Below are 112,801 nucleotides of genomic sequence, written 5' to 3' on the forward strand. Positions count from 1 at the left end.
GACCACGATGCCGATCATCATCGACCCCCACCACGACGGTGCGACGCTCGACGACGCACGCCCTGCCACCGAGCCGATCGAGTCCCCATCGGCTCCGGGCGGCAACGGTGCGGCCGTGACACCGTCGACCACGGTCGAGCCGGCGCCACGCGCCGGCCGACGCCGCTGGCCCTACGTCGCAGCTGGCATCGGACTCGTCGCGGCCGGTGCCGCGGCCATCGTCAGCCGGAGCGACGACACCACCACGGAATCGGTCGACGACACCTCCGTGGAGGTGCGGACCGTCTCGGCCGAGGTGCGCGACCTCGTCGAGTACACGAATCTCGACGGCCGCATGGTCTACGCCGACACGACCGTCGTCACCTCCCCCGCCGACGGCGTCGTGACCGGCGTGATCATCGCCGGTGAGATCGTCGCACGCGGCACCGAGGTGTACGAGGTCAACGGCACGCCCGTCGTCGCCTTCGTCGGCGACACCCCGATGTACCGGCCGCTCGCCGAAGAGGCCACCGGTGACGACGTCGAGATGGTCGAGGCCAACCTGGCAGCACTCGGCTACCACACGCTCGACGACGACGAGGGAGACCCCACCGACACCGGCTTCGTCGTGGACGGGGTGTGGGACGACGCCACGACCGACGCCGTGATCCGCTGGCAGGAAGACCTCGATGTTCCCGCCACCGGCGAGATCGCGACGACGGATGTCGTGGTGATCGACGGCACCGCCGCAGTCACGGACGTGATGGTCGAGGTCGGCGACCGCGTTTCGGCCAACTCACCCATCGTCGAGCTCAACGTCCAGTCCACGATCGGGACCCGGCACGTCGAGCACTTCGGCGAGATCGATGTCCTCGTCTCCAACGGCGACACGATCGAGAACGGCGACGTGTTCTACACGGTCGACGGCACCCCGATCACGGCGATCGTGGCGCCCGACGGCATCAATCGCGAGCTCCGCGACGGCGTCGACGACGGCGAGGACGTCCTGGCGCTCGAGCAGATGCTGGTGTCCCTCGGCTACGACGCCGATGGCGATCTCGACGTGGACGACGAGTTCGACGACGCCACCACACGAGCCGTCACCGACTGGCAGGCGGATCTCCAGAACCTCGACGAGGACCTGGACGCGGACGGCCGCGTCGACCCGAGCGACCTCTACGTCATCGACGATGGCGAAGTGGTCGGCGCGCTCGCCGCAACCGACGGAGCGGTCCTCGCTTCGGGGTCCGAGCTGTGGTCCACGGAGCGAGCCGGATCCACTCGGAAGATCGAGACGGCGATCGCCGTCTCGGACCAGGACCGGATGGCGATCGGCGACACCGTCGACGTCGAGTTCCCCGACGGCGAGGTCGTCCAAGGCACCGTGACCGAGATCGCCACGTCCTCCACCGTCGACCCGATGGACCCGGATGCCGAAGCGATGCTCGCCGTCGAGTTGTCGATCGACACGGTGCCCGAGTCGGCGAGCGATCTCAACGAACTCGACGTCGAGGTGAAGCTGGTCGACGAATTGTCCGCCGGCGCCACCGTCGTCCCGGTCAGCGCGCTGGTCGCACGCGGCGACGGCACGTTCGAGGTGGAGGCTCTGACGACGACCGGCACCACGTTCGTCCCGGTCGACCCCGGGATGTTCAGCGACGGCGTGGTAGCGGTCGAGGGGATCGCTCCCGGCACACAGGTGGTGGTCCCATGATCCGCTCCATCGCCAGGTTCCCCGACGCCTCATCGGCCGTGGCCCTCGATTCGAGGCACAGCTCGGGCGGTCGGCCACCGACCGCTCGGTCGGCGCTCGAGCTCCAGAACGTCGTGAAGGAATACCCGGGCCATCCACCCGTGCGGGCGCTCGACGACGTGTCGGTGCGGGTCGACCACGGCGAACTCGTCGCCGTGGTCGGCCCCTCCGGCAGCGGCAAGTCGACCCTCCTGAACGTCATGGGCACGCTGGACCGCCCGACGCACGGAGTCGTCAGCATCGACGGCACCGACACCGCAACGCTCAGCGATCGGCGCGTCGCCGGCGTCCGCGCTCGACGCATCGGCTTCGTGTTCCAGCAGTTCTTCCTGTTGCCCGGGATGTCCGCAATCGACAACGTCGCCAACGGGCTGCTGTACAGCGGCGTCCCGCAGCGCGAGCGCCGTGAGCGCTCGGTGGTTGCGCTGGAGCGGGTCGGGCTCGGTCATCGGCTCGACCATCCGCCGAACCACATGTCGGGCGGTGAGCGCCAACGAGTCGCCGTGGCTCGAGCTCTCGTCCACGAGCCGGCCTTCGTGCTCGCCGACGAGCCGACCGGCAACCTGGATTCGAAGTCGACCGGCGCGGTGATGGATCTGATCGGTGCGTTGCACGCCGAGGGGACAACGATCGTGGTCATCACCCACGACACCTCGATCGCGGCGTCACTCCCTCGTCAGGTCTCGGTGTTCGACGGGCGCATCTCATCCGACTCCGCCCTGGACGGAACCCACCGGAACGGGGACCGATCATGAGCGCCAGACGCCCCGATCGCTCCACACGGCGCCCCGCAGTCGACGCGAGCACCCTCCGTCCGCTCGATGTGGTGCGCGTCGGAGCGTCCGGCCCCCGAGCGCGCACCACCCGAACTGCTCTGTCCGCACTCGGCGTGTCGATCGGCATCGCCGCGATGGTGGGCGTGCTCGGCCTGAGCGAATCGTCCAAGTCCGCCCTGCTGGATGAGATCTCCGCGCTCGGCACGAACCTGCTCACGGTCGAGCCCGGCACCGGTTTCGGTGGCGGCGACGGGCAACTCCCCGAATCGGCCGTCGGCAGCATCGAACGACTCGACGGAGTGGAGACCGCGTCGGCGGTGTACCCGGTCGACGCGGACGTGCTGAAGAACGAGTTCGTGGGCACCGGGGAGACCGGTGGCCTGTCCGTGATCGCAGCGGACGACGACCTGCTCGACACGCTCAACGGAGAGGTGGCTACCGGGACGTGGCACACGGACGCGACGTCGGCGTATCCGAGCGTCGTGCTCGGATCGGTGGCGGCGGAACGGCTCGGCATCGACTCCCTCGACACACCGACCTACGTGTACCTCGGGGAGGAATACGTCCAGGTGATCGGCATCCTGGAGGAGTTCCCGCTCTCGGCCGACCTGGATCGATCGGTCATGATGGGCCTGACGGCAGCTGTGGATTACCACGACGCCGAGCCCGCTGCCTCGTCGATCTACGCCCGCGTCGACGACGGTTCGATCGACGAGGTCCGCGACCTCATCCCGGCGACCGCCGACCCGGAGAGCCCCGAGGAGGTCTCGGTCAGCCGACCGTCCGACGCCTTGGAGGCGCAGGCCGCCGCCGACGACACGCTGACCACCCTGTTCCTCGGGCTCGGGGCCGTCGCCCTGCTCGTCGGCGGCATCGGGATCGCCAACGTGATGGTCATCGCGGTGATCGAACGTCGGGGCGAGATCGGGTTGCGACGAGCGCTGGGCGCGACGCGAGCCCACATCCGCCGGCAGTTCCTGACCGAGGCGGTCATCTTGTCCGTCCTCGGTGGTGTCACCGGCGTCGGGCTCGGTGTGGCAGCCACGTACGTGTACGCCACGACACAGGGCTGGCGCGTGGTCATCCCGACCTGGGTCGCCGCTGCCGGTCTCGCCTCGGCGATCGTGATCGGAGCCGTCGCCGGGTTGTATCCGGCGACGAGAGCTGCGCGGCTCGCCCCGACCGAGGCGTTGCGAGCATGAGCGACGCATCGACGGATGCCAGCCCGGTGGGCGAGACCACAGCGACCGAAGCACTGGCGAGCGAAGCGACCCGCGAGCTCGCCACCGCCTTCGGCTCGGCGCTCGCCGCCGGTGACCCAAAACAACTCGCACCGCTGCTGGCAAACCACGTGGCCTGCCGGACGCCCGGCCGACACGCAGCCGCAGGCGTGCACCACGGACGAGACCGAGTGATGGACGCACTCGTGTCGCCCGCCGACGAACGCGTCCGCGACATCTGCACCGAAGTCACCGAGATCGTCGTGGACGCACGCCGTGCATTCGTCGTGCTTCGCACGACCGGACGACTCGACGACGGGATGGTCACCGTGCCGATCGACGTGGAGGTGGCCTTGCACCTGCAAACCGACGGTGAACGGATCCTCGCGATCACCGAGTACAACGACGACCAGCACGCGCTCGACCGCGTCCTCGGCGGCGCACCCTCGGAGGCGCCCGAGCGGACCGGTCGGTGGCGTCACTGGTGGCGGCGCACCACGAGGTGACCCCGATGCGGATCCCGACAGCGTGCCGAGCGGTCGTCGCGGTGCTCGCGACACTCACCGCACTCGGGGCCGCGGCCACCGACGACGGGTCAGCGAGCGCGTCGTCGGTCACCGAGTGCCATGCGCGTCGGGTCAGCGACGACCTGCTCGAGGTTGCGTTCGACGAGGGCATCGGCACGGTCGACACCGTCATCGTCGGCGCCGACTACCAACGAGCGTTCACCCTCGATGATGGTCGCGTGTTGTGGGTCTTCCAGGACGCCTACATCGAACAGAACGGCTCGAGGGCACTGGTGCACAACGCCGGCGCCATGCAGGACGGCGCTTGCTTCGACGTCATCGTCGGCGAAGACGGAACGCCGACATCGCTCGTCGCCGCGGACTCGACCACCGCCTGGCAACGATGGTACTGGCCGCTCGACGGATACCAACGCGACGCCGACACCTTCGTCCTCTTCGTCGCCGAGATGAAAGAACTCGGCGGTTCCTACCTGTCGAACGCGACCCCGGTCGCGACCCACACCGTCGAGATCGACCTCAACACCGGTCACGCCGGACCACTCGAGCGCGCACCCGACTCGACCGACGCCCTCTACGGCTTCGAGATCACCGCGGACGACGAGCACCGCTACCTGTACGCCCAGTGCCATCGCCAATTCGGGTTCGGGTGGCTCGGTCACGACGAGTGTGCCGAGGAGGTGACCGTCGCCCGCCAGCCGCTCGACCAGCCGTCCGCCCCGCTCGACTACTGGGACGGAGCGGGCTGGACACGAAACAGCCGGAACGCAGCGAACATCGCACCCACCACACTGCCGGACGGAGCGCCTCGCGGCGCGAACCCGATGCAGATCCAACGCGATGACGATCGATGGATCGCCGTGACCAAGGTGAGCGACTGGTGGGGCGACAGCGTCGTGTTCGACGTCGCGCCGTTGCCCGAGGGCCCGTGGACCACCACGGCGGTCGCCCCGGTCGTCCCCGACGGTGACCACGGCTACAGCACGATCGAGGACGGCTCGTCGATCGCTTCGTACTTCGTGTCGTTCGTGCCGAGCGACGACGTCGGGCACACGTTGGCGATCAGCAACAACCGATGGGACGGCCAGTTCTCCGAGTGGTACCGCCCCCGATTCCAGACCGTCCCGGACGCACTCTGGAACGAGAGCCCGCCAGTGGCCCTCGCTCACGACGGTCGGTGGTGGTTGCCAGAGCAGACCGCCGCTGCGCTCGCACGAAGAATCTCACGATCCGGCGCAGGCTGACGGAAGCCGCCGCCTGGCAGTCGCTGGCATGCCCGCACCGACGACCGTGAGATCCTCAGCAAACCCGCAGCATTTGCCGAAGCGGTCTTCGGGGTGTCGACCGATACTCGAGTCCATGCCGCACCAATCCGCTGTGAATGCGATCTCTGTCTCGGGCCTGACCAAGCAGTTCGGCTCGTTGACCGCCGTCGACGACCTCACCGTCGACATCCCCACCGGCGGCGTCGTCGGATTGCTCGGACCGAACGGCTCCGGCAAGTCCACGACGATCCGCATGCTCCTCGGCCTCATCACACCCACCTCGGGGACCGCGACGGTCCTGGGGCACCCGATCAGCGACCCTGCCGCTTTCCTGCCGCGCGTCGGCGCGCTCATCGAGTCGCCCACCATGTACCCGAAACTGTCGGCGGAACGGAACCTGCGCAGCCTTGCCCGCCTCGCCGGCGTCAGCGACGGGCGCGTCGCCGAGGTCCTCGACATCGTCGGGCTCACCGGCCGGGAGCGGGACCCGTTCGGCGACTACAGCCTCGGCATGAAGCAGCGCCTCGGGATCGCCGCCGCGCTGCTGCGCGACCCGGAGCTGTTGGTCCTCGACGAGCCGACCAACGGCCTCGACCCGGCCGGGATCGTGGAGATCCGAGACCTGCTGGTCGGTCTCGGCCGGCAGGGCCGCACCGTGGTGGTCTCCAGCCACCTGCTGGCGGAGATCCAGGCCGCGTGCGATCGGCTGGTGATCATCCAGCGTGGGCGTCTCGTGTTCGAAGGTCCGATGCGTGAGCTCCTCGACCACACCACCGACGCGATCCACCTCGAACCCGAGCATCCCGGTGAACGGGACCACCTCGCCGAGATCCTGACGGCCGTCGACGTCCAGTCGAGTCCCGACGGCGCGGGGCTCGTCGTCGACGGCTCCCACGAACCGGCGTCGCTCAACCGCCTCGCCGCCGACGCCGGGATCGTCCTCCAAGAGCTCCACCGCGAGCGCGAAGACCTCGAAGACGTCTTTCTCCGACTCACCGCATCCGCATCCTGACCTCGCAACCACTCCCAAAGAAACGGATTCTCATGCTCACCTCGTTCCGGTCCGAACTCCTCCGCTTCGGTTCCACCACCCGCGTCGGCGTGATCGCGATGTCTGCGCTCGTTGCGCTCGTCACCGTCTTCGCGTTCACCGGTGTCGACCCGGCACCGGAGGGCGGGCGCCAGGCGCCCGGGGGCCAGGTCGCCGATGCCGCTTCAGTGTTGGCCGAAGCCGACGGGGTGCTCGGTGGCCTGATCCTCGCCTCCTCGATGGTCGGAGTCATCGCGCTCGCGCTCTGTGCGCTGTCCGTGGCGCGCGATTTCGAGCTCGGGACGATCCGGGTCCTCCTCGTCGTCCAACCGGCCCGGATCCGGTTCCTGGCCGGGAAGCTCGCCGCGCTGGCGGTCGTGATCGTCGCTGCGGTCACCGCCGCAGCCGTCGTCGGCGGGGTCATCGGTCTGGCACTGTCGGGCAGCGCCGACATCGACACCTCCGCCTGGTCCGCGTCGGCCACGCTCTCCGCCTACGCCAACCTGACCATCGGCGCACTCATCTGGGGACTGTTCGGTGCGGCGTTCGCCGTGGTCGCTCGCAGCGCGTCGACGGCGATCACCGCCGGCGTCGCCTACTTCCTGGTCGGCGAGAACCTGCTGCGCCTGGTCTGGGAGAACGCCGGGGATTGGCTACCTGCCGGCCTGCTCGACACGTTCACGTCCGGAGGCTCCGCCGACGTCACCTACCTCGCCGCCGCCGCACTCCTCGCGATCTACGCCGCCGCGGCGACCACGACATTGACCGTCGTCTTCGCCCGGCGAGACATCACCGACTGACCGCACCGACCGAGCACGCCTCCACCGACCCCGCAGAATGGAGCTCCTGATGATCAACTTCCGCCACCACCGGACCGCCCGCTCCCCACGGTGGGCGGTCGGCGCCGCCCCGCTGGCAGTGGCCATCACCCTGCTGCTGGCTGCGTGCGCAGGCAGCTCTTCCGACACCGATGCGACGGACTCGAGCCCCGCCACCACCGACGCGCCCCAGGCCACCGAGCCGCCTGAACCGGTCGAGGCGAGCACCTCGTCGCCGGTCGTCAGCGAGCCCGAGCCGGGCGAGGCGGAATCCGTCGAGGGTGTGGCGTGTGACTCCGATCCGGTCGTGATGACGACCGCAGGCGGAATCGACTACGTCCGTACCCCGGACTCCTGCTTCGCCGATCTTCCCGACTGGCCGTACGAGGCGCAGTACCTGGAGATCGACGGGCTCCGCCAGGGCTATGTCGACGAGGGGCCAGCCGACGGCGAGGTCGTGCTGCTGCTGCACGGCCAGCCGTCGTGGTCGTACCTGTACCGCGACATGATCCCGGTGCTCGCCGACGCCGGCTACCGCGTGATCGCCATGGACCATCTCGGCATGGGCCGCTCCGACAAGCCAATCGATATCGAGGCGTACAGCTACCTCGGCCACAACGACCGGCTCGAGGCGTTCATCGACGAACTGGCGTTGCGCGACATCAACGTGTTCGTGCAGGACTGGGGCAGTCTCATCGGGCTCAACGTGGCCGGCACCAACCCCGAGTTGTTCGCGACGATTGCGGTGGGCGACGGCACCCTGGTGCCGGTTCCTGCCGGTGTCGAGCTGTTCCCACCGGTCGAGGACCCGGACGAAGTGGCCGACATCGAATCGCCATTCGCCGCCGTCCCGGCCCAACAGGTCCCCTTCTACGACGGCTGCGAACTGCTGCTCGGGCCCGACGAGGGCTACTTCGGCGACTGGATGGCCTACGCCATGACGGCCGAGTCGTTCGAGGCTTCCGAAGTGGTCGAGGCCATGACCTGGTACGACGTCACCCCGGTCGAGGAGGCGGCCTACGACGCACCCTTCCCGAGCCGGGAGTACATGGCCGGACCACGGTCCTTCCCGTCGCTCGCCAACCAACTGGGTGGGAACACGGCCGAGGGGTGGGCAGGGCTCACCACCTATGAGAACCCCTTCCTCACACTGTGGGCCTCCAACGACCCGGGCCAGCTCGGCTCGTGCGAAGCACAGCAGCGGCTGATCGACAACGTCCCGGGCGCCGCAGGCCAGCCCCACGACCGCCTCGCCGAGGCCAGTCACTTCCTCCAGGACGACCAGGGCACCGAACTCGCCACGCGCCTCGTCGACTGGTACGCCACACTCGACCCAACCGGTGGCGAGACCGCCACCGGCGACGAGACCGCAGCCGGCGATGAGCGCGTTGGGTTCGAGCTCCTCGAGCGCATGGACGACGGCACGCTTCGTGCGTGGGTCTCGGCGAATCCGATGACCCTCGAGCAGTTCGAGGCCATCGAGCTCCGTGCGGGCTGGATCAAGAACCAGCCCCGGGAGTCATCGGTCGACGGCGGCGTGTTCGACGCCTCGCCCGGTGCCGACGAGGTCGTGTACGAGGAGCACTTCGGGTTCCGCTGGTTCCACTCCGCGACCGTCGTCGAGGTCGGCGTGCCGGTCGACGACGAGGGTCTGCTGGCGGGCTCGCTCGTCGAGAAGGTCCACCAGATCAGCTACGAGCCGGGCAGCACCGTGATCGCGCTGGTCTCCCCCGACGGCGAGACCTACGTGCGGATCGGACGCGACGCCGGGCGAGCGACCGACGAGGCGACGCTGCCGACCGGATGGGAGATCACCGAGATCGACGTGCCCGACGGCTACACCACGACGCTCCCCGTGCCGACCCTCGTCATCCGAACCGACAACCGAGACTCCTACCAGGGCCCGGTGAGCGGATTGTGAGGTGGTGGATCCCGCTGGTCGTCGGCGTGCTGGCGGCATCCTGCGGCGATGCCTCAGATACCACCGCCGACGACGTCGCCGTTCAGGAGGGGCCGGACGCGACAGCCGACGGTGTCGCCGATGTGGACCCGCCACCCTCGACGACCGAGTCCGCGGAGACCACCACGTCCACCACCGCGACACCGGCAACCACGGCGACACCGGCGACCATCACCTCCACGACTGCGGGCGCAGCAGCGAACGAGCCGAGCTTCGGACAGCTCGATGCCGCCCTCCTGCCGGAGCTGCTCCAGTCGGGATACGACGGTCCGTTCTTCATGATCAACCTGATCGAGTTCCGAGACCAGGCCATCTACGCCGACGGACGCGAAACCGACCTCACCGGCGAGGAGGCCAACAACATCTACGGACAGACCGGCGTCCGGGTGCTCATCGAAGGCGGCATGCGACCGGCCCTGCAGGGACGAGTGGTCACCGACCCGGCGGCCCCGGCCACCCCCACCTGGGACCAGGTGGCCATCGCGCGCTACCCGAGCTACCAGGAGTTCCTCGCAATGACCCAGAACCCGGCCTTCCAGGAAGGCGTCGAGCACAAGGATGCAGGCGTCGCAGCCACCATCGTCATGCCGTCGCTCCGACTCGGCGACGCCCCGGTGGGCGCCGAACTCCCGGCGGCGGACGCCCCGGTGGCGTTGTTCGAGCTCTTCTCCTACGACGGGACGGGCACTGCGGACCGACCCGAGCCGCTGACCGATTACCTCGACGGCCTCGCCACATCGGCGACCGCCGCCGGGGGTATCGCCCTCGGCTCCTACGACGTGCAGGGCACGATGATCGGCGACGGCCGGGAGTGGGACGAGGCCCACCTCTGGTGGTTCGCCGACCAGGCCGATCTCGACGCGCTCCTGACCGACCCTGACCTCGGCGACCTTGCCGCCGACCGCGACGACGCCCTCACCGATCACTACCGGCTCGTCCTCGACGGTGTGCAGGTCGAACCCCTCGGACGGGAACCCTGACGGAAGCGGATAGAGAGGCTCCTCTCTGTCAAGAGGTGGGTTCGGGGTGGGCATATGAGGACGTCTGTTGGCGTGTGCCGTCCGCGTGATCAGCTCGCACCTCGAGGCTGATTCTTCGTTGCGGCCACACCCCGAACCCGACGCCGAGGTTAGACCGGGGTCGGTCGTGGTTGCATCGGCTTGCCGTTCATCCGCAGTGTCGCTGGTGACCGATACGACGGTTCACCTTGTCGTGTCGATGGCCGGCGTGGCCAGGTGTCGTCTTGGGTTTGGTCGTGTTGTCGGTCGACTTGGAGTTGGCGCCACACGGCGTCGGTCACACGTCGTTTCAGACAGCGGAGTGCTTCGAGGCGGCTCTTGCCTTCGGCGATCTTGCGGCGGTAGTAGTCGCGGCCGGGGGTGTCGAATCTGATCTGGGTGACCGCAGCCATGTGGATGGCTCGGTTGAGTTGACGGTTCCCGGAACGTGACAGTCGATGCCGGTTCACATCACCGGATGACACTGCGATGGGGGCGGTCCCGCAGTAGCTCGCGAAGTGATCACGGGTGGCGAAACGGGAGACGTCTTCGACCTCACCGAGAATCAACGCAGCGTTGATCGGCCCGACCCCATACACCCGCGTCAACGTGGTGCCCGACGCCTTCACGGTGGCGTTGATGCGCTTGGTGATCTCATCGATCTTCAGATCCAGCCGGGCGATGTCGTCGATCAACTCCATCGCGAGCTCAACCCGCATCTGATCGGCGACGTTGTCGACCTCAAGTGCTGTGAGCAGGTCAAACGCATGCTCAGCTGATAGCGACAGTCGCGCCCCACCCGAGATCAGTTCGCGCAAGAACCTGTGCAGCCGGCACACCGCGGAGGTGCGTGACCGCACGAGTTCGGTGCGTCGATCCGACAACAGTTTCAACGCCACGTTCGGACCGTCAGGCTGCACCCGACGCAGATGCTTGGAGTGGATCGCAGCACGAGCGATCGCGACCGCGTCGGTGTGATCGGTCTTGGTGCCGTGCCCGGTCGAATACACCCTCACCCGAGTCGACAACTTCGCCGGCACATCGATCACCGTCTCACCCGCGGCGACAAGCCGTTGGGCGATGTTGCGGCCCATCCCATTCGCACCCTCGACCGCCCAGACCCGCTTCGGGAACTCGGCCACCGCCGCGAACATCGCGGCCAGGCCGTCGTCGTCATGGACAAATCGGCGTCTCGTTAACAACGTCTCGTCGCGTTCCAACACGACGATCGTGTTCGACACCTTGTGCGGATCGAGACCGATCACGACTTCGTTCAACATCACAGATTCCCTTCTCTCGTTGCAGGTTGTGCGACGGAGCAGGGCAACGCCTCTTTGAGCTGTGCAGACCTCTCTTCAGCCACGACCCCGTCTCGAGGTTCAGGCCGCAAGCCGAAAGCAGAGCCACGCCGCGCTACAACGCGTCGGGCAGCCGGAATACCGAGCGAACCATCCAGAACCCCGACCCAAAGGCTGGCCGAGCCCCCGGATCACCGTCAACTATGACAAGAGGCGCCTGTCCTGACGCCGGCTCGTCGAGCTTCGACCAGAGCGTTCGTTGCGACGATCGAGGCACCTCCCACCCGCGGGTTCGTGACCCGAAGGTCACCGTGTGGCGGGGGCAATATGTCGCTCCCCTCAGCAGCCGTCGACGCGAACCACCAGGTAGACGGTGTCAATCGCACCGAGGGCTCGCCTGGATCGGCTGCGATTCGCGTGGCGTCCGAGCGCTGTACAACAGCTCGTGTTGTACAGACGCACGAAAACGGCAAGAGGCCCTCGCCGAGATTCGACTCGGAAAGGGCCTCTGACCTGGTATTACGTTGGTGGCGGGGGCAGGATTTGAACCTGCGACCTTCGGGTTATGAGCCGTGGAAAGGCCATATCGACTGGTGTCGATTCGTGTCATTTTGTGCCATCTAGCTGGTGTTTCGCGAGACCGACGTGTCAGCTGGTGTTCGTTGATAGCAGCGTCAGCCGGGCCGTCCGTTAGAAGATCCGTTAGAAGAATCGGCGCTTGGGCCGCCCTGCTATCAGGCGGTCACAGATCACAAAGGGAACAATCGTTTCATAATTGAGCGATGCCGACTATGGTGTCGATCATGGACTTCGTTCATCCCGTGCAGGCGGTGATCCCGGGCGCTCAAGGCAGAGTGCTCGCCGTACTCGCCGAGGCGACGGCCGAGTTCAACCTCCGCACTCTGGCGCGCGTCGCTGGTATCAGCGTCGCCCAGGCATCCCGGGTGATGCCAGGACTCGTGGAGTTGGGCCTCGTCGCGCGACGCGAGGTTCCGCCGTCATCGCAGTTTCGACTGATCCGTGAGAATGTGGCCGCGCAGGCAATCGTCCAGCTCGCAAGGTCGAGAGACAGGGCGCTGACTCAGATCGCTGATTCAGCGACCGCGCTCGCGCCATCGCCGGTCAGCGTCATCGTGTTCGGATCGTTCGCGCGTGGTGAGGCTGACGAGCAAAGTGACCTCGATGTCATCGTCGTTAGACCTGACGAGATCGCCGACGACGACGATGCCTGGGCGGCAGCGATCGAGCAATGGCGCAACGAAGCTCGCGCGATCACCGGCAACGAGGTCGAGGTCCTGGAGATCGCTCGCGACCAGATGCCGGCCAGACTCGAGAGTGGATCGACCCTGTGGCGCGACGTGGTTCGCGACGGCGTCGTCATCCACGGCCTCGCGCTCGATGAACTGAATCCGGTGGCTCGTGTCTAAGCCGCTTCGAACCAAGCCGGTCGCGGCCGCACAGGTTCGGGCGTACGCCGGCAAGGCCGAGGAGTACGCCGACGCTGCCGCGAGCGAGATCGAGGCGGGTCGCTACATCGCTGCGACCAGCCTGGCCATCCACGCAGGGATCAACTCCGCCGATGCCGTGTGTGGTGCTCGACTCGGCAGACGGGCCGCCGGCGACGATCACAGTCAGGTACTCGCGTTGCTTCGGGAGGCCGGCCCCGACGGAGCGAGAGTCGAGAAGGAGCTTCGACGGTTGCTGCCATTGAAGACGAAGGCCGAGTACGAGCCTGATGATGTCGCCCCTGGCGTCGCCAAACAAGCGGTCGAACGCGCACAACGATGTGTGGCTGTCGCCCGATCGGTCGCAGCCAGTGCCTAGTGAGCGTCAAGCTTCGTTCGGGGTGTCCTGAACCGGCACGTAGGTGACACAGGTAGCTCCAACATGGCTGTTTGCGTCTCATCAGGATCCGTACTGGCCGCCACGGGGATGAACGGCTGGCCAGCATTTGCCGGGTGAGCCTCACCGAGTCCCAGCGGCCCACAGGTCACCGGACGGATCGCCAGCGAAACACCGAAACACGCCGCAAGTCCGATCGCCTAATCTATGTCGCTGGGTGCACGAAGCGCGACGAGGTGGCACAGAATGCCGGCGAATTCAGAAGCTCAACCGACAGAGGGTGATTCGACGGACGGCGACTTCTTCACGCGCTTTCGTGAGAAGAGTGAGTCGTTCATGCGCCGTGGTACATCCCGGCAATCCGATGTGGTGCCGTTCTCAACGTCAACCTGGCTTCGCATTGCCCGATTTACCGCAGTCGCAGCTGCGACGAATTCTCCGGGACCGATGATCGTTGTTGGTTTCGATGTCCTGCAGTCGTTGGCGGGGATTGAGGATGAGCAGGCCAGGCTTCTGGCGTCGATCGAAGAACAGGTCGAGATTCTCCGAACTGGTCCGTTCTTGGTTGGGCGCGACCTAGTCGAAGAGGCCGCTCGAAGCGAAGATCCCCAGCGTCAGAAGGAGTTGCTCGTGGACGCGCTGGAGCAACTCAGGCTCGCTCGGCGGCACACGAAAAGCGTCGCAGAACAAGGCGTCGTCGAGGCCCAACTCGGGTACGTTCAGTTCCTTCTCGACAATCGGTCGGAGGCGCGGTATTGGTGGACCGAAGCGCACAAGCACCTCAGCTCTGAAGTGGAGCGACTGATCGAGGAGGCCAGTGATATCAAGGTCTTCAAGTCAAGGCGCTCGGCGACAGCGGTTGTGTACTTCTACCCGGCCGGAATCTTTGTTATCGCCAAGAAGATTCGAAAGGTACAACGCGCGGAGCGCGCACGGCTCGCCCTGGCCGAACTCCAACCCGTGCTCACAGGGCTTTCCCAGTCGCTTCTAGCGGCCGATGGTGAGAGCCTAGGTTCGTACGAGATCACACAGGGTATTGCCCACTGGGAACTTCGGAAGGTCTATCCGGCCCTTCCCGCGCCATCGTGATACCGGTCGTCTGGTCCGAAGTTGCACGAACCAGGCGACCGTGGTCAGCACCTGCGGTTGGCGCTCAAGCAGCGCCAGATCCTCGAGGAGGAGTCCCCCAGCTGGCGCTGCGAGCGGACATCTTGGGCGCTGCCCTCGTACTGTCTCCTAGCGCCGGCTTTGCCGCCGACCGCCTTCGGACCGCCTTCGGACCACCTCCGACATAGCAATAATGGCGACGTGTCCACCGTCGTAGTGATACTGCTCGCGCTGCTCGTCGTGACGGTTGTCTTCGTCGCCGTCGTCCTGGCCCGAACTGGCCGGCCGGTCACGGACGCTGTCGGGCAACCGCCCGGCCCCGTCGGCGGCGCTGGAGCGGTCGTCGAGGAGGTGCCAGAGGTCGAACCCGTCGGCGTGATCGCCTTGACGACAGACCGTCCGAACGAGGTCTACCTCTTCGGGTCGGCCGCCGAACTCGAAGAATTCGGACCCAGCCTTGCTACTGCACCGCGCCAGCTCGCTCGCTACGCGACCGGTTTGCGAGTCGGGCTCGATGCAGCAGAGTCTTTCGCCGAGCTCTCTGGTCGGCTGGTGCTCGTGGACAATAAGACGGCTGCAGCCCTCCGCGCCGGGCGAATGATGAAGAGCAAGTCGGGCGAGGTTTTGGCCAAAGTGCTCCGGGAGGACGGCAAGATCTCAAGCGTGACGAGGTTGAAGGACATCGGCAGCCTTGCCACCACCGCAGCCTCGCTGACCAACGTGCTTTCCGCGATGGCGATGCAGGCGCAGCTCGACAGAATCGAGCGCCAACTCACCAAGATCTCCGACGGCATCGACAGAGCGAACCGTGAGCTGCTCCTTCAGTGGCATGCCGAGGCCCTCGGTGCGCAGGACGTTCTGCGTGAGGTCTACACCACGGCGACTCGCGCCGGTGAGCTCACACCCGCAAACTGGTCGCAAATCGCCACCATCGGTCACGTCGCGCGCAAGCAACTCCGCGGTGACCGCCGCCGCCTGGTAGATGCTGTCACCGAATTGGAACGAGCGGTCGCGGCCAAGAACGTTAAGACGAGGCTCAACGACATTGAATCCAGGGTGTACGCAGTGACCAGCGCTCACGCCGCGCTCAGCGAGTCGACCCGAACGTGGGCCCAGTTCTCGGCACTGCGGCTTTGGCACTTCACGGTCACCGACGACAAGACACTCGAGGCATATCGCGACGAGCTGCACACCTTCATCGAGTCATCTCGCAACGAGATCGAGCCGCTACGGGAGCGCGCGTCGGCAGCGTGCAGCCAACTTGGTGAGCACCGCTGGACCGCCAAGGTCCGGCACCCTCGCGTCGTGCGGCGTCTTCCCGGGGCGACGGACGAAGGACTGGCAATCCTGGATCGCGTCAACTGGCAACCTCTCGAACTCCAACAGCCGTCCATCGAGATCGCGATCGCCCCGACGCCGGTGGCCGCGGCCAGCGTGGTGGTCGAGAACGCCGAAGGGTCGCCGTCGAGACTTCGGACGACGTCGAGTAGCAAGATGTGTGGACCGGTGGACCCTCGACGCTCAGGCCGCTAGTCGGTGCCGGCTGTCCCAGAACGCCGGCTCATGGCGTTCACCGCTCAGAGCACCTGCCGCGACGTGATTCGAGCCGACCAGTGAGCGCTCGGCTGCGTCTCCGCGCGAGTGAGTCCGGCGGGCCACAATAGGCGTGTGCCTCGCGACGACTTCTCTGCAGGCGTGAAGGAGCAGCTCGCCAAGCGAGTGGGCTACCGGTGTTCAGCACCATTCTGTCGTGCGCCGACGGTAGGACCGTCTGACTCGCGTCGAACCGGAACCTCAAACGTGGGTGTCGCTGCCCACATCACCGGTGCGGCGGAGGGGTCGGCGCGGTGGAACGCCACGCTCACCAGGCCGCAGCGGCGGTCGCTCGACAACGGGATCTGGCTCTGCCAGACGCACGGCAAATTGGTGGACGACGACGAGGTGCGATTCTGCAAGGAGTTGCTGCACGCTTGGCGCGGCAGGGCTGAGGATCTGGCGCGAATGCAGCTGGGAGCGCCGACATTCGGCAATCACGGTCTACTCATACACAGCCGGGCGCTCTCAGACCCAGCTGCACTCCATAGTGAGATTGATGAGTTCCTGTTGGACGTCGGAGCTAGGGAGGTATGGGGCGTGGATCTGACGGACTCGGTCCGTCTCGCACTCTTCGAGGTCGCTCAGAATGACCTTGAGCACGGCGGAGCTACCGGACTTAGCTTCTCATCGACCGAGGGCGCAGTGACAGTTCGATCAAACGCTCCACCGTTCGGAGTCCAAGATCTCATCACCAGCGCCGTTGGACGCGGCGGGCGCGCCGCTGTCGAGGCTCTGCTTCGCGTGGCCGAGGGCCTCGTGGACCTTGTGTACCGCCACGACGGCAGCTCGGAGTGGTCTGTGATCACGGTTGACGGCTTCGACGGAGACCGGCCGTGCTGTATCTCGATGGATCGGAATTGGACTGCGGACGCTCTCGACGAGCTCGAGCTCGCTATTGCGGGCTGTGAACAGATTCACGTGTATGCCCCTCGGTTATTCGCATTCAGCGACGCGCGTCGGGTCGCGGCGCCCCTCGAACCCTTGTTGGACGGACGCCAAGTTGTTGTGCACGGGATTCGAGACAGTGGGCTTCGCGACTGGGTATCGACCATATGGCCCGATGCCTACTTTCGCTGACTGCTGCGCAGCCGACGCGCGCCGAACTGCCCTTCAGCGCCCTGCCCCTAGTGACTTCAGAGACGCCCACGGAGTGCACTGTGGAGAGTCGCGCATCGGGAAGTACGGTCCCGGGCGAATGAGCACTGTCCCAGAACGCCGGTCCTGGCACGTGGCGCCCGACGACCCGTGCTAGACGATGGAGATGCTCCGACGGAGATCTGCACGCGGCTCGGATAGAGGACAGGGCTCCGAGCCGCCACCACACGGAGTGTGTTGGTTCGAACCGCACAGGCGTCCACCAGCCAAACAGGACCATTCCGGGGTTAGCTAGTATTCTGGGCCATGGAAGTCAAAGGACATGGTGGCTCGATTGTCGTGTTCGACGGGCGCTCCGTCTTGATCAAACGCAAGGGTGCGCTAAGCCGAATGACCGTCGGCAAGGGTGAGAAGCAGATCCCGCTTAGCTCTGTCACTGCGGTCCAGTGGAAGCCCGCCGGACGTGCGGTGAATGGCTACATCCAGTTCACGATTGCTGGTGGCAACGAGTCCCGCAGCTCATTTGGCACACAGACCTTCGACGCAGCAGGCGATGAGAACTCGGTGCTCTTCACACGGAAGCAGATGCTCGAGTTCGAGAAGCTGCGCGCAGCGATCGAGGCTGCACGAGACCAACCCACGCCCGAGACATCGCGCCCGGCGGCTCCCCCTCCACTTCGCATCCCCGATCCGCCCGCCGCCCCGCCTGCCCCGACGGTCGCTGAGCGAATGGCCCAACTAACGCAACTGCGGGATCAGGGCTTGGTAACACCTGAGGAGTTCGAGGCGAAACGAGCCGCAATCATTGAGTCTCTCTGAGATACCGCACCTGCAACCGGCAGAGCCGGGTCGGACTCGCAAGCCAACAGCCGTTCCTTGTTCTCAGCCGAGGACTCTCGCACCACGGCCTCCTCTGACGGCGGATGCGAGCAGGACAGCACCCGGGGCCTCGCCCGAATATGAGGTCGTCACGGAGGGGTCTTTCTGATGACTGGTACGGATCGAGGCTCGGTGGGGCAGGCAATTCGGTCGGCTAGCCGCTGTACCGCTGTCCCTGAAGTGCCGGCCTGTGACAGGGCAACTTGTCTAACTCGCCGCGAGCACGTCGGCGACGACGACTGAACGGGTGACGGAGTCGTCAGCTACCTGCCCGGTAGTGGGATGTCGGGCGGCCGCGGTCCATCCGCTGTCTGCCTCATTCGGGACCACTGGTCGAGGATCCTCCGCGATGCGGCGAAACGGTCTGGTAGCTCCGGTTCTGCCGGCACGGACGGATCGGCGTCTTCGCCTGGTCGCTCCCCCGAGGGCGGCGCCTCGGAAATCTGGGGTTGGAGTCCTAGCGCAGGTTCATCGCCGAAACCATGAGTGCTTGCATCTCCGCTCAGTTCGGCTTGGCGGGCGAGGGCGGGGCGGTCGATCCAGTCGGTTGCGATCGATTGGGTGATGACGTCGAGGGCGGTGATTTCGCCGCTCGTCGCGACGAAGGCTTCGTTCGACTTTCTGCCTCTCGTCATGGGGACGTACAGATTCCTCACGTCGGTCGGGCTGTCGAGGTACAGGATGCCGGCGTCGACGGTTCGGCCTTGGGCACCTGCGCCAGTTCGCGCGTAGGCGAGATCGACGTGTTCGGTCACGTACTCGTACGGCAGGCGGGCGGTTCCGTTTCGTCCCTCCACGGTGATCGAGCGATCGCGGTGGACTGCGACAACCGTCCACTCGGCGCGGTTGCGGACCATCTCGCCTCGGTCTGTGAGTAGACGTCGATCGTTCTGTCGAGTCGCCACCTCGTCACCGACGAAGATCGCGTTCGTCCCGACGCTGACGCCGCGACTTGTCGCGTCGATCTCGCGGGCGAGGATTCGGCGGCGTTGGCAGAGTTGGTTGAGGTGGTCGACGATCTCGTTGGTCGGCGTCATCAGTAGCGGGGTCTGGCCGGCTTGGCGTTCGTCCCACCAGCGGTCGACGGCCATCTGTCGCATCCGTTGCGGTGAGCCGCCGTGGAGTCGCCCGTGCTTGTCGTACAGGTCGGCGACGTCGACGTCTGATCGGCGCAGCCGCAGGCTTGCGTCGCGTTCCCATTCGTTGTCGAATCGGTGGACTCGTTCGAGTTCGACGGCGCCGCACGATTCGATCAGCAGCTCGAACATGCCGCCTCGACCGACCGCCGAGAATTGCAACGGGTCGCCGACCAACGCAACGCGCCAGTGGCGACGGTCCGCCAGTCGGGCCAGCTCGTCGAGCTTGGGTGTGGGAACCATGCCGGCCTCGTCGACGATCAACGTCGTTCCTGCTGGTAGGTCGTAGCGGTGATCGGGTGGCCGGTCGAGTCGATGCTCGATCAAAAGCTTGTCGATCGTGTCGGCCGCGACTCCGGTCTCGTGTTCGAGTACCTCGGCGGCCACCGCCGAAGGAGCGATCCCGAACACCGGACGACCCGCTCGCCTCAATGCCGAAACCGCTGGCCGCAGCGCCGTTGTCTTGCCGGTGCCGGCCGGGCCGACGATCAACACGAGATCGTCGCGTCCGGCGACCCGACCGGCGGCCTCGGCCTGCGCCACATTGAGGTCGATGTCGGACTCGTCGACGAGACCGACCCGGCCGATGTCATTGTTAGATCGCGTCGCGGCCCAGGCGAGCAGGTCGTGCTCTTGGTCGAGGATCGCTTGGGTCGTGAAGGCGCGGTCGACGGCTGACTCGCTGACCGGGCGACCGTCCTTGCGAAGCAACGAGCCCGGAGCGACAGGCTTCGAGATATCAACACATCGGGTGTCGACGATCTGCACCGCGACCCTGTCCAGATCACTCACGAGCTGGCCGGCCGGGACCGCGAGATCCGTCGGCAGCGCAGCCGTCAACTCGCGATGAACCTCGGTCGGCCGCCAGCTCGACTGTCGGTCGGTGAGCGCGGCGATCGAGAGCTCACAGACGTCGCGAACCTCCTCCGGGTCCAGTCGCGATCGTCCATTCAGTTGGTCGATGGCGCCGTCGACGATGTCGTCGGGCGAGTAGCCGAGTTCGCACGCCGAAGCGAACCACTCGTCGTGGAGCGACTCCGCATCGATAGCAACACCCTTGCCCGGGCGGCTGTCGAGTACCGCTTCGCGTTCGAGCTTCCACCGTTCCCGAGGCGTCGGGTCGCGGTCCATGTTCGCGACGAAACGTTCGAGCTTCTCGTCGGTCCGCTGACGAATGCTCGCCGTCCGGCTCGAGAACTGCTCGAGGACAATGTCGTTCATGTCGCCGATCTCGGCGATGCCGTTCTCCGGGCCGTGCCAACGCACGCCGAGCCTGGCCGTGAGTTCCGATCGAAGTGCGGCGTGGTACAGCGCCGACAGCGTCCGTTGATCGCGCTTGATCAGACGAGCGTCGAGCGCGAGCCATCGCCCGTCGGGTGACTTCACTCGATTCGGGATCACGACGTGTGTGTGGAGCTGTGGGTCGAGCGCTCGGCTCGTGTGCTGCCGGAACGCAGCGACCACGATCCCCTCGGCATCGACGACCGCCACCTCGCCACCGATCCGGTAGCGGGTGTGCGCGTGGCTTTCGATCCACCCGGCGAGCGCGGCGACGGAGCTGTCGTGCGCGTCGATCGCCTCGTAGCGAACCCGATCGTCACCGAGTGCGAACAGCACGGACACCGACTTCGGCGCCGAGCACGTCACGTCGAACCCGCGCACCGAGCTGTCGCCGTAGCTGCGCCCAAGATCTCGGCCCGGATCGTTCGGGTCGAGACCGGCCATCAGATCGAGGAACGCCTCGTCGCCGACCTCACCGCGCAGCCCGAGCATCGACGCGCCACGCCCGAGCCACACTCCACTCGGCTCGCTGGAGTCGAGGTAGTAGTTCGGAAGTCGGTCGACGTAGTAGCCGCCCGCGTCAATCCCCTTGAGCGTCGTCACTCGCACCGTCATCGCGACCGCCTCCGGCTCAGATCGACTGTGCACTCGTCTGTACTGGTTGGGCAGTTCGGGTTCGACGTTGGGTGATTGTGCATGGGTGCTCCTACTCGAAGAGGGGAAGAACGTTCTGCGGTCGCGGCGTGCGGCGCGCAGTGGTCGCTCGCTCGGCGAGGACCGGCGGTCGGAGAGGCCGTGGCGTCTCGTTCGTCGGCGCGGCGGTCGGGATCGGCCACGTGATCGGGCCGCCGAGCTTCAGCTCGAGGAGGACACGAGGGACTCGCATCAACTTGCCGAAGCGTTCGCACGGCAGATCGCCGTCGCCGGCGGCGAGGTACTGACGCGCCAGCCGATAGGCGACGGTGCGCCCGATCCGGAGCACAGCCGCGGCTTCCTCGACGGTGAGGAAGTCGGGTGGTGCCGGGAGTGGCTCGTGGTGCATGCAGCTGTCTCGCTCGTGATGACGAGCCCGCGAATTGAGCGCGTCATCTCACTGAAAGCACCGCCCTCGGGCTCGCCGTTACGGAAATTCGACGCGGTTGACAGCAGGCGTATGCTCGCTGCATGCCGCTGGCGATCTCGCCCGCGAGCGCTCGGTTCGTCGTCGGTCGAGATGACCGCCGGAGCGCTTCGGCTCGCTGTCAGCCGATGACAGCCCGGAGGGTGCACGACGTGACAGCAACCGTCACCAAGCGACAGGAGCCGAGCCGATGAGGGGTCACATCGCGAAGAAGGGCAACCGCTACTACGCCGTTGTGTACGAGGGGTTCGACCCGACGAACGGCAAGGAACGACACCGCTGGTACGCCGCCGGCGAGACTCGCAAGGGCGCCGAGAAGGTGTTGAACGAGATCGTCAAGCGGATGCACGACGGCGACTACCGATCGCCGGAACGCGTCACCCTCGGCGACTACCTCGCCGAACGATGGTTGCCGACGAAGAAGGCACAACTCCGGCCGTCGACGTTCGCGTCGTACCGCAACAACGTCGACATCCACATCAACCCGCGGATCGGCCACATCCTCCTGCAGAAGCTCCAACCCGAAGATCTCGACACCTTCTACGCCCAACTGCTCTTCGACGGGCGACGCAACGGCAAGGGCGGCGGCCTCGCGCCGAAGACCGTGCGGATCATCCACGGCATCATCCGCAAGGCGCTCGCCGACGCCCACCGCAAGGGCACGGTCACCCGCAACGTCGCCGACCTGGCTGACCCCCCGAAGGTGCGAGTCGGTGGATCCCGAGAGATGACGATCTGGTCAGCCGACGAGCTGCGCGAGTTCCTCGCCGGCATCGAGGGCACCGAGTGGTTCGTGCCGATCTATCTATCCGCCAACACCGGCATGCGACGCGGCGAGGTGCTCGGTCTGCCGTGGCGCAACGTCGACCTCGACGCTGCTCGCCTCGTCGTTGACCAGCAGATCCTGTCGGTCGAGTACGGCACGAGCGTCGCCGACGTGAAGACGATGAACAGTCGCCGCACGATCGACCTGGACCGGCGGACGGTCGCCGTGCTGCGATCGTGGTGCCGTCAGCAACTCGAGCAGCAGATGAGCACCGGCCGCCGCGACGAGGACGGTTTCGTGTTCACGCGCCCCGACGGCGAGCCGATCCACCCCGACTTCTTCTCGCAGTCGTGGAAACGGCTGGTACGCGAGAGCGGCGTACGGCGAATCCGCCTCCACGACCTCCGCCACACCCACGCCTCGATCCTGTTGAAGGCCAACGTCCCCGTGAAAGTCGTCAGCGAACGCCTCGGCCACAGCAGCCCAGCGTTCACGATGACCGTCTACCAACACGTCCTCCCCGGCATGCAAGCCGACGCCGCAGCCGCCTTCGGCAATGCGGTGTTTGGCGACTAGCTGTGCATGACGGGGACGTTGTCCTTGAGCGTGTCGATTGGTGTTGACCATCCGAGTGCGCCGTGTGCTCGGTGGTGATTGTAGAAGTGCACGAAGTGGTCGTACTCGACTGAGCGTTCGTCGTCGCTGTGCCAGTCGCGGATGTAGGCCCATTCCTCGAGCAGGATTCGGTGAAAGCGTTCGATCTTGCCGTTGGTCTGGGGTCGGAACGGTCGTGTCCGTTTCGGGGTGATCCCGGCAGCGAGCAGCGTGTCTCGCCACAGGTGACTCTTGTAGCAGGACCCGTTGTCGGTCAGCACTCGTTCGACGGTGATGCCGTGAGCGTTGAACCAGGTGTTCGCTCGGTGCCAGAAGGCGACGGCGGTGACGGCTTGTTCGTTGGCGTGGATCTCGGAGTAGACGAGGCGGGTGCGGTCATCGAGCGCCGAGTGCAGGAACCTGTAACCGGTAGTTGACCGTTTCGCCGTGGGGGCGTTGCCTTTGCCGTGGATTCGCCAACCGCCACCGTCGGGGATGCCAGCGAGTTTCTTGACGTCGACGTGGACCAGCTCACCGGGCCGATCGCGCTGATAGCGCACGACCGAGTCCTTGGTGGCACGATCACCGGAGTCGAGCCGGCCAAGACCCTCGGCGATGAGGATCTTCTGCACCGTGGAACTGGCCCGACCAACCTCGAACCCGATGTGGGCAGCACCCCACCGATGCTGTTGACGCAGCTCGATGATCCGCCGCCGACAATCATCAGGTGTTGCGCTCGGAGAACGGTGCGGCCGCGACGAACGATCCAACAAACCCGACGACCCTTCGGCGACGAACCGGTCCCGCCACTTCCGAACTGTCTTCGCGTCGACCTGGAACCGTTCCGCAGTGGCTTCGATCGTCCAGCCCCGATCGATCACACAGGCAATCATCTTGCGGCGACCGAGCGGTGTCAGTGACGCGTTCGGGTGTTGGGTTCTAGCGTGTCCCATCGAGCTCTCCTTGCGAGTGGTGTGCGTTGTCGAAGACACACAGCCTCGCTCGGAGGGCTCACCTATTCAGCGGACCAACAATCCCATCCCGCCAGGGACAACGTTCCCGGTCATCACAACTAGCTCACGCCGCCGGGCTGAGCTCCTCAGCGACGGAAGTGAAGTGATGGATGAAGCCCGCGCGCCGGTACTGCGTCGGATTGCCGCCCCGTCCCGCTCGGGCGCGCTCCGCAAGAAAGCCGCATCCTTCGCAGTGGTTCGCGCCACGCCACACATCCAACTCGACGAGTTCCGCTGACAGCCTCGCGTAGTCGTCAGACGCTGCCTTCTTTCGACTGAACCCTCGCTTGACCAACCACGTAGTGGTGTCGGTGTATCGCAGATTGGCCGACCCTGGGTAGGGCGTTTCATCTTGGTCGCCTGCCATGAGGATTCCGTAGTCGCCGAATCTCACTTGGTCGCTGCCACTGCGACCGGCGTCGACCTGGAGCCAAACCATCCGCTCGGCACGAGGGAATACAGCAAGATCGTTGTAGCCCATCACCTTCGATAGCTCGGCAGGAAATGAGCCAGCGACAAGCGAGACCGAGTGCCAGGACGTCAACGGGGCAAGGCGCTCAATGCATCCAAGTGCGGTGCTCGACGTCATGAACGTGCTGTTGGCGTCAACATGCTGGAGGTCCAGGACCAGGTCGACAGAGGACTTGGGAAGATCCAACTCTCGAAGCAGGACCGCAGCACCATCGTTGCCAGCGAACAGGTCCTGGTCTCGTAGGCGTATGGCCGCCCTTCCGCCAAAATGGCGAACCCACCTGGCCGCAGCCTGGCGGTATTCAGCGCTGCGCTGCCTGCTCGTGACCACGACAACGCGCAATCCGGCGTCTGCGCACCGCTGCATCGCATAGTCGAGCGGATGAGTTCTTAAATCGAAGACCCGAGGGTCCAGCTGCCGACCATCGATCATCACTTCCTCATCGGAACCCCAACAACCGAGAATGCCGTCTGCCGGATCCGTCAGACGTTTGGTGAGTATCGACTCCGGCGTCCACGTCGGTCGGGCGTTGTCGGGCCGACGTGGATTCCTTAGGTCCACGAGGGGCAGCATCAGAGTACGGCACTGAGCGGGCAGGCTAGCCAGGGCGTGAAGTTCCGCCTGCTTGTCCCCGATGATCGGTATGTACTTTAGATCCGACACGTTCACCTCTTTAGCTATTCAGCTTCTCGCGACCTTCGGCAGCCACAAGCCTCATCTTGAGCACTGCGTCGCGCACAACGGGGTGAAGACTCTTGGCGGCGAACTCGCTGATTGTGGCATCCACGGCTCGAGCGCTGCATCCACGGACAGCGTCCGCTGCGGCTGCCGCCTGGTCGGGTTCTCTAATGCGCTGCAGAACCTCGACCGCGACGCTATTTACGTGCCATCGGTTGTGTGCGTAGCCCATCTCTACAAGCGCTCCGACCGAGGTACCGAGAATTCCTGCATCATTGGTGACCAGTACAACGCGATCGAAGAAGTTGGCGACTTGGTCACAGAAGCCGAAAGGGAGCTGTGCGTCCCGGATATAGGCGCCGTATCGATCGACTACCCGCACCAAGCCCTCTCTGTCCATGTTCCACAATTGCTCAAGAGCTCCGTGCGACATTGTGGCGATGGCTCCGCGCAAAGCAGCGACCACCTCGCGCCCATCATCGACGCTCACGAGGTCCACAAGTTCCGCTAGTGCAGATGGGGCAGGCACCTCAAGGGCAAGCGCTTCTTCAAGACCGGCTGCGCGATCCTCCGGCGAGAGCCACTTGCCGGGCGAGGACACTGCTCTTTCGACAGCGACCACGAACTCATCGACGGACGCGTACCGATCTTCTATTCGCTGACGCGTCGCCTTTGCGATCACATGCCTGAATAGGCCATCGGGTGGGTCGACTTCGATTGGGACCTCTCCTGTGACCAGATTCTGCAGCAGCTTGCCCAGGCTGTAGATATCGGCCGGAGCAGTGGCGCACTTCGCACCGCGCCATGACTCAGGGGCGGCGAAGAAGTAGGTGCCGACGCCCTGAAGCGTCGATGTGAGGGCGGTCGACTTTCTCTCGGCCTCTCGCGCTAGACCAAAGTCTGAGATCGCCCACGTGTCAGTTCCGACTCTGAGCACGTTCGCAGGCTTCAGGTCGCGGTGGAAGATGCCGCGGTCGTGCGCGTATTTGACGCCAGCACAGACTTGACGTAGCACGTGGACGATCCGTTCGTCGTTCCCGACGAACCGATCGGTCTCCTCGTCCAAGCTTCCCTGTGCTAACGGCATGGCGTACCACAGCCGACCAAGTTCATCCTCTCCGTCGTCCAAGATCGACACGACGTTGGGATGAGAACAGTCAGCGATAAGCCTGAGTTCCCTCATGAATCGACGGCGGACCTCCACGTCCTCGAGCTCCCGGAGAAGCTTGATCGCGACAACCCCATGGGGTTCCGCCTCCTGGCGCTTCAGGTCGACGGCCCGGTAGACGTCCGCGAATCCGCCGTCGCCGATTGGCTCTTTGTCCAGCAGGTACCGGTCGGAAAAAAGCTGCCGTCGGGTTGCGGGCCTACCGGCGCTTCGCCTCAGCCCCGACCCGCTCCACAATGCGACCTGATCAAGGTCCCAGATCGCGCCGGCCGCGATCTCGCCGACCGGATCAGGAAACCCTGGTTGGTCTCGAACCTGCGAAAGGCGCTGTCGAGAGATCCCGAGTTCTAGAGCAACCTCGGTGGCTCCGCCTAGGCGCATTCTAATCGCCTCCAAATCATTGACATGACGTCAACATATTCGAAACGTTGACGAGGTGTCAAGGTTTTTATCGCCTAGAGCCTCCAGCAATCTTGGAGGGCAGCACACGGTTCTTCTAACGGTCCGTTAGAAGATCCGTTAGAAGTCTGGCTCCACAACGAGGAAAGCCCTGGTGGATCTTGCGATCTACCAGGGCTTTCATGGTGGCGGGGGCAGGATTTGAACCTGCGACCTTCGGGTTATGAGCCCGACGAGCTACCGGACTGCTCCACCCCGCGATGGAGGTCTACAAATATACGCCCGTCGATCGCCGAACACAACCGCCGACCACCCGGTCGTTCAGGCCGCCAGGCGGTAGCCGGACGAGGCGGTGTGGCCGCCCATGAACCCGTCCTCGTGGTACTGGCGCACGCCGGGGTCGCCCTCGGCAGCGCCGGCTGCCACGAGCAGTGGGACGAAGTGGTCTTCACGCGGATGACACTCCCGCGCGCTCGGCGCCGATGCCCAGTGGAGCAGCCGTTCGCTGCGCTCGGCACCGCTGTACTCGACCATCGTCTCGGTCAGCCAGTCGTCGAACCGGATCGACGGCTCGCTCGAACCCAGGCCGAACTTCGACAGGTCGTGAAAGGTCGGCAGACCGCTCCCGACGATCAGCACGCCCTCGTCGCGCAGCGGGGCGAGAGCCCGGCCGGCCGCGAGATGGGCCGCCGGGTCGTAGCCGTGCTGCATCGACAGCTGGAACACTGGCACGTCGGCGTCGGGATACATCACGTACAGGGGCGCGAACACGCCGTGATCGAACCCGCGACGATCGTCACGAGCGACCGGCAGCCCGGCGGCCGCTAGGAGTTCGACCGTCCGCTCGGCGAGGTCGGGCGAGCCCGGTGCCGGATACTCGATGCGGTACGTGAAGTCGGGGAAGCCGCCGTAGTCGTACAGCATCGGCGGCTTCGCCGAGGTCTGCACGGTGAACGCCGACTCCTCCCAGTGCCCGCTGACGACGAGCACCGCCCTGGGCGTCTCACCCACCTCGGACGGGATCGCCCGCAGCGACCGTTCGAGCGGCGCCCAGTCGACGGGCATCAGATCCTTGATCCACGGCCATGGGCCGCCGCCGTGGGAGATCGCGTAGACGGGAAGTCGAGACATCCGACGACCCGATCAGAACGACTCGGGGCCGAAGCGCCCGATGGCGACGACGACGGCGAGCACGCCGAGCACGATCGACGGCACGGTCTCGGCGAGCGTGTCGCCGCGCCGCACGTGCACGACGGCGGCGACGGCCATCACGACGGCCAGGCCGGCGGCGGCGATCGGCACGAGCACCGGGGCGATGTCGACCAGTGCCGGGAGCACGACCCCGATACCACCGAGGACCTCGACCGCCCCGATGCCCTTGAGTTGGGCGTCGGAGAAGTCGGCGGCCCACGCCATCTTGGCGGCGAGCTGCTCACGCGGGGTGGTGAGCTTCATCAGGCCGGCAGCGATGAACGCGAAGGCCAGGACGGCGGCGATGATCCAGAGGACGATGTTCATGAGGGGTTCCTTTCGAACAGTCCGATGCCGTCGACGTGACGTGCACCGCTGTTGACTTGAGTGTTCAAGTCGGAAGACTATGACTTGAAAGTTCAACTCACAACTAGGCTGGCGTCGTGATCGACGACACGACGAGCAATCTTCCGGACCATCTCGACGACACGCCCTGGCTCAGCCCCGACGAGCTGCGGGCGTGGATCACGCTCGCCGCATTCCTCGAGTCGGTGCCCACCTCGGTCGAGGCCCAGCTCAAACGCGACGCCGGCATGAACCGGTTCGAGTACTCGATCCTGGCGATGCTGTCCGAGGAGCCCGGCCACACCCTGGCGATGAGCGATCTCGCCCAGGTCGCCTTCGGGTCGTTGTCGCGACTGTCGCACGCGGTGTCCCGGCTGGAGCAGCGCGGCCTGGTGACCCGATGCGCCGGCGCGGCCGGGCGCCGCCACAACGTGGTGAGGCTCACCGACGACGGACTGGCCGCCCTCGAATCGGCCGCGCCCCGTCACGCCGCCGAGGTCCGTCGCCTGGTGATCGACCCGCTCGACGACGCCGAACTCGCCATGTTGCCCCGGCTGCTGTCGAAGATGATCGCCGCCGCCGCCCCCGACCGCGCCGACGAACTCCGCACCCTGATCGAGAACGTCGTCGACCGCAATCACCCGACCTGACCAGCGCCGGGCCTGACCGGTCGGCGACGCGGGACCGTCAGGCGTTGATCTCGTCGCGCTGGGCCATCAGCGATTCGAGCGGGGTCAGGTCGAAGGGGCTGCCGACCATCACGATCACGTGGGTCGCACCGACCTCGACGTAGCGGCCGATGTCGGCCACGTCGTCCGGGCCGATGGCGACCGTCCGCTCGATCTCGGCCGGGTCGCGCCCCTCGCGCTCGCACCATTCGTCGAGCACCGCGGACTTGTGGGCGAAGTTCTCGGGCGGCCCGAACGTGTTCCACGCGTTGGCGTACTTGGCCACCAGCCGCAGCGTCACCTTCTCGCCGCCACCACCGATCAGCAGCGGCAGGTCGCCGACGGGCGCCGGGTTCAGCGCGGCGAGGCGGCCCTTCATCCGCGGCAGGTCGTCACCGAGCTGACGCAACCGGCCGGGAGCGGTGCCGAACTCGTAGCCGTACTCGTCGTAGTCGCGCTCGAACCAGCCGGCACCGACGCCGAGGTACATGCGCCCACCGCTGACGTGATCGAGCGTGCGGGCCATGTCGGCCAGCAGCTCGGGGTTGCGGTAGTTGTTGCCGCTCACGAGCATGCCGAGTTTGGCGCGGCTCGTGTCGGCCGCCATCACCGACAGCAGCGTCCACCCCTCGAAGTGTTCGGCGTCGGGTTCGCCGTACAGCGGGAAGAAGTGGTCCCACGTCCAGATCGAATCGGCACCCATCTCGTCGACCGCGCGCCACACCCGACGCAGCTCGTCGACCGTCGTCGCCTGCGGATGGAGTTGGATGCCGACCTGCACCGGGCGGTTCGTGTTCGCGCTCATGTTTGAGCACGGTACCGGCGAGGAACCACCCTCCAGTTCCCCATGGCGAGCGCGCCGAACGATCCGATGTTCGGCCCGACGATCGATGCATGTGACCGATGCATGTGACCGATGTCTCGCAGGGATAGATGCGTAGCCATGGAAATCATTTCCTAAGCTAACGACCTGTGACCACCACTTCGCCCGACCGCTCCACCACCGCCGGACCCCCCGCGGCGGTGCTGGAGCGAGACGTCGACCTGGGGTCGGTCGACGACATCGACCGACTGCGACTCGTCATCCTCCGACTCACCCGACGGATCCGCACACACGCCAGCACCGGCATCACGCCGTCGCAGATGGCCGTGCTCGCCACGATCATCCGTCACGAACGGGCGACCGTCGGCCAGATCGCCGAGATCGAGCACGTCCAGCCCCCATCGGTCAGCAAGATCGTCGCCACGCTGGAGAAGATCGGATACGTCGAGCGCAGCGTCGACCCCGACGACCGTCGGTGCGCTCCGCTCGTCGCCACACCCGCCGGTCTCGCCTACGCCGACTCGGTCCGCGCCGCCGGACGCACCTGGCTCGCCGACCAGCTCGGCGGACTCGATGTCATCGATGTCGCAGCCATCGAGCAGGCACTCCCCGCGCTCGAACGTCTGCTCGGGGCCCGTTCGTGAACGCCCGCGTCGAAGCGCTCGGACGCCGCACCTTCGCCTCGCTCCGATTTCGTAACTACCGGCTGTACTTCTTCAGCCAGATCATCTCGTTCAGTGGCACCTGGATGCAGTCGATCGCACTCAGCTGGCTCGTCCTCGAACTCACCGGCAGCGGCACCGCACTCGGCACCGTGCTCGCCATGCAGTTCCTGCCGACGCTCCTGCTCGCGCCGATCGGCGGGGTACTCGCCGACCGCTTCGAGAAGCGCCGACTGATCATCGGCACCCAGACCGCCGCCGGCCTCCTCGCGCTGGCGCTCGGCGCGATCACGCTCACGGACGTTGTCGAACTCTGGATGGTCTATGCGCTCGCCGCCGGGTTCGGCATGGTCACCGCACTCGACAACCCGAGCCGTCAGACCTTCGTGATGGAGATGGTCGGCCCCGAAGACGTCAGCAACGCGATCACGCTCAACAGCGTCGTCGTCAACGCCGCCCGCGTGGTCGGTCCGGCGGTCGCCGGAGTCGTCATCGCCACGGCGGGCGTCGGCGAGTGCTTCGTGTTCAACGGTGCCAGCTACGCCGCCGTCGTCATCGCCATGCTGCTGATCCGCTCCGACCAACTCCACCCCTCGCAGCGCACCAAGCGAGCACCCCGCCAGGTGCGCGACGGCTTCCGCTACGTGTGGTCGGAACCGACCCTGCGCACCACGATCGTCATGCTCATCCTGATCGGCACGCTGACCTTCGAGTTCTCGATCACGTTGCCGATGCTGGCCGAGTTCACGTTCGGCGCCGGGCCGACCGGGCTCGCGATCATGACGTCCGCGATGGGCGCCGGCGCCGTGATCGGCGGGCTCGCCGTGGCCGCCGCCGGCCCACCCACGCCACAACGGCTGATCGCCGTCGCCGCCTCGTTCGGCCTGGCCGTCGCCACGATCGCGGTGATGCCGGTCATCGAGCTCGTGTACGTCACACTCCCGCTCGTCGGTGTCACCAGCGTCAGCATGATCGCCTGGTCCAACGCCACGCTGCAGCTCCACTCCGACCCGCAGATGCGGGGCCGCGTCATGGCGCTGTTCTCGATGGCGCTGATGGGCTCGACCCCGATCGGCGGGCCGATCGTCGGGTGGGTCGGCGACCACGCCAACCCGCGGGTCGCGCTGCTGCTCGGTGCCGCCAGCGCGATCAGTGCGGCCGGGTTCGGCTACATCAGCCTGATCCGAGCCGGTCGCATCGCCACACCGGAGCCACTCAGCTCCGTACTCGAACCCGCCCGTTGATCAGCTCCCCACCCGCACCGACACGACGTCGCGGATCGACTCGGCGAGCACCTCGCCGACCTGGACGGCGATCTCGATGAACTGTGCCGCAGCAGGGGCGAGTGTTCGTTCGGAGCGCCACGCGACCGTGATCCGACGATCCGGGATCACGGGCGTCAGCGGATGGATCGACAGCCGCGGATCTTCCGTCTCGACGCACAGCAGCGGCAGGACGGCCACGCCCATGCCGGCTCGGACCATCGCCGCCACCGTGCCGTTGTCGTTGGAGCGGAACACGTACGACGGCACCAGCCCGGCCGCCCGCAGCCCGGCTTCGTTGTACAACTGACACGAGTTCTCGTGCTGGCCGATCATGGGTTCGAGGGCCAGGTCCGCTATCGCGACCGGGCCGGGCGGGAACTGCCCCGGTCGTGAGATCAGCACGAACGGGTCGGTGATGACGTGGGACGTCTCGACGTCGACACCGCCGTCGCCGACCATGAAGGTCACGTCGAGCTCACCCGACTCGACCCGGCCCTCGAGATCCTGGTCGTGGTCGCTCTCGAACACCGACAGTTCGAGGTCGGGGTAGCGCTCGCGCAAGCGTCCGACCACCAGCGGCAGGATCGTGGCCGAGGCGCTCTGGAACGTGCCGATCGAGAGGGTCCCGACCTCACCGCTGCGGAACCGAGCGAGTTCGTCGCTCATCACGTCGAGCTGGGTCAGGATCCGACGGCCACGTTCGAGCAGTTCGCGGCCGAGCGGCGTCAGCTCGACGGGCCGCGGCCCGCCGGGACGGTCGAACACCGCAGCGCCGAGCACCCGCTCGAGTGCGGCGATCTGCTGACTGATCGCGGACTGGGTGTAGCCGAGCTGCTCGGCCGCCCGGCCGAACGTGCCGGTCGTCGCCACCGCGTCGAGGGCCTCGAGGTGCCGGATCTCGACGTCGCGGAGGGATACCATAATCATCAGACTAACTGATGACCATCAGTAGAGATCATCGCTAGCGCTGGTTCTCCTGTGTACGTACGTTGGCATCATGATCCTCCCCCTCGACCCCCACTCGATCGCCGACCTCGACCGGATCGGCTCGATCATCGGTGAGCACGGCATCGACGCCGTGCCGAGCGACCTGCTGCGCAATCTCGCCCATGACGCGAAGGACGCCGGCGTCCGTCCCGTCGCCGTCTCGGTCCTCGTCGACCCGACCGACCCGATCGTCGCTCGCGAGCGGGCGTTCGCCGTCGTCGCCTGCGGTCTGATCGGCGCCCGCTCTCGCCGGCCGACTCCCCCCGAGGCATCGGCATGATCCCCACCCACGACGCATCCCGACTCGCCACCGAACGCGCCCGCGCGTACCAGGACCGCGCCGCACACCGACGACTCGTTCGCCAGCTCCGTCTGACGACCGACCGCAGGTCGCCACCCGCCACGTGGTCGGTGACGACCGCTCGAATCCGTGCGGCGCTCGTGCCGCGGCGTCGTCCGACGATCCGCACATCCGAGCCGGAGCTCGACTACTGCTGCTGCTCCGCCTGAGGCCGGGCGGCCTCGTCGCCGGCCCGGTCACGTCGCGGCCCGGCCTGCATCGACCACACCGCGACCGGCTCGTCGAAGCCCTTGACCATGCGGCGGCCGGCCGGTTCGAACTCGCACCCGACGGCGGCCTCGACGAGCCCGTCGGTGACGAGCAACTCCAGCGGCACCGCCTCGTCGACGAGACGTGACGCGAGGTTCACGACCGAGCCGTAATAGTCGCCGCTGCGGAGCACGACGTTGCCGTACGCCATGCCACCACGGGGAGCGACGCCGACGTACTCACCGTTGAACGCATCCATCAGTGCGATCGCCGCGCGACATGCCGCCACCGGATCCGTGGCCACGAACATCACCTCGTCACCGATCAGCTTGACGACGCGGGCACCGGCACTCGTGGCGACATCGTGGGCCTCGCCTTCGAAACGGCCCATGAACGCCGACAACTCACGGGCACCCATGTGACGCGACAACGCCGTGAACCCGACCAGGTCGACGAAGCCGACGGCGTATCGATACTGGAACCGTTCGGTCATGTCGATCGAGGTTCGGCGCGTGCGCTCGACCGCCTGCAGCATCTGGCGCCGCAGGATCGGGTCGAGCCGCTCGGTCAATCCGTCGAGCAGACCGACGGCGTCGTGGACGGCGTGCGCGAGATCGATCTCCTTCGCACCGCTCAGCAGATGCGGTGACTCGATGTCGGCGAGGAACAACGAGACCGACGCCTCGCCGATCCGCGCCAGCGACGACGCGATGACCCGCACCAACCCCTTCGCCTCGTCGGCGCTGAACGTGGAGGCGAGCACGGCAACCGACGCCAGCGACTCGATCTCGGCCTCCGTGAACCCGATCTCACCCTCGGGCGCTCCCTCGATCGGGACGAATCCGAACGCGCGGGCGTATGCGTCGAACTCCTCCGGCGTGAGGTTCGAACGCTCGATCGCCTCGGCACGGCTCAGCCGCTCCCCCGGCACCATCCGCCGATCGCCGGCCATCGCCCCGAGGGCATCGGTCGCCAACGCGTGCTGCATCTCGGGGATCGTGAACCCCTGCTCGACCAGCCAGTCGAGCAGCTCGATCCGACCGGCTTCGGCATCGACATCGGGGTCGAAGAGGCCGGCCCGCTGGTAATCGTCGGCGGTCGGCATGGGCGAAGCGTAGGTCAATCCGGATGGGTGGGCCGTGTGCCGTACAGACCGCGCCCGATCATGCTCATCACCACCACATCGTCCTGGTTGATCATCTCGCTGCGGAACTTCACGGTGCCACGATTCGGCTTGGTGGCCGATGGCACTGCCTCGAGCACCGTGAGTCGTCCCCGTAGCGTGTCGCCGGGTCGAACCGGCGCGAGCCAGCGGAGTTCTTCCATCCCCGACGATCCCTGGCTGCTCGAATCGAGGATCATGCCGTCGCACAGCAGCCGCATGTACATCGCACACGTGTGCCAACCGCTCGCGATCAGCCCACCGAACGGCGACGTCACGGCAGCGTCGGGATCGACGTGGAACAGCTGCGGGTCGTACCGCTCGGCGAACTCGATGATGTCGGGCTGGGTCACCTCGACCTCGCCGAGTTCGATCACTTCCCCGATCACGAAATCCTCGAAATACTTGGTCACCACGCTGATGTACCACGTGACGGCCGGGGCGGTCGGGTCGAAGGACGGAACGCTACGGTGCGGCGAGTGAGCGGACTGCCCGGGATCTTCGTCGACATCCTCGGCCCCGTGCTCGTGCTCGTGCTCATCGGTGTCAGCGCCGGAAAGTGGCTGGAACTCCAGCCCGAACCGCTGGCGAAGCTCTCGTTCTGGGTGCTCGGCCCCGCCTTCATGTTCGACGCGCTCGCCGACGCCGGCCTGCCGTCGAACGTGCTGATCGAGGTCGCCGCGGCATCGCTGCTGGCGCTCGTCGCGTCGGGGCTGTTCGCCCTGCTCGTGTCGGCACGCCTGACTCGCGATCGCCGAGCGGCGGTGTTGACCACCACGATCTACGGCAACACCGGCAACTTCGGTCTCGCGATCGTCTCGTTCACGTTCGGCGACGAGTCGATCCCGTTCGCGGCGGTCGCACTCGTCGTGGTCAACACCCTCGGGGTCATCGTCGGCATCGCCTCGAGGAAGGGCGGGTGGGCGGGCGTCGGCACCGCGTTCACCCGGCCGATGACCCTCGTCATCGTCCCCGCACTGCTCGCCAACGGATACGACGCGGAACTGCCGGCGATCGTCGACCGCCCGATCGGACTGATCGCCGGAGCGCTGATCCCGATCATGTTGATCACCCTCGGGATCCAGTTGCAGCAGATGGGCATGCCGACGTTCGGTGCCGACGTCGGCCGGTCGCTGGTCGGCAAACTCGTGGTGCAACCGCTCGTCGCCATCCCCGTCGTCGCCGCGATCGGCCTGTCGGACGTGGCCGGTGGCGCCGTGATCCTGCAGGCGGCGATGCCGGCGGCGGTGTTCACCACCGTGCTGGCGCTGGAGCACCGAACCCGCTCCGACGAGACCGCCACGATCGTGATGGTCGGCACCCTCGCGTCGCTCATGACCCTCCCCTGGTTCATCCTCTACGTCACCTGACCGGGAGGCGACGAGAGCCGACCTAGCCACCGTCAGCGGGCGGGCACCACCTCGCCGCCGCGCTCCTCCGGTTCGTCGTCGACCAACTCGGCGGGGAACCCCGGGGCCGTCACCGACAGCCCCGTCGCATCCTCCAGGCGGCGGACGATGTCGTCCGACCACGACCCACCCCCGTAGCGGTCGGCCCCGTCACGGAAGATGTCGATCAGCATCGGGTTGAGTTCGAGCGGCACCCGCGTGGCGTCGGCGATCTCCTGGAAGAGACCGATGTCCTTGAGGACGAGGTCCATCGTGAACCCGATGTCGCGCGAACCGTTCAGGATCAGCTGGCTCTCGGTCTCGTGCACGAACGAGTTGCCGCTGGAGATCGTGATCGCCTTGAACGTGGTGTTCAGGTCGATGCCGGCAGCGGCCATCGTCGTGAGCGCCTCCGTGATCGCCACCAGGTGGGCGGTCGCGAGGTAGTTCGTCATCACCTTGAGTGTCGACGCCGAACCGATCCCGCCCGTGTGCAGCACGCGTCGGCCGAGCACGGTCAGGAGCGGCAGCACACGTTCGAACGTCGGCCGGTCGCACCCGGCGAAGATCGAGATGTTGCCGGTGTCGGCCCGATGGCAGCCGCCCGACACCGGGCAGTCGACGGCCGATCCGCCCGCCTCGGCCACGCGCCCGGCCAACCGCTCGATCTCGGCCGCGTCGGTCGTCGACATCTCCATCCACACCGTCCCGGGTCGGAGTCCGGCGAGTACACCATCGGGCGCTTCCATCACCCACGCCGAAGCGGCCGGCGACGGCAGGCACGTGATGACGACGTCGACAGCGGCGGCGAGGTCACGAGGCGTCTCGGCCCATGCCGCTCCACCGTCGACGAATGCCGTCGCAGCGTCGCGATCGAGGTCGCGAACCGTGAGCTCCACACCGTTGCGGAGCAGGGAGCCGGCCAACTTGCCGCCGACGTTGCCGAGGCCGATGAAGCCGACGGTCGGGAGCTCGCTCACGGGACCAACCGCTCGTTGCCGACGGCGATCACGTCGTCGGCCCAGGCCGAACGTGCGAAGACCTCGTGCACGTCGTCGGCGAACGACGCCAGGTCGTGGATCGGAAAGTCGGGGTCGAACGAGTTCTGGTCCCAGTCGGCGCAGAACCCGGCGCACAGACCGGCCCATCGATGGTCGGCGAACCGGTCGCGGGCGTGGCGGTCGCCGCCGAGGTGGTGTGCGTAGTAGTAGCCCTGGAACACGCCGTGGTGCTGCACGACCCAGTGCACCTCGGCGCGCACGTACGGCTGGATGATCGACGCAGCGAACTCGCTGTGGTTGTCGGGGGCGAGGTCGTCACCGATGTCGTGCAGGAGTGCGGCGACGACCCAGTCGACGTCGGCGCCGTCGAGTCGGGCCCGCGTGGCCGACTGCAGCGAGTGTTCGAGTCGGGTGATCCGGTAGCCGCCCATCGAACCACTCAACCGATCGAGCGCGACGAACAACCGGTCGACCAACCCGCTCGCATGAGCCCGTTCGTAGCGGTCGAGCAACGCGTAGTCGGCGGCGGTGCCGTGTTCCATCGACCGGAACGAGACGATGCCCTCTGGGGCGTCGACAGGGTGGGGTTCGTTGTCCTGCTGGAGCGGCTCGGTCATGTCGCGAGCATCGCACGCCGCCGGACGGCGAGGCGATACATCGTGTCGGGTCCGTCGTGTTCGATGTAGCAGCCTTGCAGGTGCCGACGACCGCGGCTCGGGTCGAACGCCGTCCGCCCGTGGAGCGCCCGATGGTTGTCCATGAACATCACGTCGCCGGGCTCGAGCCGGAACGTGACCTGGTGCGCCGGGTCGTTCGTCCACGCGGTGAGCCAGCGACGCCCCGCATAGAAGTCGGACAGGTCGTGACCGGATCGCACGACCGGCTCGTCGAGTTTGGTGTTCATGCGGATCTGCCGGTACCGGCCCTGACGGTCGTACTCCAGGATGCGACCCCGGTTCACCACGGTGTCGCTCCCCATGTCGTAGCGCCACTCGACCTCGGTCTCGACGAGCGCCGCGTGCCACGCCGGATGCGCCGCGCGGAGCGCCATCGCCGCGGCGAGGCCGTCGACCAGCGTCGAGTCGCCGCCCGGTGCCTCGTTGACGATGCAGTGCAGCATCTGGATCCCCGGCACCGGTCGACGGTAGGGCTCGTCGCTGTGCGCCGGCAGTTGGACCGCCGTGTACGCGAGGTCGGTCGGTGAGGGCTTGGCCTCGACGTCGAAGACCCAGCCGAAGTTGTGACCGACGATGTACCCCAGCCGTTCGGCGATGCGAGCCACCGTGCCGACCTCGGCCGGTGTGCCACGGAACACGACATACCCGTGCCGGAAGAACAGCGAGAGGAACTCGACGATCGCTGCGGGGTCCGCGGCGTCGGCGTCGAACGTGATGCTGCTCCAGTCGACATACGGGAACACGGCGAGCGGCCGTGTCCACGGTTCGGCCGCCGGTGGCACCTCCGGATCGGCGCGCCAACCGATCGCTCGCTCGACGGCTGCGAGATCGAGGTGCGCGAGATGTCCGTCGGTGAACGCGACGTGGAGGCCACCGTCGTGGATGTCGGCCGCGACGACACCGAGGTCGGGATCGATGTCGGTCGGGGTGAACAGACGCTGGCGGCTCGTCGGCTCGATCTGCCCCGCTTCGGTCGACCGGCTGCGGAGCCAGACGGGATGCAGCTCGACGGCCTTGGCGCCACGCTGGAGGACGATGCCGCCGTCGCCCACGTCGACTCGTACGGCAGCCCCACGTTCGATGATGGTCACCCCTGCAGTGTGAGCCCTTCGAACCCTGTTGAACATTGGCGTTCTCGGTTGGGTCGGCATACCCTCGGAGCATGGTGAGGTTCACGTGCGAGCACTGATCCGCCGGGTCGATCGATTGCAGAGCCTGGCCGTGTTCGAGGCTGCGGCCCGGCTCGGCAGTTTCACCGCGGCCGGGGGCGAGCTCGGCATGAGCCAACCGGCCGTGACCCGGCAGATCCGCGCGCTCGAGCGCCGACTCGGCATCGACCTGTTCGTCAGAACGGCGAATCGCAGCGAGTTGACCGACGCCGGCCGCCGACTGCGCGACCATGTGATCACCGGGTTCGACGTGATCGAGGCGGGTCTGGTCGAACTCGCGGAGCTGGCGGCGCTCGACGATCATGCGGCCACGTTCGTGCTCGCCGCCCACCCCGGCATCGCACAGGCGTGGGTGGTCCCCCGCCTCGACGAGATCAACGACGTGCTCGGCGACGTCGACCTCCGTCTCTGGTTGTTCGACCGCGACGCGGAACTCGCCGACGGCACGTTCGACGCGGCGATCCGGGTCGGCGACGGCACGTTCCCGGGCCAGGATGCCCAGCTCCTGTTCCCCGAGGTCGTCGTACCCGTCGCCGCCCCGGCGGTCGCGCGTGCCCACGGCCTCACCGCGGAGAGCACCGCGGCCGACGTCTACCGGGCACCATTCGTCCACATGGACGACGGCGATCGGCCGTGGATGACGTGGGCGGGATGGCTCGACGCGTTCGGGATGACGCTCACGCGTGCGCCGGGCCGGGTGCTGTTCCACAACTACCCGATGGTGCTCCAGCGGGCGCTGCTCGGGCACGGCGTCGCACTCGGATGGCGACCGCTGATCGACGAGTACGTCGACGGTGGCGCGCTCGAGGTCGTCGGACCCGAAGTTCGCTCCGACCGCGGCTACTACGTGACGTGGCCGTCAGGACGACCGACACCAGCGGTCGCAGCGCTCACCGACTGGCTCATCTCGGCCGCGTGACCCCGGATCGCGGATCAGCGCTCGGCACCGACCCCGGCCCGGGCGGCGTTGGTCGTGATCGCGTCGGCGATCTCGCGCAGCCGGGTGTGCGGAAGGTCGTGACCCATGTCGTTGAACAGCAGGAGTCGCGAACCCGGGATCGCTTCGGCGGTGGCGATGCCGCCCGACGGTTTCACCAGGGAGTCGAGCAGGCCGTGGATCACGAGCGTCGGAACGTCGATCCGTCGAAGCGCCTCGGTGCGATCGGGGCTGGCGAGGATCGCCGCGAAGTTCCGAGCGGTCCCGTGCGGGCGCCAACTCCGTTCGAGGTCGGCCTGGAACAACTCCCGGAACTTCTGTTCGTCGAACGTCGGCCCGGAGATGTCGCGGAACAGCTCGACGCCCTGATCGACCGCTGTCTCCGGGGTCGGTTCGGGGCGGCGCAGACCACGGAGGACCACCTTGGCCTTCGGTCGGCCCACCTTGGGGTTCCCGGTCGTCGACATGATCGACGTGAGGCTGCTCACCCGGCGCGGATGATCGATGGCCATCTGCTGCGCGATCATCCCGCCCATCGACATCCCGACAACGTGGGCTCGGTCGATGTCGAGCGCCTCGAGCAGGCCTGCCGCGTCGGCCGCCATGTCGCCCAGGAGGTAGGCGGCGTCGAGCGGCCGCTTGAAGACGAGGGTCTTCGCGAGCTGGCGCCGGGTCGGCGGTGCCTGATCGACGAGTTCGGTCGACAGCCCGGCGTCGCGGTTGTCGAACCAGATCACGCGGAAGCCGTTGTCGACGAGGAGCTGGATCAGATCGGGCGGCCAGTCGATCAACTGGCCACCGAGGCCCATCACGAGCAGCAGCGGCTCGCCGGCGCCCTGCTCCTCGTACTCGATCGTGATGCCGTTCGCCTGGACAGAAGCCATGTCCACCAGGCTACGGTCGGCCACCTCCGATCTACGATGACGCGATGACGTCGCTCCCCGTCCTCGACATCGGCCCCTTCCTCGCCGACGAGTCGACCGCCGCCGCGACCGCCTTCGTCCACGAGTTGCGCGAGACGCTGCACGGGCCCGGCTTCTGCTACCTGGTCGGCTACAAGATCGAGCCCGAGACCGAGGCCGCGGTGATGGACGTGGCCGGCACCTTCTTCGCGCAGCCCGAAGCGCAGCGCCTGGAGATCGTCAACACGAACACACCGCACTTCCGCGGATACACCCGGCTCGGGATGGAACACACCAACGGGACGAGCGACCGGCGCGACCAGATCGACATCGGGCCCGAGCACCGCCCGGTCGACCCGGGGCCCGACGGGCCGGTCTGGCTGCGCGTGCGCGGCCCGAACCAGTGGCCCGACTCCGTGCCTGCCATGCGACCGACCGTGACGGGCTGGATGGCCGACATGGGCGCCGTCGGCACCGCCGTCCTGCGTGCGATCGCGCTCGGGCTCGGCCAGCCGGTCGACCACTTCGAGCCCGCGATGCAGCCGCACCCCGAGGTCCTCGTCAAGATCATCCGCTACCCCGCCCAGGAGGCGACCGGCGAGCCGACGTCCGACCAGGGTGTCGGCCTGCACAACGACTCGGGGCTGCTGTCGTTCATCCTCCAGGACGACGTCGGTGGCCTCCAGGTGCAGATCGGTGACGAACTCGTCGATGCCACACCGATGCCCGGTGCGCTCGTCCTCAACATCGGTGAGATGCTCCAGATCGCGACCGATGGCTATCTCCGCGCCACCAAGCACCGGGTCGTGAGCCCGCCGGCCGGTCGGCAGCGGATCTCCGTCGCCTACTTCCACAACCCGGCGATGGAGACGACGTTCGAGCAGATCCGACTCCCGCCGGAACTCGCCGCCGAGTCGCGGGGTGGTGCGAACGATCGACCCGACGACACGATCTTCTCGAACTACGGCGACAACTGGCTCAAGTTCCGGGTGCGCTCGCATCCCGACGTCGCGGCGATCCACCACCCCGACCTGGTCGGTCGGTTCGACTGACGCGTGACGGTCACCGCGCCGGCTTCCGGTACGGTGGCGAGTGCATATGGGACTGTTCAAGAAGCGAGTCACCGACCCCGACGAGATCGAACGGCTGAAGGCTCAGATCGCATCGATGAGCGCCCGCCTCCAGGCGTCCGACGAGGCGAAGGGCCAGCTCGAATCGACCGTGCACGGCATCGTGACCCGGCTCGACACGCCGGCTCCGCCACCGCCCGAGCCGCCGCCGAGCGTGCCGACGGTCGACCCGATCGAGGTCGACAAACTCAATGCCAAGATCGAACGGTTGACCGTCCGACTCGACGAACAACCCGAGCCCACCGAACCTGCCGCGAGCGTCGACCCCGCCGAGATCGAGCAGCTCAGGGTCAGGATGCAGGAGATCGGCCAGCGGATCGACGCCGTCGATCAGCGCATCAGCTCGATCTCGACCGAGCTGGCGAACCAGATCACCGAACTGAGCGGCGACATCGAGGCGATGGGCGGCGACCAGCCGCCGACCGACGAGATCGTCGACGAACTCCGCGACGCCCAGACCCGGCTGGCCGGCGAGCAGGCTCGCTACCAGATCGCGTTCCGGCAAGACCTCGCCGAACTCGCGGATCGTCTCCGCCGGGCCTGATCCGGCGTCGGCCGGTCGGCGTCAACCCTCGTCGAGCGCCTCGGCGAGCTGGGCGATGAGTTCGCCGACCTCGTCGAGCCTGGCTTCGAAACCGGCGAGGTCGCCCTCACGAAGCAGGTCCTGCGCCTCCATGTAGAGCCGCTCGGCTTCGGCTGCGATCTCGGCCGGGCTGCCCGGCGCCGGCGGGTCGTCCGGCTCGTCACCGTCACCATCACCGCCGTCAGGGTCGTCGATCGGCGGCGGCACGTCGTCACCGGCATCGGACACCCGGTCACCGATCTCGGCATCGAAGCCGGGGAACAACCGCGCCAGCGCCGACTCCAGGTCGGTGTCGAGCACGGCGCTGTTGTCGTGCGACACGATGACGAACCGGAACTCGGCGACGTCGGCGACGACGTAGACCGGCCGGACGTAGATCAGTCCGTCGGCGACGGGCATCAGCTGGAGGTCACCGAACTTGACCTCGGTCCCGGTCTCCTGGCTCGCCTGGAGACTGAGTTCGGGGCTGATGTCCTGTTCTGACTCGGCCTGGTCGGCCACGAGCAGCGGACCGTCGGGCAACGGCTCCTCGACGAGATACGTGATCAGGTCGCCGTAGGTCGCCGGGTCGCTCGACGCGGTCATGTACGCCTGCAGACGCGTCCGGCTGTCGTCGGTGGAGAAGCGCACGAACGGGCGGATGATGACGAACTCCTCCTCGCCCGAGATCCCGTTGCGGAACTGCGTGTAGTACGGGATGAACCGCTCGGTCGACGACTCGCTCGCGAACTCGGTCTGCTGGTCGAGCGGATCGACCGGCGAGTTGACCCGGGTGACACCCTCCTGACGATCGACCGAAGGGGCCTGGGCGACCGACCAGGCACCGATGCGCTGGAAGAAGTTGACGGGCTCGACCTGGTACTTGGAGTAGAGCTCGGTCTGCACCCGGAAGAGATCTTCGGGATACCGGAGGTGCTCGGCGAGATCGGACGGCATCTCGTCGAACGACGTGAAGAGGTCGGGGAACGCCGACTGCCAGGCCTTGAGGATCGGGTCGTCCTCGTCGACGACGTAGAAGGTGACGTCGCCGGTGTACGCGTCGACGACGGCCTTGACGCTGTTGCGGATGTAGTTGGAGCTGGTCGAGAGTCCGGTGCCGGTGCTCAGCTGCACGTTGCCGATCCGCTGGCCGTACGGGTAGCGCGACGTCGAGGTGTAGGCGTCGATGACCCACTGCACACCGCCGTCGACGACCACGGGGTACGGGTCGCCGTCGTAGTCGAGGAACGGGGCGAGCTTCTGCACCCGGTCTTGCACCGACCGGACCCAGAGCAGCTGCGAGTCGTCGTTGATCGCGCCGGAGCCGATCACGTTGTAGTCGAGGAAGGCCAACGCGAACGCCGACTGCCGGAGCAGCCCGTCGACCTCGACACCTGCCGTGCCGCTGTAGGGCTCGGTGTCGCCACAGGGCGACTCGGCGACATCGGTGCGGGCGATCGCATAGCCACTCATCTCCGGGCTGAAGTACAGCTCGGGCCGGTCGAGTTCGACCTCGCGGTAGTCGGGGCGGTCACGATCGGTGACCCGGCCGACCGGCGCCATCACGAGGCCACACCCGCGGGTGCTCACGAGATGCTCGCCCTGCCAGCTCTTGTTGGCGATGCTGCCGAGGTCGAGTTCGCGAGCGGTGATCAGCACCTGCTGCACCTCGCCGTCGATCGGGTACCGGTCGACGTCGAGGTCGGCGATCTGCAGACCGGTGAGGTCGCCACGGTCGCGGGAGAAGCGAGACAGCATCTGCGCCGGGTTGAGCAGACGGACGTTCTCGATCGGCTCGAGGTCGGCCTCGACCTTGGCCGCATTGAGCCGGCCGAACGAGACGGTCTCGGTCTCGACCGCATCGATGCCCATCGCCGCCCGAGTGGCCTCGACGTTTCGCTCGATGTAGGGCGCTTCGCGTCCCTCCTGGTTCGGGCGCACGATCAACGACTGCACGACCGCCGGGTAGATCAGACCCCCGACGATCAACACGACGAGCCACAGGCCCGATGCCACCAGCGGGAGCCGCCACCGATCGGTCCGGATGGTCACCAGGTAGAGCACCGCCGTCAGCAGCGCGATCAGGACGAGCAGCATCATGGCCGGGAGCTGGGCATTGACCACGGTGTAGGTGGCGCCCTGGACGAAGCCACGACGTTCGTTGGTCAGCTCGTAGCGGGTGAGCCAGTAGTCGGCGGCCTTGACCGCGGCGAGGACGGCCAACAGCACGGCGACGTGCACCTTGGTCGACGCACGAACCGTCGGCAGCGACGAGGTGAACAGCACCCCGCCGTTGAGGAGATGGGCCCCGATCGTCAGCAGCAGCACGATCACCAGCGCTGCGAACAACCAGTCGATCGCAAACGTGTAGAACGGCAGTTCGAACACGTAGAACCCGACGTCGACCCCGAACTGTTCGTCGTCGACCCCGAACGACTGACTGTTGCGGAACAGCAGCCAGTCCTGCCAGCGGGACACCGCCGGCAGCGCGAGCATGAACGACAGCACGAGCGCCGTGCCGTACCGAACGAGTCGCAGCCGCTGCCCGAACACCTCGTGGAAGCGTTCGACGTACGGGTGCACGTTGGCCGGGAACGACGTGGGAGCCGTGCGATCGGCGATCAGGAGGTTGACGGTGGCCAGCACCGCGAACACGACGAAGAAGATCAGGAACAGCGAGACCTTGGCCCAGATCTGCCCCCAGAAGACGTCGCTCCGATCGAGCGCATCGTGCCACAACGCATCGACGTAGAAGCTGGCGATCGCCCGACCGAACACGATCACGCCGAGGAACAGCAGACCGATGGCGATCAGGACGCCGCGCCCCGAAATTCGGGACAGGAGTCGGGGACGGGGGAGATCTGATTCGCGCCGCATCTGGCGCCGAGGCTACTGGCCGCTCGGCACGGTCAGGCAGCGGCACCCCGCGTGGGCGGGTGCTGCGACGTGCCCGGTCGGGTACGCGTCGCCCGCGGCGACCTCTCCGGCCAGCGAATTGTCCTCGCAGTCGGCGCAGGTCGACTCGGACGGATCGATGATCCAGGTCAGCATGGTGCCGGGCTTCACGCCGGCGGCCAGACCGCCCCCGTGAGCGAACCGGAACGCGTCGTCGAGCTGGTCGTCGATGTGCTGGGTCTTCCACTCGCGGTAGACCGCGCGAACCCGTTTGGTGACGTCTTCGTTGTCGCCGCCGCCGTCGCTGATCGCCCGCTCGAGGCGAGCCCGGAGCGGAGCGACGAGGTCGTCTCGGACGACCGCATGCGCCCGCTCGAGTGCCCCACCCTTGGTGATCGTGGTGCGCAGCGTCTTGGAGTCGCGCTTGCCGACCTCGGCCGCACCGGCGATCGCGGCGTCGAGCAACTCGTCGGCGAGCGCACCGAGGTAGGTATCGACGTGATCGTCGACATCGGCGATCAACTGGTCGAGCTGGGTGACGGCCTGCTTCTGGCGGAGCCGATCGAGCACACCGTTCTGCTCGTCGGCCAGGACACGCTTGAGCTTGCGGGCGCCGCCGACGATCAGGGGCACCAGCGCCTCGTCGCGTCGCATGAAGGCCGTGGCCTCGGCGACGCCCGGGTCGTCGTCGGCTCCGACGTCGGCCGCCGCCTCGGCGTCGAGTTCGGCTCCGACGTCGTCGATGTCGTCGATGTCAGTGGTCTCGTCGGTGAGGGCCGGGGCCTCGCTCCGCAACCGCTCGAAGATCCCGCCCACGTCGGGGCGCTCGTCGGTCGCCGACTCCTGGTCGCTGCCGTCGGCCTGCCGCGCCGCGTCGACGTCCGACTCGGCGACGTCCGACTCGGCATCGTCATCGTCGGCGGCGTCGGTGTGCTGGTCGGGCCGGCCGCGGAACAGCGATACGACGTTGGCGTCGCGCGGCGGAACGGGCGCGGGTGCCTCGTCGCCGGCGGTCTCGTGGCTGCCGTCGGTCTCGATCGGGATCGTGTCGTCGGCCTCACCGATCGCCGCGTCGTCGTCCGTGTCGTCGTCGGTCTCGTCGGTCTCGACGGTCTCGACGGATTCGGTGGCATCGACGGCCCCGGTGGGTGTGTTCGTCGCGGCCTCGTCGACGTCGTCGTCGTGGAACTCGTCGACCGCCCGCTCCTGCGCGTCGAGGTCGACCGGTTCGCTCGCCGGGCCGGCCTGGTCGCGATCCATGTCGCTCGCCGGCACCATCAGCGGCAGCGGGCCCGTGGTCGGCGAGAAGTTGACGAACTCGGCCGGTCCCTCGACGGACTGCAGTTCGGAGGTGACGTCGACCGCGACGAGGCGGGCCCGCTCGAACACCTGGAGCAGCCGGTCTCGGCCGTGGACCAGGTCTTCGATCTGCTGCCGCGCCAACTTGGTCCGTCGCTCGAGGTCGGCCAGCACCCGCTCGCGGTAGGCGCGCGCCTCGTTGACCATCTCACGGCCCTGCTGCTTGGCCAGCGCGACCTCGGCCTCGGCGTCGGACGTCGCATCGTGGCGCTTGCGGGCGGCCTCGACCTCGGACTCCTGGCGCAGCCGGTTGACCTCGTCGTTCGCGTCGTTGAGGATCTTGGCGGCGGTCTCCTCGGCGCGGATCTTGATCTGCGACGCCGACTCGCGGGCCGTCTGCAGCACCCGCAGGGTCTCCTCGCCGAGCAGCGCGGCGACGGTCTCGTCGTCGAGTTCGGGGGCGGGCACCGCGGCCGCTTCGGCCTCGGCATCTCGCAGTCGGGCTTCGAGCTGACGCTCCCGTTCCTGCAACCGGCCCAGTTCGGCGGCGACCGACGTCAGGAACGCACGGACCTCGTCCTGGCTGAAGCCGCGTCGAGACGTGGAGAAACCGGCCTCCGCCACCGACGCGGGCGAGGAGGGGTCTGGTCTCGAGAGCGAGGCAGCCATACGCACGAGCGTAAACCTCTCGGCACCCGGTTTGGCGGCAATCGGTGGCGGTTCAGCCGCCGTCGGTATCGGCGGCCTGCTCCGGGGCCGGCGGAATCGGGTCGCCGCCGAGCGATTCGAGTGCGGTGAGTGCTTCTTCGAGCGTCCGAACCGGGATGATCCGCAGGTCGTCACCGCCCGCCTGCCGTGCCGCTTCGAGCTCGGCCTCGAACGCTGCGCGCTGCGCTTCGCTGGCCGCATCGGAGATCCCCGGCACCAGGAACACGTCGACACCGGTCTGGGCGACGGCGCTCGCCTTCTGCCGCAGCCCACCGATCGGCCCGACCGAACCGTCGAGTTCGATCGTCCCGGTGACCGCGATGTCGGCGCCCCCGGTCAGCTCCCCCTCGGTCAGTTCGTCGATCAGCGTCAGCGTGAACGCCAGGCCGGCCGACGGACCGCCGATCGACCCGGTGTCGATGTCGAGGTCGAACGGCAGCTCGACGCGACGGGTGTCGAACGGGAAGAAGCCGACGATCGTCCGGTCGGGATCGTCGGGTGACGCGGTGAGTTCGACCTCGACCTCGAGTTCACCGGCCTCCGGCCGATCGATCCGCATCGTCACGATGTCGCCGGGTGCACGCCCTTCGAGGACCCGGCCGAGGTCTTCGACCCCGTCGATTCGCTCGCCGTCGGCCTCGAGGATCCGGTCGCCCGGATCGAGGACGTCGTCGGACGGGCTCCAGTCGACGCACTCGGTGTTGTCCTCGTTGGCGGCGAGGCACACCATGTCCTGGATCAGCACGTCGCCCTCGATCACATCGACGTCGAATCCGACGCGCTGCAGCGCGACGTACTGCGCGACCTGCTCGGACGTCCGCATCTGTTCGAGTGCGAACCGTCGGCGCTGCGGTGGGGTCTGGACCCCGAACTTCTCCTCGTTGGTCAGGAACTGGATCGCCGGCTCGTCGCGACCGACGAACCACGAGAGGACCGACTGGGCCGGCTCGGTGACCGTGACGAAGTAGATGTCGCCGACCGGCGGGAACTGCTCGGCAGCCGCACCGAGGTCGCCGAACACGATCCGATCGTCGACGGGTTGCGCCGATGCCGGCGTCCGGGCGAACGGCGTGCCCTGTTCGACCCCGAGCCGGGTGTTCTCCTTGGAGGCCACCCACTGGGACGGCAGCACCGACGCCACTGCGATCGCGGCGAGCACGAGCATCGCGAGCACGACCAGCGGGACGGCCCACCGGCGATGCACCGGCGAGGGCAGGACCAGACCCGCGCGCTCGGCAGCCTCGGCGAGGGTTTCCGGTCGCGTGTCGGGCGGCCCCGGAGGGGTCTCGGTCGGCGGTAGTGTCGATGTCCGCGTGTCGGTCACTCTTGCGCTCTCTGTTGACGGCCTGACGGTCCGAGCCGCATTCATCGCGGGCCTGGCGATCGTCGCCCTGTTGCTCACCGGGTGGCGTAAGCCTGCCAGAGCCGAGTCCCGATCACCACGCGGTCCGTCCTCCCGCCCGCCCAGCGGCGTCGTCGTCGAACACTTCGACACCCCCGAGTACCGCCGCCCCGGCGTGGTCCGCCGCGTGCTCGCACTCGTCGCGAGCGGCGGGATCGGCGTCCTCATCGGCATCCTGATCGCGATCGTGACGTCGTTCGCGATCGCGATCGCGGTCATCTGGCTCACGAATCTGCTGCAGCAATGAGCGCTCACGATCGACGGGTGGCCGTCATCGTCGCCGGCCACCAGGGCGACGAGACCGTTGCGGCCGAGCACCTCGACGACACCGCCGGTCCAGTTCGGGCCGCGGCGTTGCACGCGCTCGAACGGATCGGCACCTTGACCGACGACCGGATCGCGGCCGCGTTCACCGACCCCGACCCGGAGGTCCGGCGCCTGGCCGCCGAACTCGCCGGGCGACGACCCGGCATCGATCTCACTCCCCTGCTGGCCGACGCCGACGAGACCGTCGTCGAGATCGCCGCCTGGGCATGCGGCGAGCAGGAAGACGTCGACGATGCCACGCTCGACCGGCTGATCACCCTGGCGACCGACGCCGACGAACCACTCGTCCGCGAAGCCGCCGCTGCGGCGCTCGGAGCGATCGGTGACGAACGCGGGCTGCCGGCGATCCTCGCTGCCTGCGCCGACAAGCCCCACGTCCGACGCCGGGCCGTGCTCGCGCTCGCACCCTTCGACGGCGACGAGGTCGAGGCCGCGATCGAGCGGGCTGCGGCCGATCGCGACTGGCAGGTGCGCCAGGCCGCCGAGGACCTCCGGCGTGCCGCCGGCGAGGTCGATCTGGCCGGGCCGGACGATCAGATCGAGTAGCGGTACAGGTTCGTCTCGTACGGCTCGAACCCGAGGCGCACGTACAGCCGGTTGGCCGCCTCGCGCGACGACCGGCTCGTGAGGCTCACGTTCTTGGCGCCCCGGTGCGCCGCCTCGGCGATCGCGGCCCGATTGAGCGCCTCACCGACGCCGTGCCCACGCGCCGACGCGTCGACCACCACGTCTTCGATCCACGCCTTGAGCCCCGTCGGGATGCGGTAGAACGCCAGCGTCAGGCTCCCGACGATCGCGTCGTCGACCCGAGCGACGAACAGCACCGAGTCGGGCGACTCGACGATCGCGGACAGCGCATCGGCGTCGGGAGGCGGCGACGACGACGACAGCTGGGGGATCAGGTGGGCGAACGCGGCGACCAGATCGGCGTCGACGCGATCAACGGGACGGATCTCGAGACTCACGCCCGACGACGCTAGCCGCCGATCCGGGCTCGACAGGCCCCGCCCACGGTGCCAGGGTGCAGCCATGGCGCAATCACGAGCCAAGCGCAACCAGAGGTCACGGCGCCGGGCGAGGAGCATGCCGCTGCAGCAGGCACCGCAGCGGAAGGCGGTGCGGCGGGCCGTGATCGCCTTCCTCGTGCTGGTCGGGCTGGCCGGCATCCTCGCTGTCTCCGCGCCCGGCGACGACGGCACCGGATCACCACCGTCGCCGAAAATGGCGACGACGAGCGACCGGTAGGCTGGCGAGGGCATGGATCATGTCCGCTGGCTCGCTGACGACATCTCGTTGACCAACCCGGTCATCGTCGCTGCGTTCACCGGCTGGAACGACGCCGCCGACGCCGCCTCCACGGCGCTGCGAACGATGATCGAGACCAGCGGCGCCACCGCCCTCGCCGAGATCGATCCCGAGCCGTTCACCGACTTCGCCACCACGCGCCCCCACGTCGCGCTCGACGAGCAGCGCAACCGGTCGATCATCTGGCCGACGGTCGGCGTCTGGGGGGCGTCGCTGCCCGGGACCGACGTCGTGCTCGTCATGGGGCCGGAGCCCGCCCTGAGATGGCGGACCTTCTGCGACCAGATCACCGGCATCGCACAGCGGGTCGACGCGCCGATGGGGTTCACGCTCGGCGCGCTGCTGGCCGACGTGCCCCACACCCGCCGCACCCAGATCATCGGCACCGGGACCGACACCGATCTGATCGAACGGTTCGACCTCGAACGCTCCCGGTACGAGGGGCCGACCGGCATCGTCGCCGTACTCCACGACGCCTGGTCGCGCTGCGGCCTGCCCACCGCCTCGCTGTGGGCGGCCGTGCCGGGGTACGCCGCACAGCTGCCGTCGCCGCGGGCGGCCGTCGCACTCCTCGACCGACTGTGCACGATGATGGGCACACCCGCACCGACCACCGCGATCACCAACCAGATCGCCGACTACGACGCCCAGGTCGACGCGCTCATCTCCGACGACGACGACCTCGTCACCTACGTGCGCCGACTCGAGTCGATGGTCGACGAGATGTCCGGCGACGACACCGGGTCGACGACCTCTCCGATCGACGACACCGATCCCGAATCGTTGGCGGCCGAGGTCGAGCAGTTCCTGCGCGACCACGACACCGACGGCTGACACCGTCAGCTGCGCCACACCTCGGATCGAGGAAGATCGAAGACGGTCGGCGTCTCGTCGCCGTTGATCGCGGCGAACGCCGGGCCGGCCCACCAGCTCGCGCCGGCGGTGGCCTCGGGCAGCGAGGTCGGGCCGAACCAGCCGACGTCGGCGGTCTCGAGCGGATGCGGCGTGAGTTCGCCGCCGGTCGCCCGGCAGTAGAACAGCAGCATGTACATCCCGAACCGGGAGAAGCCCATCCGCTGTCCGTCGATCACCGACAGCAGGCGCACCGGCTCGCAGGTGATGCCGGTCTCCTCCGACACCTCCTTGACCGCGACCTCCGACGGCGAGTAACCGATGTCGGCCCATCCGGTGGGATACAGCCACACGCCCGAGTCGGCCCGCTGGACGAGGAGGATCTCGCCGTCGTCGTTGCCCACGACGGCGCCGATCGCGACCTTCGGCGTCACGTAGCCCGGGACGCCCTCGCCCACGTTCTGCAGCCATTCCTGCACGAAGTGGTCGGTTTCGCGGGCGACGGCCACCGCTTCGTCGAGTTCCTCGGCCGCCGACCGGATGTCGGCGGCGACGTGGAGCACCTCTTCGTACCGTTCGCGTTCGTAGAGGTTCTCGGTGAACGCGAGCCCGGTGCGGGCGATCCCGGCCAACGAAGAACTCCACCGGGCCAGGTCTCGTGCGTCGGCTCGACCGTTCGACTCGCTCACGACCGCGAACCTATCGTCCGGCAATGCGACGGTGACGAAACAGCGTCAGCCGATGGCGTGCAGCACGGCGCGTTCGATCTCCGTGCGGTGGAATGCGTCGGTGACCAGCGAACCGGTCCAGCTCCGCACGTAGAACGTGTCGACGACATCGAGCCCGATCGTCTGCACCGTCGCGTGCCGGATGTCGAGCCCCACCTCGGCGAGCGCCTTGGTGATCCGGTAGAGGATCCCGATCCGTGTCGCACACCTCACCTCGATCACGGTCGCGTCGGACGAGGCATCGTCGTGATAGACGACGCTCGGCGGCGCCGGTGTCGCGGCTTGTGTCGCGCGTCGGCGGCGGTAGGTCCTGGCCCGCTCGGCCAACCTCGACTCGATCGCCAGACGACCCGTCAGGGCCCGCTCGAGATCGGCGGCGATCGGGGCCCAGTCGATGCCACCCTTCGGAACCTCCACCCGGAACTCGGCCGCGCCCATGCTGACGCGACCGAGCTGCGGCTCGTCGGAGTGCGCTCGGGCCGTGACGACATCGAGGCCGTGCAGCGACACGACGCCGGAGATCCGGCTGAACATGCCCGGCTCGTCGCGATACACGATCGTCAGTCGGTCGACGTCGATGCGGATGTGATGGTCGCCGCTCGCCATCCGCTCGACGGTCTCGGCGTCGGGGAACAGCGTCCAGATCGCATCGGCGACATCGCCGCCGCCGATCACGTGGTCGACCCGCGACACCAACTCGTCGACGAGCTCCTTCTTCCACCCGCCCCATGCCGACGGGCCGGTGGCGATCGAGTCGGCCTCGGTCAGTCGATGCAGCAGTTCGAGCCGTTCGTGGGTACCGACCGCCTCGGCGACGTGTTCGATCGTGACGGGATCGGACAGATCGCGACGGACGGCGACGTCGGGCAGCAGCAGGTGGTGTTCGACCATCGCGACCAGCGCATCGACATCGGGCGCGGCGAGTCCGAGTCGCGGCCCCAGCTCGCGCATGATCGCCATGCCCACCTCGGTGTGATCTCCGGGGTACCCCTTGCCGATGTCGTGGAAGAGGGCACCGAGCACCAGCAGGTCGGGCCGCGCCACCTCGTCGGCGAACTTCGCCGCGTTGGCGGCCGCCTCCCAGAGATGACGGTCGACGGTGAAGCGGTGATAGGCGTTGCGCTGCGGCCGCGAGCGCACGGGCTCCCACTCGGGCAACATCCGCGAGATGAGTCCGCGCTGATCGAGCGATTCGATGACCGGGATCGCCGCGTGTCCCTCGAGCAGGAGCGCGACCAGCTTGCTGATCGCACCGGCCGGCCAACGCGCCGGCCACTCGGGCACGTCACGGGCGAGCCGGTCGAGGCTCTTGCGGCCGATCCGTGCCCGGTGCCGAGCCGCCGCCGTCGCGAGTCGGAGCATGGTCGTCGGATCGACGGCGGGATCGGCGTCGATCGCCAACTCGATCTCGCCGTCCAGGAGCATGACGCCCGGAGCGACCTCCTTGGGACTGCCGCCCGTCGGTTTGCCGACCCTGCCCCACGCCTCGTCGGAGATCCACGCCACCGTGCGGGCCGCGGCCGCGATCTCGGCCATCAGCGCATCGGCCGACCCCAATCCTGCCGCGGCAGCCGCTGCATCCTGATCTTCGAGGCGAAGGGTGTCGCCGGGCCGACCGGTCGCACGATGCAGGGCCACCCGGGCGCTCAGCAGCACGTCGTAGCACTCGTTGAGCGCCACGTTGTCCTCGTCGGAGAGCACGAGGTTGCCGCATTCGGCCCACCAGAGCGAATGGGCGTCACGGATGCCGCCGTGGCCGTCCTTCAGGTCGGGTTCGAGGATGTAGGCGACGTCGCCGGCGCCGGACTGGCGCTGGTACACGCGGTCGCGCAGCTCGGCGAGCCACCGCTTCTTGCGTTTCGACCAGTTGCTGCGACCCGACTCGACGATCACGTTGCCGATCTTGCGATCGCCCGCGATCGGCCGGGCCGTGAGCAGCGCGGTGGCCGTGTCGAGATCGGTCTTGGCCAGCGCGAGGTGTTCGTCGACCGAGCGGACCGCATGGCCGAGCTTCAGCCCCGTGTCCCAGATCGGGTACCAGATCGCCGACGCGACCGATTCGATCCGGTTCGATTTGGATTCGTGGATCAGGATCAGGTCGATGTCGCTCTGCGGCGAGAGCTCGCCGCGGCCGTACCCACCGACGGCGACCAACGCGAACTTCGGGGCCCTCGGATGCTGGGTCCGGGCGTGCGCCGCGAGGGCCGTGATCCATTCGTCGGTCGCATCGGCCAACCGGTGGCAGTAGGCGCGACCGCCGACGCTCTTGTCGTCGACCGCCTCCTGGCGGCGTTCGAACGCGGCCGCCACCGCATCTTCCGTCGTGGACGTCGTCACAGGCCCCACGGTAGGCGGCGTCTCATCGCATTCCGTCATCTCGGCGGCGAGCGAGCACCGTCATCGCCTTCCAGGCACCCCAGGTGAGCCCGGGCTCGTGCAGCGACGGGTCGACATCCGACCATGTCGCCGGGCCGAGCCGGTAGACGTCGTCGGGAAACCGATCGGCGTCGGGCGACGACGGCGGCACCGCACCCAGTTCGCGCAGGAGCTGCGTGGGTTCGCGCACCGCGTCGCGGAGCAGGGTCAGCGGCGTGGTGCGCTGCTCGTCGACATCCGTGCCGAGCAGGTCGTCGAGTCGCACGAGGAGGTCTGCCGCCACCCGTTCGACCACGGCGTCGAGCCGAGCTTCGATCCGACCGACCTCGACACCGCCACGAACACCCGCCTCGATCGTGATCCGCCGCAGCCAGCCGGGGGCGACGCGACGTGTGGTCTCGAGCAGCGTTGCCGCCGGATCGATCGCTGGTTCGTCGGGCTGCACCTCGTCGGCCACCTCACTCTTCTATCGTGACTCGCGTGCCTGCGCTCCCGATTCGACCACGACGCGCGCCGTGGACGCGGATCGTCGGCGGCGCGATGGCCGCCACGCTGATCGCGGGAGCCTGCACCGGTGGCGACGACGATGCCGTCACGTCGACCACCACGGCCAGCACCACGAGCACCACCACGATCCCGCGTGACGACGACGGCCAGCTCGTCCTCGGCATCTACCTGCCGGTCACCGGCGCCGGTTCCGAACTGGGTCAGCCGATGATCGCCGCCGTCGAGGACGCGGTGGACCGGATCAACACGGCGGGCGGTGTGCTGGGTCAGAGCGTCCGCACGATCCAGGCCGACGAGGGCGCCGGCACCGGGTTGGGCGAGTTGCTCGAGCAGGGCGTCGACGCGATCGTCGGGCCCGCCTCGTCGCTGACGGCGCTGACGCAGTTGGGAGCGGCCGTCGACCCCAACACCGGCGTCGTCGTGTGCTCACCCTCCGCCACCTCGCTGTTGCTCGACGACTACCCCGACAACACGTTCCTGTTCCGCACCGCTCCGAGCGACTCGTTGCAGATGGCCGCGATCGCTCGTCAGGTGCAGCGCACCGGAGCGCGCTCGGTCGCCGTCGGCTACCTCGACGACCCGTACGGACGCGGCCTGCACGCAGCCTTCCTCGACGAGATCGAGGCTCGCCGCCTCGCGGTACCGGTCTCGGTCGGGTTCAGCGGCGATCAGACCGATCTCTCCGGGTCGGCGGCCGCGCTGCTCGACGCCGATCCCGGCGTGATCGTCGTGCTCGGTGACGCCGATGACGGTGGCCGTCTGATCGCCGCACTCGACGCTGCCGATTCGGCGTCACCGCAGGTCATCGTCAACGACGCGATCCGAGAGGCGCGCCAGACGATCCAGTCGCTGTCGGGCGAGTTCCGGAGCCGGCTGACCGGTGTCGCCCCGCTCGCCAGCAGCACCGACGAGGACGCACCCGACGGCTTCTTCGCCGCCCACGCGGTCGACTGCGTCAACCTGATCGCCCTCTCGGTCGTGGTGGCCGGCACCGACGCGCCCCGGACCTTCCGGACCAACATGGCCGGTGTGAGCGCCGACGGTCGGGCGTGCGACACGTTCCAGGCGTGCGCCCTGCTCCTCGAACAAGGTCTCAACATCGACTACGGGGGCGCGTCGGGCAGCGCCGAGCTGTCGAATGCGACCGGCGACCCGATCGAGGCTCGCTTCGAATCGTTCAGCTTCGAGGCCAACGGGACCGAGATCCGGTCGTTCCAGTTCGAGGTGCCCTGAACCACCCGGTGAGCCGGGCGTGTCGTACGGGGCGGCGTCGGGTCAGACCAGGTCGTCGACGTACGCCAGGTACCCGACGTAGAAGGCACCGAAATCGCCGTACAGCGACGACGCCTTGTCGTACCGGAGCGTGTACACGACGTCCTTGATCACCTCGAGGTTGATCCCGAACAGCGTGACGCCCCACTCGTACTCGTCGAGGCCCGTCGATCCGGTGATGAGCTGCACGAGCTTGCCGGCGAACTTGCGCCCGCTCGTGCCGTGCTCGTACATCATCTCCTTGCGCTCCTCGAACGGCGTCGCATACCAGTTGGCGTGCGCCTCGCGCCGCTTGCTCATCGGGTAGAAGCAGAACGCCGGCTTCCCCTCGGGGGGCAGCACGGGATAGAGGCGGGCCTGGAGGGCTTCTTCCGGCAGCCCCGGTGCGTACTCGCTGACCTCGGTGATCGACAGGTACGAGTCGACGACGTGGAGCCCGGCGTGCTGCAGGTGCGTCTGCAGATGGCGGAGCGCGACGACGTCCTTGCCCAACGCCATGAACGCCAGGTCGGCCTTGTGGCCCAGGATCGCGGCCGTGACGACCTGGCACTCGGCCTGTTCGGCGGCTCGGACGGCGAGGATCACGGCCTCGCGATCGACCGATTCACCGGGCGAGCAGAACAGGTGGAGGACGCAGACGCCCGTTTCCATGCGCATGCAGCGCAGGCTACCGAGCGGGCACTCCCGTCAGGTCGGCGCGGTCAACCGCTCGGGTGCGTACACGTTGAACCGATCGCCGCGCATGAAGCCGGCGAGGCACAACCCGGCGCGCCGTGCCGCCTCGACGGCCAACGCGGTCGGCGCACTGACCGCGACGACGGTGCCGAACCCGGCGGCCCACGCCTTCTGCACCATCTCGACGCTCGCCCGTCCGCTCACGAACAGCCCGAGACCGGTGGCGGGGAGGTCACCGGCGAGGAGCATCGCCCCGACCACCTTGTCGACCGCGTTGTGGCGGCCGACGTCTTCGCGCACGAGCAGGACGTCGCCGCTCGGACCGAACGCGGCGGCGGCGTGCACGGCGCCGGTCGCGTCGAACAGCCCCTGGCGGTCGGCGACCAGGCCGGGCATCGACGCCAGCAGATCGAGCGGCATGGGGTCGGTCGACGGCAGCGGGTCGAGACGCTGGTGGAGTTCGTCGAGTTGGTCGCTGCCGCACCAGCCACAGCTCGACGAGGTGGTGCCGAGACGCGGCGTGGGCGTCGGAGCGACACCACCGGTGCCGACGGTGACGACGTTGAACTCGGTGTCGACGGCGGAACCGTCGGCGCAGTACCGCACCTCGGCGACGGTGGCACCGCTGAGCAGCCCCTCGGTGTGGCAGAACCCGACCGCGAGCTCGAAGTCGTTGCCCGGCGTACGCATCGTGGTCGACACGACCGTGCCGTCGAGTTGGATCGTCATCGGCTCCTCGACGATCAGGTCGTCGGGCCGGCGCTTCGCACCGTCCGGCGTCACCGCGGTGACGAGGAAACGCTGGGTGCGCGAGCGGCTCACCCTGCCAGGTTACGGAACACGGCCGCGGCCCGCGCGGCGGCACCGGGGTCGAGGTGGAGGAACAGCGACGGCTCGGTCAGTTCGAGCTCCAGCAGCACCGGGCCGTCGGCCATCGGGAGCAGGTCGATCCTCGCATACGCGGTCTCGGGCAGGAGACCGACGACGCGCTCGCCGAGCGCTCGTTCGAGGTCGGTGGCCAGGTGCGGGAAGCTCGATTCGACCGCCATCAGGTCACCCTCGAACTCGACCGGCTCGGCGAGGATCGCCGACTTGCGGAAGGCGTGGCTGAACGCACCTCCGACGTAGACGAGCCCGGTCTCACCCGACGTCTCGACATCGGCCAGGTAGGGCTGCACCATCACCGTCAGACCATGCGCGAGAAGTCGGCGGGCGTGTTCGGACGCTGCCGTGGCGTCGCCGCGGCTGCGGAACACCCCGTTGGAGCCGGCGCCGACCGACGGTTTGACGACCACGTCACCGACGAACTCGTCGGGGTCGGTTTCGCCGTCATCGGCCACGAACGTGGTGGGCACGACCGGGACGCCGTGACCGGCCAGCTCGGCGAGGTAGCGCTTGTCGGTGTTCCACTCGATCACGTCGACCGGGTTCCACAACGTCGACACGTCGCTCACGTGGCGGGCCCACCGGAGGAAGTCGTCGCGGCGGGTGTGGTAGTCCCATGTCGAGCGCACGATCGCGACCGAACAAGCGCCCCAGTCGACGGCCGGGTCGTCCCACGCGACCACCGATGCCTCGGGCAACTCCCGCTGCAGCAGCGGGAGGTCGGTGTCGAGGCCGAGCGCGGCACGGCACGTGACGAGGGCGAGCACGGCCCGAGACTACGCTCGGCGACCATGACCGAAACCACCACGGGCCGTCTCGTCGCAGCAGAGTTCGTCGGCACGACCGTGGTGATGTTGGGCGGGCCCGGCCTGATGATCGTCGGCGGCGACGACATCGGCACCCTCGGGGTCGCCGTCGGTTTCGGTGTGTCGATCGCGATCGCGATCGGGGTGATCGGCGCCGTCGCCAATCCGATGTTCAGCCTGGCGCTCTGGTTCTCGAAGGGGGTCACCACCCGCGAGCTGCTCTCCGACTGGGTCGGACAGTTCGCCGGCGCCGTCTTCGGTGCGGCACTGCTGTTCGGACTCAACGACACGACCCGGTTCGTGACCGGCACCAACGGTTGGGATCCGGGTCGCGCCGACACCGGCGTCGACCTCGGGATCAGTCTGTCGGGCTTCGCCGATCTCGGCGTGGTGCTCGCCGCCGAACTCGCGCTCGGCACGATCGTCGTGGTCGTGCTCCTCTCGTCGATCAGCCAACAACGTTCGAACAGTGCCATGGCCGCGTTTACCGGTGCCGCCTACGCGTTGGGCACGCTGTTCCTGCTGGGCATCTCCGGAGCCGGCATGAACCCGGCCCGCAGCCTCGGCACTGCCATCTTCGCCGACACCGACCCGAACGCACTCGGCCAGCTGCTGCCGTTCGTCATCATCCCGCTGCTCGCGTCGTTCGCCGGCACGATGATCTGGCTGATGATCGACGACGCCACCATCGACGACACCCTCTTCGACGATTCGTTCCTCGAAGACGCCGCCGACGCCGTCACCGGTGACTGACGAGGTCGCGGCCCGCACGTACGTCGCGTTCGTGCGTGCCGTGATGATCGGCCGCGAGGGCCTGCACCGCCCGGTACTCCTCGAGATGTTCGAGCGGGCCGGTGCGACCGATCCGGTCTCGTACATCTCGACCGGCAACGTGTCGTTCGATGTCGAACCCGACCGCCTCGACGACGTCGTCGCGACGGTCGAGTCCGAACTGGAGCGACTGCTCGGGCGGGCCACACCACTGTTCGTCCGTTCGCTCGACCAGCTCCGGTCGCTGCTCGCCCGCGACCCGTTCGCCGACGCGCCGTTCGACGAGGTGTACGCCCGCCTCGTCACGTTCCTCCGACCCGAGGTGCCGTCGCCGCTCGAACTTCCGATGACGGCACCGAACGGCGACTGGTCGGTCTTCGCCGCCACGGCGTCCGAGGTGTTCAGTGTCACCAGGGCCTGGCCCGACCGGCAGCCCCAGGATCCGGGCGGCGTCATTCAACGCGCCGCCGGGCAGCCGGTCACGACACGGGCCCTCGGCACGATCGAGCGCCTTGTGGCCAAGCTCGACGACCGCGCCGGCGACGACTGATCGGTGCCTCGCCGCCTCGACGGCGCACCGGCCTGCGACCGCACACGCGGGCGAGCCCCGGGCGTCGACCCGGGGCTCGCTGTCGCATCACCGTTCGATCGGGTGATCGAACGGTCTAGTGATCGTGACCGTGGTGATCGTCGTCGTCGTGCTCCGGCTTGTCGGCGATGATCGCCTCGGTGGTGAGGAACAGCGCCGCGATCGATGCCGCGTTCTGCAGGGCGGAGCGCGTCACCTTCGCGGCGTCGATCACGCCGATCTTCACGAGGTCTTCGTAGACGCCGGTGGCGGCGTTGAGACCCTCGTTGCCGGTGAGTTCGCGAACCCGGTTGACGACCACGCCGCCGTCCATGCCGGCGTTCTCGGCGATCTGACGGAGCGGGGCGCTGAGCGACTTGGCGACGATGCGAGCGCCGGTGGCCTCGTCATCCCGCAGGGAGGCGACGACCTTCTCGACCGCGTCGATCGATCGCACGAGCGCCACACCACCGCCGGGCACGACGCCCTCTTCGATGGCGGCCTTGGTGGTCGACACGGCGTCTTCGATGCGGTGCTTCTTCTCCTTGAGCTCGACCTCGGTGGCGGCGCCGACCTTGAGGACGGCGACGCCGCCGGTCAGCTTGGCGAGCCGCTCCTGCAGCTTCTCGCGGTCGTAGTCGGAGTCCGTGTTGTCGATCTCGGCCTTGATCTGGCTGATGCGACCGGCGATGTCGGACTCGTCGCCGGCACCCTCGATGATCGTGGTCTCGTCCTTGGTGATCACGATCCGCTTGGCGGTACCGAGCAGGTCGAGCGTGGCGGTGTCGAGCTTGAGGCCGACGTCTTCGCTGATGACCTGCGCACCCGTGAGGATCGCGATGTCCTGCAGCATGGCCTTGCGGCGCTCGCCGAAGCCGGGGGCCTTGACGGCGGCCGACTTGAACGTGCCACGGATCTTGTTGACGACGAGGGTGGCGAGTGCCTCACCCTCGATGTCCTCGGCGATGATGACGAGCGGGCGACCGCCCTGCATGACCTTCTCGAGCAGCGGCACGAGGTCGCGGACCGAGGTGATCTTCGACGAGACGAGCAGCACCAGCGGGTCCTCGAGCGAGGCCTCCATCCGGTCGGTGTCGGTGACGAAGTAGGGCGAGATGTAGCCCTTGTCGAAGCGCATGCCCTCGACGAGGTCCATGTCCATGCCGAACGTCTGGCTCTCTTCGACGGTGATGACGCCGTCCTTGCCGACCTTGTCGATCGAGTCGGAGATCAGCGAACCGATCTCGTCGTCGGCGGCGGAGATGCTGGCGACCTGGGCGATCTGCTCTTTCGAGTCGACGTCGACGGCGAGGGCCTTGATCGAATCGACAGCCGCGGCGACCGCAGCTTCGATGCCACGCTTGACGCCCATCGGGTTGGCCCCGGCGGCGACGTTGCGGAGGCCCTCCTTGACCATCGCTGCCGCGAGCACGGTGGCGGTGGTGGTGCCGTCACCGGCGACGTCGTCGGTCTTCTTGGCGACTTCCTTGACCAGCGCTGCGCCGATCTGCTCGTACGGGTCGGAGAGTTCGATCTCCTTGGCGATCGACACCCCGTCGTTGGTGATCGTGGGTGAACCCCACTGCTTGTCGAGCATCACGTTGCGGCCCTTCGGCCCCAAGGTGACGCGGACGGCGTCGGCGAGCTGGTTCATGCCGGCTTCGAGTGCGCGGCGTGCCTCTTGATCAAAGGCGATCTGCTTCGACATCTGTGTCCTCCGTTGGACGAATCTGTGTTCGGGATGAACCGTTGTCGATCCGGCGAGCGCCGAATCGGGCGTTTAGCACTCTATCGCAGCGAGTGCTAACGCGGCAATGGGGCCACCACGACCCGTCGATGACGATCGATCCGGAATGAAATCCCGACCCAGCCGGTTATCTTTTGACCTATGGCTGTCACCGTTCGGATCCCCACCACCCTGCGCCCCATGTCGGGCGGCAACAAGCTCGTCGACGTCGACCCCGGCGCGCTGTCCGACGTGATCGCGAATCTCGAGGCAGCACATCCCGGGTTCGCCGACCGTCTGCTCGACGAGAACGGCGACCTCCGCAAGTTCGTCAACATCTTCGTCGACGACGACGACGTCCGCTACCTCGACGGGCTCGCCACGCCGGTCGCCGACGGCGTGACCGTGAGCATCATCCCGGCGGTCGCCGGAGGCTGACCACATCGCCGTGCCGGGGCGGTCACTAGCCTCCACGCCATGCGTGTCGTAGCCGCCGTCGACAAATTCCGGGGCACCGCCTCCGGTGCCGAGATCGCCGCGGCGATCGGCCACGCCTGCTGGGAGCAGGGTCACGACTGCGTGGAGTTCGCCCTCGCCGACGGCGGCGAAGGACTGATCGAGGTGCTGGGCGGACCCAATCGCACCACCGTGGTGACCGGCCCCCTCGGCACGCCGATCGAGGCGCCGTGGCGATTCCACCGCGGCACGGCCATCATCGAGATGGCACTGGCGAGCGGGCTCGTGGTCGCCGGCGGCGCCGAAGGCAACGATCCGATGACCGCCACCACCGCCGGGACGGGCGAGTTGATCGACGCCGCCGTGACCGCCGGCGCCAAGCGCATCATCGTCGGGCTCGGTGGTTCGGCCACGACCGACGGCGGCCTCGGGGCACTCGAGGCGATCGGTGCGCCGGCGCGGCTCAAAGCCGTCGAGCTCCTCATCGCGTGCGACGTGACGACCCGGTTCACCGACGCGGCGACCGTCTTCGGCCCCCAGAAGGGCGCGTCACCGGCACAGATCCGGATGCTCACCGGCCGTCTCGAGCAACTGGCCGACCGTTACGAGCGGGAGTACGGGGTCGACGTACGCGCGATCGACGGGTCGGGTGCAGCCGGCGGGCTGGGCGGGGCGCTCGCTGCGCTCGGCGGCAGGCTCACGCCCGGATTCGACCTGGTCGCCGACGAACTCGACGTGTACGAACAGCTCGAGGCCGCCGACCTCGTGATCACCGGTGAGGGCCATCTCGACGCACAGAGCTTCGAGGGCAAGGTCGTCGGCGGTGTCGCTGAGATCGCCGCCGAACACGACATCCCCGTCGCGGCCATCGTGGGCATCGCCGACGACGAGGTCCGCGATCGGATCCCCACCTGGGCGATCGCCGACCGGTTCGGCGAGGAGCGGGCCATCCGTGAGCCGCTGTGGTGCGTCGGCCAGGTCGCCGGCGAGATCCTGCAGCGGTACGCCGGCTGAACCCGACCCGGACTGGACCCGACCCGGGCGGTCAGCCGTCGGTCGTGTCGGTCGAGCCCGACGGATCGGGGTTGGTGACCGTCACGACGTTGCCGGATCCGGCGAGCACGTCAGGCGCCAACTGTTCGAGCGTCTGGTTGGCCTTGTCCTTGCCGAGCATCAGCAACACCTGGGCACCGTTGAGGGTGCCGTCGGTCGTGGGCGCCACCTCCGGCAACGGCGAGACCGAGCCGACACCGCCGAGCACTCGCGCCAACGAGTTCGCCACGTCGACTGCGGCGGGCGTATCGGGGTCGTAGTAGATGACCGTCTCGTCGAGATCGGGAACCGTGGAACTCGCGTTGGTCGGATCGACGACTTCGAATCCGGCGCCGGCCTCGATCGCTCGGCTCATCGCGCTCGCGCTGCCGCTCTGCCCGTTCGCGTTGGCGACGACGACGGACGCGCCGTCGACGATGATCGGCGGGAGCGTGGTCGTGGTCGGCAAGGTCGGGACCGACTCGTCGGGATCGGTCGTCTCGGTGCTGTCGTCGTCGGGCGCCTGACCGGACGATGCGCCGGCGACGGGCTCGGGGAAATCGGCCGAATCGGCGCCCCCATCGCTGATCGAGCGCAGGATCAGGAAGCCGGCGACCACGGCGACGACGGCCAGCACGATCGCGAGCGCACCGCTGACCGGGGCCCCGCCGTCGCCCACCCGTGGTGAACGTCGCGGAATCTGACCCGAGCCGTCGGGTACGTCGGTCATGTGAGGGCGCCTCCCTGTGCGTCGGTTCCGGTGTCGAGCCGCTCGCGGCGCCGACGAACACGTTGACGCTGCAACCGACGAACGACCAGCGGGTCGTGTTCGAGCGCCTCGGGCTGCTCGAGGAGTTCGTTCAACTCGGCATAGTACTCGTCGGCCGAGCACTGGAACCGCGCGCGCACGAGCGTCTCCTTGGGTTCGTCGAACGTCCAGAACGTCCGCTCGAACTCCAACATGGCCTGCTGCCGTTCGTTGATCACTGATACAGCCTTGCCGGTCGATGGGGGGTTGTACAAGCACCCCCGCGAAGTCGTGCGGTTCTCGGGTGCCCAGTCCATGTTCTATCTTGCGATCCGTGTCCTCCGGCTCCCTTCCCGACTCGCTCCCACCACGTCCGTTCCTGATCGGGGTCGCCGGCGGCAGCAACTCGGGGAAGACGACCATCACGTCGCGGCTCTCGGAGATGATGGGTCCCGACCATCTCTCGCTGATCAAACTCGACTCGTACTACGTCGAACGTTCGTCCGAACCGATGGAGGTCAGGGCCGCGGCCAACTACGACCATCCGGACGCCTTCGACTGGGATCTGCTCAACGACCACCTGGCAGCCCTCACCGGTGGCGGTTCGGTCGAGGTGCCGATCTACGACTTCGCGATCCACGACCGCTCCGACCGGAGCGAGATCGTGCAGGCGACCCGGGTCGTGGTGGTCGAGGGGATCCTCGTGCTGTGGGAGCCGCGCCTGCGCGAACGGTTCGACCTGAAGATCTTCGTCGACACGCCCGCCGACCTGCGGATCATCCGGCGGCTGCAGCGCGACGTCGCCGAGCGCGGGCGGACACCCGAGAGCATTCTCGACCAGTACCTCGCGACCGTCCGTCCGAGCCACGAGCTGTTCATCGAACCCAGCAAGCGCTTCGCCGACGTGATCGTGCCCGAGGGCGGCCTCAACCGGCCGGCGCTCGAGGTATTGCTGGCCCGGGTACGCGAACTGGCGAACGGCGCCGACTGAAGCGTCAGCCGTCGCTGCCGGAATCGTCGTCGCTGCCCTCGCCGGTGGCGTCGTCGCTGGTCTCGTCGGTGGCGTCGTCGCTCGACTCATCCGACGAGTCGTCGGCCGCGGGGACCCGTCCCTGCAGCTCGTCGAGCGGCTTGTCGGCGGTGTCGTTGCCGAGTGCCAGCAGCACCGACGCGTCGCCGATTTCACCGTCGCTCGTCGGTGCCGGCACCGTGAGCTCGAGCACCTCGATGTCGCCGCCGCCGAGCGCCTCTCGGAGCGAGTTGGCGACAGCCTCCGCGTTCTCGACCTCCGGGTCGAAGTAGACCTTCGAAGTCTCCAGCTGGCTCTCGCTGCTGTTGGTCGCCGTCCCGGTGGTGAAGCCCACGGCGGCGAGCGCGTCGGTCATGCGGCCGGCCGAGCCGTTGATACCGCTCGCGTTCGCGACGACGACGGTGGCGCCCTCGGTGACGAGTTCGAGCGGTGGCAGCGTGGTGGTCGTGGACGGCGCAGCCGTCGTGGTCGTCGCCTCGGTGACGGGCGTGAGCGTGTTGCTCGTCGGCACGGACGTCGGTGTCGTCGTCTCGCTGCTCGCGTCGTCGTCGTCGCCGCCGCACGCTCCGAGTGTCAGGAGTACGGCCGCAGCCAGCCCGATCGATCCGACGGATCGTCGGCGAGACCGCAGCGTGGATGGCGTGCGAGTGTCGACAGGTGCGCTCTTCACACCCTTGACGCTACTCAGCGCGTCAAGGCCCGTGGGACCACCCCACCGGAACGCGGTCGCTGCGAGGGAGGGTTCAGATCTCGGCGTCGACCGTGAGCAGCAGCTCGCCGATGTCGTCGGGGATCGACGTACGTTCGAGATCGTCGTCGCGACCGACCAGGTCGAACGCGTTCTCCTGCGGCATCGACGGGATCGTCGCCATCACCTGCTCGACGACCTGCTCGTCCCACTGGCTCCCGGCGTGCTCACGCAGGATCGCGAACGCCATGTTCAACGGCATCGCCCGGCGGTACTGCCGGTCGTGCGTCATGGCGTCGAGCGCGTCGCAGACGGCGATGATCCGCGACGCGAGCGGGATCTCGCGGCCGACGAGACCGTCGGGATAGCCGGCACCGTCGACACGCTCGTGGTGCGAACGCACGATCCGGGCCGCCGAGGCGAGCGCAGGTTCCGAGGCGAGCATCGACTCACCGTCGACCGGGTGCAGCTTCATGACCTCGTACTCGGCCGCGGTCAGGCGGGCCGGCTTCTTGAGGATCGCGTCGGGAACGTGCACCTTGCCGACGTCGTGCAACATCGCGGCCAGTCCCAGGTCCCGGAGTTCGGGCGCCGACAACCGGAAGCGTTCGCCGACCCGCATCGCGAGCTCGCCGGTACGGATCACGTGATCGCGGGTGAGGACGTCCTTGACCTCGATGTCGGCGACGAACTGGTGGACGACCGGGCTCAGGCCGAGCTCGAACGCCACCAACGGATCGCGGGTGAGGATCGGGGCGAGCACGTCGTGCGCCGAGGGGCTCAGTCTCTGCGTGACCGCGAGGGCCAGGCAGGCGCCGATGACGCCGAACGCACCGGCGATGTGCGTCCACCAGAATCCGGTCGTGTACGGATCGACGATCAGCGGGGAGATGCCCATCACCGCGATCAGCATGAGCGAGACCGACGCGACGAGATTGGCCGGCTGCCGACCGAGATCGTAGAACCGCATCTGCCGCATCGACAGCGCCGACAGCGCCCACACCACACCGGCGGTGACGGCGATCGTGAGCGGACCCCGCGGGTCGGGGGCGACGATCAGATCGGGGAAGAACACGATGAGCGACGCCAGGACGAACACGCCGAGCAACGACAGCAACGTCCAGTCGCGCCAGCGGCGAGCCGCCCAGCGGCCGAACGTCGAATGCGGGGCCAGGAGGGGTAGGCCGCCGACGAGCGCGATCGGCAGCGCCAGGAACGCCGACGACCGGAACGCCTCGTTCGTCTCGAACAGGACGTCGGGGGTGACGAGGCCGTGGACCAGCGGCATCACCGACGCCGCCATCAGCATCGTGCCGAGCAGGCCGACCTCGGCCATCTCCCGGCGATCCGCCAACGAGATCACGACCGTCGCCGCCAGCACACATGCGAGCGCGGCGACCGTCATCAGGCTGAACAGACCGCGGGGGTGCACCCATTCGTGCGACGCCAGGGGTCCGACCGTGGTCGCCGCCGTCGTCGCGGCGAGGACACCGGCGACTCCCGCCCAGCGCGACCGGGCGCGAGTTGTGTTCGAGTTCTTCACGACGCGTATATCGGCGTCCTCGCCGACCACCTTGAGGACGGCCGGCGTCGGCGCGGCGCAGCACGGCGTGGCCGGGTACGGTGGGGGTCATGACGACCCAGCAGGAACTCGACGAGTGCGTGGCCGGACGGACGGTCGCCACCCGCTTCTTGGACACCCTCACGGCGCACGGTGACATCGCGGTGCTCCGGTGGAAGGAATCCGACGGATCGTGGTCGGAACGCACGCTGGCCGAGGTCGCCGACGACACCGCTCGCCTGGTCACGGCGCTCCGCGAGCTCGGTATCGGCAGGGGCGACCGCGTCGTCCTCATGATGCGGAACCGGCCCGAGTTCCACGCCATCGACCTCGCCGTGCTGTTCTGCGGTGCGACACCGGTGTCGATCTACAACTCCTCGGCTCCCGACCAGATCGAGTACCTGGTCAACCACTGCGGCGCCAAGCTGGCCGTCCTCGAGGACGATGAATTCATCGATCGGTTCGATACGGTCCGCGACCGCCTGACGACGCTCGAGAACATCGTCGTGGTCGAGCCGAGCGACGACACCGACGACGCCCACGTCCGGCTCGGCGAGCTGATGACCCGCACTCCGGCCGACCTCGCCGAGGCCGCGGCGATCGGTGAGCCCGGCGATCTCGCCACGATCATCTACACCTCGGGCACGACCGGGCCGCCCAAGGGCGTCATGCTGACCAACTACAACATCGTCTGGTCGCTCGAGTCGATCAGTCGGTCGATGCGTGAGCAGACCGACCTCGAGAGCCTGGCCGGGTTCCGGCACGTCTCGTACCTGCCGATGGCACACGTCATGGAACGACTGCTCGGCCACTACTACATGGTCGAGTTCGCCACCCAGGTCACGTGCTGCCCCGACACGGCGCAGGTCGCGGCCTACGCCGCCGAGGTCCACCCCGACTTCTTCATCGGTGTGCCGCGGGTGTGGGAGAAGCTCTACGCGGGCGTCACCGCCGCGTTGGGCGCCGATCCCGAGAAGGGTCAGGCCTTCGCCGACGGACTCGCCGCCGCCGAACCGATCGTCGAGAAGATGCGGGCGGGCACGGCGACCAAGGAGGAGATCGAGACCTACGAGTTCCTCGACGCCGTGGCGTTCACCCCGATCAAGCAGCTGATCGGCCTCGACCAGGCCAAGATCTGCATCAGCGGCGCGGCGCCACTCCAGTCCGACGTGATGCGCTGGTTCCAGACCATCGGCGTCCCGCTCAGCGAGGGCTACGGCATGTCGGAGACGACGGCCGTCCTGACCTGGTCGCACCAGGCCAAGCCCGGCCACGTCGGTCGACCCGCTCCGGGCGTCGAGATGCGGCTCGGCGACGACGGCGAGGTGCTCGCCCGCGGCGGCAACATGTTCCTCGGTTACCTCGACGCTCCCGACAAGACCGCCGAGACGATCGACGACGAGGGCTGGGTCCACACCGGTGACATCGGCGAGATCGACGACGACGGCTACCTCCGGATCGTCGACCGCAAGAAGGAACTGATCGTCACGGCCGGCGGCAAGAACATCAGCCCGGCCAACCTCGAAGCCGAACTCAAGGGCATCCCGCTCGTCGGGCAGGCGTGCGCCGTCGGCGATCAGAAGCCGTTCGTCGCCGCGCTGCTCGTGCTCGATCCCGACGCGGCACGGGCGTGGGCGGCCGAGCACGGTCTCGAGGGCGAGGCGGCCACGCTGCCGGCGATGGCCCAGAACCCCGACGTGATCGCCGAGATCGAGGCGGGGCTCGCGAAGGCGATGGCGAACTTCAACAACGCCGAGTCGGTCAAGAAGTTCACGGTGCTCGGCGCCGAGTGGCTGCCCGACACCGACCTCCTGACCCCGACCTCCAAGCTGAAGCGCCGCGGCATCCTCGCCACCTTCGCCGGCGAGATCGAGGCGATGTACGCCCGCTGACGTCCGCTGTCGCTCCGGTCGCCGTGTGCGTCGATCGCCACCACGGTCCGACCTCGACGTAGGGTCGGATCGTGCCGTTCCGTTCCGTCGCTCTCTATCGCTGGGGCGACCACGTCGACGACGACCATCAGGTCCGACTCGGAGCGGCGCTCGACGAGTTGGCGGCACAGGTGCCCGGCGTGCGCAGCCTCTCCCACGGGAGCGACACCGGGGCGATGGGCGGGTCGGCCGACTACGTCGTCGTCATCGACGTCGACACCGCGGCCGACTGGCGGGCGCTGCGCGACCACCCCTCGTACATCCTGCTCGTCGAGGAACTGATCACGAACCACGCGGTCGAGCAATCCGTCGGCCAGTTCCGCGCCGACGACCCCTCGACGCTCGCCCCGGAGGACGCCGAGGTCCGCGACCTCACCGACGACGAACTCCTCGAACGGGCCCGACGCGCCGCCCAGGCGAGCATGGATGCGCTCATGGCCGAGCCCGACGACGGCGTCATCTGACTCCGGCCCGAGTTCGGCCAACCAACCACCGAGTACCTACGGTGGCGGCATGATCGACATCGGCAGCATCGGCCTCTGGCAGGGCCTCGACGGATACCCGGCGGGACAGCTGCGCGACATCGTGGCCGAACTCGACGAACAGGGCTGGCCGTGCCTGTGGATCCCCGAGACCGTCGCCCGTGACCCGTTCGTCGCTGCCGGCGTGATCCTCGGAGCGACGACCGACCTGCGTGTTGCCACCGGCATCGCCAGCATCTGGGCCCGCGACGCCATGACGACGGCGAACGCGTCGAAGACCCTCAACGAGGCGTACGACGGACGCTTCGTGCTCGGCCTCGGTGCCAGCCACCACACGATCACCGAGTGGGTACGCAAGCACGACTACTCCAAGCCGTTGAGCACGATGCGCACGTACCTCGAGCGTATGGACGCGTCGATGTTCAAGGGTGTCGAACCGGCCGAGCCGACCACGCGCGTGATCGCCGCCCTCGGACCGAAGATGCTCGCGCTCGGCGCCGAGATGACCGACGGCGTGCACCCGTACTTCGTACCGCCGGAACACACGGCGATCGCCCGTGAGGCGGTCGGCCCCGACAAGATGGTGGCGACCGAGCAGATGGTGGTGCTCGACACCGATGCGGCGTCGGCACGCGACACGGCCCGCAAGCACATGAAGGTCTACGTCGGGCTGCCGAACTACGCGAACAACCTCATGCGCCTCGGCTTCACCGAGGACGAGATCACCAACATGGACGACCGCCTCGTCGACGCGATCGTCGCGTGGGGAACGATCGACGACGTGGTCACACGCGTGCGGGCCCACCAGGACGCCGGCGCGTCGCACGTGTGCATCCAGGTCCTCCGCCCCGACCGCGAACCGCCCACCGCCGAGTGGAGCGAACTCGCCGCCGCCCTGCTGTAGCGACCCTGGACTCAGCGGAGCAGCGCGCTGCCGACGGTGGGGCCGCCCGCTGCACACGTCAGGCCGGCACCGGCAACACGGGCACGGCGTCGATGCCCGACTCGAGGTCGAAGACACTCATCACCTCGACGTCTCCGGTACGGACGTCGCCCTCGACGAGTGCCGGCACCGCATCGAAGAACACGATCGTGTCGTCATCGATCCATCTCGGTGCGTTGAAGCGGCCGGACAGTCGGCGGTCCAGCGGCGTGAACGACGCGACGAGGTCTCCTCCCCGATCCACGACCTCGATCGACCGGTAGTCGGGACCCACGAAGCTCAGCCGGCTCCCGTCGGGCGACCATCGAGCTTGACCGACGAATACGTCCGAGCGGGTGATCTCGGCGACGTCGCCGGACGACAGATCACCGATGGCGACAGCGAATCCGCCCGACGCCCGTTCGACGGTGAACACAACCTCGCCGCCGTGGATGTCGATGCCGGATCGGACATCGACGACGCCGTCCACGCCGAACTCACTCAGCAACACGCCATCCGCAGATCGAAATTCACCGTCGGACGTCAAGCCGACGAGTTGCGACTCGCTGGTGAATCCGTACGCGGTCGACCCGTCGGCGTCCGCCAAGAACCGCGCCTCAGCGCCCGAGATGTCGACCAGTTCCCCCGACCGAGCGACCGCTGTGATCTGATTCGAGTGTGAGTCCACGACGTACGGGAGGCCTTGTGCGAGTTCGACGTCCGATACCTCTACGACCTTGCCGTGTTCGTCCACATGACACACGTTCGCTGCCCCGACGAGCGCTCCGTCGCTGACTCCGAGGCACTGTGCGACGAAACCCGCCGACGCCGGCGTGTCATCGGTGCCGCTACATCCGAGCGAAGCTGCTGCCAAGCCGAAGAGGCCGGCGAGCCGGCAGCCACGACGCAACCGGCCGTTCGACCGCGACCGCAACGTGCCGGGCACCACCCGACACCTCGACGATCGGCCCATGACGACAGCATGACTCAGAACGCACCGCCGCACGGCAGCACAGCCGCCACGCGAGCAGCCTGGTCATCACGCTGTCGCTCATCAGTCGGAGAAATTTCGCGGATTCTCGGGCGGCGGAGGCAGCGTTACGTGGGCCGACACAGCGCCTGGTCGACGCCGTGGTCCGGCCCCGTTCCTGCTCGCCGATCGCGCCGGAGCGGGTGTGCTCGGGGTGCCTGATCGGCGTGTCGGAGCACTCGTCGAAACACGGCGATGGTGCCACATCGTACCTGGTCAGGGACTTGTGATCGAACACATGTTCGGGTATCATGAACACCATGTTCGACGAGTTGCTCTCCGAGTTGATGGGGCTCTCCGACGACGAACTCGACGCCCGCATCCGCTCCAACGAACTCGAGCGTCGTCGACTCGACGCCGAGCTGGCCGCGGCGATCACGGTCGCCGATCACCGCCAGCTGCCGGCGGTCGACGACCACCGTTCGATCAACGCGTACCTGCGGGCCACGATCAACTGTTCCAGTGGCGAGGCCAGTCGGCTGCGCAGCCTCGCACGCGCCGTCGATCACGTCGACGGGCTCGGCGAGCACTGGCTGGCCGCCCGGTTCGGGGTGTCGCAGGCCGCTCGCCTCGCCGCCGTGCACGGCAACCGGCGGGTCCGTGATCGACTGCCCGAGTTCGCTCCCCTGCTCCTCGACGACGCCGAACGGTTGCCGTACGCCGAGTTCGATGTGTGCGTCGACCGGTTCGTGGCACAGGCCGACGCCGACGGCGCACACGACAGCCGTGACGACGCGATCGAACATCGCGATGCCCACGTGTCGGAGGTGGCCGGCATGGTCGACATCAGCGCCCACGGCGGCGATGGCGTCTCGACCGCCGAGCTGATCGCGATCTTCGAGCGCTTCACCGAAGCCGAGTTCCAGGCCGACCTCCGAGCGCGGCGAGACGAGTTCGGCGACGACGCGGAACAGCACCCGTTGCCGCGAACCGCCGGCCAACGACGGTTCGACGCGCTGACCACCATCTTCCACACGGCCGCCGGAGCAACCGGCGTCGGCTCGGTCGCCGACCCGCTGGTCAACATCGTGATCGACGCGGGTTCGTGGTCGGAGTTGCTCGCCGCCACCGGCCTGATCCCCGGCGTCGATGCCACGCAGATCGCCGACCCGGAGTTGCTCCACGAGCTGCTCGGTTCGCCGGTGCCGCTGTCGGAGCGTCGCTGCGAGACGAGCACCGGCATCCAAGTGCACCCACACGACGTGCTGCGGGCAGCGTTGGCGGGCCACGTCCGTCGGGTCGTCATCGACTCGGCCGGCGTCGTGATCGACCTGGGTCGCCGCAAGCGCCTGTTCACCGGTGCCGCCCGCGAGGCGGCGACGCTGCTGCTGCGGCGGTGCGATCATCCCGGTTGCGATCTCACCGCCGACTGGTGCGACGTCGACCACGCCGTCGAGTGGGCCGACGGTGGCACCACCGACCAGCTGAACTCGGGCATCGAGTGCGGGCGCCACAACGTGACCAAGTCGAAACGGCGATGGCGAACCAGACGAGCGACCGACGGTCGGCGCTACACCATCAGACCCGACGGGTCGATCATGTTGCCGGTCGGTGTCCGCCCACCGACGTTTCCCGACGATGATGCCGACGACCTCCGACGCATCGCCCGAGCGGTCGTCGCATCGATCCCTGCCGCCTGATCCCGAGCACGTCGCACGAATCCGGCGATCTAGTTTGCGCACATGGACGTCGACGACGAGATGACCACGTTGCGAGCGGCGCTGAGCTCTCAGCGGAACCACGTGCTGAGCGCACTCGACGGGTTGTCCGACCACCAACTCGCCCAGTCGGTCATGCCATCGGGTTGGAGCTGCGCGGGGCTGGTGAAGCACCTCGCACTGTCCGACGAGCACTACTGGCTCCGCAGCATCGTCGGTGGCGAGTCGCTCGACGACTTCTTCCCAGAAGGTGACGGCGCAGACTGGGTGCTCGCTGCCGCGGAGACACCGGCGAGCGTGCTGGCACTGTACCGAACCGAGATCGCAGCGGCCGACCGTGCACTCGACGGCCTCGCGGCAACCGATCCCCCGGCGCAGCGTGACCCTCTCTGGGACCAGTGGGGCATCGATTTCCCGACCGTCCGGTCGGTCATGCTGCACATGATCATCGAGACCGCCACGCACGCCGGCCATCTCGACGCGACCCGCGAACTCCTCGACGGCAAACAACATCTCGTCCTGTGACCCGACCGGCCAGTCGGACTCGGTTGCATTGTGCAACCATGTCGGGATGAGCGAGACGATCGATCGGGACGCGCTGCGGGCGAAGTATCTCGAAGAGCGCGACAAGCGGCTCCGCACCGACGGCAACGAGCAGTACGTCGAACTCACCGGGCAGTTCGCTCAGTATCTCGACGACCCGTACGTGCAGCCCGAGCCACGCGAACCGCTCACCGACGAGGTCACCGTGGCGTTCATCGGCGGCGGCTTCGCCGGGCTGGTCACCGGCGCCCGGCTCAAACAGGCGGGCATCGACGACGTTCGCATCATCGAGAAGGGCGGCGACTTCGGCGGCACCTGGTACTGGAACCGCTACCCCGGCGCCCAGTGCGACACGGCGGCGTTCATCTACATGCCGTTGCTCGAGGAGACCGGCCACATGCCGACCGAGAAGTACGTGCACGCGCCGGAGATCCTCGAGCACTGTCGCAACATCGGCCGCACCTTCGACCTGTACGACAACGCCTGCCTCTCGACCGAGGTGACCGGACTCGACTGGGACGACGAGTCGTCGCGCTGGATCATCACCACCAACCGCGGCGACCGAATGCGGGCCAGGTTCGTGGCGATGGGCACCGGCCCGCTCCACCGACCGAAGCTGCCGGGCATCCCGGGGATCGAGACGTTCCAGGGGCACAGCTTCCACACCAGCCGTTGGGACTACGAGTACACGGGCGGCGACCCGGCCGGCGGCCTCATGACCAACCTCGCCGACCAGCGGGTCGGCATCATCGGCACCGGTGCCACGTCGGTGCAATGCATCCCGCACCTGGCACGAGCATGCGGCGACCTGTACGTGTTCCAGCGCACCCCGTCGTCGATCGACGTGCGCAACAACGTGCCGACCGACCCGGAGTGGTTCGCCACCCTCGAACCCGGCTGGCAGCAGCGGTGGCTGGAGAACTTCACGATCCTCCAGACCGGCGGGTTCGCCGACGAGGACCTCGTGGAGGACGGCTGGACCGACATCAGCCAACGGATCCGCGACAAGCTGTTCTCCTCCGAGCACCCCGAGTTCACCCCCGAGGCGTTCGAGCGGGCGTACCACGAATCCGACGACGAGAAGATGACCGAGATCCGGGCCCGTGTCGAACAGATCGTCACCGACGAGATCACGGCCGAGCAGCTGAAGCCGTGGTACCGCCAACTCTGCAAGCGCCCCTGTTTCCACGACCAGTACCTCGACGCGTTCAACAACCCGAGCACGCACCTGGTCGACACCGACGGCAAGGGCGTCGACCGGATCGACGAGACCGGCGTGTGGGTCGGCGACGACCACTACGAACTCGACCTGCTGATCTACGCGTCCGGGTTCGAGGTCGGCACCGCATTCGAGCGGCGCGCCGGGTTCGATGCCGTCGGCCGCGACGGCCTCCGCCTCAGCGACAAGTGGGCCGACGGCATGCTGAGCCTGCACGGCATCCACGTGCACGGGTTCCCGAACCTGTTCATCGTCGGACCGTCGCAGGGCGCGAACCTGATCTCGAACGTGCCGCACAATCTCGTCGAGGCCGGGGCGACGATCGCCACGATCATCGACCACACGGTCGACGTCGGCGCCGACGAGGTCGAGGTGACCCTCGACGCCGAAGCGGCGTGGGTCGAGCTCCTCGAGGCCGGCCAGCGTCGTTTCGGCGGCAACCCCGACTGCACCCCGGGCTACTACAACAACGAAGGCCGTGACGCCGGACGCCGCGGGGTGCTCAACAGCCTGGGCTACCCCGCCGGCCCCGTCGAGTACTTCCGGTACATCGACACGTGGCGATCATCCGGCGAGTTCGCCGGACTCGAGTTCCGCTGAGCCTCGGCGACGTCACCCGTCGGCGAGGAATCCCCAGTCGGCAACGCTGACGATCGGGCCGAGTGACGGCGCGACCGACACCCCGCCGATGTCGTCGCGGAATGCGGTGAAGGCCGGCTCCACGTAGAGCGGGACGGCGGGGACACCACCGACCAGCATCTCGTCGATCTCGGCGAACACCGACGCTCGCTCGACCGGGTCGCCCGTCGCAGCTGCCTGCTCGAATGCGTCGTCGAGATCGGCGTCGGCGTACGCACCGACGTTCACGCCGCTGCCGTCGCACCCGTCGATCGTGGCGGGGCATGCGTCCGACGCGAACGAGAACTCGGTGGCGATCGGGTCGCTGTTGAGGATCCGGTACTGCAGCAGCAGGTCGAACGCACCGGTCGTCAGCCGCTCGTTCGTCAGCGCCACGTTCGCCGGCGTGCCGGTGATGTCGATCCCGATGTCCTGGAGGGCCGTCTCGACCGCGAGCGCGGTGTTGATGCTGTCGGAGTCGGCGTTGAGCACCAGGGTCAGCGCCAGGTCCTGGCCGTCCTTGCGGCGGAACACCGTGTCGTCGGGCCGGACCCATCCCGCCTCGTCGAGCAATCGCTCTGCTTCCTCGACGTCGTGCAGATCGGCGAACGGTTGGTCGTTGCCACGTTGCGCCGGAGCGAACACGAGGCTGTTCCACGGCGCCGCGACCGAGCCGGTCTTGCGCCCCACTGCGATGTCCGCGATGAGCGCGCGGTCGAGCGCGTGGAGGATCGCCCGCCGCACCAGCGGGTCGGCCAGCGGCCCGGACCGAAGGTTCAGGGTCAGCTGTACGCCGACGTCGGCGTCGCCGACGATCACGGCGGTGTCGTCCAGCGCTGCGGCGTCGAGCACCTCGGTGCGTTCGATGTCGTCGACCCAGATCATGTCGACCTCACGGCGACGCTGCGCCTCGACGAGCGCGTCCGAGTCGGGGTAGGTCGCGAACGCCACTCGATCGAGCGCCGGTGCCGTGCCGGTCCAGGCCGGGTTCCGTGCGAACGCGACCTCACCGGGATTCTGTCGCGTGGCCAGCTGGTACGGACCCGCCGAGAACTCGACCCCGTCGGCGAGGAACGTCGCTGCGGTCCCACCGCTGTCGAGGTGACCTCGCCAGGCCGCCGCCGAGACGATCGGATGGATGGTCGAGAACATCAGGTACGCCGCGCCGTTGGGTTCGGCCAACTCGATCTCGAGCGTGACCTCGTCGACGGCTACCACGGCGATCACGTCGTCGTAGAGCGCGGTGTTGACGGCGTTGGTGCCCGGTGTGGTGAGGTACTCGAACGTCGCGACGATGTCGGCGGTCGTGACCGGCTCGCCGTCGTCCCAGACCCGATCGTCCCGGATCGACCAGCGCAACACGAGGGGGTCGTCGCCGGCGACGGGTGGTCCGGTGGCCAGGCTCGGGTACGGGTCGAGCTGTGCGTCGATCTCGTACATGACCGGCAGCACCGAACCGGCGAACAGCTTCGCGGTGTCGAGGCTGGCGTGGGGATTGGCTTCGGACAGGTCGAGGCTCGTGCCGACCTCGACGCTGCCACCGGATCGGAGTGCTGGAACGTCGGCTTCGCTCGTCGGAACCGACGACACGGCCGGCGTCGAGGGAGCCGACGGTGCCGTCGACGCGACCACCGCATCGGCCGTGGTGTCCGTGTCGGTCACGACGGACGTGCCGGTCACGACGGACGTCTGAGCCACCGGGATCGCGCCATCGTCGACCGGTGCGGCGGCCCGGCGACCGGCCAGCACCAGCCCGCCGACCACGACCAGCGCTCCGACGAGGACGAGCGCCACGACGTGCCGGCGTCGGGGACGCGGCCGAGCGGTCGGGCCGGTTTGCTCGCTTCCGCTCGACCCGATCGGGAGCGCGGCGACCAGATCGGCGGCGCGGTCGAAACGGTCGTCCCGGTCCTTGGCCAGGGCGCGGGCGAAGAACCCGTCGAGCGCCGGGTCGCCGGTCGGCGGGATCTCGTCGACCGAGTGGGCGAGCAACGTGCTGACCATGTCGTCACGGGCGAACGGCGACCGGCCTGTGACGGCGTGGAACGCGACGCAGCCGAGCGCATAGATGTCGGACCGATGATCGACCGGTTCACCGCGGGCCTGCTCGGGCGCCATGTATTCCGCAGTCCCGATACTGCCCGTCGTGTACCGCCCCAGTTCTCGGGCCGAGGCGGCGATCCCGAAGTCGCTCAGGTACGGCCGGCCGTCCTCGATCAGGATGTTCGCCGGTTTGACGTCGCGATGGATCAGACCGGTCGCGTGGGCAGCGTCGAGCGCGTCGCCGATCGGACGGAGTACGGCGGCGACGGCGGCCGGCGACATCGGTGCGTCGCGCTCGATGACGTCGGCGAGCGTCTCACCGTCGACGAGCCGCATCGCGAGGTAGTACAGGCCGTCGTCGTCACCGGCCTCGTACACGGGCACGATCGACGGATGATCGAGCGAGGCCGCCGCTCGCCCCTCGCGCTCGAACCTGCGGGCTGCCGTCGGGTCGCGGGCGACCAGTGGATCGAGCACCTTGACGGCGACGTCACGGTCGAGTCGGAGCTGGCGGGCTCGCCACACCGATCCGAACGACCCCTCGCCGAGTGGCTCGACGAGTTCGAAACCGCCCAACCGGCGCCCGTGCAGATCGTCCCCGGCCATCGTCGCGAGCGTAGGCCAGCCCCGCCGCGCCGGGGCACGACCGCCCGTCCGCGCCCGTCCGGAGCACTACCGTCGAGTCGATGGCGGGCCGGCCGAAGCTCCTCACGCGAGCGCCACGAATCGACGAACGGCTCGTCCGGCCGCGCCTGGTCGACGCCGTGGCGGACCACCCGATCGTGATCGTGTCCGGCCCACTCGGGTCGGGCGTCACGACCGCTGCCGCACAGATCGCGGCGGCGACGCAGCCCGGTTCGACCATCGCCTGGTGCCGACTCTCGGCCGGATACGACACCGCCGGCGACCTCGTCGGCATGGTCGCCGAGACGCTCGGCCGCGAACCCCCGCCCGTGCGCCGGGTCATCGAACTCGCCGACCAACTCCTCGAGCTCGCCGAGACCGGCCCGCTCACGATCGTCGTCGACGACCACCAAATCGCCGCCGACGGCGACGTCGACCGGATGCTCGCCGAGTGCGCCGGGCTCCTGCCACCGGGCACGCGCATCATCGTCGCGGCATCGACGCGACCGGCGGGACTGATCGGCCTGCTCCCGGCATCGCTTCGGGCGGTGCTGGGTCCGGATGACCTGGCGTTCACCGATGACGAGGCCGTCGCACTGTTCGAACGACACGGCGCCCACGCCGCAGCGGCCTCACGGTGGAACCGCGAACTCGGCGGATGGGCACACGGCATCGACGCCGGCGCCCACGCCCCCGACCGCGACCCGGCGCTCCACCTCGCCGCGCTGCTGGAGCAACTCGTCGCGGCCGATCCGACCGGCGGCGACCTGGTCGACGCGGCCGCAGCGACCACCTACCTGACCCACGGTCTCGCGACCGGGCTCGGCATCGCGATCTCGCCGGATGCGCTCACCTCCCTGTCGGCCTCGTCGCCGCTCCTCAGCGACCACGACGGGTACGTCCGCCTGACCGAACTCGCCGCGACGACACACCGCTCGGCGATGACGCCGGAGCGCGTCCTCCAGCTCCGACGAGCGGCGGCCGGCATGATCGCCGACGACGACCCCACGACGGCGATCGACCTGCTGCTCGATGCCGACGCGCCGCACGCCGCCGCCGACGTGCTGGCCGACCATCTCTCCGAGATCGGTGTCGAGCGGGCACTGAACTGGCTCTACCGTCTTCCGGCCGATCTCCGTCGACGCTTCCCACCGGTCCTCGCCGCGGGACAGGCCACCGTCGAGGTCGACGTCGCGCTCGCCGACGCCGAGACCCGGGTCGCGCGGGCGACCTCCGAGCGGTCGCGACGCGAGGCGCTCCTGGCACTCGGATCGGTCGAGGCACACCGGGGCGAGCTGGCCGCCGCCGCCTCCGCGTTCGAGGCCGCCCTCCGCACGACGAACGCCGACCCCGCATCGGCCGAACGCATCTCCGCCGAGTTGGCGGCGACGCGCTGGTACCTCGGCGACATCGTCGGAGCACGCGCTGCGCTCACCACCGTGGGTCACTCCCCCTTCGGCAGGTGGCTGACCGCCCAGATCGACATCGTCGACGCGACGCCACCGACGACCACCGGCATCGAGACACACGACACCGACGACGTCTACACCCGCTCGACCGAAGCGCTCGTTGCGCTGACCGGGCCGACCGACGACAAACGGGCCGCCGAACTGGCCGCGGCGGCGTACGCATCGGCGGTCGACGGCGGTGGCGATCCCTTCGTGGCGGCCTCGGCGGTCTACGCGTGGAGCCTGCTGCGAATCGGGCGCGTCGACGAGGCGCTCACGGTCGCCGACACACTCGAGCGTCGTGTCGGCCCCCGGCATCATCTCGGCCGTCTCCACGGCGCGATCATCCGCGAACGGTGCAGTCGGGTAGGCGACGACACCGGACGCAACGATCGCGACCGACGACGACTCCGCGATCTCCGCGCCCGTGGCTTCGCGACGGTCGAGCAACTGGCATCACGTGTGCTCGACGAGTCGACGAGCACGGCCGTCGACGGGTCGATCGAGGTGCAGGTGCTCGGCGAGCACGCGGCCCGGTGCGACCGACGACGGATCACCCGCTCCGACTGGAAGTCGAAGAAGGCGTTCGAGGTACTGACCGTGCTCGCTGCCGGTGGTGCAGGCGGACGTCGCCGCGAGGAGGTCATCGAAGCCGTCTGGCCGGGACGGCCGCCCGACAAGGGACGCACCCTGCTGCGGACGGCGCTGAGCGAGATCCGCCGAGTGCTCGAACCCGAACGACCGCCCGGCGAGCCGTCGAGGCACCTGGTCGCCGGCGACGATGTCGTCACCGTCACCGGGCGCCTCGACCTCGACCGCATCGAGGCGGCGCTCGACACCGACCCGACCGCCGCCTTCGAGGAACTGCGCCCCGGCCTGGCCCCGACCGTCGCCTCCGCCGAGTGGGCCCAGGACTGGGCGGGACAGGTCGAACGCCTCACCGTGCGGGCCGCCATGCAGGTGCCCGACGACGCCGAACGCCCCCAACGCATCGCTGCGTTGGAGGCGTTGATCGGGGCCGAGCCCTGGCAGCGGGCCCACTACGACTCGCTCGCCCAGCTCCATCGGGAGGGCGGTGACGAGGCGGCGGCAGCCGACGTCGAGCGTCGCTGGTTCGCCGACGATTGATCAGTCGACGCCGCAGCGCGTCAGCCAGTGGGCCGATCCGTCGTGCAGTGCGAGGTTGGCATCGTTGGTGACCGTCGATCCGTCGGTCAGCGTGAACTCGACCGTGAAGGGGATCGCCTCGGGGAAGGTGATGGCGCCGTTCGGGGTGTCGAGGTCGAGCGGGCCGGGGACCCCGACCGAGAGCGTCTCGGCACCGGTGATCGAACCGGCGGTTCGGGCGACGTACTCCGAGCAGACCGACTCACCGAACGCCAGCGGCACCGAGGGGTGGAGGGTGGCGAGCAGGTCGTCGACGTTGCCGGTCGTGTGGTCGTCGACGAAACCGATCAGGAAGTCCTCGACCTCGGCCTCGGCGTTCGCCCGCTCATCGGCTGCGTCGGCCTGCTCATCGGCTGCGTCGGCGGTGTCGTCGGCGTCGACCTGGGAGTCGAAGTCGAAGCACTCGTCGTCGAACACCGGACCCTCGTCGGAGTCGACCGGGAACACCACGCCGGGACCCTCGTCGAGCGTCGGCAGCAGGTCGATCGGATCCGAGGAGTCGGCGCCCTGCAGGTCGAACCGGGTGAGCTCGTGCTCGCCGTAGCTGTTGATGCCGAGCGGCGTCTCGAACGCTCCGTCTTCGACCGGCACCTGGACCGGCTCGCCGCCGTTGATCGTCGGGCCCTCGACCCAGATCCAGCCACCGTCCAGGCCGTAGACCTCGCCGCGGACCCAGATGCCGGAGGCGGCGTTCTGCTCGGCGACCTCGGCGTGGCGGACGTCGACGCACACCTGCCGGAGCCCCGGAGGCCCGGCGGCCACCTCGTCGGTGGCCGAATCGGTGTCGTCACCGGTGTCGTCGGTCGTCTCGTCGTCGGCCGTCTCGTCGGCGGTCGTCTCGTCGGCGGTCGTCTCGTCGCTCGGCTCGTCGACGACCAGCGATGTCTCCTCGTCGCCGGCGGCATTCGGCGGCGTCATCTCGAACCACAGGTCGTCGAGGTCACCGTGCTGGTCCGGGGTGACGTATTCGATTTCGACCGTGAGGCTGGTCGTGCCGTCGGCATGCTGCACCTCGGTCACCGTGAGGTAGATGCACAGGTAGACGTTGTCGCAGGGCGGGCCGCCGACCTGCGTCGCCCCGCCGTCCTTGTCGTCGCGGGCTCGGTAGCCGGTCGGCTCGTCGGCCACGACGACGTAGGTGCCGGCCTTCGGCGTGAACGAGAGTGACGCCTCGCCGGTCGAACCCGTCGTCCCGGACGTCACGGTGGCGCCGGTCGCGTCGAGCAGGCGGACGGCCACGCCGCTGAGCGCCTGCTGCGACGTGTCACGCGCCGACACCGTCAGCGCCTGCTCGGTCGTCGGATCGGCGGGGACGATGGGATCGCCGGCGGCGCTGTCGTCGCCTCCGGCGATCACGAAGAACCCGATCACGAGGGCGATGATGCCGATCAGGGCGGTGGCTGCTGCGGTGGTGCGGTTGAACTTCATGACGTGCTCCTCACGTTGCGGTTGGTGTATCGACACCTTCCGCCGGCATCGTGAGAACGGCGTGAAACTCGCCGGCACCGTCCGACGGGATCGAGCCGATGCGGCTCTGCCAAGATCACCGAATGAGCAAGCTGAACGACGACCCGCGCATCGATCCTCGGATCAAGGCCCTGCTCGGCGGCCTGCCGAGCGTGCCCCAGGCGGACGTGAGCGACCGGGCCGAGCTGCTCGCGGAAGCGCACTCACCCGAGGGCCTCGCCGAGCGTCAGCTCGCCGACACCCTGATGGACTCGCTCGACAGCGTGGACATCGCTCCCCGCGCGGGTCTCGACATCAGCACGCTCGAGTTCACCTCGGCACCCGACGGCAACACGGTCAAGATCCAGCTGATCCGCCCGGAGGGCGACGGCCCGTTCCCATGCGTCTACTACATCCACGGTGGCGGCATGCAGACGATGTCGTGCTTCAACGGGATGTACAGCACGTGGGGCCGCCTGATCGCCCACCAGGGCGTCGCGGTCGCGATGGTCGACTTCCGCAACGCGCTCCACGCCTCGTCGGCACCCGAGGTCGAGCCGTTTCCCGCCGGGTTGAACGACTGTGTGTCGGGGCTCCGCCACATCGTGTCCAACGCATCCGAACTCGGCCTCGACGCCGACCACGTGATCGTGGCCGGTGAGAGCGGCGGCGGGAACCTCACCCTCGCCACGGGCATGCAACTGGCCCGCGACGGCGACATCGGTCTGATCCGTGGGCTGTGGGCACTGTGCCCCTACATCGCCGGCGAGTGGCCGCAGGACCGGTTCCCGTCGTCGATCGAGAACAACGGGATCCTGCTCGACCTGGCGTCCAATCGCGGCAGGCACGCCTACGGGATCGAGGCGTTCGAGGCCGGCAACCCACTGGCCTGGCCGTCGTTCGCCACCGAGGACGACGTGCGCGACTTCCCCGCGACCGTGATCAGCGTCAACGAGTGCGATCCGCTGCGCGACGAGGGCATCGAGTTCTATCGGCTGCTCGTGAGGGCGGGCGTCGCCGCCCGCTGCATCCAGGCGATGGGAACGGTCCACGGCACCGAGGTGTTCGCCGTGTCGTGCCCCGACATCAGCGCCGAGCGGGCGGCGAGTATCGCCGAGTTCTGCCGGAACGCCTGACGACGGCCCGATCACTCGCCGCGGAACTGCACCAGCCCGCCGCCGTCGAGCACGATCGCCTGCCCCGTGATCCACGAGCCGGAATCGGCCGCGAGCCACAGCGCCGCCGCGGCGATGTCCTCGACCTCACCGAGACGGCCGAGCGGATAGGAGGCGGCGACCTCGTCGCCGCGCTCGCCGTCCCAGAGCATCTTCGCGAAGTCGGTCTTGATGAGGCCGGGACAGATCGCGTTCACGCGCACCTTGGGGCCGAGTTCGGGCGCGAGCTGCTTGGTCAGGTGGATCAGTGCGGCCTTCGTCACGTCGTAGACACCGAGCGCCGCATTGGTGCTGAGCCCTCCCACCGACGAGATGTTGATCACGACGCCGCCGTGCTCCTGCATGTGCTTGCGCCACACGAGTTGGGTCCAGAACAGCGGTGCGGTCAGGTTGACCTCGAAGGTCTTCTCCCAGCGGGGCAGGTCGACGTCGATCGTCGGGCCGGCGTACGGGTTGGTGCCGGCGTTGTTGACGAGGATGTCGACCCCGCCGATCCGCTCGATGCAGGCGTCGACGATGCGGTCGGCATCGTCGAGCTTGCCGACGTGGCCGGCCTCCCACACGCACCCGTTGCCGATCTCGTCCGCGGCCGCCTCACACGCATCGGCCTTCCGACTCGTGATCATCACGGTGGCACCGGCGTCGGCGAACATCTTCGCGATCGCCTTGCCGATACCACGGGAGCCTCCCGTGACCAGTGCCGTCTTGCCGTCGAGTCGCAGATCCATACCCGGATCGTAGGACCGACCGGTCCGCGCCGACGATGCGTGGGCGTGCCCGCCTCAGGCGCTCGTCAACACGGGCAGGAGGGCGGCTGCGACCTCGGCCGGCCGCTCCTCGTGCGAGAACAGCCACGCGTCATCGATGACCGTGAGTGCCGCGTCGGAGAACGTGTCGACCATCTCGCGTGCCCAGGCGACCGGGAAGAACGGATCGCGACCGCCCCACACGAGTTGCACCGGCACCTCGATGCGCCGATGGACCTCGGCGAGCTCGCTCACGTACCGAACGTCGAAGCTGTGCAGGAGGGCGACCGCCGCGTCACGGCGTCGACGGTCGGTGTGGATCGGATCGAGGAAGAACTCGGCGAAGTCTCCGTCGAGGAGCGATCGATCGGCGAATGCCCCACCGAACGCGAGCGGATTGCGACGGAGACGACGGCTGCCGACCAGCCATCCGAAGACCGCACCGAAGCCGGGCAGCCGGCGCGCCAGGAGAAATTGCCGGAATCGCCACGTGAGCCCTTGCGGCTGTTCGGTGTCGATCAACCCGAACGCCCGGACCCGTGGGTCGCCCGCCAGCGCGTGGCGGGCGATCAACCCGCCACTGTCGTGGCCGACGACGGCGACGCTGTCGAGCCCCAGCAGGTCGGGCAGACGACGGACGGTCTCGATGTGCTGATCGACGGTCAGGACGGTGTTCGCCGTGAACCGGCTGTCGCCCGCGCCGGGCAGGTCGATCAGGTGGCAGGTGATGTGCTCGGCCAGGTGCGGCAGCAGCTGACGGAACGTGGCGCTGCTGACCGGCCACCCGTGGACGAACAGCACATCGGGTCCGCTTCCCACCGTGCGGTAGGCGACCTCACCCTCACCGACGTCGATGTATCGCTGGGGCGGGCGGCGGAACAGTTCGACGGCTTCGTCGGGTGTCGGAACGGTCATCGGGAACCTCCTGGGTCGTCGGGAGCTGGTCGCTCGTGCCCTCGCACGGCTCGTGACCGACCCCGTCGTTTGTAGTGATCACTTCAAACGATAGTCGTAGTGATCGCTACGATCAACCCCGATGGGTCACAAACACAGCCGCGACGAGATCCTCGCGGGGGCGCTCGCGACGGCGTTCGACGAGGGTCTGAGCCAGATGACCTTCGGCCGCGTCGCCAAGCGACTCGGGATCAGCGACCGAACGGTCGTCTACTACTTTCCGTCCAAGGACGACCTCGTCACCGACGTCGTCGTCTCACTCGGCATCCAACTGCAGGAGACGCTCGCCGACGCGTTCACCGCTCGGGCCGCCGACCACGTCGAACTGCTCCGAGCCGCGTGGCCGGTCCTCGCCACCGCGGAGGCCGATCCGATCTTCGCGCTCTACTTCGAGGCGAACGGTCTCGCCGCCGCGGGCCGCGAACCGTACCGGTCGCTGGTGCCGCAACTCGTCGAGGCGTGGATCACCTGGCTGACCGACTTCGTCGAAGGATCACCCGAGCAGCGCCGGACCGAAGCCGAAGCCGCGCTCGCGGTCGTCGATGGGCTCCTGCTGCTGCGCCAGCTGGCCGGCGCCGAACTGGCGGATCGTGCTGCCGTCCGCCTCACCGGCGAGCACGCGCCCTGAGCGAATCGGGCAGCGGGCGGATGAGAGCCGGGTGCGGGAATCGAACCCGCGACCACATGATTACAAGTCAAGTGCTCTGCCAACTGAGCTAACCCGGCGCGCCGACAGAGTATCGGCCGGGTCGGCGCCGCAAACGCGCCGGATCACAAACGTGTCGCGTCACCAATAGTGGTTTCGACCGCCGACCGCGCGACCGGTGGCACCCAGGATCCAGAGGATGATGCCGACCACGAGCAGGATCCCGCCCAGGGTGTAGAGGATGCCGATGTTCGCCAGCGCTCCGATGAGGATGAGGATGATGCCGAGGATGATCATGCGCTGGTGATACCGCATGGACTCGGTCGCCAAACCCATCGGACCCACGTGGGCCGGCGGGCGGCATCGAGCGAGCCGCCCCGGCGGATCAGAACTCGCGCCAGGAGACCAGTTCGCCGGTCACGATGATCCGGTACAGCAAGCTCGTCGGCGCCCACGGGTCGGGGTAGGCGCTCTTGGTCCGGTCGTAGCCGACCGTGCACGCCACCAGCGACATCGTCGTGCCGGGGTGGAAGCGGGTGGCCGCGAGGATGTTGGCGTTGTTCTTGTCGGTCAGGTCGCGCCGCACCACGCGGTACGTGTACTCGCGACGATCCCCCGACGAGACCGTGAACAGGTCGCCGGTCTTCAGGTAGTGGAGGTACCGGTACGGTCCCCCCGCTTCGGTGCGGTGCCCGAACAACGCCACGTGAGCGTTCTCGGTGCCCAGGTACCCCGTCCCCGACCAGTGCCAACTGTGACCGGAGTCGGTGATGCTCGCGGCGTTGCCTTCGTAGACGGTGCTCGTCAGACCGATCGGTGGCACCTGGAGAATCCACGGGGGCGGCGGGGGCGGCGGTGTCGGATTGACGTACACCGGCTGCTGCGCCGCCTTGGGTGCGCCGGTGAAGTAGCCGGCGAGGTCGACGAGCACGTGTGCGCCGTGCGACGAGAAGACCTGCACGCCGTGGGTGGCCGTGACCGGCGTGATCACGTGGTTCGGCACGACCTGCCCGGCGCCGGAGAAGTTGACGTTCGACGTCGTGGTGATCCGCTGGCGGGCACCCGTGACCGTCAGGAAACCCGGCCCTCGGGTCTCGACGCCGGTCACGTTGGCCACGATCGCCGACGCGTTGGCGGCGATCGCCGCGGGCATCTTCACCTCGACGACCCAGTTCTGCCAGAGCTTGCCCATCTGGCCCGGCAGGCGCGTGTCGAGCAACCGCACCGGGTCGACCGGGACGAACAGCCCGTTCTCGGACGACGAACTCGTCTCGCCGGTGAAGTGGCCGACGACATCGACGATCAGCTTGGCCGGGAACAGCGTGAAGACCTTGATGCGCCGTCGTCCGTCGATCGTCGGGACCGGCACGATCACGCCGGCGGCGCGGGTGTCGCCGGCGCGGGACACGTTGAGGCTCGATGTGCCGGGGTCTTCGTCCTCGGTGGCGTCGTACGGCAGCGCCGTGAAGAAGCTCGGCCCGGTGGTCTCGGTCGCGGTCAGGTTGACGACCACCGACGAGGCGTCACGCGGCACGTACCTCGTGACGTCGACGACGGTGTACGACCGGCTCGCCACGAGATTCGGACGGGTGTCGAGTGCACGCTGCGCGTCGGCGAGACCGACGAACCGCCCTGCCGTGACCGCCGAGTCGACGGGCTCGTAGTAGCCGAGCACGTCGACGATCACGTCACACCCGTTCAGCCAGTAGACGTCGATCGAGCCGCCGTCCCCGAGCTTGACCGTGGCGAGGTTGGCGTTGACCTCACCGGGCGACACGAGGTTGAGGTTGCTGGCGATCGGCACCTCACCGCCCGCCGGGAACACGGTGACGAAGTTGGGTTGCGAACCGTTGACGGCGGTCACCGTCAAGACGGCCGCCGACGCCTGCGGCGAGACGTCGTGTTCGCCGGCGACGACGACGCGGACGCGATTCGGGTCCGGCCTCGTGAAGGCGTATCGGGCCGGCTCGCGGGTGTCGACGACACGAACGGCCGACGGCAACGCCACGAACCGGCTCGCTCCGGCGGGGCTCGCCGCCGCGGCGGACCCCGTCGGGACGGTGACGGCGATCGCCGCGACACCGGCTGCGGCCCCGGCGCCCGCCAGGAAACGGCGACGGCCGAGCCGAGCGGCACCGACGACCTCGTCGCTCGACGGGTCGAGTGGTGTGGAGGGGTCGAAGGCGCTCATGATCGACTCCTGGCCGTCATTCCGGTCGTGGTGCCCGATGACGTGCGATCTCGTACGTCGCGAGCGCTGCCGCGGCCGAGACGTTGAGCGAGCTCAAGCGGCCCGACATCGGAATGCTGACGATCATGTCGCAACGCTCACGGACGAGCCGCGACAGACCGGCGCCCTCGGCGCCGAGCACGACGCAGACCGCCTCGGTCGCGAGGTCGGAGATCTCGAACAGGGTTCGATCGGCGGCGTCGTCGAGGCCGATCACCCAGATGCCGGCGTCGCGCATCCGCTGCAGCGTGCTCGGCAGCCCCGAGACGACCGAGATCGGCAGGTGCTCGATCGCGCCGGCCGATGCCTTCGCGACCGTCGGCGTGACGTGCACGGCCCGATGCCGAGGGAGCACCACGGCGTCGACGCCGGCACCGTCGCAGCTGCGCACGATCGCGCCGAGGTTGCCCGGGTCGGTCACCCCGTCGACGGCGACCAGGAACGGCGGCTGCGCGCCCCGGCGTCGGAGGAACTGACCGAGGTCGGCCTCCTGCAAGGGCGCCGCCATCGCCAGCACCCCCTGGGGGGCCTCGCTGCGCGCCGTCGTCTCGAGCCGCTTGCGCGCCACGTACGTGATCGGCACACGGTTGGCCGCGGCGATGGTCTGGATGTCCTCGACCGCTTCGTTGTCCTGCAGCTCGGACGAGATCCAGATCTCGTGCACCTTGCGGCGTTGCGCGAGCAGGAGTTCGCGGACGGCCTGGCGCCCCTCGACCTGTTCGCCGCCGAGCCCCTTGTTGCTGCGGGCCGGTTTGGGATCGCCGTCGCGGCGGGTGGGCCCCGTGCGACCGGCGCCACGGCTGCGCGGCGGCCCGGAACGGCGGCCGGCGGCGGCCCGGCCGCCACGGCCCTGGCCGGGCCCGCGCTTCTGTCGGCCGCTCACGAGGTCGCCTCGGCGGTGATGACGGCGACGGCGAGCGCCATGATGCCCTCGTGCCGGCCGATGGCTCCGAGGCCCTCGGCCCGTCGGCCCGACACCGTGACCGGCGCGCCGGCGGCATTGGTCAGGTTGCGCTCCATCTCGTCCTTCCGCTGAGCGATCTTCGGGCGTTCACAGACGAGCTTCACGTCGATGTTCCCGATCGACCACCCAGCTTGTCTGACCATGACCGAAACCGCCGACAAAATCTCGAGAGAATCCGCGTGCGCCCAGGTCGGGTCGGTGTCGGGGAAGTGCCGACCGAGGTCACCGAGGCCGGCTGCTCCGAGCAGGGCGTCGGCGGCTGCGTGCGCCGGAACGTCGGCGTCGCTGTGCCCGACGAGGCCCCGCTCGCCGTCGAATCGACAACCGCCGAGCACGAGCGGGCGCGCCTCGTCGTCGCTGTGGCGGTGGATGTCGAAGCCCTGTCCGACCCGGATCATCATGCGTGGTTCACTCCTCGGCCGACCGGCCGACGCCGTCCATGATGGCAGAACGCACCCAGGCCAGATCATCGGGATGTGTCACCTTGCGGTTGCTCGCCTCGCCGGCGACGACGACCACCCGTCCGCCGCACGCTTCCACCAACGATGCGTCGTCGGTGCCCTCGGCGGCGCCGGCATGTGCCGCACGCAGTGCTGACGCCCGGAACGCCTGCGGTGTCTGCACGGCCACCAGCGTGGACCGGTCGGGCGTGTCGATCACCGAGCCAGACGGATCCACGATCTTGATCGTGTCGGACACGGCGACACCCGGCACCGCACCGTCGGCGCCGGCACGGACCGCGTCGATCACGGCGCGGAAGAGTTCGGCCGACGCGAGCGGGCGGGCCGCATCGTGGATACAGATCACCGAACAGTCGTCGGGCACGTGCGCCAACCCGGCGCGGACGCTCTCGGAGCGGGTCGCACCGCCGGCGACGGCCGCTTCGCGCTCGGCGTCGGCGGCCGGTACGACCACCACGACACCGTCGGAGACCTCCGCCGCGATGCGTCGCGACCGATCGATGATCCGCTCGTCGCCGATCGGTTCGTACTGCTTCGGGCGACCGAATCGCTGCCCCGAACCCCCGCCGACGACGATCGTCCAGACGATGGGTGGGGGCGGCACCCGATCGAGGGTAGTACCGTGGCTGAACGATGACCGACCATGTCGAGCGGCTCTCCCGCACCTCGTTCTTCGCCGACGCAGCTCCCGCACAGCTCGAACAAGTCGCCGCGTCCGGCCAGGAACGCGACCTCGTGCGCGGCGACGTCCTGTTCAACGAAGGCGACGCCCCCGATGCCCTCTACCTGGTCACCCGCGGTCGGATCGCGATCGCGATGTCGAGCCCGATCGACCGGCGCGAGAGCGTCGTGGCGCTGATGGAGCCCGGCGACCTGTTCGGCGACATGGGCATGCTCGACGACGGACCCCGGTCGGCCCTCGCCCGGGCACTCGAGCCGTCGGCGGTGCTCCAGATCCCGTTCGAGCCCGTTCGGACCCTCTTCAACGAAGACCCGCGCCTGCTCTGGAACGTCGCCCGCCTCCTCGCCACCCGGCTCCGGGTGATGGATGAGGTGCTCGCCGACTCGGTGTTCCTCGACGTCACCGGTCGGACCGCCAAGCGGCTGCTCGAACTCGCGAACGGCTCCGACGACTTCCAGCTCCCGGTCACCCAGGAAGAACTCGCCGGCATGGTCGGCGCGTCACGTGAACGTGTCAACAAGGCGATCGCCAGCTTCATCCGGCTCGGCTGGCTCGAACAGCACGATCGCAACTACCGCATCGTGCAGCGCGACCGGCTCGAGCTCCGCTCACGCTGACCCCGGACGGCAGGATGACCGGGCGTCAGGCGTCGCGACGCTGGTCGAGCACCGTGCCGATCACGACGAGCGCTGCTGCCACCGCCGCGAAGTAGACGAGGCCCATCGGGCGACCGAGCGCTTCGACGCTCGACTCGGACGAACCGGCGGCGGCGTTGATCGCCGCGTTGTACGGCATCCATCGGGTGGCGTTGTCCCAACCGAGGAGGCTGAGCACCAGTCCGACCAACCCCTCGATCAACAGCGGCCACAGCAGCAGGATCGTCACCGTCGCCGGCGAATTCCTGATGATCAGACCGAGACCCATCGCGAACAGCGTGACCGACACGGCGAGCACGATGACGCTGATCAGCGACGCGAGCACGCCGTCGTCGCCGAGCGAGATCGACAGGTCGCGCACCGACAGGATCATCGAACCGACGAACCACGAGACGAACACCGCGATGGTCGTGATCACGGTGACGACGACCGAGTTCACGATCACCTTCGCCCCGATCACCCGGAGGCGACCCGGGGTCGCGGCGTACGTCGGCCGGATCGTGTTGTGCGCGTAGTCGGACGTCACGCTGATCGCCGACATCGCGCCGAGCAGCATCGCCGACACGACGCTCAGGCCGACGATCAGACCGGAGATCTCGTCGGAGTCGACCCCGGAGCCCCAGTCGGCGAAGATCGCCACCAGCGTGACCACGACGATCGGGAACGCCACCGCGATGATCGCGAGGACCCAGTGGGCGAGGATCGTGCGGAGCTTGATGAACTCGGCGCGCAGTGTGTTGATCATGATGCGCTCCCCGAGCGGTATTCCTGGCTGGATGCGGTGGCGGTGAGGAACGCGTCCTCGAGCGACTCGGTCTGACCGGACAGTTCGTGGAGGACGATGCCGTGTGCGTGGGCTGCCTCGCCGATCGCTTCGATGGTGAGGCCACGGACGTCGGCTCCATCGGGTGCCGTCGCGTCACCGATCAACTTCACGGTGGCTCCGGCCTGGTTCACCACCTCGAGCAATTGTGGCAACTGCGGGCTCTTCACCCGGACCCACGAACTCGCGTGCTTCGCGACGAACTCGGCGACCGACGACTGCTGGATCAGCCGGCCCTTGCCGATGACGATCAGGTCCTGGGCCATCAGGGACATCTCCGAGAGCAGATGGCTGCTGACCAGCACGGTGCGTCCCTGGTCGGCGTAGTGCCGAAGGAAGTCGCGCATCCAGCGGATGCCCTCGGGGTCGAGGCCGTTGGCCGGCTCGTCGAGGATCATCGTGGACGGATCGCCCAACAGTGTGCTCGCCAGGCCGAGACGCTGCTTCATGCCGAGCGAATAGCCCCGCAGCTTGCGATCGGCGACGTCGGTCATGCCGACGAGTTCGAGCACCTCGTCGACCCGGTTCATCGGGATGCCGTTGCTGGCGGCCAGCCAACGAAGATGGTTGCGGCCGGACCTGGCCGGATGGACGTAGCCGGCGTCGAGCAGCACGCCGACCTCGTGGAGCGGTGCCGGCAGATCGCGATACTGCTTGCCGCCGAAGCTCGCCTCACCCCGCTCGTACCGGTCGAGGCCGATCATGCAGCGCATGGTCGTGCTCTTGCCGGAGCCGTTGGGGCCGAGGAAGCCGGTCACCCGGCCGGGTTCGACGTCGAACGACAGGTCGTCGACGGCGACCACCTGGCCGAACCGTTTGGTGAGATTGCGGAGCTGGAGCACGCCGACATCAGACCAGGTTCGCCGCGCTTCCACAACGACCGTTCGGCCGATACGGGGTCGTCCTCACGGCGGACGCCCTCGCACGGGTGCGCGGTGGCCTACTTCGCGAACGTGTCGATCATGAGGCGCACGTCGGGCGCGAGCGGGTACAGGATCGGGCAGGTGCAACCACTCGCCACGTACTCGTCGACCTTCTCGCGGACCTCGTCGGGCGTGCCGGACGCCGTGATCATCTGCACGATGTCGTCGGGTACCAGCTTGCTGGCGGCCACCACCTCGTCGTGCGTCGCCGGCCAGGTGAGCACCTGCCCGATCTCGTCGAGCAGCTCTTGCGGCACACCCGAGGCCTTCATGATGTGCGGCTGCTGACCCAGGTACTGGGTGACGAGCAGGCGGGCACCGTCGAGCGCGGCCTGTCGGTCGGTGTCGACCGAGCACACCACGAGCTGCGGACGATCGATGTCGTCGAGGGTGCGCCCGGCCTTGGCCGCACCCCGCTCGAGCGCTTCGAGCGCCCGCACGTTGTAGTCGGGGCTCACGAGGTAGTTCAGCACCGCGCCGTCGGCGATCTCACCGGTGAGCTCCATCATCTGCATGCCGGTGGCGCCGATGTAGATCGGGACGTCCTTCGGGCGGCGCTCCTGGTGCACGTAGTCGAGTTCGACGCCGTCGAGCTGAACATGGAACCCGTCGATCGACACCGTCTCGTTGTTGAGCAGGCCACGCACGGCTTCGACCACTTCACGCATCACCTTGAGCGGCCGCGCCCGGTCGATGCCGACCTTCTCGGCCAGCGGATCCCACCAGGCACCGAGTCCGCAGATCATGCGACCGGGTGCGAGGTCGTCGAGGGTCGAGAACGTGCTCGCCAGACGTGCGGCGTTGCGGGTCCAGATGTCGATGACGCCCGAACCGATCTTGATGCGGTCGGTCGTGGCGCCGAACGCCGCCATCGGCACGACGGCGTCGCGCACCAACCGGCTGTCGGCCTGCCAGACGGCGTCGAATCCCTTGGCCTCGGCGTAACGCACGAGTTCGATGCCCTCGTGCAGGGGGTGGGCATCCTGGAGGTACAGCGCGACCTGATCCATCCCGCGAGTCTCCCACATCCGTTGTACGAAACGTACAAACTCGGATCCGATCGACCTGCCGGAAGCAACGCCTGCATCCGGATGCCGGTCCCGGTCCGTAGCCCGTATGTTGACCCGACACCGGCGCTGCGCGCCCCGACCCCAGGACGACCCGACCGACGATGTTCCTCGCACTCAAGGAGATGGCCAGAGCCAAGGTCAGATTCGGAATGCTGATCGTCGCGATCGGGATGCTGGTCTTCCTGATCCTGTTCCAGCAGTCCCTGCAGAACGGTCTGCTCACCTCGTTCGTCGGTGCGATCCGCAACCAGTCGGCACCGGTGCTCGTGTACTCGGTCGACGGCCAACGGGTCATCCAGGGCAGCATCATCACCCCCGACCTGGAACAGCTCGTGCGCTCGACCGACGGCGTTGGCGAGGTCGGCCGGATCACCCAGGCCACGTTCACGGTGACCGCCGACGGCGAGCGCTACGACACGACGCTGCTCGGCTACGACGATCCGGCGCTCGGTGCGCCGTCGGAACTCATCGCCGGCGAGTTCCCCGACGCGCCGGGCGAAGCGATCGGGAGCGATGCCGACGCAGCGCAGGGTTTCGGTGTCGGCGACACGGTGTCGATCGCACCGAGCGGATACGAGCTGACGATCGTCGGCCTGGCCCGCGACGTGCAGCTCAACGCGGGGCCGACGTTGTTCGTGGGAATCGACGACTACACCGACGCCCTCCGGTCGGTGAACCCCGACGTGAGGTCGGTCCTGCCCAACGTGCTCGCGGTGTCCGGCGCCGACGGGCTCTCCGACGCCGACGTCGTCGACCGCATCAACGACCGGTCCGAAGCGCTCGACGCGCTGACCAAGAACGACGCCGCCGACGAGACGCCCGGCGTCAGCCAGGTCCGCCAGTCGTTCATCATCATCTTCTTCCTCTACGGCCTCGTCGTGCCGTGCGTGACCGGCCTGTTCTTCCTCATCGTCACGTTCCAGAAATCGGGGGCGCTGACGCTGCTGCGTGCGATCGGCGCCCCGGCCGGGCGTCTCGTGTGGTCGCTGCTGTTCCAGGCCATGCTGATCGTCACCGCCGGCTACCTGATCGGCCTCGCGCTCTACACGCCGGTCTCGCAACAACGCCTCGGCGGCATCCCGCTCCGATTCGAGACCACGGCGGTCATCGTGTGGGCCGCGCTGCTCCTCGTGCTCGGCGTCGCCAGCTCGCTGCTGTCCGCGCGCCGGGTGCTGGCGATCGATCCGATCGAGGCGACGACCGGTGGGGCGAACCGATGAGGCTCGCACTGCGCGAACTCCTCCGGCGTCCCGGCAAGTTCGTCACGGCGACGCTGATCCTGACGCTGATCGCGATCCTGCTGATGTTCCTCGGCGGGCTGCTCGACGGCCTGATCCGTTCGTCGACCGGTGCGGTGCGAGCCCAGCAGGGCGACGCGATCGTGTACTCCGAATCGTCGCAGGCATCGTTCATCCGGAGTCGGATCGACACCGACGTCACCGCCGGCATCGCCGATCTCCCCGGCGTCGCCGAGGTCGGCGGTCTGGGCGTCGTCCAGCTCGGCGCGCGCGTGCCGGGCAACGGCCCACGCGATCTCGCCAACGTCGCGGTGTGGGGCTACGAACTCCCGCCGGTCGGCGTGCCGGAACCACCGGCGCCGGGCGAGGCATGGGCCGACTCGGTGCTCGCGGCCGACGGTGTGGAGCTCGGCGACGAACTCCTCGTCGGTCCGTCGCGCACGCCGATCATCGTCGCCGGCTGGGTCGACGACACCTCCTACAACGGCCAGGGTGGGCTCTGGACCGGTGTCGACACGTGGCGTGATGTCCTCGTCGACAACCGGCCCGACGCCGTGCTCGCCGATGGCGTGTTCCAGGCGCTGGTGGTGCGCGCCGACGGTTCGACCGACGTGATCGCGGACATGACGACCGCATTCGGTTCCGATGTCGAGGCGTTGTCGGTCACCGATGCCGTCGACGCGATCCCCGGTGTCACCGAGCAGCAGACCACCTTCAATCAGATCCTCGGGGTCACCGTCGTCATCGCGCTCGTGGTGATCGCCCTGTTCTTCGCGCTGCTCACGGTCGAGCGGGCGAGCCTCTACGGCGTGCTCAAGGCGATCGGCGCGAGGTCGCGAACACTGATCGTCGGCCTCGTCGTCCAAGCCGTGGTCCTGACGCTGATCGCCGCCACGCTCGCCGGCGCCGCGGTGATCGTGCTCGACCTGCTCATCCCGCCGGGCTCGATCCCCCTGTTCATCTCGCCGGGCCGGATCGTGTCCAGCGTCGCCCTCCTCCTCGTTGCCGCCGTCGTCGGCAGCGCGTTCTCACTCCGCCGGGTCCTGCGCATCGATCCGGCCGCTGCCCTCGGGAGTTCCACATGACGAACCAGACATCACCCGCCCCGACCAAGACCTCGGCCGGAGCGCCCCCGGCCCTGCACATGACCGACGTCCGGAAGGTGTACCGCATGGGCGACAACGAGGTCGTCGCGCTCGACCATGCGACGCTGACGGTCGCCGCCGACGAGATCATCGCCCTCGTCGGCCCCTCGGGTTCGGGGAAGACCACCCTGTGTTCGATCGCCGGTGGGATCCTCGCTGCGACCCAGGGCTCGGTCGTCGTCGGCGGCGAGGAGATCACCGACTACGGCAGCAAGCAGCTGACGACGTTCCGACAGAATCAGGTCGGGTTCGTGTTCCAGTCGGTCAACCTCGTGCCGTTCCTCACCGCCAGGGAGAACCTGCTGGTCGTCGACGAACTCGGCCGTCGCGAAGGCAAACCGGCCCGCGATCGCGCCGACCGGCTGCTCGACGAGCTCGGGCTCGCCGACCGGGCGAAGAACCTGCCGTCGCAGCTGTCGGGCGGGCAGAAGCAGCGCGTCGCGATCGGTCGCGCATTGATGAACGAACCCGAACTGGTGCTGTTCGACGAGCCGACCTCATCGCTCGACACCGAACTCGGCGGGCAGGTCATGGAACTCATCCGGTCGGAGATGAAATCGCGGGGCACGGCGGCGATCGTCGTCACCCACGACGAGCGGATCACCGACCACTGCGACCGCACCGTGCGGATCACCGACGGCGTCATCACCGCCTGACGACGCGTCCGTCGCCGCGGCGACTGCACGCGTCTCAGACGGTGGTCGGGGTGCGGTGCTCGACAGGACCATCGAGGCGGCGGCGGGGCCGGCCGACGACGCCGTCCACGAGCCGATGCCCGTTGGCCACCGCCGGCCCGATCAACCCGGCCACGATCACCGTGCCGAAGCCGATCGGGCCACCGAGCATCACCCCGACGGCGAGGAACGACATCTCGATCCCGAACCTCACGTGCGGCTCGGGACGACCCGTCCGATCGGACGCGGCAGTGGCGAGCAGCTCGCCCGTGCCGGCGCCGAGGCCCGACACGATCAGCGCGCCGGCACCGATCCCCGCCACCCCGATCGCGCCCACGTGCACGATCACCTGTACGACGACGGAACCGGGACGATCGAACTGATCGACGAGCGAGAGCAGCACCTCCACGGCCGGTCCGAGGATCAGCGGCGTCACGATCGTGCCGGGTCCGGGACGTCGGCCGAGCAGCGCTGCGATCGCCAGCATCCCGGCGAACGACGACCAATAGGCCAGGGTCAGCGAGATGCCGGTCGTCTCACGGAGCCCGGCGATGAACACGTCGAGCGGACCCGGACCGAACGAGTTCCAGAGCAACGCTGCGATCGCGACGGCGATCAGCAGCGACCCGCCGACGAGCATCAGGATCCGCAGTCCGAGCCGCACGACTCGGCGCTGGCCACCGGCGGCCATCGTCGTGGCGATCGCGCCGGCACGCGACCAGGCGCGGTCGGTGAACCAGCGCGCGGCGTCCTTCGTCGTCATCCGTGCAGTATCGGCCGTCACGCCGGATTCGCACGCGACGTCGACCGGTCGTTCGACACAGTTCACATGTGGTTCACCATCGACCACCGGAACGGTCGCCCCACATCGGGAGCGAGGGTTCAGAGGAGTGCGTGGAGACGTGTGGCCTGTTCGGCGGCCTTGGCACGGACCTCGTCGATGTCGACGAGGGTCGGTCGGCCGTCGTCGAGCAGGACGCGCCCGTCGGCGGCGACGACCCGGGTCGCCCGGATCCCCGGCGTGAACGCCACGTGCCAGGGCGAGTCGACGTGGTCGTACGACCAGGTGACCGTGTCGTCGCGAGCCTCGGGCACGAGGGCGTACCCCTGCTCGAGCCATGACGCCGCGTCGTCGGGCGAGGCGCTCAGGTCGTCGGCCCGATGGGCGACGTAGGCGAGCCGCAACTCCTCCAGCATGTCGGCGCCGATGCCGTCGGTGCCGAGCACCACCGGGTTCGGCCGACGGGCCGGCGCCGCGTAGCCGACACCGTTGTTCATGTTGGAACGAGGATTGTGCGCGATCGTGCCGGGCAGGTCACGGTCGAGCAGCACGCAGTGCACGAGCAGCCAGTCGTCGGCGGCGAGCGATGCGAGCCGCTCGCCCGCGTCGCGGTCCTCGGGACCCTCGGCGACGTGGATGTGGACGCCGACGCCCAGATCGGCCGCCAACCCGGTCGCCGACTCGAGTGTGTCGTCGGTGCACGTGAACGCGGCGTGCACGCCGACGAGCCCGCGACCGCCGGCGCGGATGAACCGTTCGTTCTCCGCGAGTCCACGACGAGCGCCGTCGGCACCGTGGCGGTCGGTGACCCCGTAGGCACACACGACCCGCACACCGACCTCGGCACACGCCTCGGCGATGACGTCGAGGCTGCCCTCGATCGCATGGGGGCTCTCGTGGTGGTCGACGATCGCCGTGGTTCCGCTCATGAGGGCCTCGGTGGCACCGAGCAGCGCGCTCGCCCGGATCATGTCGAGATCGAGTGCCGTGTCGAGGCGCCACCACACCTGCTCGAGGACCTCACCGAACGAGGTCGGTTGCTTCGGCGGCGCCGGCATCCCGCGTGCCAGCGCGGAGTACAGATGGTGGTGGGCGCACACCATGCCGGGCGTCGTGTCGGCCATGTGGCCACGCTAGTGGCGTCCGGGCCTCGCCCCCGCGGCGCCGGGATCTACGCTGCGACCATGGGGGAACCGTCGTACGAAGCCGGACCGGTCGATGTCGAGTTGCTGCGCGAGACGATCCCGCAGAACCTGACGCGCACGATCGAGACACACGGCCGCAACGAGGCGATCGTCTCGCGCCATCAGGGCATCAGGTGGACATACGAGGAGTTCGGTCACCGCGTGACCGAACTGGCCAAGAGCCTGATGCACGCCGGCCTGCAGAAGGGCGACCGGCTCGGCCTGTGGTCGCCGAACTACGCCGAATGGACCCTGGTGCAGTACGCGACCGCGGAGATCGGTGTCATCCTCGTGAACCTCAACCCGTCGTACCGCACCCACGAACTCGAGTACGCGCTGAACCAGTCGGGGTGCACATGGATCATCGCCGCTCCCGAGTTCAAGACGTCGAACTACGTCGAGATGGTGGCCGAGGTCGCCGATCGGGTCCCGGCGCTCGAACACGCCGTCTTCTTCTGGACCGACGAGTGGAACCACCTGATCGAGGGCGACGAGACGGTGCACGACGACGACCTCGCCGAACGGCGGGCCTCCCTGCACCCCGACGACCCGATCAACATCCAGTACACGTCGGGTACGACCGGGTTTCCCAAGGGCGCCACACTCACCCACGCGAACATCCTGAACAACGGCTATTTCACGACCGAGCTGCAGGGCATTACCCACGACGACAGGATCTGCATCCCGGTGCCCTTCTACCACTGCTTCGGCATGGTCATGGGCAACCTCGGGTGCACCTCGCACGGCGCCACGATGGTGATCCCGAACGACGCCTTCGATCCGGAGACGGTGCTCGCCACGGTGCAGGAGGAGCGATGTACGTCGCTGTACGGCGTGCCGACGATGTTCATCGCCGAACTCGGGCATCCGGAGTTCGAGTCGTTCGACCTGTCGTCGTTGCGAACCGGTGTGATGGCGGGGTCGCCGTGCCCGGTCGAGGTGATGAAGCAGTGCGTCGAACGCATGAACATGGTCGACGTCACGATCTGCTACGGGATGACCGAGACCTCGCCCGTGTCGACCCAGACGCTGCCGGACGACTCGCTCCACCACCGCACCGCGACCGTCGGCAAGGCCCACCCGCACGTCGAGATCCGCGTCGCCGACCCCGAGTCGGGCGCGACGTTACCCCGAGGCGAGACCGGCGAGTTCTGCACCCGCGGCTACTCCGTGATGACGGGCTACTGGAACGAGCCCGGCAAGACCGCCCAGGCGATCGACGACGACGGTTGGATGCACACCGGTGACCTGGCCGTGATGGCCGACGACGGGTACTGCAACATCGTCGGTCGCATCAAGGACATGGTGATCCGCGGCGGCGAGAACGTGTACCCGCGCGAGATCGAGGAGTTCTTGTACACCCACCCCGACGTCGAGGACGTGCAGGTGATCGGCGTCCCCGACGTGAAGTACGGCGAGGAGTTGATGGCGTGGGTGAAGCTCGTACCCGGTGGCACCGCGACGCCCGACGAGCTCCGCGAGTTCTGTCGCGGCAAGATCGCCCACTTCAAGATCCCCCGCTACGTCAAACTCGTCGAGGAGTTCCCGATGACGGTCACCGGCAAGGTCCGCAAGGTCGAGATGCGCGAATCGTCGATCGCCGAGCTCGGCCTCGAAACGACGGAGACGGCCTGACGAGCACACCGTTCGCCGGCAACCGGCGGTCCGAGTCGTGACCGGCCGGCTTCTCGGACCAAGCTCGCACGGATGACCACGAGCGACGATCTCTGCGCCGACATCACACGCCGATACGCCGAGGGTGGGGCCGGGTTCATGCACGACCTCGGCCTGACCGTCGTCGACGCCGAACCGGGGCGCGTTCGATTCACCCTCGCGGTGACCGACCACCTCGTCCACGGCGGCGGTGTGCTGTGCGGCCAGACGATCCTCGCTTGCATGGACACCGGGATGGTGTTCGTGATGATGTCGCTCCGACCCGACGACGTCGGATTCACGACGGTGAGCCTGCAGACCAACTTCGAGCGCGGTGTCCCCGGCGACGTCGGCGAGGTCACCTTCGAAGCCTGGGCGACGAAGCCGGGTCGGTCGCTCGTGTTCGGCCAGATCGACCTGTTGCTCCCCGACGGGCGGCGTGCCGCCACCGCGACGACCACCTACATGTGGCTCTGACCCGCTCGCCAGGGAACGCCCCCTTCGGTAGGTTGGATGCCATGCCCTTCGGTCATCTGCCGTACGCGAAGCCGCACGGGGACGAACTCGACGCCTGGGCCGACGCCGACGCCCGCCATGCGCAACACCGCGGTCAGGTCCGCAACCTGCTGATCGCCCTCGCCCTCGTCGCGTTGATCTCCACGTTCGTCAGCGCTCAGGCATGGGGATTCGCCATCTTCATCGTGCCGTGGCTCGCGCTCGAGCTGTGGATGGTCCGCCGATCGGGTCGCCCGGCGCGGATTCCCGACCACCGACCGGCCGACCCGGTCGAGATCGAACTCGACGACACCTGACGCCGGTCACCCGAGGAGGTCGACGACGACCCGCTCCCAGAGTTCGGTGGTGAGGCGGAGTGACTCGACGTCGATCCGCTCGTTGTGACCGTGGAAGCGTTGGCCGAACTCCGCCGCATCGATCGAGGGGCTCAGCAGACCGGCGCCGTACGACACCGCACCGAGCTCGCGGAACACCCGGGCGTCGGTGAACCCGACGATGAACTGCGGGTTCAGCCGGGCGTCGGGGAACGGCACGCCGACCGCACGACCCAACGCGTCCCACAGCGGGGTGTCGACCCGACTGGTCGACGCCGGGTCGTCGATCAGCACCTCGATCTCGACACGGTCGAACAGGTCGTCGCCGAGCGCACGCCGGAGGTGGGCGGTGACCTCGTCGGTGTGGTCGCCCGGCATCGTGCGGATGTCGATGTCGAGATCGATCACGTCGGGGATCACGTTGGTCTTCGGTCGGCCCTTCGTGGCCAGCACGTTCGGCGAGAACGTCGTGTGCGTGCACGCGTGGTAGTGCCCCTTCGCCCCGGGGTGCGGGAGGTCGGCCAGGAGGTCGTCGATCGTGTTCTCGTCGAGCATCGCCGCCTTCATGTCGGCTGCGAGGTCGAGCGACTCGACCTGCCCCCGCCACAGCTCGTGGAACCGTGGCGCCGGTTGGTAATCGGCGAGCCGTGACACCACCTTGGCGGCGGTGACGAGGGCGTTGTCGGAACCGAACGGCATCGAACCGTGGCCCGGGGTGCCGCGCACCCGCAGTCGGCGCCAGGCGACCCCCTTCTCGGCGACGTTGATGCTGATCGACCGCTGCCCCTCCGGGCCGGAGTGCAACCCGCCGTTCTCGGTCAGCATGTACGTGCAGCGAATCGAGTCGGGATGCTTGTCGGCGACCCAGCGCGCACCGTGCGCGCTGCCGGCCTCTTCGTCGGCGACGGCGAAGTACAGCAGGTCGCCCTTGGGCCGGAACCCGCGGTCGACCAGCGACTTGAAGACGACCGCCATCGACGAGGTCAGGTTCAACATGTCGACCGCGCCGCGCCCCCACACCTCGTCGACGCCGTCATCGTTGGCGATGAGCTCGCCACCGAACGGATCGTTGCGCCACCCCTCCGGGTTGACCGGGACGACGTCGGTGTGGCCCATCAGGCACAGCGACGGCGCCGACGGATCGGTGCCGGGCAGGCGAGCCACGAACGACGCACGGTCGGGGGTCGGCTCCCAGCGTTCGATGTCGACGCCGCTCCCCTCGACGTACGACTGGAGTACGTCGGAGTTGCGGGTCTCGTGTCCCGACTCGGCCGTCCCGTCGTTGACGCACTCGTTGCGGATCAGGGTTTGCAGCAGCTCGACGGTGTCGCCCGTCAGATCGGTCGCCATCGGTGCAGTCTCGCGCTCCGGGCGCCCTCGTTCGTCACCGATCGGTGGGATGATGGAACCGAGCGGGCTGCTCGAGACTCGGTAGGGGTATCCATGGCAACGATCGACGTCCCCCTCTCCTCGCCGCCGGCGACGGCGCGCCGTGAACCGGTGACGTTCGAGGCGCTGTACGAGCGGCAGTTCCGCCCGATGGTGCGGCTGGCGTACACGCTCGTCGACACCCGACAGCAGGCCGAGGAGGTCGTGCAGGACTCGTTCGCCGCGGTCTACGAACGGTTCCAGCGACTCGACAACCCGGAGGCGTACCTGCGGGTGACCGTGCTGAACGGATGCCGCCGCGTGCTGCGCCGACGGATGCTCAGCCGCCGCCAGCCGACCCCGCCGACCGAGGACAGCGAACTCGGCGCCAGCCACGTCGTGGATGCGATCCGCCGCCTTCCCCACAAGCAGCGCTCGATGATCGTGCTCCGGTACGACCTGCAGCTGACCGACCGCGAGATCGCCGACACGCTGCGCGTACCGATCGGCACGGTCAAGTCGACGATCCACCGGGCGCTCGCCGAACTCCGAAAGGAACTCTCATGAACCACGACGACGATCTCGAACGAACCGTGGCCCGTTCGCTCCGGCAGCGGACCGAACGAGTCACCACCGCAGCGCCCGACCTCGACGGGGTCTGGGCCCACGTCGATCGACGCCAGAGCCGGCGTCGGCGGGCCACAGCAGCCATCGGGTCGGTCGCAGCGGTCGGCGTGGGCGTCGTCGGGATCACGATGCTGGGTGGGACGCGTGCGGACGACACCGGCATCGCCGCCGCTCCCGGTGGCGTGCCGACGACGACCATGCCCGCCATCGCGGTGCCGGCCGACGGGCCCGCTGGAGGTTGGGCGTGGGCGTGTACGACCCCGGTCACCGTCCCGAACGGTGTGCCAGGTGTGCAGTACTTCCTCGACTGCTTGCAGGTCGGCACGGGTGATCAACTCATCTTCCCCACGACGACGATCGTGAATCAGTTGTACGTCGTGCAGGCCGGGGACACGCTCAGCAGCATCTCCGCCGCGTTCGGCGTCGGGATCGACGAACTCGTCTGGTTCAACGGTTGGGAGGACGGTGCGTCGCACGTCCTGCTGCCGGGCGAGACCGTGTCGATCCCCGGGCCCGATGTCGTGGATGTGACCGTCCCCTACTCACCGACGCCGACGACGGTGCCCGTTCAGGGCTACGTGGTGCAGCCTGGCGACACGATCGAGGCGCTCCGCGAACGATGGGCGCTGCCGCCTGGCTTGTTGACGAACCTGAATGGTTTCGACATCGAGGACTCCTACGTCCTCACCGCCGGTGAGTTGATCTACGTCCCCGGCTACCTCGCCCCTGGAGAGCCGGGCCTCATTCCACAGACGACCACGACGTCGACAACGACCACACCTGAGATGACCACGACGACACCGCCGACCACCACCATCGCGCCCTGACCGGCGCATTGCGCTGATGCGCTCGTGGTGATAGCCCATCGGCATGGAACTCTCCGACGCACTCGACTACGTCCGACAGCGGCGGCAGGGGGTGATCGTCACCATCAAGGCCGACGGCCGACCGCAACTGTCGAACATCGTCTACGGCGTCGACGACGACGGCACGATCCGGATCTCCGCCACCGCCGGGCGGGCGAAGACGAACAACCTGCAGCGCGACCCGCGGGCGAGCCTGCACGTCACCGACGAGAACTTCGGCACGTACTGCGTGATCGAGGGCGACGTCGAGGTCACCCAGGTCACGACCGAACCGGGCGATGCAACGTCCGACACCCTGGTCGAGTACTACCGGACGCTCGCCGGCGAGCACCCCGACTGGGACGAGTACCGGCGGGCGATGATCGACGAGGGGCGACTCATGCTGCTCCTGCGCCCGACCCGCGCGTACGGCATGCTGTCACGATGAAGATCCACACGCAGCCCGACCAGATGGGTGGTGTCTGGGCGAACGCCGCCGCCGTGCGCCACTCACCCCACGAGTTCACGATCGACTTCCTGCGCTGCGACTTCGACGACACCGGCAAGGCGGCCGCCGGCATCCTCGTCCAGCGGGTCAACATGTCGCCGCTGTTCGTCACCCAGCTGATCGCCGCGCTGCAGGACAACTGGTCGAAGTACGCCGACAAGTCGATGCCGAAGGACCTGCTCGACGACGTCTCGATCGAGTCACCGCGACTCGACGACGATCCCGACGGCCCACCGACCGACGACGACGGCGCCTGATGCGCCCGCAACCGATGATCACGTGCACGTCGGTGTCCGGGTCGAGCGAGTGGTACCAGCGCGTACTCGGGTTCGAGAGCGCACACGGCGGCGACGAGTACGAGATGCTGATGAGCGACGGCGCGATGGTGCTGCAACTCCACGAGGTCGACGTCCACGAGCACCCGGCGCTGCTGCGCGAGGGCCAGCCGCTCGGCGGCAACGGTGTGGCGCTCTGGTTCGACACGGCGACGTTCGACGCCGACGTCGAACGCGTGCACTCGACCGACGCCGAGGTGCTCGAGGACGTGCACGTCAACCCGCTCGCCCAGCATCGGGAGATCTGGCTGCGCGACCCGGACGGTTACGTCGTCGTGGTGAGCAGCCCGTACGGCGACGTCGGCTGACCGGCACACTGGGCACCGCCGTGCGATACACCCATCTGCTGTTCGACCTCGACCACACACTGCTCGACTCCCACGAGTCCGAGCGGCTCGCCTACGCCCACACGATGGCGGCGATCGGCCTCGCCGACCCCGATGATCACTTCGATCGGTACGTGACGATCAACCAGGCGATGTGGGTGGCGGTCGAAGCCGGTGACCTCCAGCCGAGCGAGGTCCGCCATCGCCGGTTCGAGCGGTTCATCGCCGAGGTCGGCGTCGATGCCGACCCACACGCGATGGCCGACGCGTTCGTGTTCGGCCTCGGCAACTTCGGCGAGCTGTACGAGGGTGCCCATGGCGTGCTCGAGACGCTCGCTGCGCAGCACACGCTGGCGATGATCACGAACGGGCTGAGCGAGGTCCAGCGGGCCCGGATCGAACGGCTCGGCCTCGCCGATTACTTCCACACGGTGATCATCTCGTCAGAGGTCGGCGTCACCAAGCCCCGCCGCGAGATCTTCGACCTGGCGTTCGCCGGCCTCGGCAACCCGGGGATCGAGAACGCCCTGATGATCGGCGACAGCCTCACGTCCGACATCGCCGGAGGCCGAAACGCAGGCATCGACACCTGCTGGTACAACCCGCGACGTCTCCCGCGGAGCGACACCGACATCGTCACCCACGAGGTCGACGACCTGGGCAGCCTCGAGGCGATCGTCACCGGCGTCTGACCCGGTCGGCCGACGTCAACCGGGGAGCAGCACGTTCGGGTTCATGATGCGGTCCGGATCGAGCGCGGACTTGATCGCCCGCATCGCCGCCAGGTCGCCTGCCGACCGCTGCATCGAGAGGTAGTCGACCTTCGCCGTGCCGATGCCGTGCTCGGCACTGATGCTGCCGCCCAGGTCGACCACCAGTCGGTAGACGGCCTCGTCGAGTTGTGGCGCATCGGGCGGCGCACCGGTGACGTTGACGTGGAGGTTGCCGTCGCCGACGTGTCCGAACAGCCACGTCCGGGTGCCGGCGACCGCCCGCTCGACGACGCCGGGCACCGTCGCGGCGAACTCGGCCAGGCGTGACTGCGGCAGGGTGACGTCGAACTTGTGGGGAACACCGACCTGATTGATCGCCAGCGTGTGCTCCTCACGAAGCCGCCACAGCGCAGCTCGGCGGGCACTGTCGCTCGCCACGGCGGCGTCGATCACGCCGTCGGCACCGGCGACCGCGTCGGCGAGTTCGTCGGTCGGATCGGTGAGTGAACCGGCCTCGAGCAGCACATAGGCCGGCGAAGGGTCGGCGAAGGGCAACGGCACCCCGAACTCGGACGACACCAGTTCGATGCCCTCGTGGAAGACGAGTTCGGCCGCCTCCAGCGATGGGATGCTCGTGCGCCACTCGGCCACGGCAACCACCGCGGCTTCGACCGACGCCATCGCGACGAACGCGACCACCCGGTGGGGTGCTGCGCCGACGAGCCGCAGTCGGGCCTCCGTCACGATGCCGAGCGTGCCTTCGCTGCCACAGAGCAGCGACGGGAGGTGATAGCCGGTGTTGTCCTTGACGAGACCGCTCATCTGGCGCACCACGGCGCTGGTGCCGAGCACCGCCTCGATGCCGACGAGTTGCTCGCGCGTGCCGCCGAATCGGAGCAGGTTGATGCCCCCGGCGTTCGTGGCGATCGACCCGCCGACCGTGGCCGTGCCGCGGGCACCGAAGTCCACCGCGTAGCGCAGTCCGGCTGCGGCCGCTGCACGCTGCACCGACTCGACGGTGGCACCGGCACCAGCGGTGACCTGACGACTGGTCGGGTCGACCTCGTCGACCCGGTCGAGTCGGCGAAGGCTGACCACGAGTTCGCCGCCGAGCGGCACACCGCCGCCGACCAGGCCGGTGTTGCCACCCTGCGGCACGATCGCGACGCCCTCGCTCCGACACAGCTCGACCAGGGCGGCGACCTCGTCGACCGAGCCGGGTCGCACGACAGTGGTGCCCGAACCGACGAAGCGGCCGGTCCAGTCGGTCGTGTACGACGTGACGTCGTCGGGTTCGGCCAGGACGTGGGCGGGGCCGACGATGGCCCGCAACGGTTCGAGGGGAAGCACGCTGCGACGGTAGCGGTCGGCGGGCGGACCGACCCGAACGCGACCTGTCGGCCGGGGTGGACCGAGTCGGTCGTCGTCATCGAGAGTCGCCTTCCGCAAGATGTCGTGTATGTTTCCGTTGTCAAGTTCCGTACGTAACCGCCAAACTGGACGATGTCAAGATTCGGATAGACTGACGGGCGTGACATCCGGCACCGGCTACCACCACGGCGATCTTCCGAACGCGCTGCGAGCCGCTGCGGTCGACGTCATCGACGAACGCGGCCTCGGGTCGTTCAGCCTCCGCGAGGTCGCCCGGCGGGCCGGCGTGTCGCACACCGCACCCGCTCATCACTTCGGCGACATCCGCGGGCTCCTGACGTCGGTGGCGACCGAAGGGTTCGACGCCCTCTACGCCGCACTGTGCGCCGCCGGAGATGGCGTCAGCGACCCGGTCGAGCGCCTGATCGCACTCGGCGAGGCGTACGTGTCGCTGGCGCGATCGAACCACGCGCACTGCGAAGTGATGTTCCGCGTCGACGTGGTCGACCCGGACAACGCGCAGCTCCAGCTCGCCGGCATGCGCGCCTACGTCGTTCTCGAAGACACGGTGCGTGCACTCATCGACGACGAGCAACTCGACGCCGACCTCGACGACGTCACCTGGCTGTGCTGGTCGGCGATGCAGGGGCTGGTCACACTCGGCCCCAAGATCGAACTCATCGCCACGATCAAGGGTCGGCCCGAGCCGTCCAGCAACGACCTCGTCCGAGAGTTCGCCTACCACATCGTGGCCGGCCTCCGGTCCCGGTAGGCCGTCAGGCCGCACCCGAACCGAGGAGCGCCACGACCGCCGACCGAGGGCTGCTCAGCACCGGCACCGACACGGTGACCACCTCGGCCGCAGGAGCCATCGATGCCTGCGCGAGTACGATCACGTCCACGTCGTCGGCCACTGCCGTGATCGCGTCGGCGACGAACTGCCGGTAGCCATCGAGGTCGTCGGCGACCAATCGCTCCCACGCGCCGGCGATCACGTGCGTCCGCATCTCGGGTGACCGATCCGCGGCGGCGGCGTCTCTCAGCAGGGACTCGGTCGGCTCGAGCGTGCTCTCGAGCGCCGCCAGCACCACGATCCGACCGCCGATGCCGACGGCGCGCTCGGCCATTGCGCGATCGACACGAACCACGTCGAAGCCGCGCTCGTTGCCGACACGTTCAGCGACGCCACCGAGCGTCGAACACGTACAGACGATCCGGTTGGCTCCCGCCCGCACGAGCTGATCGAGACGGCGCTCGACGCCGGCAACGACCGTCGGCGACTCCGGACCGCCCACCCCGGCCTGCTCCAGCAGCATGACATCGACGACGTCGACGACGTCCGTTCCGGGCCCGATCTCGGCGACGAGCGCCCGGAACGTGGGTTCGTGCAGAGCGGCCGTGTGCAGAAACCCCACCGTTGATCCCATCACCAGAGTGTGGCCCGTCGAAGCGTCTCCGGACGACCAGGTTGGAAGTTAACGATATGTCGTTATAGTTATCGACAGAGCAATCAGGCTCGGACAGAAAGCAGGTTCGATGAGACATCATCACCAACGACATCACGACGACCTCGACCAGTCGGGGCACCACCACGAACGACGCCGGCATCGCCACGCACACCGTGACGGCGACGGCCATGGACGCCGACGTGCCCGCCGCGGCGCCGTCGGCAGCGCGATCCTCGCGATCCTCGAGGAACGCCCCATGCACGGGTACGAGCTGATCTCCGCCATGGAGGACAAGAGCGGTGGCCGGTGGAAGCCGAGCCCCGGCTCGATCTATCCGGCGCTCCGACGCCTCGAGCACCGCGGCTTCATCACCGCCACCGAGACCGACGACGACAAGCGCCGGTTCGAACTGACCGATGCCGGTCGTGCCCGTGTGGCCGAGCAGCGTGACGCCGGCCACGACGCCCCCTGGGACGAGCACGGCCTGGGTCGCCACGGCGAGCTCCGCCGAGCGGTCGCCGAGCTCGTGGGGCCCGCCCGCCAGATCGGCAGGTTCGGCGACGACACCCAGATCGCCGCGGCGGTGAAGGTCGTGAACGACGCCACCTCCCAGCTGTACCGGATCCTCGCCGACGGCACGACCGGCACCTCCGGCACCAAAGCCGGTACCGACACCGGCGAACCGTCCGACTGAATCGTCCGACCGGCGGTCAGTCGCGCTGGACGCGGCCGCTCAGGAAATCGACCGAGCGGGTGACGGTCGCCGCGACGAAACGCTCGAGCTTCGGCGCCTCGATGAACCGTGCGGCCGCGTCGAGCGGCGTCGACGACCCGAGCCGCACCGCCTCCTCGGTCGCCACGACGCTGGTCTTCACGGCATGCGCGTGGACGATGAACGCCGTCGTACCGTCGAGCAGCGACTCGTGCTGCAGCGCCCGCCCGTAGGCGGTGAGATCGGTCGACCTCGGCTCGATCTCGACTCGACGGCCGACGCCGGCGTGCCACTCGTGGCGACCCGTCCAGTTCGCGAGGAACGCCGTCCACAGCACCAGGCGGACGTCGTCGGCCCTCGTCGCTCCGTCGCCGACGTGCCAGCGGGCGGCATTGGCATAGGTCATGCCGTGGGTGATGTCCAACCACCCGAAGTCGTCGTGGAAGTCGAACTCGCCCGCGGTGTCGTAGCGCAACATGCGCTCACTGACCGCGAGGGTGACGACGTCGAGCACGGCGTCGAGTGACGCCCCCGAGGCGAGTGCCGCACCGGTCGCGAGAGCGGCTTCGGTGCGGTCGTCGCCGAGCAACGCGGTGAGGAGCCGGCCGTCGTCGGCCCACGCCGGGTCGGGGTCGCTCGCTCGGGCCGCCAGCACATCGAGGTCGAGCTGGGCCGCACCCCGGTGGAACAACTTCATGTACGGCAGCTTGTCCTCACGGGTGCCGTACACGATCGTCGGCACGAGATACGGCAACACGGTGTCGGCCCGATCCCAGCCGATCCGTTCGAGGAGCTGGAACGCCTTCTGCGAGTAGATCGCGCCGTGACCGTACGAGAGGAAGTGATCGCTGACCACGTCGGTGAACCACCCGCGCAGCTCGTCGGACTCGGCGCCGGATGCGATCGCACCGCGGACCAGCGCCTGCGCCGGTGCGAGTTGCTCGGCTTCGACCAGCCGGCGGAACTCGGCTCTCGCATCGGCGGGATCGACCGACACCGGGTCGGGCAGCGGTTGGACCGGCCGACCGCGCTCGGTCTCGGCGACGCCGGCGATCGCCTGCACGATCGGCAGCACCCGGTCGTCGCCGTCGTAGTGATCGACCATGGTGAGGCAGTCGGTGAGCGAGGCGATCGAGTGCCCCCACCCGAACTCGGCGCGCGGCGCGCCGTAGGCGACGGCCTCCCAGATCAACTCACCGGGGTTGGAGTCGGCCCGGAGGAGGCGGACGACGTCGCGCGACACCTGGCCGATGTAGTTCTTCTCGATCCCGCTGCGGAGACTGGTCATGATCTTCGGTCGGAGTTCAGCCGGGTCGGGCTCGGTGAACTCGATCGACAGCGTGCCGTCCTCGGCGACGTGTACCGGATGGGTCCGGACGTCCTCCTCGCCGAGCACGCACGCACCGTCGCTCACCCGGAACTTCCAGTTGTGCCAGGCGCACGTGATCAGATCGCCGTCGAGTTCGCCCGTCGTGAGGCCGTACCCCTCGTGCGGACAGGCCTGGTCGAGCGCGAAGACGCCCTCGCCGGTGCGCACCAGGCACAGCCGGTGCCCGTCGACCTTGACCATCTTCATCGCTGCGACCGCCAGGTCGTCGAGGTGCCCGACGACGGTTCCGGTCACGGTGGTTGCATCACTCATGCCGACAGACGGTAGAACTTCAATCATGGTTGAAGTCAAGCGTTTCTCCGTCGGCGAGGTCGCCCGGCGCGCCGGGGTGGCGACGTCGGCGCTCCGGTTCTACGAAGAGCACGGCCTGATCCGGTCGGAGCGCAACGAGTCGGGCCACCGGCGCTACCACGCCGATGTGCTCCGACGCGTCAGCTTCATCCGTACGGCCCAGCGGGTCGGACTGTCGTTGGCCGAGATCGGCGAGGCGCTCGCCTCGCTGCCGAACCACCGCACGCCGACGGCCAAGGACTGGGACCGGCTCGCGACGTCATGGCGTCCACGGCTCGACGAACAGATCGCCGTGCTGACCCGCATGCGGGATCAGCTCGACGGCTGCATCGGGTGCGGCTGCCTGTCGCTCAACTCGTGCGGCCTGTGGAACCCCGACGACGCCGCCGCCGAGATGGGCACCGGCCCGCGCTACCTCCTCAGCGACGAGAGACCGGACCGAGCCGACGCCGAACACACACCCTGACCTGGTGCTGTGATCCAGGTCAGATCCCGCTGTGAAGGTCGACGGGGCAGGCGGATCGGAGCGACGTCGTTGCTGTGAGACCTCCGGTGAGGGGGTTCGGGCACCGTGTCGGCCATGAACACATTCGGCGCACGCCGCCCTGACACCGGGGGCCGACTCGCCCTCGAATGGACTCGACTCCGGACCCGTCCCGACCATCTCCGTCGGGCCTCGACCTGGCAGATCCTCGATCATCCGGTGGGATCGCTCGACGAGATCCTGGATGCGGTCGGCTACGAGTCCGATCCCACGCCCGATGCCGAACTGCGACTCCGGCAGCTCGTCACGTTGGCCCGCGACGACGAGCTCGCGGCACGGGTCGTCATCCAGCGGATCCTGCCCGGGCTGCTCGCGGTGGTTCGGCGCCGGCGAGGTCAGGCCGACCACGTGTTCGAGGAACTGATCGGCGCGGCGTGGATCGCGATCCGGACGTACAACCCGACGCGACGGCCGCGCTCGGTCGCCTCGGCGCTCATCTCCGACGCCGACTACAACGCATTCCGGGCGGCGTCACGACGCCGGTCGTCGACCGAGCGATCGGTCGACCCGCAGGCCGCCCAGGTACCCCATGTTCACGAGCCGAGTTCGTGCGAGCAACTCGCCGAGTTGCTGGCCGACGCCGCTGACGCAGGGGTGGCCCCTGAGGACCTCGAGCTGCTCCGTCAGCTGCTCGCCGCGCCCACGACCATCGAACTCGCCGCGGTGCTGCAGATCACGCCGCGCACGATCCGGAACCGACGCGACCGGATCACGTCTCGGTTGCGCGAGGTTGCGCTCGCTGCGTGAAGTTCGGTCGGCGCTTCTCGAGGAACGACGAGATGCCCTCCTGACCGTCGGGGGTGACGACACCGGCTGCCATGACTTCGATCGCGTGCGCGTAGGCCTTGGGTTGGTCGAGATCGACCTGCGCGTAGAACGCTCGCTTGCCGACCGCCTTGGAGAACGCGCTGCCGCGGATCGACCGGCGCATCAGATCGTCGACCGCGTCGTCGAGTTCGTCGTCGGGCACCGCCCGGTTGATCAATCCCCAGTCGGCGGCGGTCGCGGCCGACACGGGATCGCCGGTGATCGCCATCTCGAGTGCCCGTTTGCGACCGATCTGGCGGGCGACGGCCACGAGCGGCGTGTTGCAGAACAGCCCGCCCTTGCCGCCCGGGAGCGCGAAGCCGGCCGACTCCGCCGCGATCGCCATGTCGCAGGTCGCGACGAGTTGGCACCCGGCAGCGGTGGCGAGGGTCGCCACCTTCGCGATGACCACCTGCGGGATCTCCTGCACCGTGTTCATCATCTCGGTACAGACGCGCAGCAGGTGCTGAGCGTCGGGCAGCGTCGCGTCGAGCATGTCGCCGAAGTTGTGTCCGGCCGAGAACACCGGTCCGTTCGCAGCCAGCACGACGCCCAGCGCGTCGGAGTTGCCGATCGTGCGGAACACGTCGGTGAGCTCGAGCATCACGTCGAGCGCCAGCGAGTTGCGCTTGGCCGGGTTGTCGAGCGTGACGGTCGTGACCGGCCCGTCGACGTCGACCGTGACGTACGTGTACCCCATGGGTCCAGACTACGTTCCATGGCGAGGTCGCCCCGACCGGGTCGCCC

The 112,801-nt window shown here is 68.2% G+C and carries 113 protein-coding genes and 2 tRNA genes (1 of these 115 only partly in view); 62 read left to right on the plus strand and 53 right to left on the minus strand.

The window, feature by feature from the left end; translation table 11 throughout:
* The 10 genes from R8G01_12190 to R8G01_12235 all read left to right on the plus strand — a co-directional run.
* A protein-coding gene (locus R8G01_12190) for a hypothetical protein (protein MDW3214754.1) crosses the window boundary here: on the plus strand, positions 1–2 show a 2-nt sliver of it. 706 nt of this gene lie to the left of the window's left edge; only 2 of the gene's 708 nt are visible here; its start codon lies beyond the left edge, outside the window; the stop codon is cut by the window's left edge — 2 of its three bases fall inside, at positions 1–2.
* Between the two features lie 5 nt (positions 3–7).
* Entirely contained in the window at positions 8–1,693 is a 1,686-nt protein-coding gene (locus tag R8G01_12195) for a peptidoglycan-binding domain-containing protein (GenBank protein ID MDW3214755.1), read from the plus strand.
* The gene (locus R8G01_12200) at positions 1,690–2,487 is read left to right on the plus strand and encodes an ABC transporter ATP-binding protein (GenBank protein MDW3214756.1); all 798 of its coding nucleotides are present in this window, start codon (positions 1,690–1,692) and stop codon (positions 2,485–2,487) included. The genes R8G01_12195 and R8G01_12200 overlap by 4 nt, the downstream gene beginning before the upstream one ends.
* Positions 2,484–3,710, plus strand: coding sequence for an ABC transporter permease (locus R8G01_12205; GenBank protein ID MDW3214757.1), 1,227 nt, complete (start codon positions 2,484–2,486; stop codon positions 3,708–3,710). The genes R8G01_12200 and R8G01_12205 overlap by 4 nt, the downstream gene beginning before the upstream one ends.
* A complete protein-coding gene (locus R8G01_12210; GenBank protein ID MDW3214758.1) occupies positions 3,707–4,234 on the plus strand; it encodes a nuclear transport factor 2 family protein in 528 nt (175 codons plus the stop codon). Before R8G01_12205 ends, R8G01_12210 begins: the two co-directional genes overlap by 4 nt.
* 5 nt (positions 4,235–4,239) lie before the next feature.
* Positions 4,240–5,496: a hypothetical protein gene (locus R8G01_12215; GenBank protein MDW3214759.1), complete on the plus strand. Its 1,257-nt coding sequence runs from the start codon at positions 4,240–4,242 to the stop codon at positions 5,494–5,496.
* Between the two features lie 115 nt (positions 5,497–5,611).
* Positions 5,612–6,529 (plus strand): ABC transporter ATP-binding protein, encoded by a 918-nt coding sequence (locus tag R8G01_12220; protein MDW3214760.1) that lies wholly within the window; start codon positions 5,612–5,614, stop codon positions 6,527–6,529.
* A gap of 32 nt (positions 6,530–6,561) precedes the next feature.
* A complete protein-coding gene (locus tag R8G01_12225; GenBank protein ID MDW3214761.1) occupies positions 6,562–7,347 on the plus strand; it encodes an ABC transporter permease subunit in 786 nt (261 codons plus the stop codon).
* Between the two features lie 49 nt (positions 7,348–7,396).
* Complete coding sequence (locus tag R8G01_12230) at positions 7,397–9,286, plus strand: haloalkane dehalogenase (GenBank protein MDW3214762.1); 1,890 nt, start codon at positions 7,397–7,399, stop codon at positions 9,284–9,286.
* Entirely contained in the window at positions 9,283–10,305 is a 1,023-nt protein-coding gene (locus tag R8G01_12235; GenBank protein MDW3214763.1) for a hypothetical protein, read from the plus strand. The genes R8G01_12230 and R8G01_12235 overlap by 4 nt, the downstream gene beginning before the upstream one ends.
* A 149-nt stretch (positions 10,306–10,454) precedes the next feature.
* Here the strand turns inward: R8G01_12235 and R8G01_12240 are convergent, their stop codons facing one another.
* Complete coding sequence (locus R8G01_12240) at positions 10,455–11,603, minus strand: IS110 family transposase (protein MDW3214764.1); 1,149 nt, start codon at positions 11,601–11,603, stop codon at positions 10,455–10,457.
* An 821-nt stretch (positions 11,604–12,424) separates the two neighbouring features.
* On the opposite strand from R8G01_12240, the gene R8G01_12245 reads away from it, so the two are divergent.
* The 6 genes from R8G01_12245 to R8G01_12270 all read left to right on the plus strand — a co-directional run bounded on the left by R8G01_12245 (position 12,425) and on the right by R8G01_12270 (position 18,080).
* On the plus strand, positions 12,425–13,048 hold the full coding sequence (locus R8G01_12245; GenBank protein ID MDW3214765.1) for a nucleotidyltransferase domain-containing protein: 624 nt from the start codon (positions 12,425–12,427) through the stop codon (positions 13,046–13,048).
* Positions 13,041–13,445: a HEPN domain-containing protein gene (locus R8G01_12250; GenBank protein ID MDW3214766.1), complete on the plus strand. Its 405-nt coding sequence runs from the start codon at positions 13,041–13,043 to the stop codon at positions 13,443–13,445. Before R8G01_12245 ends, R8G01_12250 begins: the two co-directional genes overlap by 8 nt.
* A gap of 264 nt (positions 13,446–13,709) precedes the next feature.
* The gene (locus tag R8G01_12255; protein MDW3214767.1) at positions 13,710–14,552 is read left to right on the plus strand and encodes a hypothetical protein; all 843 of its coding nucleotides are present in this window, start codon (positions 13,710–13,712) and stop codon (positions 14,550–14,552) included.
* Between the two features lie 219 nt (positions 14,553–14,771).
* Positions 14,772–16,103 (plus strand): hypothetical protein, encoded by a 1,332-nt coding sequence (locus tag R8G01_12260; protein ID MDW3214768.1) that lies wholly within the window; start codon positions 14,772–14,774, stop codon positions 16,101–16,103.
* Between the two features lie 267 nt (positions 16,104–16,370).
* Positions 16,371–17,243, plus strand: coding sequence for a hypothetical protein (locus R8G01_12265; protein MDW3214769.1), 873 nt, complete (start codon positions 16,371–16,373; stop codon positions 17,241–17,243).
* Between the two features lie 324 nt (positions 17,244–17,567).
* Positions 17,568–18,080: a DUF4429 domain-containing protein gene (locus tag R8G01_12270; GenBank protein ID MDW3214770.1), complete on the plus strand. Its 513-nt coding sequence runs from the start codon at positions 17,568–17,570 to the stop codon at positions 18,078–18,080.
* A 323-nt stretch (positions 18,081–18,403) separates the two neighbouring features.
* On the opposite strand, the gene mobF is transcribed toward R8G01_12270, so the two are convergent.
* Both mobF and R8G01_12280 read right to left on the minus strand, forming a co-directional pair.
* Positions 18,404–21,172 (minus strand): MobF family relaxase, encoded by a 2,769-nt coding sequence (mobF, locus tag R8G01_12275; GenBank protein MDW3214771.1) that lies wholly within the window; start codon positions 21,170–21,172, stop codon positions 18,404–18,406.
* Between the two features lie 91 nt (positions 21,173–21,263).
* Positions 21,264–21,599 carry a helix-turn-helix domain-containing protein gene (locus tag R8G01_12280; GenBank protein MDW3214772.1) on the minus strand — a complete coding sequence of 112 codons (336 nt, stop codon included), beginning with the start codon at positions 21,597–21,599 and terminating at the stop codon, positions 21,264–21,266.
* Positions 21,600–21,867: 268 nt separating this feature from the next.
* Here R8G01_12280 and R8G01_12285 point away from each other — a divergent pair, with 268 nt between their 5' ends.
* Positions 21,868–23,019 carry a tyrosine-type recombinase/integrase gene (locus tag R8G01_12285; GenBank protein ID MDW3214773.1) on the plus strand — a complete coding sequence of 384 codons (1,152 nt, stop codon included), beginning with the start codon at positions 21,868–21,870 and terminating at the stop codon, positions 23,017–23,019.
* On the opposite strand, the gene R8G01_12290 is transcribed toward R8G01_12285, so the two are convergent.
* The 6 genes from R8G01_12290 to R8G01_12315 form a co-directional block, all read right to left on the minus strand.
* On the minus strand, positions 23,016–23,990 hold the full coding sequence (locus tag R8G01_12290; GenBank protein ID MDW3214774.1) for an IS481 family transposase: 975 nt from the start codon (positions 23,988–23,990) through the stop codon (positions 23,016–23,018). The genes R8G01_12285 and R8G01_12290 overlap by 4 nt on opposite strands.
* A 124-nt stretch (positions 23,991–24,114) precedes the next feature.
* Positions 24,115–25,185 carry a hypothetical protein gene (locus R8G01_12295; GenBank protein MDW3214775.1) on the minus strand — a complete coding sequence of 357 codons (1,071 nt, stop codon included), beginning with the start codon at positions 25,183–25,185 and terminating at the stop codon, positions 24,115–24,117.
* A gap of 10 nt (positions 25,186–25,195) precedes the next feature.
* The gene (locus R8G01_12300) at positions 25,196–26,749 is read right to left on the minus strand and encodes a serine/threonine-protein kinase (GenBank protein MDW3214776.1); all 1,554 of its coding nucleotides are present in this window, start codon (positions 26,747–26,749) and stop codon (positions 25,196–25,198) included.
* Between the two features lie 201 nt (positions 26,750–26,950).
* Positions 26,951–27,027 (minus strand) — tRNA-Met (locus R8G01_12305).
* Between the two features lie 61 nt (positions 27,028–27,088).
* Positions 27,089–27,898, minus strand: a complete 810-nt coding sequence (locus tag R8G01_12310) for a class III extradiol ring-cleavage dioxygenase (GenBank protein ID MDW3214777.1) — start codon at positions 27,896–27,898, stop codon at positions 27,089–27,091.
* 12 nt (positions 27,899–27,910) lie between these two features.
* Entirely contained in the window at positions 27,911–28,285 is a 375-nt protein-coding gene (locus tag R8G01_12315) for a DoxX family protein (GenBank protein ID MDW3214778.1), read from the minus strand.
* A gap of 116 nt (positions 28,286–28,401) precedes the next feature.
* On the opposite strand from R8G01_12315, the gene R8G01_12320 reads away from it, so the two are divergent.
* Positions 28,402–28,953 (plus strand): MarR family winged helix-turn-helix transcriptional regulator, encoded by a 552-nt coding sequence (locus R8G01_12320; protein MDW3214779.1) that lies wholly within the window; start codon positions 28,402–28,404, stop codon positions 28,951–28,953.
* A 37-nt stretch (positions 28,954–28,990) separates the two neighbouring features.
* Here the strand turns inward: R8G01_12320 and R8G01_12325 are convergent, their stop codons facing one another.
* Positions 28,991–29,776: an LLM class F420-dependent oxidoreductase gene (locus R8G01_12325; protein ID MDW3214780.1), complete on the minus strand. Its 786-nt coding sequence runs from the start codon at positions 29,774–29,776 to the stop codon at positions 28,991–28,993.
* A 167-nt stretch (positions 29,777–29,943) separates the two neighbouring features.
* Between R8G01_12325 and R8G01_12330 the strand changes: the two genes are divergently transcribed.
* Together R8G01_12330 and R8G01_12335 are read left to right on the plus strand one after the other, a co-directional pair.
* Positions 29,944–30,438, plus strand: coding sequence for a MarR family transcriptional regulator (locus tag R8G01_12330; GenBank protein MDW3214781.1), 495 nt, complete (start codon positions 29,944–29,946; stop codon positions 30,436–30,438).
* Entirely contained in the window at positions 30,435–31,700 is a 1,266-nt protein-coding gene (locus R8G01_12335; protein MDW3214782.1) for an MFS transporter, read from the plus strand. The genes R8G01_12330 and R8G01_12335 overlap by 4 nt, the downstream gene beginning before the upstream one ends.
* Here the strand turns inward: R8G01_12335 and R8G01_12340 are convergent, their stop codons facing one another.
* Positions 31,701–32,642: a LysR family transcriptional regulator gene (locus R8G01_12340; GenBank protein ID MDW3214783.1), complete on the minus strand. Its 942-nt coding sequence runs from the start codon at positions 32,640–32,642 to the stop codon at positions 31,701–31,703.
* 76 nt (positions 32,643–32,718) lie between these two features.
* On the opposite strand from R8G01_12340, the gene R8G01_12345 reads away from it, so the two are divergent.
* Both R8G01_12345 and R8G01_12350 read left to right on the plus strand, forming a co-directional pair.
* Complete coding sequence (locus tag R8G01_12345) at positions 32,719–32,988, plus strand: hypothetical protein (protein ID MDW3214784.1); 270 nt, start codon at positions 32,719–32,721, stop codon at positions 32,986–32,988.
* Entirely contained in the window at positions 32,985–33,218 is a 234-nt protein-coding gene (locus R8G01_12350; protein MDW3214785.1) for a hypothetical protein, read from the plus strand. The genes R8G01_12345 and R8G01_12350 overlap by 4 nt, the downstream gene beginning before the upstream one ends.
* On the opposite strand, the gene R8G01_12355 is transcribed toward R8G01_12350, so the two are convergent.
* Positions 33,197–34,363 (minus strand): adenylate cyclase regulatory domain-containing protein, encoded by a 1,167-nt coding sequence (locus R8G01_12355; protein ID MDW3214786.1) that lies wholly within the window; start codon positions 34,361–34,363, stop codon positions 33,197–33,199. The genes R8G01_12350 and R8G01_12355 overlap by 22 nt on opposite strands.
* 14 nt (positions 34,364–34,377) lie before the next feature.
* The gene (locus R8G01_12360; GenBank protein ID MDW3214787.1) at positions 34,378–34,833 is read right to left on the minus strand and encodes a MaoC family dehydratase; all 456 of its coding nucleotides are present in this window, start codon (positions 34,831–34,833) and stop codon (positions 34,378–34,380) included.
* 66 nt (positions 34,834–34,899) lie between these two features.
* Between R8G01_12360 and R8G01_12365 the strand changes: the two genes are divergently transcribed.
* Positions 34,900–35,790, plus strand: coding sequence for an AEC family transporter (locus R8G01_12365; protein MDW3214788.1), 891 nt, complete (start codon positions 34,900–34,902; stop codon positions 35,788–35,790).
* 32 nt (positions 35,791–35,822) lie between these two features.
* Here R8G01_12365 and R8G01_12370 read toward each other — a convergent pair whose 3' ends face one another.
* Genes R8G01_12370 through R8G01_12380 form a run of 3 tightly spaced genes read right to left on the minus strand, consistent with a single transcriptional unit; the run spans position 35,823 to position 38,577 of the window.
* A complete protein-coding gene (locus R8G01_12370; GenBank protein MDW3214789.1) occupies positions 35,823–36,788 on the minus strand; it encodes an NAD(P)-dependent oxidoreductase in 966 nt (321 codons plus the stop codon).
* Positions 36,785–37,426 (minus strand): HD domain-containing protein, encoded by a 642-nt coding sequence (locus R8G01_12375; protein ID MDW3214790.1) that lies wholly within the window; start codon positions 37,424–37,426, stop codon positions 36,785–36,787. Before R8G01_12375 ends, R8G01_12370 begins: the two co-directional genes overlap by 4 nt.
* Positions 37,423–38,577 carry a TauD/TfdA family dioxygenase gene (locus R8G01_12380; protein ID MDW3214791.1) on the minus strand — a complete coding sequence of 385 codons (1,155 nt, stop codon included), beginning with the start codon at positions 38,575–38,577 and terminating at the stop codon, positions 37,423–37,425. The genes R8G01_12375 and R8G01_12380 overlap by 4 nt, the downstream gene beginning before the upstream one ends.
* A gap of 85 nt (positions 38,578–38,662) precedes the next feature.
* On the opposite strand from R8G01_12380, the gene R8G01_12385 reads away from it, so the two are divergent.
* Positions 38,663–39,574 carry a LysR substrate-binding domain-containing protein gene (locus tag R8G01_12385; GenBank protein ID MDW3214792.1) on the plus strand — a complete coding sequence of 304 codons (912 nt, stop codon included), beginning with the start codon at positions 38,663–38,665 and terminating at the stop codon, positions 39,572–39,574.
* Positions 39,575–39,588: 14 nt separating this feature from the next.
* Here R8G01_12385 and R8G01_12390 read toward each other — a convergent pair whose 3' ends face one another.
* Positions 39,589–40,476, minus strand: a complete 888-nt coding sequence (locus R8G01_12390) for an alpha/beta hydrolase (GenBank protein ID MDW3214793.1) — start codon at positions 40,474–40,476, stop codon at positions 39,589–39,591.
* A gap of 44 nt (positions 40,477–40,520) precedes the next feature.
* Here R8G01_12390 and R8G01_12395 point away from each other — a divergent pair, with 44 nt between their 5' ends.
* Complete coding sequence (locus R8G01_12395) at positions 40,521–41,546, plus strand: 2-oxoglutarate and iron-dependent oxygenase domain-containing protein (protein ID MDW3214794.1); 1,026 nt, start codon at positions 40,521–40,523, stop codon at positions 41,544–41,546.
* Between the two features lie 46 nt (positions 41,547–41,592).
* On the plus strand, positions 41,593–42,168 hold the full coding sequence (locus R8G01_12400) for a hypothetical protein (GenBank protein MDW3214795.1): 576 nt from the start codon (positions 41,593–41,595) through the stop codon (positions 42,166–42,168).
* Positions 42,169–42,189: 21 nt separating this feature from the next.
* Here R8G01_12400 and R8G01_12405 read toward each other — a convergent pair whose 3' ends face one another.
* From R8G01_12405 to R8G01_12415, 3 genes are read right to left on the minus strand one after another with little or no spacing between them, the layout of a single operon-like run.
* A complete protein-coding gene (locus R8G01_12405) occupies positions 42,190–45,063 on the minus strand; it encodes a UPF0182 family protein (GenBank protein ID MDW3214796.1) in 2,874 nt (957 codons plus the stop codon).
* Between the two features lie 12 nt (positions 45,064–45,075).
* On the minus strand, positions 45,076–47,049 hold the full coding sequence (locus R8G01_12410) for a DivIVA domain-containing protein (protein ID MDW3214797.1): 1,974 nt from the start codon (positions 47,047–47,049) through the stop codon (positions 45,076–45,078).
* Positions 47,050–47,101: 52 nt separating this feature from the next.
* Positions 47,102–48,412 (minus strand): S16 family serine protease, encoded by a 1,311-nt coding sequence (locus tag R8G01_12415; protein MDW3214798.1) that lies wholly within the window; start codon positions 48,410–48,412, stop codon positions 47,102–47,104.
* Between R8G01_12415 and R8G01_12420 the strand changes: the two genes are divergently transcribed.
* Positions 48,402–48,737, plus strand: coding sequence for a hypothetical protein (locus R8G01_12420; GenBank protein MDW3214799.1), 336 nt, complete (start codon positions 48,402–48,404; stop codon positions 48,735–48,737). The two genes, R8G01_12415 and R8G01_12420, sit on opposite strands and share 11 nt — an antisense overlap.
* Before the next feature lie 17 nt (positions 48,738–48,754).
* On the plus strand, positions 48,755–49,363 hold the full coding sequence (locus R8G01_12425) for a HEAT repeat domain-containing protein (GenBank protein ID MDW3214800.1): 609 nt from the start codon (positions 48,755–48,757) through the stop codon (positions 49,361–49,363).
* Here the strand turns inward: R8G01_12425 and R8G01_12430 are convergent.
* Positions 49,351–49,902: a GNAT family N-acetyltransferase gene (locus R8G01_12430; protein MDW3214801.1), complete on the minus strand. Its 552-nt coding sequence runs from the start codon at positions 49,900–49,902 to the stop codon at positions 49,351–49,353. The genes R8G01_12425 and R8G01_12430 overlap by 13 nt on opposite strands.
* On the opposite strand from R8G01_12430, the gene R8G01_12435 reads away from it, so the two are divergent.
* On the plus strand, positions 49,847–50,062 hold the full coding sequence (locus R8G01_12435) for a hypothetical protein (GenBank protein MDW3214802.1): 216 nt from the start codon (positions 49,847–49,849) through the stop codon (positions 50,060–50,062). The genes R8G01_12430 and R8G01_12435 overlap by 56 nt on opposite strands.
* Positions 50,063–50,074: 12 nt before the next feature.
* Positions 50,075–50,956: a PAC2 family protein gene (locus R8G01_12440; GenBank protein ID MDW3214803.1), complete on the plus strand. Its 882-nt coding sequence runs from the start codon at positions 50,075–50,077 to the stop codon at positions 50,954–50,956.
* 5 nt (positions 50,957–50,961) lie between these two features.
* Here the strand turns inward: R8G01_12440 and R8G01_12445 are convergent, their stop codons facing one another.
* Genes R8G01_12445 through R8G01_12455 form a run of 3 tightly spaced genes read right to left on the minus strand, consistent with a single transcriptional unit; the run spans position 50,962 to position 54,535 of the window.
* Positions 50,962–51,663, minus strand: a complete 702-nt coding sequence (locus tag R8G01_12445; protein ID MDW3214804.1) for an NUDIX hydrolase N-terminal domain-containing protein — start codon at positions 51,661–51,663, stop codon at positions 50,962–50,964.
* A gap of 45 nt (positions 51,664–51,708) precedes the next feature.
* Positions 51,709–54,039, minus strand: coding sequence for a [protein-PII] uridylyltransferase (locus R8G01_12450; GenBank protein ID MDW3214805.1), 2,331 nt, complete (start codon positions 54,037–54,039; stop codon positions 51,709–51,711).
* 22 nt (positions 54,040–54,061) lie between these two features.
* Entirely contained in the window at positions 54,062–54,535 is a 474-nt protein-coding gene (locus R8G01_12455; protein ID MDW3214806.1) for a hypothetical protein, read from the minus strand.
* Between the two features lie 23 nt (positions 54,536–54,558).
* Between R8G01_12455 and R8G01_12460 the strand changes: the two genes are divergently transcribed.
* The gene (locus R8G01_12460) at positions 54,559–55,818 is read left to right on the plus strand and encodes an ABC transporter substrate-binding protein (protein ID MDW3214807.1); all 1,260 of its coding nucleotides are present in this window, start codon (positions 54,559–54,561) and stop codon (positions 55,816–55,818) included.
* Positions 55,819–55,860: 42 nt separating this feature from the next.
* Here the strand turns inward: R8G01_12460 and R8G01_12465 are convergent, their stop codons facing one another.
* Genes R8G01_12465 through R8G01_12475 form a run of 3 tightly spaced genes read right to left on the minus strand, consistent with a single transcriptional unit; the run spans position 55,861 to position 58,184 of the window.
* Positions 55,861–56,514 (minus strand): chlorite dismutase family protein, encoded by a 654-nt coding sequence (locus R8G01_12465; GenBank protein MDW3214808.1) that lies wholly within the window; start codon positions 56,512–56,514, stop codon positions 55,861–55,863.
* 30 nt (positions 56,515–56,544) lie between these two features.
* Entirely contained in the window at positions 56,545–57,354 is an 810-nt protein-coding gene (gene fdhD / locus R8G01_12470; GenBank protein ID MDW3214809.1) for a formate dehydrogenase accessory sulfurtransferase FdhD, read from the minus strand.
* The gene (locus tag R8G01_12475; protein MDW3214810.1) at positions 57,351–58,184 is read right to left on the minus strand and encodes a hypothetical protein; all 834 of its coding nucleotides are present in this window, start codon (positions 58,182–58,184) and stop codon (positions 57,351–57,353) included. The genes fdhD and R8G01_12475 overlap by 4 nt, the downstream gene beginning before the upstream one ends.
* Positions 58,185–58,208: 24 nt before the next feature.
* Between R8G01_12475 and R8G01_12480 the strand changes: the two genes are divergently transcribed.
* Together R8G01_12480 and R8G01_12485 are read left to right on the plus strand one after the other, a co-directional pair.
* Entirely contained in the window at positions 58,209–58,976 is a 768-nt protein-coding gene (locus R8G01_12480; protein MDW3214811.1) for an aquaporin, read from the plus strand.
* The gene (locus R8G01_12485) at positions 58,969–59,544 is read left to right on the plus strand and encodes a DUF1697 domain-containing protein (GenBank protein MDW3214812.1); all 576 of its coding nucleotides are present in this window, start codon (positions 58,969–58,971) and stop codon (positions 59,542–59,544) included. Before R8G01_12480 ends, R8G01_12485 begins: the two co-directional genes overlap by 8 nt.
* A 115-nt stretch (positions 59,545–59,659) precedes the next feature.
* Here the strand turns inward: R8G01_12485 and groL are convergent, their stop codons facing one another.
* A complete protein-coding gene (groL, locus tag R8G01_12490) occupies positions 59,660–61,270 on the minus strand; it encodes a chaperonin GroEL (protein MDW3214813.1) in 1,611 nt (536 codons plus the stop codon).
* 180 nt (positions 61,271–61,450) lie between these two features.
* On the opposite strand from groL, the gene R8G01_12495 reads away from it, so the two are divergent.
* Complete coding sequence (locus R8G01_12495; GenBank protein ID MDW3214814.1) at positions 61,451–61,726, plus strand: MoaD/ThiS family protein; 276 nt, start codon at positions 61,451–61,453, stop codon at positions 61,724–61,726.
* Positions 61,727–61,765: 39 nt separating this feature from the next.
* Complete coding sequence (locus R8G01_12500) at positions 61,766–62,758, plus strand: glycerate kinase (protein ID MDW3214815.1); 993 nt, start codon at positions 61,766–61,768, stop codon at positions 62,756–62,758.
* Positions 62,759–62,789: 31 nt separating this feature from the next.
* On the opposite strand, the gene R8G01_12505 is transcribed toward R8G01_12500, so the two are convergent.
* Positions 62,790–63,506 (minus strand): LytR C-terminal domain-containing protein, encoded by a 717-nt coding sequence (locus R8G01_12505; GenBank protein MDW3214816.1) that lies wholly within the window; start codon positions 63,504–63,506, stop codon positions 62,790–62,792.
* Positions 63,503–63,763, minus strand: a complete 261-nt coding sequence (locus R8G01_12510; GenBank protein MDW3214817.1) for a DUF3263 domain-containing protein — start codon at positions 63,761–63,763, stop codon at positions 63,503–63,505. The genes R8G01_12505 and R8G01_12510 overlap by 4 nt, the downstream gene beginning before the upstream one ends.
* 95 nt (positions 63,764–63,858) lie before the next feature.
* Here R8G01_12510 and udk point away from each other — a divergent pair, with 95 nt between their 5' ends.
* Complete coding sequence (udk, locus tag R8G01_12515) at positions 63,859–64,515, plus strand: uridine kinase (protein MDW3214818.1); 657 nt, start codon at positions 63,859–63,861, stop codon at positions 64,513–64,515.
* 4 nt (positions 64,516–64,519) lie between these two features.
* Here the strand turns inward: udk and R8G01_12520 are convergent, their stop codons facing one another.
* A complete protein-coding gene (locus tag R8G01_12520; protein ID MDW3214819.1) occupies positions 64,520–65,224 on the minus strand; it encodes a LytR C-terminal domain-containing protein in 705 nt (234 codons plus the stop codon).
* Positions 65,225–65,297: 73 nt separating this feature from the next.
* The gene (locus R8G01_12525; protein ID MDW3214820.1) at positions 65,298–66,785 is read right to left on the minus strand and encodes an HD-GYP domain-containing protein; all 1,488 of its coding nucleotides are present in this window, start codon (positions 66,783–66,785) and stop codon (positions 65,298–65,300) included.
* An 89-nt stretch (positions 66,786–66,874) separates the two neighbouring features.
* Here R8G01_12525 and R8G01_12530 point away from each other — a divergent pair, with 89 nt between their 5' ends.
* From R8G01_12530 to R8G01_12540, 3 genes are all read left to right on the plus strand, one after another.
* On the plus strand, positions 66,875–68,695 hold the full coding sequence (locus R8G01_12530) for an AMP-binding protein (protein ID MDW3214821.1): 1,821 nt from the start codon (positions 66,875–66,877) through the stop codon (positions 68,693–68,695).
* Positions 68,696–68,766: 71 nt separating this feature from the next.
* Positions 68,767–69,198 (plus strand): hypothetical protein, encoded by a 432-nt coding sequence (locus R8G01_12535; GenBank protein MDW3214822.1) that lies wholly within the window; start codon positions 68,767–68,769, stop codon positions 69,196–69,198.
* Positions 69,199–69,247: 49 nt separating this feature from the next.
* Positions 69,248–70,120: a TIGR03620 family F420-dependent LLM class oxidoreductase gene (locus R8G01_12540; protein ID MDW3214823.1), complete on the plus strand. Its 873-nt coding sequence runs from the start codon at positions 69,248–69,250 to the stop codon at positions 70,118–70,120.
* A 58-nt stretch (positions 70,121–70,178) separates the two neighbouring features.
* Here R8G01_12540 and R8G01_12545 read toward each other — a convergent pair whose 3' ends face one another.
* Positions 70,179–71,084 carry a hypothetical protein gene (locus tag R8G01_12545; protein ID MDW3214824.1) on the minus strand — a complete coding sequence of 302 codons (906 nt, stop codon included), beginning with the start codon at positions 71,082–71,084 and terminating at the stop codon, positions 70,179–70,181.
* A 335-nt stretch (positions 71,085–71,419) separates the two neighbouring features.
* On the opposite strand from R8G01_12545, the gene R8G01_12550 reads away from it, so the two are divergent.
* From R8G01_12550 to R8G01_12560, 3 genes are read left to right on the plus strand one after another with little or no spacing between them, the layout of a single operon-like run.
* Positions 71,420–72,808 carry a DUF222 domain-containing protein gene (locus tag R8G01_12550; protein MDW3214825.1) on the plus strand — a complete coding sequence of 463 codons (1,389 nt, stop codon included), beginning with the start codon at positions 71,420–71,422 and terminating at the stop codon, positions 72,806–72,808.
* Positions 72,809–72,850: 42 nt separating this feature from the next.
* Positions 72,851–73,351: a DinB family protein gene (locus R8G01_12555; protein MDW3214826.1), complete on the plus strand. Its 501-nt coding sequence runs from the start codon at positions 72,851–72,853 to the stop codon at positions 73,349–73,351.
* A gap of 46 nt (positions 73,352–73,397) precedes the next feature.
* On the plus strand, positions 73,398–75,188 hold the full coding sequence (locus tag R8G01_12560) for an NAD(P)/FAD-dependent oxidoreductase (GenBank protein ID MDW3214827.1): 1,791 nt from the start codon (positions 73,398–73,400) through the stop codon (positions 75,186–75,188).
* Positions 75,189–75,200: 12 nt separating this feature from the next.
* Here the strand turns inward: R8G01_12560 and R8G01_12565 are convergent, their stop codons facing one another.
* Positions 75,201–77,855, minus strand: a complete 2,655-nt coding sequence (locus tag R8G01_12565; GenBank protein MDW3214828.1) for an ABC transporter substrate-binding protein — start codon at positions 77,853–77,855, stop codon at positions 75,201–75,203.
* Positions 77,856–77,935: 80 nt separating this feature from the next.
* On the opposite strand from R8G01_12565, the gene R8G01_12570 reads away from it, so the two are divergent.
* On the plus strand, positions 77,936–80,449 hold the full coding sequence (locus R8G01_12570) for a hypothetical protein (GenBank protein MDW3214829.1): 2,514 nt from the start codon (positions 77,936–77,938) through the stop codon (positions 80,447–80,449).
* Here the strand turns inward: R8G01_12570 and R8G01_12575 are convergent, their stop codons facing one another.
* Positions 80,450–81,916 carry a hypothetical protein gene (locus tag R8G01_12575; protein ID MDW3214830.1) on the minus strand — a complete coding sequence of 489 codons (1,467 nt, stop codon included), beginning with the start codon at positions 81,914–81,916 and terminating at the stop codon, positions 80,450–80,452.
* Between the two features lie 122 nt (positions 81,917–82,038).
* Between R8G01_12575 and R8G01_12580 the strand changes: the two genes are divergently transcribed.
* Complete coding sequence (locus tag R8G01_12580) at positions 82,039–83,070, plus strand: alpha/beta hydrolase (GenBank protein ID MDW3214831.1); 1,032 nt, start codon at positions 82,039–82,041, stop codon at positions 83,068–83,070.
* Positions 83,071–83,081: 11 nt separating this feature from the next.
* On the opposite strand, the gene R8G01_12585 is transcribed toward R8G01_12580, so the two are convergent.
* Together R8G01_12585 and R8G01_12590 are read right to left on the minus strand one after the other, a co-directional pair.
* A complete protein-coding gene (locus tag R8G01_12585) occupies positions 83,082–83,837 on the minus strand; it encodes an SDR family oxidoreductase (protein ID MDW3214832.1) in 756 nt (251 codons plus the stop codon).
* A gap of 54 nt (positions 83,838–83,891) precedes the next feature.
* Positions 83,892–84,770, minus strand: a complete 879-nt coding sequence (locus R8G01_12590) for an alpha/beta hydrolase (GenBank protein ID MDW3214833.1) — start codon at positions 84,768–84,770, stop codon at positions 83,892–83,894.
* 121 nt (positions 84,771–84,891) lie between these two features.
* Here R8G01_12590 and R8G01_12595 point away from each other — a divergent pair, with 121 nt between their 5' ends.
* Positions 84,892–85,437, plus strand: a complete 546-nt coding sequence (locus R8G01_12595; protein MDW3214834.1) for a TetR/AcrR family transcriptional regulator — start codon at positions 84,892–84,894, stop codon at positions 85,435–85,437.
* Positions 85,438–85,462: 25 nt separating this feature from the next.
* Here R8G01_12595 and R8G01_12600 read toward each other — a convergent pair.
* From R8G01_12600 to ispD, 6 genes are all read right to left on the minus strand, one after another.
* Positions 85,463–85,535 (minus strand) — tRNA-Thr (locus R8G01_12600).
* 61 nt (positions 85,536–85,596) lie between these two features.
* A complete protein-coding gene (locus tag R8G01_12605; GenBank protein MDW3214835.1) occupies positions 85,597–85,752 on the minus strand; it encodes a DUF6131 family protein in 156 nt (51 codons plus the stop codon).
* Between the two features lie 88 nt (positions 85,753–85,840).
* Entirely contained in the window at positions 85,841–87,646 is a 1,806-nt protein-coding gene (locus R8G01_12610; GenBank protein MDW3214836.1) for a sortase, read from the minus strand.
* A gap of 16 nt (positions 87,647–87,662) precedes the next feature.
* On the minus strand, positions 87,663–88,568 hold the full coding sequence (gene rlmB, locus R8G01_12615) for a 23S rRNA (guanosine(2251)-2'-O)-methyltransferase RlmB (GenBank protein ID MDW3214837.1): 906 nt from the start codon (positions 88,566–88,568) through the stop codon (positions 87,663–87,665).
* Complete coding sequence (gene ispF / locus R8G01_12620) at positions 88,565–89,050, minus strand: 2-C-methyl-D-erythritol 2,4-cyclodiphosphate synthase (protein ID MDW3214838.1); 486 nt, start codon at positions 89,048–89,050, stop codon at positions 88,565–88,567. The genes rlmB and ispF overlap by 4 nt, the downstream gene beginning before the upstream one ends.
* A gap of 7 nt (positions 89,051–89,057) precedes the next feature.
* Positions 89,058–89,714, minus strand: coding sequence for a 2-C-methyl-D-erythritol 4-phosphate cytidylyltransferase (gene ispD / locus R8G01_12625; protein ID MDW3214839.1), 657 nt, complete (start codon positions 89,712–89,714; stop codon positions 89,058–89,060).
* A 29-nt stretch (positions 89,715–89,743) separates the two neighbouring features.
* Here ispD and R8G01_12630 point away from each other — a divergent pair, with 29 nt between their 5' ends.
* Positions 89,744–90,409 (plus strand): Crp/Fnr family transcriptional regulator, encoded by a 666-nt coding sequence (locus tag R8G01_12630; GenBank protein MDW3214840.1) that lies wholly within the window; start codon positions 89,744–89,746, stop codon positions 90,407–90,409.
* 25 nt (positions 90,410–90,434) lie between these two features.
* Here the strand turns inward: R8G01_12630 and R8G01_12635 are convergent, their stop codons facing one another.
* The 3 genes from R8G01_12635 to R8G01_12645 all read right to left on the minus strand — a co-directional run bounded on the left by R8G01_12635 (position 90,435) and on the right by R8G01_12645 (position 93,204).
* Positions 90,435–91,193: a hypothetical protein gene (locus tag R8G01_12635; GenBank protein MDW3214841.1), complete on the minus strand. Its 759-nt coding sequence runs from the start codon at positions 91,191–91,193 to the stop codon at positions 90,435–90,437.
* Complete coding sequence (locus R8G01_12640) at positions 91,190–92,113, minus strand: ATP-binding cassette domain-containing protein (GenBank protein MDW3214842.1); 924 nt, start codon at positions 92,111–92,113, stop codon at positions 91,190–91,192. The genes R8G01_12635 and R8G01_12640 overlap by 4 nt, the downstream gene beginning before the upstream one ends.
* Positions 92,114–92,211: 98 nt before the next feature.
* Positions 92,212–93,204, minus strand: coding sequence for an LLM class flavin-dependent oxidoreductase (locus R8G01_12645; GenBank protein MDW3214843.1), 993 nt, complete (start codon positions 93,202–93,204; stop codon positions 92,212–92,214).
* 161 nt (positions 93,205–93,365) lie between these two features.
* Here R8G01_12645 and R8G01_12650 point away from each other — a divergent pair, with 161 nt between their 5' ends.
* Genes R8G01_12650 through R8G01_12660 form a run of 3 tightly spaced genes read left to right on the plus strand, consistent with a single transcriptional unit; the run spans position 93,366 to position 96,303 of the window.
* Positions 93,366–94,484 (plus strand): FtsX-like permease family protein, encoded by a 1,119-nt coding sequence (locus R8G01_12650; protein MDW3214844.1) that lies wholly within the window; start codon positions 93,366–93,368, stop codon positions 94,482–94,484.
* Complete coding sequence (locus tag R8G01_12655; protein MDW3214845.1) at positions 94,481–95,587, plus strand: ABC transporter permease; 1,107 nt, start codon at positions 94,481–94,483, stop codon at positions 95,585–95,587. The genes R8G01_12650 and R8G01_12655 overlap by 4 nt, the downstream gene beginning before the upstream one ends.
* On the plus strand, positions 95,584–96,303 hold the full coding sequence (locus tag R8G01_12660) for an ABC transporter ATP-binding protein (GenBank protein ID MDW3214846.1): 720 nt from the start codon (positions 95,584–95,586) through the stop codon (positions 96,301–96,303). Before R8G01_12655 ends, R8G01_12660 begins: the two co-directional genes overlap by 4 nt.
* A gap of 34 nt (positions 96,304–96,337) precedes the next feature.
* Here R8G01_12660 and R8G01_12665 read toward each other — a convergent pair whose 3' ends face one another.
* On the minus strand, positions 96,338–97,084 hold the full coding sequence (locus R8G01_12665) for a hypothetical protein (protein MDW3214847.1): 747 nt from the start codon (positions 97,082–97,084) through the stop codon (positions 96,338–96,340).
* Positions 97,085–97,203: 119 nt separating this feature from the next.
* Positions 97,204–98,226: an amidohydrolase family protein gene (locus R8G01_12670; protein MDW3214848.1), complete on the minus strand. Its 1,023-nt coding sequence runs from the start codon at positions 98,224–98,226 to the stop codon at positions 97,204–97,206.
* Positions 98,227–98,286: 60 nt separating this feature from the next.
* Here R8G01_12670 and R8G01_12675 point away from each other — a divergent pair, with 60 nt between their 5' ends.
* The 3 genes from R8G01_12675 to R8G01_12685 all read left to right on the plus strand — a co-directional run bounded on the left by R8G01_12675 (position 98,287) and on the right by R8G01_12685 (position 100,751).
* Complete coding sequence (locus R8G01_12675) at positions 98,287–99,921, plus strand: AMP-binding protein (GenBank protein MDW3214849.1); 1,635 nt, start codon at positions 98,287–98,289, stop codon at positions 99,919–99,921.
* Positions 99,922–99,993: 72 nt separating this feature from the next.
* On the plus strand, positions 99,994–100,416 hold the full coding sequence (locus R8G01_12680) for a PaaI family thioesterase (protein MDW3214850.1): 423 nt from the start codon (positions 99,994–99,996) through the stop codon (positions 100,414–100,416).
* A gap of 41 nt (positions 100,417–100,457) precedes the next feature.
* Positions 100,458–100,751, plus strand: coding sequence for a hypothetical protein (locus R8G01_12685; GenBank protein MDW3214851.1), 294 nt, complete (start codon positions 100,458–100,460; stop codon positions 100,749–100,751).
* Positions 100,752–100,757: 6 nt separating this feature from the next.
* Here R8G01_12685 and R8G01_12690 read toward each other — a convergent pair whose 3' ends face one another.
* On the minus strand, positions 100,758–102,119 hold the full coding sequence (locus tag R8G01_12690; protein ID MDW3214852.1) for a M20/M25/M40 family metallo-hydrolase: 1,362 nt from the start codon (positions 102,117–102,119) through the stop codon (positions 100,758–100,760).
* A 93-nt stretch (positions 102,120–102,212) separates the two neighbouring features.
* On the opposite strand from R8G01_12690, the gene R8G01_12695 reads away from it, so the two are divergent.
* Genes R8G01_12695 through R8G01_12720 form a run of 6 tightly spaced genes read left to right on the plus strand, consistent with a single transcriptional unit; the run spans position 102,213 to position 105,470 of the window.
* Positions 102,213–102,704, plus strand: a complete 492-nt coding sequence (locus tag R8G01_12695; GenBank protein ID MDW3214853.1) for a sigma-70 family RNA polymerase sigma factor — start codon at positions 102,213–102,215, stop codon at positions 102,702–102,704.
* Entirely contained in the window at positions 102,701–103,591 is an 891-nt protein-coding gene (locus R8G01_12700; protein ID MDW3214854.1) for a LysM domain-containing protein, read from the plus strand. Before R8G01_12695 ends, R8G01_12700 begins: the two co-directional genes overlap by 4 nt.
* A gap of 43 nt (positions 103,592–103,634) precedes the next feature.
* Positions 103,635–104,057 carry a PPOX class F420-dependent oxidoreductase gene (locus tag R8G01_12705; protein ID MDW3214855.1) on the plus strand — a complete coding sequence of 141 codons (423 nt, stop codon included), beginning with the start codon at positions 103,635–103,637 and terminating at the stop codon, positions 104,055–104,057.
* Positions 104,054–104,374, plus strand: a complete 321-nt coding sequence (locus R8G01_12710) for a DUF3467 domain-containing protein (protein ID MDW3214856.1) — start codon at positions 104,054–104,056, stop codon at positions 104,372–104,374. Before R8G01_12705 ends, R8G01_12710 begins: the two co-directional genes overlap by 4 nt.
* Positions 104,374–104,760 (plus strand): hypothetical protein, encoded by a 387-nt coding sequence (locus tag R8G01_12715; GenBank protein ID MDW3214857.1) that lies wholly within the window; start codon positions 104,374–104,376, stop codon positions 104,758–104,760. Before R8G01_12710 ends, R8G01_12715 begins: the two co-directional genes overlap by 1 nt.
* Before the next feature lie 20 nt (positions 104,761–104,780).
* Positions 104,781–105,470, plus strand: a complete 690-nt coding sequence (locus R8G01_12720; protein ID MDW3214858.1) for a YjjG family noncanonical pyrimidine nucleotidase — start codon at positions 104,781–104,783, stop codon at positions 105,468–105,470.
* A 15-nt stretch (positions 105,471–105,485) separates the two neighbouring features.
* On the opposite strand, the gene R8G01_12725 is transcribed toward R8G01_12720, so the two are convergent.
* Positions 105,486–106,841, minus strand: coding sequence for an FAD-binding oxidoreductase (locus R8G01_12725; protein ID MDW3214859.1), 1,356 nt, complete (start codon positions 106,839–106,841; stop codon positions 105,486–105,488).
* Between the two features lie 181 nt (positions 106,842–107,022).
* On the opposite strand from R8G01_12725, the gene R8G01_12730 reads away from it, so the two are divergent.
* On the plus strand, positions 107,023–107,634 hold the full coding sequence (locus tag R8G01_12730; protein MDW3214860.1) for a TetR/AcrR family transcriptional regulator: 612 nt from the start codon (positions 107,023–107,025) through the stop codon (positions 107,632–107,634).
* Between the two features lie 4 nt (positions 107,635–107,638).
* Here the strand turns inward: R8G01_12730 and R8G01_12735 are convergent, their stop codons facing one another.
* Positions 107,639–108,289 carry a hypothetical protein gene (locus R8G01_12735; GenBank protein ID MDW3214861.1) on the minus strand — a complete coding sequence of 217 codons (651 nt, stop codon included), beginning with the start codon at positions 108,287–108,289 and terminating at the stop codon, positions 107,639–107,641.
* Between the two features lie 109 nt (positions 108,290–108,398).
* On the opposite strand from R8G01_12735, the gene R8G01_12740 reads away from it, so the two are divergent.
* Positions 108,399–109,004 carry a PadR family transcriptional regulator gene (locus R8G01_12740; protein MDW3214862.1) on the plus strand — a complete coding sequence of 202 codons (606 nt, stop codon included), beginning with the start codon at positions 108,399–108,401 and terminating at the stop codon, positions 109,002–109,004.
* A gap of 16 nt (positions 109,005–109,020) precedes the next feature.
* Here the strand turns inward: R8G01_12740 and R8G01_12745 are convergent, their stop codons facing one another.
* The gene (locus tag R8G01_12745; protein MDW3214863.1) at positions 109,021–110,664 is read right to left on the minus strand and encodes a Rieske 2Fe-2S domain-containing protein; all 1,644 of its coding nucleotides are present in this window, start codon (positions 110,662–110,664) and stop codon (positions 109,021–109,023) included.
* 25 nt (positions 110,665–110,689) lie between these two features.
* Between R8G01_12745 and soxR the strand changes: the two genes are divergently transcribed.
* Positions 110,690–111,169 (plus strand): redox-sensitive transcriptional activator SoxR, encoded by a 480-nt coding sequence (gene soxR / locus R8G01_12750; protein ID MDW3214864.1) that lies wholly within the window; start codon positions 110,690–110,692, stop codon positions 111,167–111,169.
* Positions 111,170–111,283: 114 nt separating this feature from the next.
* Positions 111,284–111,994, plus strand: a complete 711-nt coding sequence (locus R8G01_12755) for a hypothetical protein (GenBank protein ID MDW3214865.1) — start codon at positions 111,284–111,286, stop codon at positions 111,992–111,994.
* On the opposite strand, the gene R8G01_12760 is transcribed toward R8G01_12755, so the two are convergent.
* Positions 111,957–112,754 (minus strand): enoyl-CoA hydratase-related protein, encoded by a 798-nt coding sequence (locus R8G01_12760; GenBank protein MDW3214866.1) that lies wholly within the window; start codon positions 112,752–112,754, stop codon positions 111,957–111,959. The genes R8G01_12755 and R8G01_12760 overlap by 38 nt on opposite strands.
* Between the last annotated feature and the right edge of the window lie 47 nt (positions 112,755–112,801).

It is taken from the genome of Ilumatobacteraceae bacterium (assembly GCA_033344875.1).
In the GTDB taxonomy this organism is placed as follows: domain Bacteria; phylum Actinomycetota; class Acidimicrobiia; order Acidimicrobiales; family Ilumatobacteraceae; genus Ilumatobacter.

Excerpts from the sequence above, each read along its gene's own strand:
- R8G01_12680 (MDW3214850.1), top strand. The coding sequence starts at position 99,994 with ATGACCACGAGCGACGATCTCTGCGCCGACATCACACGCCGATACGCC.
- R8G01_12505 (MDW3214816.1), bottom strand. The coding sequence starts at position 63,506 with ATGACCGACGTACCCGACGGCTCGGGTCAGATTCCGCGACGTTCACCA.
- R8G01_12590 (MDW3214833.1), bottom strand. The coding sequence starts at position 84,770 with ATGACCGTTCCGACACCCGACGAAGCCGTCGAACTGTTCCGCCGCCCG.
- R8G01_12705 (MDW3214855.1), top strand. The coding sequence starts at position 103,635 with ATGGAACTCTCCGACGCACTCGACTACGTCCGACAGCGGCGGCAGGGG.
- R8G01_12270 (MDW3214770.1), top strand. The coding sequence starts at position 17,568 with ATGGAAGTCAAAGGACATGGTGGCTCGATTGTCGTGTTCGACGGGCGC.
- R8G01_12650 (MDW3214844.1), top strand. The coding sequence starts at position 93,366 with ATGTTCCTCGCACTCAAGGAGATGGCCAGAGCCAAGGTCAGATTCGGA.
- R8G01_12390 (MDW3214793.1), bottom strand. The coding sequence starts at position 40,476 with ATGGCTTCTGTCCAGGCGAACGGCATCACGATCGAGTACGAGGAGCAG.
- R8G01_12570 (MDW3214829.1), top strand. The coding sequence starts at position 77,936 with ATGGCGGGCCGGCCGAAGCTCCTCACGCGAGCGCCACGAATCGACGAA.
- R8G01_12435 (MDW3214802.1), top strand. The coding sequence starts at position 49,847 with ATGGCGCAATCACGAGCCAAGCGCAACCAGAGGTCACGGCGCCGGGCG.
- R8G01_12555 (MDW3214826.1), top strand. The coding sequence starts at position 72,851 with ATGGACGTCGACGACGAGATGACCACGTTGCGAGCGGCGCTGAGCTCT.
- R8G01_12255 (MDW3214767.1), top strand. The coding sequence starts at position 13,710 with ATGCCGGCGAATTCAGAAGCTCAACCGACAGAGGGTGATTCGACGGAC.
- R8G01_12430 (MDW3214801.1), bottom strand. The coding sequence starts at position 49,902 with ATGCTCCTCGCCCGGCGCCGTGACCTCTGGTTGCGCTTGGCTCGTGAT.
- R8G01_12695 (MDW3214853.1), top strand. The coding sequence starts at position 102,213 with ATGGCAACGATCGACGTCCCCCTCTCCTCGCCGCCGGCGACGGCGCGC.
- R8G01_12565 (MDW3214828.1), bottom strand. The coding sequence starts at position 77,855 with ATGGCCGGGGACGATCTGCACGGGCGCCGGTTGGGCGGTTTCGAACTC.
- R8G01_12290 (MDW3214774.1), bottom strand. The coding sequence starts at position 23,990 with ATGGGACACGCTAGAACCCAACACCCGAACGCGTCACTGACACCGCTC.
- R8G01_12480 (MDW3214811.1), top strand. The coding sequence starts at position 58,209 with ATGACCGAAACCACCACGGGCCGTCTCGTCGCAGCAGAGTTCGTCGGC.
- R8G01_12670 (MDW3214848.1), bottom strand. The coding sequence starts at position 98,226 with ATGGCCGACACGACGCCCGGCATGGTGTGCGCCCACCACCATCTGTAC.
- groL (MDW3214813.1), bottom strand. The coding sequence starts at position 61,270 with ATGTCGAAGCAGATCGCCTTTGATCAAGAGGCACGCCGCGCACTCGAA.
- R8G01_12220 (MDW3214760.1), top strand. The coding sequence starts at position 5,612 with ATGCCGCACCAATCCGCTGTGAATGCGATCTCTGTCTCGGGCCTGACC.
- R8G01_12715 (MDW3214857.1), top strand. The coding sequence starts at position 104,374 with ATGCGCCCGCAACCGATGATCACGTGCACGTCGGTGTCCGGGTCGAGC.
- mobF (MDW3214771.1), bottom strand. The coding sequence starts at position 21,172 with ATGACGGTGCGAGTGACGACGCTCAAGGGGATTGACGCGGGCGGCTAC.
- R8G01_12400 (MDW3214795.1), top strand. The coding sequence starts at position 41,593 with ATGGGACTGTTCAAGAAGCGAGTCACCGACCCCGACGAGATCGAACGG.
- R8G01_12215 (MDW3214759.1), top strand. The coding sequence starts at position 4,240 with ATGCGGATCCCGACAGCGTGCCGAGCGGTCGTCGCGGTGCTCGCGACA.
- R8G01_12685 (MDW3214851.1), top strand. The coding sequence starts at position 100,458 with ATGCCCTTCGGTCATCTGCCGTACGCGAAGCCGCACGGGGACGAACTC.
- R8G01_12325 (MDW3214780.1), bottom strand. The coding sequence starts at position 29,776 with ATGAGCGCGAACACGAACCGCCCGGTGCAGGTCGGCATCCAACTCCAT.
- R8G01_12410 (MDW3214797.1), bottom strand. The coding sequence starts at position 47,049 with ATGGCTGCCTCGCTCTCGAGACCAGACCCCTCCTCGCCCGCGTCGGTG.
- R8G01_12645 (MDW3214843.1), bottom strand. The coding sequence starts at position 93,204 with ATGGATCAGGTCGCGCTGTACCTCCAGGATGCCCACCCCCTGCACGAG.
- R8G01_12495 (MDW3214814.1), top strand. The coding sequence starts at position 61,451 with ATGGCTGTCACCGTTCGGATCCCCACCACCCTGCGCCCCATGTCGGGC.
- R8G01_12635 (MDW3214841.1), bottom strand. The coding sequence starts at position 91,193 with ATGATCAACACACTGCGCGCCGAGTTCATCAAGCTCCGCACGATCCTC.
- R8G01_12315 (MDW3214778.1), bottom strand. The coding sequence starts at position 28,285 with ATGAACATCGTCCTCTGGATCATCGCCGCCGTCCTGGCCTTCGCGTTC.
- ispF (MDW3214838.1), bottom strand. The coding sequence starts at position 89,050 with ATGATGATCCGGGTCGGACAGGGCTTCGACATCCACCGCCACAGCGAC.
- R8G01_12690 (MDW3214852.1), bottom strand. The coding sequence starts at position 102,119 with ATGGCGACCGATCTGACGGGCGACACCGTCGAGCTGCTGCAAACCCTG.
- R8G01_12465 (MDW3214808.1), bottom strand. The coding sequence starts at position 56,514 with ATGCGCATGGAAACGGGCGTCTGCGTCCTCCACCTGTTCTGCTCGCCC.
- R8G01_12595 (MDW3214834.1), top strand. The coding sequence starts at position 84,892 with ATGGGTCACAAACACAGCCGCGACGAGATCCTCGCGGGGGCGCTCGCG.
- R8G01_12350 (MDW3214785.1), top strand. The coding sequence starts at position 32,985 with ATGATCCCCACCCACGACGCATCCCGACTCGCCACCGAACGCGCCCGC.
- R8G01_12700 (MDW3214854.1), top strand. The coding sequence starts at position 102,701 with ATGAACCACGACGACGATCTCGAACGAACCGTGGCCCGTTCGCTCCGG.
- R8G01_12735 (MDW3214861.1), bottom strand. The coding sequence starts at position 108,289 with ATGGGATCAACGGTGGGGTTTCTGCACACGGCCGCTCTGCACGAACCC.
- R8G01_12195 (MDW3214755.1), top strand. The coding sequence starts at position 8 with ATGCCGATCATCATCGACCCCCACCACGACGGTGCGACGCTCGACGAC.
- R8G01_12395 (MDW3214794.1), top strand. The coding sequence starts at position 40,521 with ATGACGTCGCTCCCCGTCCTCGACATCGGCCCCTTCCTCGCCGACGAG.
- R8G01_12660 (MDW3214846.1), top strand. The coding sequence starts at position 95,584 with ATGACGAACCAGACATCACCCGCCCCGACCAAGACCTCGGCCGGAGCG.
- R8G01_12375 (MDW3214790.1), bottom strand. The coding sequence starts at position 37,426 with ATGACCGAGCCGCTCCAGCAGGACAACGAACCCCACCCTGTCGACGCC.
- R8G01_12200 (MDW3214756.1), top strand. The coding sequence starts at position 1,690 with ATGATCCGCTCCATCGCCAGGTTCCCCGACGCCTCATCGGCCGTGGCC.
- R8G01_12310 (MDW3214777.1), bottom strand. The coding sequence starts at position 27,898 with ATGTCTCGACTTCCCGTCTACGCGATCTCCCACGGCGGCGGCCCATGG.
- R8G01_12550 (MDW3214825.1), top strand. The coding sequence starts at position 71,420 with ATGAACACCATGTTCGACGAGTTGCTCTCCGAGTTGATGGGGCTCTCC.
- R8G01_12500 (MDW3214815.1), top strand. The coding sequence starts at position 61,766 with ATGCGTGTCGTAGCCGCCGTCGACAAATTCCGGGGCACCGCCTCCGGT.
- R8G01_12530 (MDW3214821.1), top strand. The coding sequence starts at position 66,875 with ATGACGACCCAGCAGGAACTCGACGAGTGCGTGGCCGGACGGACGGTC.
- R8G01_12340 (MDW3214783.1), bottom strand. The coding sequence starts at position 32,642 with ATGGTATCCCTCCGCGACGTCGAGATCCGGCACCTCGAGGCCCTCGAC.
- R8G01_12355 (MDW3214786.1), bottom strand. The coding sequence starts at position 34,363 with ATGCCGACCGCCGACGATTACCAGCGGGCCGGCCTCTTCGACCCCGAT.
- R8G01_12665 (MDW3214847.1), bottom strand. The coding sequence starts at position 97,084 with ATGACGACGAAGGACGCCGCGCGCTGGTTCACCGACCGCGCCTGGTCG.
- R8G01_12605 (MDW3214835.1), bottom strand. The coding sequence starts at position 85,752 with ATGATCATCCTCGGCATCATCCTCATCCTCATCGGAGCGCTGGCGAAC.
- R8G01_12655 (MDW3214845.1), top strand. The coding sequence starts at position 94,481 with ATGAGGCTCGCACTGCGCGAACTCCTCCGGCGTCCCGGCAAGTTCGTC.
- R8G01_12580 (MDW3214831.1), top strand. The coding sequence starts at position 82,039 with ATGAGCAAGCTGAACGACGACCCGCGCATCGATCCTCGGATCAAGGCC.
- R8G01_12280 (MDW3214772.1), bottom strand. The coding sequence starts at position 21,599 with ATGCACCACGAGCCACTCCCGGCACCACCCGACTTCCTCACCGTCGAG.
- soxR (MDW3214864.1), top strand. The coding sequence starts at position 110,690 with ATGGTTGAAGTCAAGCGTTTCTCCGTCGGCGAGGTCGCCCGGCGCGCC.
- R8G01_12240 (MDW3214764.1), bottom strand. The coding sequence starts at position 11,603 with ATGTTGAACGAAGTCGTGATCGGTCTCGATCCGCACAAGGTGTCGAAC.
- R8G01_12210 (MDW3214758.1), top strand. The coding sequence starts at position 3,707 with ATGAGCGACGCATCGACGGATGCCAGCCCGGTGGGCGAGACCACAGCG.
- R8G01_12405 (MDW3214796.1), bottom strand. The coding sequence starts at position 45,063 with ATGCGGCGCGAATCAGATCTCCCCCGTCCCCGACTCCTGTCCCGAATT.
- R8G01_12300 (MDW3214776.1), bottom strand. The coding sequence starts at position 26,749 with ATGCGCCTAGGCGGAGCCACCGAGGTTGCTCTAGAACTCGGGATCTCT.
- R8G01_12740 (MDW3214862.1), top strand. The coding sequence starts at position 108,399 with ATGAGACATCATCACCAACGACATCACGACGACCTCGACCAGTCGGGG.
- R8G01_12225 (MDW3214761.1), top strand. The coding sequence starts at position 6,562 with ATGCTCACCTCGTTCCGGTCCGAACTCCTCCGCTTCGGTTCCACCACC.
- R8G01_12585 (MDW3214832.1), bottom strand. The coding sequence starts at position 83,837 with ATGGATCTGCGACTCGACGGCAAGACGGCACTGGTCACGGGAGGCTCC.
- R8G01_12760 (MDW3214866.1), bottom strand. The coding sequence starts at position 112,754 with ATGGGGTACACGTACGTCACGGTCGACGTCGACGGGCCGGTCACGACC.
- R8G01_12560 (MDW3214827.1), top strand. The coding sequence starts at position 73,398 with ATGAGCGAGACGATCGATCGGGACGCGCTGCGGGCGAAGTATCTCGAA.
- R8G01_12745 (MDW3214863.1), bottom strand. The coding sequence starts at position 110,664 with ATGAGTGATGCAACCACCGTGACCGGAACCGTCGTCGGGCACCTCGAC.
- R8G01_12575 (MDW3214830.1), bottom strand. The coding sequence starts at position 81,916 with ATGAAGTTCAACCGCACCACCGCAGCAGCCACCGCCCTGATCGGCATC.
- R8G01_12540 (MDW3214823.1), top strand. The coding sequence starts at position 69,248 with ATGATCGACATCGGCAGCATCGGCCTCTGGCAGGGCCTCGACGGATAC.
- R8G01_12230 (MDW3214762.1), top strand. The coding sequence starts at position 7,397 with ATGATCAACTTCCGCCACCACCGGACCGCCCGCTCCCCACGGTGGGCG.
- R8G01_12345 (MDW3214784.1), top strand. The coding sequence starts at position 32,719 with ATGATCCTCCCCCTCGACCCCCACTCGATCGCCGACCTCGACCGGATC.
- R8G01_12440 (MDW3214803.1), top strand. The coding sequence starts at position 50,075 with ATGGATCATGTCCGCTGGCTCGCTGACGACATCTCGTTGACCAACCCG.
- R8G01_12630 (MDW3214840.1), top strand. The coding sequence starts at position 89,744 with ATGACCGACCATGTCGAGCGGCTCTCCCGCACCTCGTTCTTCGCCGAC.
- R8G01_12610 (MDW3214836.1), bottom strand. The coding sequence starts at position 87,646 with ATGAGCGCCTTCGACCCCTCCACACCACTCGACCCGTCGAGCGACGAG.
- R8G01_12245 (MDW3214765.1), top strand. The coding sequence starts at position 12,425 with ATGGACTTCGTTCATCCCGTGCAGGCGGTGATCCCGGGCGCTCAAGGC.
- R8G01_12285 (MDW3214773.1), top strand. The coding sequence starts at position 21,868 with ATGAGGGGTCACATCGCGAAGAAGGGCAACCGCTACTACGCCGTTGTG.
- R8G01_12755 (MDW3214865.1), top strand. The coding sequence starts at position 111,284 with ATGAACACATTCGGCGCACGCCGCCCTGACACCGGGGGCCGACTCGCC.
- R8G01_12675 (MDW3214849.1), top strand. The coding sequence starts at position 98,287 with ATGGGGGAACCGTCGTACGAAGCCGGACCGGTCGATGTCGAGTTGCTG.
- R8G01_12205 (MDW3214757.1), top strand. The coding sequence starts at position 2,484 with ATGAGCGCCAGACGCCCCGATCGCTCCACACGGCGCCCCGCAGTCGAC.
- R8G01_12710 (MDW3214856.1), top strand. The coding sequence starts at position 104,054 with ATGAAGATCCACACGCAGCCCGACCAGATGGGTGGTGTCTGGGCGAAC.